This is a genomic window from Streptomyces caeruleatus (assembly GCF_001514235.1).
GTDB lineage: Bacteria > Actinomycetota > Actinomycetes > Streptomycetales > Streptomycetaceae > Streptomyces > Streptomyces caeruleatus.
On record NZ_KQ948935.1, the window covers coordinates 111307 to 226649 of the forward strand.

The 115343-nt window shown below is 71.4% G+C and carries 88 protein-coding genes and 8 pseudogenes (2 of these 96 only partly in view); 44 read left to right on the forward strand and 52 right to left on the reverse strand.

Annotation, left to right across the window (positions count from 1 at the left end):
• Together purB and mug are read left to right on the forward strand one after the other, a co-directional pair.
• A protein-coding gene (gene purB, locus AQJ67_RS32265; protein WP_062722885.1) for an adenylosuccinate lyase crosses the window boundary here: on the forward strand, nt 1-1136 show its 3' portion. It extends 307 nt beyond the left edge of the window; only the last 1136 of its 1443 coding nucleotides appear in the window; its start codon lies beyond the left edge, outside the window; its stop codon occupies nt 1134-1136.
• Between the two features lie 13 nt (nt 1137-1149).
• Nucleotides 1150-1698 (forward strand): G/U mismatch-specific DNA glycosylase, encoded by a 549-nt coding sequence (gene mug / locus AQJ67_RS32270; protein WP_062722886.1) that lies wholly within the window; start codon nt 1150-1152, stop codon nt 1696-1698.
• A gap of 49 nt (nt 1699-1747) precedes the next feature.
• On the opposite strand, the gene AQJ67_RS32275 is transcribed toward mug, so the two are convergent.
• Genes AQJ67_RS32275 through AQJ67_RS32285 form a run of 3 tightly spaced genes read right to left on the reverse strand, consistent with a single transcriptional unit; the run spans nt 1748 to nt 3867 of the window.
• Complete coding sequence (locus AQJ67_RS32275; protein WP_062722887.1) at nt 1748-2176, reverse strand: hypothetical protein; 429 nt, start codon at nt 2174-2176, stop codon at nt 1748-1750.
• A 41-nt stretch (nt 2177-2217) separates the two neighbouring features.
• The gene (locus AQJ67_RS32280; protein ID WP_062722888.1) at nt 2218-2943 is read right to left on the reverse strand and encodes an ABC-2 transporter permease; all 726 of its coding nucleotides are present in this window, start codon (nt 2941-2943) and stop codon (nt 2218-2220) included.
• A gap of 3 nt (nt 2944-2946) precedes the next feature.
• On the reverse strand, nt 2947-3867 hold the full coding sequence (locus AQJ67_RS32285) for an ABC transporter ATP-binding protein (protein ID WP_062722889.1): 921 nt from the start codon (nt 3865-3867) through the stop codon (nt 2947-2949).
• A 108-nt stretch (nt 3868-3975) separates the two neighbouring features.
• Between AQJ67_RS32285 and AQJ67_RS32290 the strand changes: the two genes are divergently transcribed.
• From AQJ67_RS32290 to AQJ67_RS32300, 3 genes are all read left to right on the forward strand, one after another.
• Nucleotides 3976-5145, forward strand: coding sequence for a sensor histidine kinase (locus AQJ67_RS32290; RefSeq protein ID WP_062722890.1), 1170 nt, complete (start codon nt 3976-3978; stop codon nt 5143-5145).
• Nucleotides 5146-5159: 14 nt separating this feature from the next.
• On the forward strand, nt 5160-5822 hold the full coding sequence (locus AQJ67_RS32295) for a response regulator (protein ID WP_062722891.1): 663 nt from the start codon (nt 5160-5162) through the stop codon (nt 5820-5822).
• A 122-nt stretch (nt 5823-5944) separates the two neighbouring features.
• Nucleotides 5945-7102, forward strand: coding sequence for an ROK family transcriptional regulator (locus AQJ67_RS32300; protein ID WP_062722892.1), 1158 nt, complete (start codon nt 5945-5947; stop codon nt 7100-7102).
• Between the two features lie 77 nt (nt 7103-7179).
• Here the strand turns inward: AQJ67_RS32300 and AQJ67_RS32305 are convergent, their stop codons facing one another.
• Both AQJ67_RS32305 and AQJ67_RS32310 read right to left on the reverse strand, forming a co-directional pair.
• Nucleotides 7180-7941, reverse strand: coding sequence for a GntR family transcriptional regulator (locus tag AQJ67_RS32305; RefSeq protein WP_062722893.1), 762 nt, complete (start codon nt 7939-7941; stop codon nt 7180-7182).
• Nucleotides 7942-8112: 171 nt separating this feature from the next.
• Entirely contained in the window at nt 8113-8997 is an 885-nt protein-coding gene (locus AQJ67_RS32310) for an RNA polymerase sigma-70 factor (protein WP_062722894.1), read from the reverse strand.
• Nucleotides 8998-9241: 244 nt separating this feature from the next.
• Here AQJ67_RS32310 and AQJ67_RS32315 point away from each other — a divergent pair, with 244 nt between their 5' ends.
• Nucleotides 9242-10072, forward strand: a complete 831-nt coding sequence (locus tag AQJ67_RS32315; RefSeq protein WP_062722895.1) for an alpha/beta fold hydrolase — start codon at nt 9242-9244, stop codon at nt 10070-10072.
• Nucleotides 10073-10162: 90 nt separating this feature from the next.
• Here AQJ67_RS32315 and AQJ67_RS45840 read toward each other — a convergent pair.
• Nucleotides 10163-11002 (reverse strand): annotated as a pseudogene (locus AQJ67_RS45840) (EamA family transporter); the annotation flags it as partial.
• Between the two features lie 47 nt (nt 11003-11049).
• Between AQJ67_RS45840 and pdxR the strand changes: the two are divergent.
• The 5 genes from pdxR (at nt 11050) to AQJ67_RS32345 (ending at nt 20198) form a co-directional block, all read left to right on the forward strand.
• Nucleotides 11050-12588, forward strand: a complete 1539-nt coding sequence (pdxR, locus tag AQJ67_RS32325; protein WP_062722896.1) for a MocR-like pyridoxine biosynthesis transcription factor PdxR — start codon at nt 11050-11052, stop codon at nt 12586-12588.
• 133 nt (nt 12589-12721) lie between these two features.
• Entirely contained in the window at nt 12722-14296 is a 1575-nt protein-coding gene (locus AQJ67_RS32330) for an alkaline phosphatase D family protein (protein ID WP_062722897.1), read from the forward strand.
• A gap of 170 nt (nt 14297-14466) precedes the next feature.
• On the forward strand, nt 14467-15879 hold the full coding sequence (locus AQJ67_RS32335) for an SWIM zinc finger family protein (RefSeq protein ID WP_062722898.1): 1413 nt from the start codon (nt 14467-14469) through the stop codon (nt 15877-15879).
• A complete protein-coding gene (locus AQJ67_RS32340; RefSeq protein WP_062722899.1) occupies nt 15876-18536 on the forward strand; it encodes a DUF7824 domain-containing protein in 2661 nt (886 codons plus the stop codon). Before AQJ67_RS32335 ends, AQJ67_RS32340 begins: the two co-directional genes overlap by 4 nt.
• Nucleotides 18537-18728: 192 nt before the next feature.
• Nucleotides 18729-20198 (forward strand): GNAT family N-acetyltransferase, encoded by a 1470-nt coding sequence (locus AQJ67_RS32345; RefSeq protein ID WP_079056291.1) that lies wholly within the window; start codon nt 18729-18731, stop codon nt 20196-20198.
• A gap of 204 nt (nt 20199-20402) precedes the next feature.
• Here AQJ67_RS32345 and AQJ67_RS32350 read toward each other — a convergent pair whose 3' ends face one another.
• Complete coding sequence (locus tag AQJ67_RS32350; RefSeq protein ID WP_425264194.1) at nt 20403-21653, reverse strand: trans-sulfuration enzyme family protein; 1251 nt, start codon at nt 21651-21653, stop codon at nt 20403-20405.
• 61 nt (nt 21654-21714) lie between these two features.
• Here AQJ67_RS32350 and AQJ67_RS32355 point away from each other — a divergent pair, with 61 nt between their 5' ends.
• Nucleotides 21715-22221 (forward strand): Lrp/AsnC family transcriptional regulator, encoded by a 507-nt coding sequence (locus tag AQJ67_RS32355; RefSeq protein WP_062722901.1) that lies wholly within the window; start codon nt 21715-21717, stop codon nt 22219-22221.
• 63 nt (nt 22222-22284) lie between these two features.
• Nucleotides 22285-23973 (forward strand): DUF885 domain-containing protein, encoded by a 1689-nt coding sequence (locus AQJ67_RS32360; RefSeq protein ID WP_062722902.1) that lies wholly within the window; start codon nt 22285-22287, stop codon nt 23971-23973.
• Here AQJ67_RS32360 and AQJ67_RS32365 read toward each other — a convergent pair whose 3' ends face one another.
• The 3 genes from AQJ67_RS32365 to AQJ67_RS32375 all read right to left on the reverse strand — a co-directional run bounded on the left by AQJ67_RS32365 (nt 23974) and on the right by AQJ67_RS32375 (nt 26196).
• Nucleotides 23974-24807, reverse strand: coding sequence for an SDR family oxidoreductase (locus AQJ67_RS32365; protein ID WP_062722903.1), 834 nt, complete (start codon nt 24805-24807; stop codon nt 23974-23976). It abuts the gene before it with no gap.
• 301 nt (nt 24808-25108) lie between these two features.
• Nucleotides 25109-25630 carry an immunity 21 family protein gene (locus tag AQJ67_RS32370; protein ID WP_062722904.1) on the reverse strand — a complete coding sequence of 174 codons (522 nt, stop codon included), beginning with the start codon at nt 25628-25630 and terminating at the stop codon, nt 25109-25111.
• A 56-nt stretch (nt 25631-25686) separates the two neighbouring features.
• The gene (locus tag AQJ67_RS32375; RefSeq protein ID WP_062722905.1) at nt 25687-26196 is read right to left on the reverse strand and encodes a rhodanese-like domain-containing protein; all 510 of its coding nucleotides are present in this window, start codon (nt 26194-26196) and stop codon (nt 25687-25689) included.
• A 94-nt stretch (nt 26197-26290) separates the two neighbouring features.
• Between AQJ67_RS32375 and AQJ67_RS32380 the strand changes: the two genes are divergently transcribed.
• Nucleotides 26291-26737 carry an Lrp/AsnC family transcriptional regulator gene (locus AQJ67_RS32380; RefSeq protein ID WP_062723023.1) on the forward strand — a complete coding sequence of 149 codons (447 nt, stop codon included), beginning with the start codon at nt 26291-26293 and terminating at the stop codon, nt 26735-26737.
• A 30-nt stretch (nt 26738-26767) separates the two neighbouring features.
• On the opposite strand, the gene AQJ67_RS32385 is transcribed toward AQJ67_RS32380, so the two are convergent.
• Nucleotides 26768-27289 carry a hypothetical protein gene (locus tag AQJ67_RS32385; protein ID WP_159058862.1) on the reverse strand — a complete coding sequence of 174 codons (522 nt, stop codon included), beginning with the start codon at nt 27287-27289 and terminating at the stop codon, nt 26768-26770.
• 216 nt (nt 27290-27505) lie between these two features.
• Nucleotides 27506-28741: a cytochrome P450 family protein gene (locus AQJ67_RS32390; RefSeq protein WP_062722907.1), complete on the reverse strand. Its 1236-nt coding sequence runs from the start codon at nt 28739-28741 to the stop codon at nt 27506-27508.
• 198 nt (nt 28742-28939) lie between these two features.
• On the opposite strand from AQJ67_RS32390, the pseudogene AQJ67_RS45845 reads away from it, so the two are divergent.
• Both AQJ67_RS45845 and AQJ67_RS32400 read left to right on the forward strand, forming a co-directional pair.
• Nucleotides 28940-29454, forward strand: a pseudogene (locus AQJ67_RS45845) (NAD(P)H-binding protein); the annotation flags it as partial.
• Nucleotides 29455-29676: 222 nt separating this feature from the next.
• Nucleotides 29677-32613 carry a type 1 periplasmic-binding domain-containing protein gene (locus tag AQJ67_RS32400; protein ID WP_159058863.1) on the forward strand — a complete coding sequence of 979 codons (2937 nt, stop codon included), beginning with the start codon at nt 29677-29679 and terminating at the stop codon, nt 32611-32613.
• A gap of 18 nt (nt 32614-32631) precedes the next feature.
• Here the strand turns inward: AQJ67_RS32400 and AQJ67_RS32405 are convergent, their stop codons facing one another.
• The 6 genes from AQJ67_RS32405 to AQJ67_RS32430 all read right to left on the reverse strand — a co-directional run bounded on the left by AQJ67_RS32405 (nt 32632) and on the right by AQJ67_RS32430 (nt 44339).
• Nucleotides 32632-35772 carry an AAA family ATPase gene (locus AQJ67_RS32405; RefSeq protein WP_062722910.1) on the reverse strand — a complete coding sequence of 1047 codons (3141 nt, stop codon included), beginning with the start codon at nt 35770-35772 and terminating at the stop codon, nt 32632-32634.
• Complete coding sequence (locus AQJ67_RS32410; protein ID WP_062722911.1) at nt 35769-36932, reverse strand: exonuclease SbcCD subunit D; 1164 nt, start codon at nt 36930-36932, stop codon at nt 35769-35771. Before AQJ67_RS32410 ends, AQJ67_RS32405 begins: the two co-directional genes overlap by 4 nt.
• A 705-nt stretch (nt 36933-37637) precedes the next feature.
• Nucleotides 37638-39491 carry a serine/threonine protein kinase gene (locus AQJ67_RS32415; protein ID WP_062722912.1) on the reverse strand — a complete coding sequence of 618 codons (1854 nt, stop codon included), beginning with the start codon at nt 39489-39491 and terminating at the stop codon, nt 37638-37640.
• A complete protein-coding gene (locus AQJ67_RS32420) occupies nt 39488-41533 on the reverse strand; it encodes a vWA domain-containing protein (protein ID WP_062722913.1) in 2046 nt (681 codons plus the stop codon). The genes AQJ67_RS32415 and AQJ67_RS32420 overlap by 4 nt, the downstream gene beginning before the upstream one ends.
• On the reverse strand, nt 41530-42822 hold the full coding sequence (locus AQJ67_RS32425) for a KH domain-containing protein (RefSeq protein ID WP_062722914.1): 1293 nt from the start codon (nt 42820-42822) through the stop codon (nt 41530-41532). Before AQJ67_RS32425 ends, AQJ67_RS32420 begins: the two co-directional genes overlap by 4 nt.
• Nucleotides 42819-44339, reverse strand: coding sequence for a hypothetical protein (locus AQJ67_RS32430; RefSeq protein ID WP_159058864.1), 1521 nt, complete (start codon nt 44337-44339; stop codon nt 42819-42821). Before AQJ67_RS32430 ends, AQJ67_RS32425 begins: the two co-directional genes overlap by 4 nt.
• A 253-nt stretch (nt 44340-44592) precedes the next feature.
• On the opposite strand from AQJ67_RS32430, the gene AQJ67_RS32435 reads away from it, so the two are divergent.
• Nucleotides 44593-46365 (forward strand): NACHT domain-containing protein, encoded by a 1773-nt coding sequence (locus AQJ67_RS32435; protein WP_159058865.1) that lies wholly within the window; start codon nt 44593-44595, stop codon nt 46363-46365.
• Nucleotides 46341-47060, forward strand: a complete 720-nt coding sequence (locus AQJ67_RS32440; protein ID WP_159058866.1) for a hypothetical protein — start codon at nt 46341-46343, stop codon at nt 47058-47060. The genes AQJ67_RS32435 and AQJ67_RS32440 overlap by 25 nt, the downstream gene beginning before the upstream one ends.
• 20 nt (nt 47061-47080) lie before the next feature.
• On the opposite strand, the gene AQJ67_RS32445 is transcribed toward AQJ67_RS32440, so the two are convergent.
• From AQJ67_RS32445 to AQJ67_RS32455, 3 genes are all read right to left on the reverse strand, one after another.
• Nucleotides 47081-47707, reverse strand: a complete 627-nt coding sequence (locus tag AQJ67_RS32445; RefSeq protein WP_062722918.1) for a YigZ family protein — start codon at nt 47705-47707, stop codon at nt 47081-47083.
• An 85-nt stretch (nt 47708-47792) separates the two neighbouring features.
• Entirely contained in the window at nt 47793-48335 is a 543-nt protein-coding gene (locus AQJ67_RS32450; RefSeq protein WP_062722919.1) for a SixA phosphatase family protein, read from the reverse strand.
• A complete protein-coding gene (locus tag AQJ67_RS32455) occupies nt 48332-49090 on the reverse strand; it encodes a hypothetical protein (RefSeq protein ID WP_062722920.1) in 759 nt (252 codons plus the stop codon). The genes AQJ67_RS32450 and AQJ67_RS32455 overlap by 4 nt, the downstream gene beginning before the upstream one ends.
• 174 nt (nt 49091-49264) lie before the next feature.
• Between AQJ67_RS32455 and AQJ67_RS32460 the strand changes: the two genes are divergently transcribed.
• Together AQJ67_RS32460 and AQJ67_RS32465 are read left to right on the forward strand one after the other, a co-directional pair.
• Nucleotides 49265-49672, forward strand: a complete 408-nt coding sequence (locus AQJ67_RS32460; RefSeq protein ID WP_062722921.1) for a CoA-binding protein — start codon at nt 49265-49267, stop codon at nt 49670-49672.
• 74 nt (nt 49673-49746) lie between these two features.
• On the forward strand, nt 49747-50976 hold the full coding sequence (locus tag AQJ67_RS32465) for a 4-hydroxybenzoate 3-monooxygenase (protein WP_062722922.1): 1230 nt from the start codon (nt 49747-49749) through the stop codon (nt 50974-50976).
• A 45-nt stretch (nt 50977-51021) separates the two neighbouring features.
• Here the strand turns inward: AQJ67_RS32465 and AQJ67_RS32470 are convergent, their stop codons facing one another.
• A complete protein-coding gene (locus tag AQJ67_RS32470; protein WP_062722923.1) occupies nt 51022-51381 on the reverse strand; it encodes an ArsR/SmtB family transcription factor in 360 nt (119 codons plus the stop codon).
• 61 nt (nt 51382-51442) lie between these two features.
• Between AQJ67_RS32470 and AQJ67_RS32475 the strand changes: the two genes are divergently transcribed.
• A complete protein-coding gene (locus AQJ67_RS32475; RefSeq protein WP_062722924.1) occupies nt 51443-52540 on the forward strand; it encodes a cation diffusion facilitator family transporter in 1098 nt (365 codons plus the stop codon).
• A 6-nt stretch (nt 52541-52546) separates the two neighbouring features.
• Here the strand turns inward: AQJ67_RS32475 and AQJ67_RS32480 are convergent, their stop codons facing one another.
• Nucleotides 52547-53104: a YbaK/EbsC family protein gene (locus tag AQJ67_RS32480; RefSeq protein WP_062722925.1), complete on the reverse strand. Its 558-nt coding sequence runs from the start codon at nt 53102-53104 to the stop codon at nt 52547-52549.
• A 43-nt stretch (nt 53105-53147) separates the two neighbouring features.
• Complete coding sequence (locus tag AQJ67_RS32485; RefSeq protein ID WP_062722926.1) at nt 53148-53720, reverse strand: helix-turn-helix domain-containing protein; 573 nt, start codon at nt 53718-53720, stop codon at nt 53148-53150.
• 104 nt (nt 53721-53824) lie between these two features.
• Here AQJ67_RS32485 and AQJ67_RS32490 point away from each other — a divergent pair, with 104 nt between their 5' ends.
• Nucleotides 53825-54682 (forward strand): DMT family transporter, encoded by an 858-nt coding sequence (locus tag AQJ67_RS32490; RefSeq protein WP_062722927.1) that lies wholly within the window; start codon nt 53825-53827, stop codon nt 54680-54682.
• A 1-nt stretch (nt 54683) separates the two neighbouring features.
• Here the strand turns inward: AQJ67_RS32490 and AQJ67_RS32495 are convergent, their stop codons facing one another.
• Complete coding sequence (locus tag AQJ67_RS32495) at nt 54684-55481, reverse strand: acyltransferase (protein WP_062722928.1); 798 nt, start codon at nt 55479-55481, stop codon at nt 54684-54686.
• A 110-nt stretch (nt 55482-55591) separates the two neighbouring features.
• Here AQJ67_RS32495 and AQJ67_RS32500 point away from each other — a divergent pair, with 110 nt between their 5' ends.
• Complete coding sequence (locus AQJ67_RS32500; protein WP_062723024.1) at nt 55592-56122, forward strand: gamma carbonic anhydrase family protein; 531 nt, start codon at nt 55592-55594, stop codon at nt 56120-56122.
• Nucleotides 56123-56194: 72 nt separating this feature from the next.
• Here the strand turns inward: AQJ67_RS32500 and AQJ67_RS32505 are convergent, their stop codons facing one another.
• From AQJ67_RS32505 to AQJ67_RS32515, 3 genes are all read right to left on the reverse strand, one after another.
• Entirely contained in the window at nt 56195-56839 is a 645-nt protein-coding gene (locus AQJ67_RS32505) for a DedA family protein (RefSeq protein ID WP_062722929.1), read from the reverse strand.
• Nucleotides 56840-56912: 73 nt separating this feature from the next.
• Entirely contained in the window at nt 56913-58457 is a 1545-nt protein-coding gene (locus AQJ67_RS32510; RefSeq protein ID WP_062722930.1) for a carboxylesterase/lipase family protein, read from the reverse strand.
• Between the two features lie 191 nt (nt 58458-58648).
• Nucleotides 58649-60361: an RICIN domain-containing protein gene (locus tag AQJ67_RS32515; RefSeq protein WP_244190647.1), complete on the reverse strand. Its 1713-nt coding sequence runs from the start codon at nt 60359-60361 to the stop codon at nt 58649-58651.
• Nucleotides 60362-60852: 491 nt separating this feature from the next.
• Here AQJ67_RS32515 and galU point away from each other — a divergent pair, with 491 nt between their 5' ends.
• Nucleotides 60853-61821 carry a UTP--glucose-1-phosphate uridylyltransferase GalU gene (galU, locus tag AQJ67_RS32520; protein ID WP_062722931.1) on the forward strand — a complete coding sequence of 323 codons (969 nt, stop codon included), beginning with the start codon at nt 60853-60855 and terminating at the stop codon, nt 61819-61821.
• 147 nt (nt 61822-61968) lie between these two features.
• Here galU and AQJ67_RS32525 read toward each other — a convergent pair whose 3' ends face one another.
• Entirely contained in the window at nt 61969-62406 is a 438-nt protein-coding gene (locus AQJ67_RS32525) for a DUF4442 domain-containing protein (protein ID WP_062722932.1), read from the reverse strand.
• A gap of 165 nt (nt 62407-62571) precedes the next feature.
• On the opposite strand from AQJ67_RS32525, the gene AQJ67_RS32530 reads away from it, so the two are divergent.
• Nucleotides 62572-63873: an MFS transporter gene (locus tag AQJ67_RS32530; protein WP_062722933.1), complete on the forward strand. Its 1302-nt coding sequence runs from the start codon at nt 62572-62574 to the stop codon at nt 63871-63873.
• A gap of 72 nt (nt 63874-63945) precedes the next feature.
• On the opposite strand, the gene AQJ67_RS32535 is transcribed toward AQJ67_RS32530, so the two are convergent.
• The 3 genes from AQJ67_RS32535 to AQJ67_RS32545 form a co-directional block, all read right to left on the reverse strand.
• The gene (locus AQJ67_RS32535; protein WP_062722934.1) at nt 63946-64791 is read right to left on the reverse strand and encodes a spermidine synthase; all 846 of its coding nucleotides are present in this window, start codon (nt 64789-64791) and stop codon (nt 63946-63948) included.
• A 120-nt stretch (nt 64792-64911) separates the two neighbouring features.
• Nucleotides 64912-66081: an elongation factor Tu gene (gene tuf, locus AQJ67_RS32540; RefSeq protein ID WP_062722935.1), complete on the reverse strand. Its 1170-nt coding sequence runs from the start codon at nt 66079-66081 to the stop codon at nt 64912-64914.
• 268 nt (nt 66082-66349) lie between these two features.
• Nucleotides 66350-67075 carry a DNA alkylation repair protein gene (locus tag AQJ67_RS32545; protein ID WP_062722936.1) on the reverse strand — a complete coding sequence of 242 codons (726 nt, stop codon included), beginning with the start codon at nt 67073-67075 and terminating at the stop codon, nt 66350-66352.
• 49 nt (nt 67076-67124) lie between these two features.
• Here AQJ67_RS32545 and AQJ67_RS32550 point away from each other — a divergent pair, with 49 nt between their 5' ends.
• Nucleotides 67125-67907, forward strand: a complete 783-nt coding sequence (locus tag AQJ67_RS32550) for a TVP38/TMEM64 family protein (RefSeq protein WP_062722937.1) — start codon at nt 67125-67127, stop codon at nt 67905-67907.
• A 64-nt stretch (nt 67908-67971) separates the two neighbouring features.
• On the opposite strand, the gene AQJ67_RS32555 is transcribed toward AQJ67_RS32550, so the two are convergent.
• Nucleotides 67972-69141, reverse strand: a complete 1170-nt coding sequence (locus tag AQJ67_RS32555) for a thiolase family protein (protein WP_062722938.1) — start codon at nt 69139-69141, stop codon at nt 67972-67974.
• 116 nt (nt 69142-69257) lie between these two features.
• On the opposite strand from AQJ67_RS32555, the gene AQJ67_RS32560 reads away from it, so the two are divergent.
• Nucleotides 69258-69728 (forward strand): winged helix-turn-helix transcriptional regulator, encoded by a 471-nt coding sequence (locus AQJ67_RS32560; RefSeq protein ID WP_062722939.1) that lies wholly within the window; start codon nt 69258-69260, stop codon nt 69726-69728.
• Nucleotides 69729-69756: 28 nt separating this feature from the next.
• Here the strand turns inward: AQJ67_RS32560 and AQJ67_RS32565 are convergent, their stop codons facing one another.
• The gene (locus AQJ67_RS32565; RefSeq protein WP_062722940.1) at nt 69757-70686 is read right to left on the reverse strand and encodes a DUF6807 domain-containing protein; all 930 of its coding nucleotides are present in this window, start codon (nt 70684-70686) and stop codon (nt 69757-69759) included.
• Nucleotides 70683-71873, reverse strand: a complete 1191-nt coding sequence (locus tag AQJ67_RS32570; RefSeq protein ID WP_062722941.1) for a Gfo/Idh/MocA family protein — start codon at nt 71871-71873, stop codon at nt 70683-70685. Before AQJ67_RS32570 ends, AQJ67_RS32565 begins: the two co-directional genes overlap by 4 nt.
• Nucleotides 71874-72145: 272 nt before the next feature.
• On the opposite strand from AQJ67_RS32570, the gene AQJ67_RS32575 reads away from it, so the two are divergent.
• The gene (locus AQJ67_RS32575) at nt 72146-73021 is read left to right on the forward strand and encodes an undecaprenyl-diphosphate phosphatase (protein ID WP_062722942.1); all 876 of its coding nucleotides are present in this window, start codon (nt 72146-72148) and stop codon (nt 73019-73021) included.
• Nucleotides 73022-74060: 1039 nt separating this feature from the next.
• On the opposite strand, the gene AQJ67_RS47110 is transcribed toward AQJ67_RS32575, so the two are convergent.
• Nucleotides 74061-74336: a DUF4277 domain-containing protein gene (locus AQJ67_RS47110; protein ID WP_062722943.1), complete on the reverse strand. Its 276-nt coding sequence runs from the start codon at nt 74334-74336 to the stop codon at nt 74061-74063.
• A 348-nt stretch (nt 74337-74684) separates the two neighbouring features.
• Here AQJ67_RS47110 and AQJ67_RS45855 point away from each other — a divergent pair.
• A pseudogene (locus tag AQJ67_RS45855) lies at nt 74685-75640 on the forward strand (tyrosine-type recombinase/integrase); the annotation flags it as partial.
• A gap of 145 nt (nt 75641-75785) precedes the next feature.
• On the opposite strand, the gene AQJ67_RS47880 reads toward AQJ67_RS45855, so the two are convergent.
• The 3 genes from AQJ67_RS47880 to AQJ67_RS32590 form a co-directional block, all read right to left on the reverse strand.
• A complete protein-coding gene (locus tag AQJ67_RS47880) occupies nt 75786-76247 on the reverse strand; it encodes a hypothetical protein (protein WP_159058868.1) in 462 nt (153 codons plus the stop codon).
• 137 nt (nt 76248-76384) lie between these two features.
• The gene (locus AQJ67_RS50820) at nt 76385-76789 is read right to left on the reverse strand and encodes a DUF6896 domain-containing protein (RefSeq protein ID WP_425264195.1); all 405 of its coding nucleotides are present in this window, start codon (nt 76787-76789) and stop codon (nt 76385-76387) included.
• The gene (locus AQJ67_RS32590) at nt 76786-84063 is read right to left on the reverse strand and encodes a polymorphic toxin-type HINT domain-containing protein (RefSeq protein ID WP_079056293.1); all 7278 of its coding nucleotides are present in this window, start codon (nt 84061-84063) and stop codon (nt 76786-76788) included. Before AQJ67_RS32590 ends, AQJ67_RS50820 begins: the two co-directional genes overlap by 4 nt.
• 482 nt (nt 84064-84545) lie before the next feature.
• Here AQJ67_RS32590 and AQJ67_RS32595 point away from each other — a divergent pair.
• Nucleotides 84546-88031, forward strand: a pseudogene (locus tag AQJ67_RS32595) (DNRLRE domain-containing protein).
• A gap of 77 nt (nt 88032-88108) precedes the next feature.
• Here the strand turns inward: AQJ67_RS32595 and AQJ67_RS32600 are convergent.
• A pseudogene (locus tag AQJ67_RS32600) lies at nt 88109-88919 on the reverse strand (acyltransferase family protein); the annotation flags it as partial.
• A 238-nt stretch (nt 88920-89157) separates the two neighbouring features.
• On the opposite strand from AQJ67_RS32600, the pseudogene AQJ67_RS49670 reads away from it, so the two are divergent.
• Nucleotides 89158-89504 (forward strand): annotated as a pseudogene (locus AQJ67_RS49670) (LD-carboxypeptidase); the annotation flags it as partial.
• A gap of 129 nt (nt 89505-89633) precedes the next feature.
• The gene (locus tag AQJ67_RS48720) at nt 89634-90113 is read left to right on the forward strand and encodes a S66 peptidase family protein (RefSeq protein ID WP_244190649.1); all 480 of its coding nucleotides are present in this window, start codon (nt 89634-89636) and stop codon (nt 90111-90113) included.
• A gap of 549 nt (nt 90114-90662) precedes the next feature.
• On the opposite strand, the gene AQJ67_RS32610 is transcribed toward AQJ67_RS48720, so the two are convergent.
• Nucleotides 90663-92246 (reverse strand): ATP-binding protein, encoded by a 1584-nt coding sequence (locus AQJ67_RS32610; protein WP_244190642.1) that lies wholly within the window; start codon nt 92244-92246, stop codon nt 90663-90665.
• A 697-nt stretch (nt 92247-92943) separates the two neighbouring features.
• On the opposite strand from AQJ67_RS32610, the pseudogene AQJ67_RS45860 reads away from it, so the two are divergent.
• From AQJ67_RS45860 to lnt, 5 genes and pseudogenes are all read left to right on the forward strand, one after another.
• A pseudogene (locus tag AQJ67_RS45860) lies at nt 92944-93081 on the forward strand (undecaprenyl-diphosphatase); the annotation flags it as partial.
• A 147-nt stretch (nt 93082-93228) separates the two neighbouring features.
• A complete protein-coding gene (locus AQJ67_RS45865) occupies nt 93229-93408 on the forward strand; it encodes a hypothetical protein (RefSeq protein ID WP_078504336.1) in 180 nt (59 codons plus the stop codon).
• Between the two features lie 36 nt (nt 93409-93444).
• Nucleotides 93445-93771: a phosphotransferase-like protein gene (locus AQJ67_RS32620; protein ID WP_062722946.1), complete on the forward strand. Its 327-nt coding sequence runs from the start codon at nt 93445-93447 to the stop codon at nt 93769-93771.
• A 155-nt stretch (nt 93772-93926) separates the two neighbouring features.
• Complete coding sequence (locus AQJ67_RS32625) at nt 93927-94424, forward strand: nuclear transport factor 2 family protein (RefSeq protein WP_062722947.1); 498 nt, start codon at nt 93927-93929, stop codon at nt 94422-94424.
• Between the two features lie 81 nt (nt 94425-94505).
• Entirely contained in the window at nt 94506-96068 is a 1563-nt protein-coding gene (lnt, locus tag AQJ67_RS32630) for an apolipoprotein N-acyltransferase (RefSeq protein WP_062722948.1), read from the forward strand.
• 41 nt (nt 96069-96109) lie between these two features.
• On the opposite strand, the gene AQJ67_RS32635 is transcribed toward lnt, so the two are convergent.
• Both AQJ67_RS32635 and AQJ67_RS32640 read right to left on the reverse strand, forming a co-directional pair.
• Complete coding sequence (locus AQJ67_RS32635; protein WP_062722949.1) at nt 96110-97015, reverse strand: Gfo/Idh/MocA family protein; 906 nt, start codon at nt 97013-97015, stop codon at nt 96110-96112.
• Nucleotides 97016-97028: 13 nt separating this feature from the next.
• Nucleotides 97029-98213 (reverse strand): FAD-dependent monooxygenase, encoded by a 1185-nt coding sequence (locus AQJ67_RS32640; protein WP_062722950.1) that lies wholly within the window; start codon nt 98211-98213, stop codon nt 97029-97031.
• Between the two features lie 107 nt (nt 98214-98320).
• Between AQJ67_RS32640 and AQJ67_RS32645 the strand changes: the two genes are divergently transcribed.
• The 3 genes from AQJ67_RS32645 to AQJ67_RS32655 all read left to right on the forward strand — a co-directional run bounded on the left by AQJ67_RS32645 (nt 98321) and on the right by AQJ67_RS32655 (nt 100127).
• Nucleotides 98321-98938: a TetR/AcrR family transcriptional regulator gene (locus AQJ67_RS32645; RefSeq protein ID WP_062722951.1), complete on the forward strand. Its 618-nt coding sequence runs from the start codon at nt 98321-98323 to the stop codon at nt 98936-98938.
• A gap of 42 nt (nt 98939-98980) precedes the next feature.
• A complete protein-coding gene (locus tag AQJ67_RS32650; protein WP_062723027.1) occupies nt 98981-99493 on the forward strand; it encodes a DinB family protein in 513 nt (170 codons plus the stop codon).
• A 112-nt stretch (nt 99494-99605) separates the two neighbouring features.
• Nucleotides 99606-100127 (forward strand): flagellar biosynthesis protein FlhF, encoded by a 522-nt coding sequence (locus AQJ67_RS32655; protein ID WP_079056294.1) that lies wholly within the window; start codon nt 99606-99608, stop codon nt 100125-100127.
• An 82-nt stretch (nt 100128-100209) separates the two neighbouring features.
• On the opposite strand, the gene AQJ67_RS32660 is transcribed toward AQJ67_RS32655, so the two are convergent.
• The 7 genes from AQJ67_RS32660 to AQJ67_RS32690 form a co-directional block, all read right to left on the reverse strand.
• Complete coding sequence (locus AQJ67_RS32660) at nt 100210-100665, reverse strand: tetratricopeptide repeat protein (RefSeq protein WP_062722952.1); 456 nt, start codon at nt 100663-100665, stop codon at nt 100210-100212.
• Between the two features lie 135 nt (nt 100666-100800).
• On the reverse strand, nt 100801-101484 hold the full coding sequence (ung, locus tag AQJ67_RS32665; protein WP_062722953.1) for a uracil-DNA glycosylase: 684 nt from the start codon (nt 101482-101484) through the stop codon (nt 100801-100803).
• Nucleotides 101485-101603: 119 nt separating this feature from the next.
• Nucleotides 101604-103184: an ABC transporter substrate-binding protein gene (locus AQJ67_RS32670; protein WP_062722954.1), complete on the reverse strand. Its 1581-nt coding sequence runs from the start codon at nt 103182-103184 to the stop codon at nt 101604-101606.
• Between the two features lie 191 nt (nt 103185-103375).
• Nucleotides 103376-104137 carry an SDR family oxidoreductase gene (locus AQJ67_RS32675; protein WP_062722955.1) on the reverse strand — a complete coding sequence of 254 codons (762 nt, stop codon included), beginning with the start codon at nt 104135-104137 and terminating at the stop codon, nt 103376-103378.
• 19 nt (nt 104138-104156) lie between these two features.
• Complete coding sequence (gene fabG, locus AQJ67_RS32680; protein WP_062722956.1) at nt 104157-104918, reverse strand: 3-oxoacyl-ACP reductase FabG; 762 nt, start codon at nt 104916-104918, stop codon at nt 104157-104159.
• Nucleotides 104919-105045: 127 nt separating this feature from the next.
• Nucleotides 105046-105456 (reverse strand): DUF3037 domain-containing protein, encoded by a 411-nt coding sequence (locus AQJ67_RS32685; RefSeq protein ID WP_062722957.1) that lies wholly within the window; start codon nt 105454-105456, stop codon nt 105046-105048.
• A complete protein-coding gene (locus AQJ67_RS32690) occupies nt 105453-106208 on the reverse strand; it encodes a HipA family kinase (protein ID WP_062722958.1) in 756 nt (251 codons plus the stop codon). The genes AQJ67_RS32685 and AQJ67_RS32690 overlap by 4 nt, the downstream gene beginning before the upstream one ends.
• 664 nt (nt 106209-106872) lie before the next feature.
• Here AQJ67_RS32690 and AQJ67_RS32700 point away from each other — a divergent pair.
• Nucleotides 106873-108762: an ATP-binding cassette domain-containing protein gene (locus AQJ67_RS32700; RefSeq protein ID WP_062722960.1), complete on the forward strand. Its 1890-nt coding sequence runs from the start codon at nt 106873-106875 to the stop codon at nt 108760-108762.
• Nucleotides 108763-109137: 375 nt separating this feature from the next.
• Nucleotides 109138-109443: pseudogene (locus tag AQJ67_RS32705) on the forward strand (ATP-grasp ribosomal peptide maturase); the annotation flags it as partial.
• A 1-nt stretch (nt 109444) separates the two neighbouring features.
• Here AQJ67_RS32705 and AQJ67_RS50490 read toward each other — a convergent pair.
• Together AQJ67_RS50490 and pdhA are read right to left on the reverse strand one after the other, a co-directional pair.
• A complete protein-coding gene (locus AQJ67_RS50490; RefSeq protein WP_062722962.1) occupies nt 109445-111484 on the reverse strand; it encodes a 2-oxo acid dehydrogenase subunit E2 in 2040 nt (679 codons plus the stop codon).
• Between the two features lies 1 nt (nt 111485).
• Entirely contained in the window at nt 111486-112499 is a 1014-nt protein-coding gene (pdhA, locus tag AQJ67_RS32715; RefSeq protein ID WP_244190643.1) for a pyruvate dehydrogenase (acetyl-transferring) E1 component subunit alpha, read from the reverse strand.
• A 388-nt stretch (nt 112500-112887) separates the two neighbouring features.
• On the opposite strand from pdhA, the gene AQJ67_RS32720 reads away from it, so the two are divergent.
• Complete coding sequence (locus AQJ67_RS32720) at nt 112888-114186, forward strand: cysteate synthase (protein ID WP_062722964.1); 1299 nt, start codon at nt 112888-112890, stop codon at nt 114184-114186.
• Nucleotides 114183-115343, forward strand: partial view of a non-ribosomal peptide synthetase gene (locus AQJ67_RS32725; protein WP_062722965.1) — the 5' end (the start) only. It continues 6429 nt past the right edge of the window; the window shows 1161 of its 7590 coding nt (coding positions 1-1161); it begins with the start codon at nt 114183-114185; its stop codon lies beyond the right edge, outside the window. Before AQJ67_RS32720 ends, AQJ67_RS32725 begins: the two co-directional genes overlap by 4 nt.

Sequence of the window (115343 nt, forward strand, 5' to 3'; positions counted from 1 at the left end):
AGGGCATGACGTCCCGCGACCTCACGGAGAACGTCGAGCAGCTCCAGATCCGGCTCTCGCTGGAGCTCATCCGCGACCGTACGGTGTCCGTTCTGGCGCGCCTCGGCAAGCTGGCCGGTGAGTACGGCGAGCTGGTCATGGCCGGCCGCTCGCACAACGTCGCCGCGCAGGCCACGACGCTGGGCAAGCGCTTCGCGACCGGCGCCGACGAGCTGCTCGTCGCCTACGGCCGGGTCGAGGAGCTGCTCGGCCGCTACCCGCTGCGCGGCATCAAGGGCCCCGTCGGCACGGCGCAGGACATGCTCGACCTGCTCGGCGGGGACGCCTCGAAGCTGGCAGACCTGGAGAACCGGATCGCCGGGCACCTGGGCTTCTCGCAGGCCTTCACCTCCGTCGGTCAGGTCTACCCCCGCTCCCTCGACTACGAGGTCGTCACCGCTCTGGTGCAGCTGGCGGCCGCGCCGTCCTCGCTGGCCAAGACGATCCGGCTGATGGCCGGGCACGAGCTGGTGACGGAGGGCTTCAAGCCGGGCCAGGTCGGCTCGTCCGCGATGCCGCACAAGATGAACACGCGGTCCTGCGAGCGCGTCAACGGCCTGATGGTCATCCTGCGCGGCTACGCCTCGATGACCGGCGAGCTGGCGGGCGACCAGTGGAACGAGGGCGATGTCTCGTGCTCGGTGGTGCGCCGGGTCGCGCTGCCCGACGCGTTCTTCGCGCTCGACGGTCTGCTGGAGACGTTCCTGACGGTGCTGGACGAGTTCGGCGCGTTCCCGGCGGTCGTGGCCCGTGAGCTGGACCGCTACCTGCCGTTCCTCGCCACCACCAAGGTGCTGATGGGCGCGGTGCGCGCGGGCGTCGGCCGTGAGGTCGCGCACGAGGCGATCAAGGAGAACGCTGTCGCCTCGGCGCTGGCGATGCGCGAGCAGGGCGCCGAGCGCAACGAGCTGCTGGACAAGCTGGCCGCCGACGAGCGCATCCCGCTCGACCGCGCCCAGCTGGACGCGCTCATGGCCGACAAGCTCTCCTTCACCGGTGCCGCCGCCGACCAGGTCGGCGTCGTGGTCGGCCGGGTCGAGGAGATCGTGAAGCAGCGCCCGGAGGCCGCCGGCTACACCCCCGGGGCAATCCTCTAGCGCGTCGCACGCCATGGCGCGCTTCACCGCCGAGCAGTTGGAGGCCGCTCGCGACCGTCTGGTACCGGACGTCGTCGCGGACGGTCTCCATGTGCTGTTCTGCGGCATCAACCCCGGTCTGATGACGGCCGCGACCGGCCATCACTTCGCCCGTCCCGGCAACCGGTTCTGGCCGGTCCTGCATCTGTCGGGGTTCACGCCGAGGCTCTTGAAGCCTTCGGAGCAGGGTGAGTTGCTGTCCTACGGCCTCGGCATCACGAACGTCGTCGCCAGGGCTACCGCGCGCGCCGACGAGCTGAGCGCCGAGGAGTACCGCGAGGGCGGGCGGCTGCTGGCGACCAAGGTGGCGCGGCTGCGGCCGCGTTGGCTGGCCGTCGTCGGGGTCACCGCCTACCGGGCGGCTTTCGACGACCGCAAGGCCCAGGTGGGTCCGCAGGAGCGGACGATCGGGGACACGCGTGTGTGGGTGCTGCCGAATCCGAGCGGGCTCAACGCGCACTGGACGGCGGCGACGATGGCGGAGGAGTTCGGGCGGCTGCGGGCTGCGGCTGCCGAGGCCTGACAGATCGCAGCACGCTGACGCCGGGCAGGTCATGGCGGCGCCTGGCAGGTCATGGCGGGTCGATCTCCGTGACCACGCCGAGCAGCTTCACGTCGTCGGCCTCGTCCAGGTCGGCGACGACGGCCGCGACCCAACGGCCGGTCCCCTCCACTTCCCAGACAGAGGCCACGCGGGCGCGGGCGCTGAGCGAGGCCCAGGGCTCGGGTATCTCCTCCTGCTCGGTGCGCAGCGAGACGGTCTGGAGGTTGTAGGGGCCCGTCTCTCTCCATCGGGTCGCGAACCGCTCGTCCAGGGCGTCGCGGTACTTCTCGTACTGCTCCATGGTCTCCGCACGGGTCCCACAGTTGTCGTGACCGCTCTCTAACACCACGACGTGGTAGCCGGGGCCGCTCTCGTCGCCGTTCGACGAGGTGCGCTCCGCCGTGAACGGGCGGAAGCACAGCTCGTCGATGAGGGCGATGTGCCGTGCGATGTTCATGCGTTCCAGTAAACCCGGCACCACTGACAATTGGCGTGCCGTCAGGCGTCCCGCCGCCGTACGCTCCACGCCCCCGCCAGCAGCGCCGCCGTCGTCCACAGCGCGGTGACCGCCAGGCCGGACCACGGTCCGAGGGCGCCGTCGTACGTCTGGTGCAGGGCGATCTGTCCGGCCTTGTCGGGCAGGAAGTCCGCCACGGTGCCCGCGGCGTCGCCGATGACGAAGGACACCACGAGGATGAACGGGATCAGGACGGAGAGCGTGGCCACTCCACTGCGGAGCACGGCGGTCAGGCCGGCCGCGAACAGGGCCATGAGCATGAGGTAGATCCCGCAGCCCAGGACGGCGCGCACCTGCTCGCCCGTCGTGACCCCGTCCGCCGCCGAACCCATTCCCGCGCGTGCCACGGCGTACGCCGTGCAGGCGGTGAGGAGACCGACGAGCAGTGCCGGCACGGCGACGGCCGTCATCTTGGCGGCGAACCACCGTCCGCGCTGCGGCACCGCGGCGAGCGTCAGCCGGAGCGCACCCCCGTGGTACTCCGACGACACGGCCATGGCGCCGAACGAGATGGCCGCGATCTGGCCGGGCAGCACACCGGACAGTGCGGTGAACAGCGGGTCGAACTCGGGGTCGGAACTGCCGTCGGAGCCGGCCAGCGCGGAGAACGCCGTGGTGGCGGCGAACAGTGCGAGCAGCGCTCCCGGCAGCGAGCGGAGCGTACGGATCTTGAGCCACTCCGAGTGGAGCACGGGTCTGAATCCCATGGTTCAGGCCTCCTGGGGCTGTGCGGTGAACTCGGCCTCGGTCGCGGTCAGGTCGAGGTAGGCCTGCTCCAAGGTGGCTTCCTCCGCCGCGAGTTCGAGGAGGGGGACACCGGCCTGCGAGGCGAGGCGGCCGATGTCTTCCACGCGCGCGTGGCGCACGGTCCAGTGCCCGTCCTCGTGTTCGACGGCGTCGTGACCGTGTCGGTCGAGGGCCGCCTTGAGGGCGGTGGCGTCCGTGGTGCGGACGCGGACGCCGGGCTCCACGCGTGCGTGGATGAACTCGCGCATCGGGGTGTCGGCCAGCAGGCGCCCCCGGCCGAGGACCACCAGGTGGTCGGCGAAGGACGCGGTCTCGTTCATGAGGTGGCTGGAGACCAGGACCGTGCGCCCCTCCCCCGCGAGCCGGCGCAGCAGGGCGCGGATCCAGATGATGCCCTCGGGGTCGAGGCCGTTGGAGGGCTCGTCGAGCATGACCACCTCGGGGTCGCCGAGGAGGGCCGCGGCGATGCCGAGCCGCTGGCGCATGCCCAGGGAGTACGTCTTCACCCTGCGGCGCGCGACCGAGGCGAGCCCGGTCTCCTCCAGCACCTCGTCGACCCGGCGGACGGCGAGGCGGTTGCTCACGGCGAGGACGCGCAGGTGGTCGCGGGCGGTGCGCGAGCCGTGCGCGGCCTGGGCGTCCAGCAACGCGCCGACGTGGCGCAGGGGTTCGCCCAGGGTCGCGTAGGCGCGGCCGCCGATCGTGGCGGTCCCGGACGTCGGCCGGTCGAGGCCGAGCACGAGCCGCATGGTGGTGGACTTTCCGGCGCCGTTGGGACCGAGGAAGCCGGTGACACGGCCGGGGAGGACGGTGAAGGTGAGGTCGTCCACGGCTCGCCGGGTGCCGTACTCCTTGGTGAGGGCTTGGACTTCGATGCTGGTCATGGCAGCAGCCTGGCCGTCGGGGGCGGGTTTGGCCCTCCCCCGCCGGTGGAGAGCGGCTCCCCCGTGCGGGGGAGGCTCGTTGTCAGTGGCGGCTGGCACGATGACGAAATGGTCCGCTTGCTGCGCCCGTTCGGCCGGGCGGTGACGTACACACGATGGCTGCATCTGTTCATCGCCGTCGTGGCGCCGAGCCTGCTGTTGTTCGTGCGGGAGGCGTGGTGGATCTGGCTGATCGCGGCCGCGGTGCTCGCCCCGGCCGCCCTGGTCCCGGCGATGCGCACCGTGGAGGGGTTGCAGGCCAGGCTGCTGTTGACCGGTCACCGGCACGACAGCGGGAGCACCGGCATCGTCGTCGCGCCGTCCGCCTCGTGGGGCGACCGTGGGCGGCTCGTCGTGTGGCTGGAGTCGAGGCTGCTGCTGGGCTACGTGACGATGACGGTCAGCGCCCAACTGGTCTTCGCCACGGCGGACCTGGTGGCGGCGCCGTTCGGCCGTGATGTCGAGGAGGGAGGCCCATTCCTCCTCGACGGGCACCACTGGTGGCACGCCCTGCTCGTGCCGGTGTGGTTGCTGGGGCTGGGTGTGTTCGTACTCGTCGCGGGCCATGTCATCACCGCACTCGCCCTGCGGCTCCTCGGCCCTTCCCCGGTCGAGCGCCTCGCCGCCCTGGAGGAGCGCACCGAGCAACTGCTGGAACGCACCCGTATCGCCCGTGAGCTCCACGACTCCATCGGCCACGCCCTGACCTTGGCCGTCGTCCAGGCGGGCGCCGCACGGGCAGCCGGCGATCCCGCCTTCACCGACCGTGCCCTGGACGCCATCGAGGAGACCGGGCGGGCCGCCCTGGAGGATCTGGAGCGGGTCCTCGGCGTCCTGCGCGAGTCCGAGCGGCCGGTCAGCAGCCGGCCGACGCTCGCGGACGCCGACCGTCTGCTGGAGTCCGCGCGGGCCTCCGGCACCAAGGTCGACGCCAGCATGACCGGCCCCTTGGAAACGGTGCCCGGGCCGGTCTCCCGGGAGGGCTATCGCATCCTGCAGGAGTCGCTGACCAACGTGCTGCGGCACGCGGACTGCGCTCCGGCACGCGTCCGTGTCGCCGTCGCGGACGGCACGCTCACCCTGGAGGTCCGCAATCCGCTCACCGGCCACATACCCGGGCCCGGCAGAGGCAGCGGCCTGCGCGGGATCCGCGAGCGCGCCGCACTGCTGGGCGGACACGCGCGAACCGGCCCCGACCGGGGTGACTGGCAGGTACATGTTGAGCTGCCGTTGAGTTGATCTAGGCTGGCCGGATGCCGGTCACCGTTCTCCTCGTCGACGACGAACCCCTCGTACGCGCCGGTCTGCGGGCCGTGTTGGAGGCGCAGCCGGACATCAAGGTGGTCGGGGAGGCGGCCGACGGGGCGGCGGTGATTCCGTTGGTGCGGCGCTTGCGGCCCGTCGTGGTCGCCATGGACGTACGGATGCCGCTGCTGGACGGGATCGAGGCCACGCGCGCGGTGCTGCGGACGGTCGACGCTCCGCCGAAGATCGTCGTCATCACGACCTTCGAGAACGACGAGTACGTGTACGAGGCCCTGCGGGCGGGCGCCGACGGCTTCCTGCTGAAGCGGGCCCGGCCGGCCGAGATCGTGCATGCCGTGCGGCTGGTCGCCGAGGGCGAGTCGCTGTTGTTCCCGGCGTCGGTGCGGCAGCTGGCCGCGCGGTACGGCGACGACGGTGGGAACCGGGCGGCGCGGGCGGTCCTGGAGCGGGCCCGGCTGACCGAGCGGGAGGCCGATGTCCTGCGGCTGATGACGCGCGGCCTGTCGAACGCGGAGATCGCCGCCCGGCTGGTGGTCGGGACCGAGACGGTGAAGTCCCATGTGAGCGCGGTTCTGGCGAAACTGGGGGCGCGGGACCGCACGCAGGCGGTGATCACGGCGTACGAGTCGGGGTTCGTGGCGCCGGGGTGAGAGCCGGCGGGGACCGGTTCGGTCTAACCGACCGGTAGGTCGTCGGGGTGCCCGCCTCTCGCCGGGGTGCGCCGCGGCGAGTACCATCCGCCCAACATGCGCACGAGCTGGGAGGACGGACGTTGGGGCAGCTGACCGGCGGGGATCCCTCGCTGCTGCGAAGGATCAACTCCGCGGTGGTGCTGCACGCGCTGCGTGCCACGGACGCCGCCACACTGACGGAGATCACCCGGGTGACCGGACTGTCCCGGCCGACCGTCGAGGGCGTCGTCGAAGGGCTCATCGAGGCGGGGTACGTCGTCGAGAAGGCGGCCGACGAGAGTGTCGTGCGGCGGCAGGGCCGGCCCGCGCGGCGGTTCAGGTTCCGGGCCGAGGCGGGCCATCTGCTGGGCGTGGACGTCGGCGCGCATCGGGTCGCCGCGCTCCTCGCCGACCTGGACGGCCGGGTGCTGGGCGCCATCGACAAGGAGGTCGACGAGACGGCTCCGGCCGACGAGCGGCTGGAGCGGGTGCGTACGGCGGTCGCCGAACTGCTGCGCCGGGCCGGTGTGGCACGCGGTTCGCTGCGGGCCGTCGGCGTCGCGACGCCAGGCATCGTCGAGGCCGACGGGACCGTGCGGCTGGGCGCCGCGCTGCCCGAATGGACGGGGCTGCGGCTGGGCGAGCGGCTGAGCCGTTCCTTCAAGTGCCCGGTCCTGGTGGAGAACGACGCCAACGCGGCGGCGGTCGCCGAGCACTGGAAGGGCTCCGCCACCGAGTCCGACGACGTGGTGTTCGTGCTGGCCGGGCTGAGCCCGGGCGCCGGTTCGCTGATCGGCGGTCAGCTGCACCGGGGGTTCGGCGGCGCGGCCGGTGAGATCGGCGCGCTGCATCTGCTGGGCCGCGAGGCGACGCCGGAGACGCTGCTGTCCACGACGGACGAGCCGCTGCGCCCGCTCGACGAGCGTGCCGTCGCCGAGGTCTTCGCCCAGGCCCGCAAGGGCGACCAGCGGGCCCTCGCGGCCGTCGAGCGCTTCATCCAGCGCCTCGTCCACGACGTGGCCGCCCTGGTCCTCGCCCTCGACCCCGAGCTGGTCGTCGTCGGCGGCTGGGCGGCCGGTCTGGACGGCGTGCTGGAGCCGCTGCGGCGCGAACTGGCCCGATACTGCCTGCGCCCGCCGAAGGTCGCCCTGTCCCTCCTCGGCGAGGCGGCCGTGGCGACGGGCGCGCTGCGGCTGGCCCTCGACCATGTGGAGGAGCAGCTGTTCGCGGTGGAGGGCACGGTGACCGGGCGGCGCTGACGACGCACCGTCCGTCCCGGTGAACGCGGCGCGCCCCGGAGTGGCTCCGGGGCGCGCGGCAGGTACGGGTACGGCGGTCAGGACGCCTGGCGTTGCGGGTCCTGGTGGATCTCCACGCGGCCGGAGTCGCCGAAGGTCAGTCGGCAGGTGTCCGCGCGGTACGTGGCGACGGAGAGCGCGGCGGTGCGGCCCTCGGCGATGTAGCGGGTGGTGACGACGAGGACGGGGGCCCCGGGGAGGCGGTCCAGCTCCTTGGCGTCGTCCGCGCGGGCCGAGCCCAGCTCGACGGCGCTCTCCTGGCGCTCCAGCTCCAGGCGCTGGAGCTCGCGCAGCACGGCACGCGCGCGTGCCGCTCCGGACGGGGCGTCGATGGCGGAGAGGTCGGGCACCGACGACTGCGGGATGTAGAGCAGCTCGGCCGCGACGGGCTGGCCGTGCGTCACGCGGGAGCGGCGCACGATGTGCACGGGCTCGTCCCGGCCGCTGTCCAGGGCGTCCGCCACCGACGCGGGCGGCACCGCCGGCGTGCAGTCCACGGTCTGCCAGACGTCGTCCGGCGCTCCAGGCCAGGCGTGCTGCTCGCTGCCGACGGACACGCCCACGCGCGGCGGCGCGACGGTCGTACCGACGCCGCGGCGGCGCTGGAGCCTGCCCTCCAGTTCGAGCTGTTCCAGTGCCTGGCGGAGCGTGGCCCTGGCGACGCCGAAGCGGGCGGCCAGGTCCCGTTCGTTGGGCAGAATCTCGCCCACGGTGAATTCGGAGTCCAGTGCTTCACTGAGCACGGTCCTCAAGTGCCAGTACTTCGGTTCCGGCACCGATTCGAGCTGCGTGGTCCCCACCCTGTCCTCCGCAATCGCCGTGGCCCAGCGGCGTTTTAGCGCCCTTGTTTATTAAAGGTTGTTGCACTTATCAGCGACCATAGGGCGGCCCTCACCCTTGGTCAATACCAATGGCCGGGAACGTTCACGGGACGGGCCCGGGCCGCCGCGCCCAGGACGCGGCGGCGGAGGCTACGCGGTTGCCAGCGAGGTCAGCTTGTCGGGGTTGCGGATGATGTAGACCGCCTGGATCCGGCCCTCCAGGACGTCCAGCTGGAAGACGCTGTCGGGCTTGTCGCCGGAGCGCACCAGCACCGCGGGGCCGCCGTTGACCTCCAGGAACTGGAAGGACACGTCGGCGACGCCCCGCTGGGCGACGCCGGCGAGGAAGCGGCCCACCTTGTCGGCGGTCTCCAGGACCCGCACCGGGGCCTTGGCCTTGCCTCCGCTGTCGCCGACGAGGCGGACGTCCGGGGCGAGCAGGGACATGAGGCCCTCCAGGTCGCCCTCCGTCGCCGCGGCCAGGAACCGTTCGGTGAGATCGCGCCGCTGTGCGGGGTCGACCTCGTACCGCGGCCGCCGTTCGTCGACGTGCTTGCGGGCCCGTCCGGCGAGCTGGCGCACGGCCGGCTCGCCGCGGTCGAGCATGGCGGCGATCTCGGCGTACGGATAGCCGAAGGCCTCCCTGAGGACGAACACCGCCCGCTCCAGCGGCGACAGCGACTCCAGGACCACGAGGACGGCGAGGGAGACGGAGTCGGCGAGGACGGCCCGCTCGGCGGTGTCCGGGACGGCGTCCCCGAAGTCGGTGACATACGGCTCCGGCAGCCAGGGACCGACATAGGTCTCGCCCCGCGCCTTGACCTGGCGCAGCCGGTCGATGGCGAGCCGGGTGGTGACACGCACCAGGTAGGCGCGCGGTTCACGCACCTCGGACCGGTCGGCGTTGGACCAGCGCAGCCAGGCCTCCTGCACCACGTCCTCCGCGTCGGCCACGCGGCCGAGCATGCGGTACGCGACTCCCAGGAGGACGGGGCGGTGCTCTTCGAAGACGTCGGTCTCGGTGTAGGTGGTCACCGTTCCATCCCATCCGACCGGTCCGGCCGTGTCCAGGCGAAATCGGCGGCCCGGGCGCTTGTCGGTCAACCCCGAGTCGCGCGCGACAGGTTGAGCATCCGGCCTCCCCGAGGATCACCGGCCCTGGAGGTCTACCCGTCGGTAGCAATTGCTGACAAGCTGTCTACGGCCGCCCGCCGGCGTGTCCCAGACTCCACCGGCGTGTCCCAGACTCCGTCAGTGTGTCCCAGACGAGGAGCACCCCATGTCCGCCACCGTCTCCTTCCAGGTCGCCTCCCCGCAGGGCCCGCAGAGCGTGAGTGTCGACTACGCGCGCGTGGGGAGCGGTGAACCTCTGCTCCTGCTGCACGGGATCGGTCACCACCGGCAGGTCTGGGACCCGGTGGTGGACATCCTCGCGGCCGAGCGCGACGTGATCTCCGTGGACCTGCCCGGCTTCGGGACGTCCCCCGGCCTGCCCGACGGCCTCAGCTACGACCTGGCCACGACGACGGCCGTGTTCGGCGCCTTCTGCGAGGCCATGGACCTGGAACGGCCGCATGTGGCGGGCAACTCGCTGGGCGGCCTGATCGCGCTGGAACTCGGCCGCGAGAAGCTCGCGCGGTCCGTGACCGCCCTCTCCCCGGCCGGCTTCTGGTCGGACGCCGAGCGGCGCTACGCCTTCGGTGTGCTGCTCGCGATGCGGCACATCTCGCGGCGGCTGCCGCTGCCGCTGGTGGAGCGGCTGTCCCGGTCGGCGGCCGGCCGGACCGTCCTGACCAGCACGATCTACGCCCGCCCGGGCCGCCGGTCACCCGACGCCGTGGTCGCCGAGACGCTAGCCCTGGCGGGGGCCACTGGCTTCGACCAGACCCTCGGCGCCGGTCGTGCCGTCCGGTTCACCGACGACATCCCCGGGGTCCCGGTCACCGTGGCCTGGGGCAGCAGGGACCGGCTGCTCGTGCGCCGCCAGGGTGTGCGCGCCAAGCAGATCATCCCCAGGGCGCGCCTCGTCCGGCTGCCCGGCTGCGGCCACTGCCCCATGAACGACGACCCGGCCCTGGTCGCGCGCGTCATTCTCGACGGCAGCCGCTGACTCGCGCCGGGTACGCACGCGTGGGGTGCGCCCGGCCTGGGCGCGCCCGCGCGGGGTGCGTGTCAACGCGCCGGAGCCCAGGGCGACTCCGGCGCCGACGAGGGCACTGCCGAGAGCCTGGACGGCGCCGTAGGAGCCGGTTCCGACAAGCGGGGCGGTGCAGGCGGCTGCCACCGGGATGAGCCCGGAGAACAGGGTGGCGCGCTCGGCGCCGATCCGCTGCATGCCGATGTACCAGCACACGAAGCCGACGACGGTCACGATCACGGCCTGCCACAGGAGGGCCAGGGTCTCGGTGCTGTCGGGCCGGCGCAGCCATGCGGTGCCGTCGAGGAGCAGCCCGGCCGCCGCCGACTCCACGGCGGCGATCCCGCACACCGTGGCGGACAGCAGCCGCGGGCCCAAAGGGCGCAGTACGGGCACGGCCAGCACCGCGAAGCCGACCTCCCCGATCAACGCGCACACGGAGAAGGCGATGCCGGCCCCGTCCGTGCGCCCCCAGCCCTGCACCGTGAACGCGCCGACGGCGACGAGCGACGCACCGTACAGGACCGTCCGTTGCGGTCGTCGCCGCCCGTCCAGGAGGGGCACGACCACGGCCACCACCACGGGCGCGCAGCCGACGAAGACGCCGGGGACAGCCGGTTCGGCGGTGCGCTCGGCCGCGATGACCGCCAGGTTGAAGCCGACCATGCCGACGGCGGCGAGGACGACGAGGCGGGCCCACTGACGCGCGGCGAGCGCACGCAGCCGGGTCGCGGCGCCCCGCCCGGCGAAGGGGACGAGCAGAAGACAGGCGAGGCCGTAGCGCAGGAACTGGCCGCCGGCGTACGGGTAGTCGCCAAGGAGGCTGTTGGCGGTGAAGGATCCTCCGACGAGGACGCAGGCGAGCGCGGCGAGAAGGGCTCCGCGCGTGGTGGTGGCGTTCATGGAAGCGACGCTAGGAACCGGCGCGGTCCGGATTAAGGTCCACTTTCATGACGTCATCGGAGACCAATCCGGCCGACGGCCCGGACGGACAGGTGGGCTCCGCCGCCTGGGAGTTGCTTCTGCCGGCCGCTGCGGCGCCCGCACGCACGCGTGGGCGTTCGTTGCAGGCGGCGCTGCGTGAGGCGGTGCGGTCGGGGCGACTGGCGCCGGACACGCGGCTGCCGTCGAGCCGGGACCTCGCGGCCGACCTCGGCGTGTCCCGCGGGTTGGTCACCGAGGCGTACGAGCAGCTGACGGCGGAGGGCTATCTGCGCAGTGGCCGGGGCGCCGGCACCTGGGTGGGCGGTGCCGTACGGTCGGCCCGGCCACGCGCGCGTGACCTCGCGCCGAGAGCCACCGGTGCCCGGGTCGACTTCGTGCCCGGTACGCCGGATCTGTCGATGTTCCCGCGCGCCGCGTGGGCGGCCGCGCAGCGCGGGGTGCTGGCCGGGCTGCCGCACCACGAGCTCGGCTATCCCGACCCGCGCGGGCTGCCCCGGCTGCGCACGGCGCTCGCCGAGCTGCTGGCACGCCGCCGGGGCGTCGTCGCGGATCCGGAGCGCCTGGTGGTCGTCTCCGGCGTGGCGCAGGCGACGACGCTGCTCGGTTTCGTGCTGCACGCGCGCGGGCTGCGCGAGGTCGGCGTGGAGAACCCCGGAAGCCCGCAGCACGACGCCCTCTACGCGGCCGCGGGCGTCACCACACTGCCGTTGTCGCTGGACGACGAAGGGATCGTCATGGGCCCGCTGCGGGAGTCGGGCGTACGGTCCGTCGTCACGACGCCGGCCCACCAGTTCCCCACCGGAATCGCCTACTCCGCCCGCCGCCGTACCGAACTGCTCGACTGGGCGCGGTCCGTCGACGGGTTCGTCCTGGAGGACGACTACGACGGCGACTTCCGGTACGACCGCGCGCCCGTCGGCGCCCTGCAGGGCCTCGACCCGGAGCGTGTCGCCTACGCGGGGTCGGTCAGCAAGTCGCTCGCTCCAGGGCTGCGGCTCGGCTGGCTGCTCGTACCGGAGGCACTGGCCGAGGACGTCGTCGAGCGCAAGCGGACCATGGACCTCGGGCACCCGACCCTCGACCAGGCGCTGTTCGCCCGGTTCGTGGAGCGCGGTGACTACGACCGCCAGCTGCGAAGGTGCCAGCGCGCGTACCGGGAGCGTCGCGACGCTCTCGTCTCCGCGCTGGAGGAGCACTTTCCGGGCGCGGAGGTGACCGGGATCGCCGCGGGTCTGCACGTCATCGCCGCGCTGCCGCAACGGTACGGGCCGCAGGAGCGGTTCCTCGCGCGCGTGGCCGAGGCCGGTGTGGCGGTGCGCCCGCTGACGGACTACGCGCACGCGGAGCACGCACACGCGCGTGCCGGGGAGGACGGGCGGCGGGGTGTGCGGACGGGGCCGGAGAGTGTACGGACGGGGCGGGAGGGTGTGCGGACGGGGCGGGAGGGTGTGCGGCTGGTGCTGGGGTACGCGCACCTGCCGCCGACGCGGATCCGGGCGGGCGTACGGCTCATGGCCGAGGCGACAGCCACGGGGCGGAGCTGAGCACGACTCGCGTATGGCGTGCCGGTTCCCATGTGGATGCGGTCAGTTGTTCACTTGTGGTTTCCGTGTGCGCTGCGGCGCACCAGTAGTTGTGGCACTGCACACTGGCCGGATCCCGCCCCTGGAGGCCTCCATGTCACACCGTTCGTCCCCGAACCGTCGCAGCGTTCTGCGCGGTTCGCTCGCCGCTTCGGCGGCGCTCACCCTGCCCACGGCGCTGGGCTCGGCGCCGGCGTTCGCCCTGTCGGGGCGGCCCAGGGCGGGATGGGGCGTCCAGACGGGAGACGTGACCTGCGACTCGGGGCTGGTGTGGGTGCGGTCCGACCGCCCGGCCCGGATGATCGTGGAGACGTCCGCGACCGAGTCGTTCCGCAAACCGCGCAGATTCCACGGCCCGCTGCTCGGCGCGGGCACGGACTTCACCGGCACGACCCGGCTGCGCGGCCTGCCGTCCGCGGAGCAGATCCACTACCGCGTGCTGCTCGCCGACCCGGACGACCCCCGCCGCACCGGCGAGCCGGTCACCGGCACCTTCCGTACGGCCTCGGCGCGGCGGCGCGACGGGGTGCGGTTCGTGTGGTCGGGCGACCTCGCCGGTCAGGGCTGGGGCATCAACCCGGACTTCGGCGGCTACCGGATCTACAACGCGATGGCCGCGCTGGACCCGGACTTCTTCCTGTGCAGCGGTGACAACATCTACGCCGACGGCCCGATCTCGGCCTCGGTCGCGCTGCCCGACGGCAGCACCTGGCGGAACATCACCACCGAGGAGAAGTCCAAGGTCGCCGAGACCCTGGCCGAGTTCCGCGGCAACTTCCGGTACAACCTGCTCGACGACAACCTCAAGCGGTTCAACGCCCAGGTCCCGTCCATCATCCAGTGGGACGACCACGAGGTGACCAACAACTGGTACCCCGGCGAGATCCTGGCCGACGCCCGCTACACCGAGAAGAACGTCGACGTCCTTGCCTCGCGCGCCCGGCAGGCGTTCTCGGAGTACTTCCCCATCTCGACGCTGCGCCGCCCCGACGGCCGGGTCTACCGCGTGGTCAACCACGGTCCGCTGCTGGACGTGTTCGTACTGGACATGCGCACCTACCGCAACGCCAACTCCACGGACGACCAGGCCACCGACGCCCAGGGCATCCTCGGCGCCGAGCAGCTGCGGTGGCTCAAGCGCGAGCTGGCCCGCTCCCGGGCGGTGTGGAAGGTGATCGCCTCGGACATGCCGCTCGGCCTGGTGGTGCCGGACACGGGCGACGGCAAGCCGAACGTCGAGGCCGTCGCGCAGGGTGACCCGGGGGCGCCGCTGGGGCGGGAGCTGCAGATCGCGGAGCTGCTGCGGTTCATCAAGCACCGCCGGATCACCGGCACGGTGTGGCTGACCGCCGACGTGCACTACACCTCGGCCCAGCACTACCAGCCGTCGCGGGCGGCCTTCACCGACTTCGAGCCGTTCTGGGAGTTCGTCTCCGGCCCGCTCAACGCGGGTGCGTTCCCGGCGAACACGCTGGACAACACCTTCGGCCCGGACCGGGTGTTCATCAAGGCGCCGACGACCGCGAACGTCTCGCCGGCCGGCGGCTACCAGTTCTTCGGCGAGGTCGACATCGACGGCGACAGCGGCGAGCTGACGGTCCGGCTGCGCGAGTCCGACGGCACCGTGCTGTTCACGCAGGTCCTGCAGCCTGGCCGGGTCGGTCAGTAACTCCCGTAGCCTGGACCTCGTGCCGCGTACCGGTGTCATCCCCCGGTGCGCGGCACGGTCGTGTCCAGGTGCTTCGACGGCGGGCCCACCCGGCCGGGCGAACTCGGCCTGAGAATCGGTGTTTTCGCAGGTCAGAGCCGATTGTCAGTGGTCGCCTCTACGGTTTTTCCATGACGCGATCTTTGCAGGCCGTGGCCTATCACCGACCCTCCGTGCTGGAGTCCGCAGCGGACGGACAGCGCCTGGGGCTCGAGACCTCCCGGGGTGCGACGCCCTCGGGCGTGGAGGACCATCCGCGGTTCTTCACGGGCTTCCTGACGTCCCCTCAGGTGGCCTCCGCCGGGCTGCTCGCGGTGGCCGACGTTGCTGCGGCCCGGTACTACCAGCGGCAACTGCGCGCCTCCCTCGACCCGGTCGTGACGGGCAACGGCGACCGGCTGCGCTTCGAGTCGTTCTCCGGCTGCTGCGGGGTGTACGCCCGCCTGGACGTGCTGGAGTCGGGCCTGGACGGCGGCGAGGTGGGGCACGGCACGACGAACGTCGACGTCAACAACCCGCTGCGCGAGGCCCTGTCCAGGATGGGCGCGGACGATCCGCTGCATCTGCGCGTGGGTCCGGAGGAACTGGCGGTGACCACGCTGGACGGTCCGGTCGTGGAGAAGAAGGTGCCGCTCCCGGACCGCTGGCTGCGGGGCTTCGCGGAGGCGCAGGTCACAGCGGCGGGCTTCGATCTGCGGGCCGAGCTGTCAGCCGCCGAGGCCGTGCGGTTCCTGCGGGCGCTGCCGCGCGGTGGGGCGCGGGGCGCCTCGGTGGGTGCACGGTGGGTGGTGCCGTCGGGGAGCGGCGGGCTGCGGCCGACCACGCGTGCGGTGCCCGGCGCGGTGTGTCTGCCCGGCCCTGAGCGGCTGGTCGCGCTCCAGCGGGTGCTGCGGCATGCCACGGCCCTGCGGGTTTACGGCCCCTCGGTCACCGGCGGCGGGGCCGCCACGGCCAGTGCGTGGGAGGTGGTCCTGCCGGGCATGCGGCTGACGCTGACCCTGTCGCCCGACGCCTCGCGTGGCTTCTCCGGCGAGGGCGGCGTCCTCGACGCGCTCGCGACCGACGAGGCCGCCGAGGACGCGGAGCTGATCGCGGTGCTCCTCGCATGGGAGCCCTGTGTCGACGTGGCCGACCTGGCGGCCGCCTCGGGCCTCACACCCGAGCGCGTGCGGGCGGCCCTGGTCCGTCTGGGTACGTCGGGGCGGGTCGGATACGACACGGCGGAGGCGGCGTACTTCCACCGGGAGCTGCCGTACGACGCCGAGCGCGTGGAGCGGCACAACCCGCGGCTGCGTGCGGCCCGGGCGCTGGTGGCGGCGGACGCGGTGTCGCTGGACGGCGCCGTCGGGACGGTGACGGCGCAGGACGGACATGTGCACCGGGTGCGCGACCATGGGGGCGCGCTCAGTTGCAGCTGCCTGTGGTGGGCGAAGTACCGGGGCGGGCGCGGCCCGTGCAAGCACGCGCTGGCGGTACGGATGGTGCGGCGCGGCATGGCCGCGGCGGAGCGGGACATGGCACGAGTCGACGGGGGTGCGCGATGAGTTCACTGATGGACGCGGTACGGGCCGGGCGGACGGCCGAGGCGGTGAGCCTGCTGGACGGGATGACGGATGCCGAACGGCGGGCGTGTTTTCCCGAGTTGAGGGCACTGCGCAAGGAGCTGAGGGCGGACCAGTGGACGGCGCAGGCCCGGCGCGCCTATCCCGCGCTGCATGCGGCGGGGACCGCTTGCCAGACCGGTGCGGCCGGAGTGGCCAACTGGCTCGCGGCCTCCGACATGCGCTGGTGGCCCGCGTCTCCGGGCGTACTGATCGACCTCCTGGGCGACCGGGCCCCCGGCTGGCTCGGCGACGTGGTGCACCGACTGGCCGAGCGCCCGGTCAGCTCGCGGGTGCCCTACGAACTGATGGCGGGCCTGGTGCGGCTCTCCGGCTGCCCGGTGCCGACGACGGAGGCCTATGTCCACGGCTGGGTGGAGCACATCGGCCATGTCTGGCAGCGCGGCGACACGGTCCTGGACCGGTTGCGCAAGGACCCGCACCTCGGAAGGCTCGCGGCGGCGCTCTTCGAGACGAACGACATCGGCGGCCGGCTGGCCTGGACGGCCACCGAAGGTCCGGACAGCTGGACGGAGGCGCTCGCGCGGCTCACCGTCGAAGGCGTCCTGGACCGGAAGGCGACGGTCGACGCGTGTCTGGCACGACTCCTGCGGGGCGGTCCGGCCGCCGATCACCGGGTGTTCCTGCGCATGCTGAAGGCCTTCGCCCTCACCCGAGAGGAGGAGCGGGAACACCTGGCCGACTGGCTGGCCCTGGCTTCCGACGCCGCGTCCGTCGTGGCGGCTCACGCCCAGTCGGTGCTGGCGTCGCTGGCCCTGGACGGTGAACTGACCGCACGTCAGCTGGCCGAGCTGTCGGGCGCTGTCCTCTTCCGCACCGAGAAGAAGCTGGTGCGGGCCCAGCTGGTCCTGCTGGGCAAGGTGATCGCCCGGGACGCGTCCACAGCGGACGAGTTGTTGCCCGCGGTGGCCCAGGCCTTCGGGCACGAGGACTCGGACGTGCAGGAGCGGGCGCTGAAGCTGGTGGAACGGCATGTACGAAAGGCCGGGACGGCTGCGGTACGGGAGGAACTCGTCGCGGCGGCCGGGCAGTTGATCCCCTTCCTGCGGGCGCGGGCGGCCCAGAGCCTCGGCGCGTCTGCCGTGGCGGCGGAGCCGGTGACGTACGAGGAGGTCCTGCCGCCCGCACCGGAGCCGGCGCGTCTCGCGCCCGCGCCCGATTCGGTGACGGAACTCGCCGAAGAGATCGGGGCGTTGCTTGCCACGGACGGGGACGTGGCGGCCTTCGAGCGGACCCTGGACGGACTCGTGCGGCATGCGTACGGCGACCGGGACATGCTGCTGGAGGCCCTGGAGCCGGTCGTCGCTGGGCGCTGGTGGGACCAGAGAGATCCGCAGTACAGGTTCAGCGTGGACGACCACTTCACCGGGAACCACGGTCTGTTCAACGCGGCGCACGGCCTGGAACTCCTGCTCGCGACAGTGCGGGGGAAGCTGCTGACCACCACACTCCACAAGGCTCTCCGGCGCTGGACCGTCACCACCGACTGCGGTCACAGCCCGCTCGCGCGGGCCTTCGAGGCCCGTATCTGGGAGGTCGCGTACCGGATCCGCACCGAGCCGCTTCCGTTCCTGCTGTCCACGCCCACCTGGGGCACGGGTCTGCTGGAGCCGGACGAGCTGGTGGCACGGCTGGACCAGTACCGGCGGCTCGGGGCACGGGTGTCGGACGCCGACTTCGCGCAGGCGCTGCTGCGGGTCCGGCGCGGCGACCGTACGGTGGCCGAGGCGGCAGCGGGGCGGGCGGCGGCGCTCGGCACCCCGGAGGGGGCGCGACTCTCCGAGTGGCTGGCGTCCGGGGCTCCCGCCGTGCCGGCGTTCCGGCGGCGGACGACCGAGGACCGGATACTCGTCGAGTCGGCGGAAGTGGCCGAACTGCAGGGGGACTTCCCGTCCGGGTTCCGGCCGCTGGGGCGGCCCGTGAGCGTCTACCGGGACCGCTGGCGCTGCTACCACTGGAGCGACGGCATGCGGCAGCACTGGCTGGCCCTGCTTCCCGAGCAACGAGAACTCGTGGCGGTCAGGATGCTGCGCGACTTCTGCGCGGCCGCCGTCCACGACACCCGAGGGGACGCGGCGGTTCTGCCCCTGCTGGCCGAGTCGGGCGGCGAGGCCGGTGAGGCGGTCCATCTGTCGGTGGCGTACGGGCTCGGTGCACGGCATCCGGAGGACCGGCTCGCCGCTGTGGACGCCCTGCTGGTGCTGGCGGCGCGCGGCCAGCTCGACGCGGGGCGGATCGGCGCGGACCTGGGGCAGTTGGTGCGACTCGGGGCCGTGAAGCCGTCGCGGCTCGTGGAGTCGATGCGGACAGCGGTGGCCACAGGGGCGAACGCGACCATATGGGGGATGCTCCGGCACACCGTTCCGGTCCTGCTCGCGGACCTCTCGACCGAAAGTGTGGCTGGTCCGGCGCGGGGACTCGCGGATCTCCTGGCCGTCGCCGCGGAGTGCGCGGAACGCACGGGGGCACGCGAGGAGATACCGCACCTGGCGCGGACGGCGGACCGCCGTGGCTCGTCCCGGCTGGTGACCCAGGCCCGGCGACTGCGCAGCGCGCTGGCGGAGGAGGTGGCCGCCTGACGAGACCCGCCACCGCGCCGCCCGATCACCCGCCTCTGCCGACTCCCCGCCGCGCCCCCCACCCCGCGCTGCGCCTGGCCCACCTCGCCGCGCGACATAATTGAATAGACGACAAAACCGGCATAAGCCTTCTTTACCGCCCGGTCACAATGCGTTCGTGATCACGCAACACCCTTCCTTCACAGTGGCTGCATGAGTCGAGACATATCCGATGTGACGCGGGCGAAGCACGGGCGCCCCGTGCACCACTGGCGACGCAACGCCATCCAACTGGCCGCCCTCCTTACGGCGGTGGCCGTGGTCGACGGCGTGACGCACCTGATCGGGAACGGGCCCGACGGACCGGCCCTGCTGCTGGTCCCGGCGACGGCGCTGGCCGCGGCGGCGGGGTTCCACTCATGGTGGTCACGCCGCCACGGTCACGCACCGCCGACGAGCGATACCGGTGCCCGGCCGCCCTCCGCGGAGCAGGCCGGGCCGTCGGAGCAGTCGCGGGAGACGTCCGCGACGGTGTCCGAGGAGAGCGCGCTGTGGCGGATGCGGACGACGGTGAAGGACGCGCCGGGTTCGCTCGCGGCGCTGTGCACGGCGCTCGCCCGGCTGCGGGTGGACATCCTCAGCCTCCAGACCCACCCACTGGCGGAGGGGACGGTGGACGAGTTCCTGCTCCGTGCGCCCGGTGGGGTCGCGGCGGCCGAGATCACGGAGGCGGTGTCGGTGGCCGGCGGTGCCGGGACCTGGATCGAGCGGGCCGACGCCCATGACCTGGTGGACGCGCCGACCCGGGTGCTGGGCCTCGCCACCCGTACCGCCCTGGACGCGGCAGAACTCCCGCTGGCACTGCGGCAGTTGCTGGGGCGGTGCACCATCCGTTCGCTGCCCGCGGTGCCGGCCGGGGGCGGCCGGGGTCCGAAGGCGGTTCCGGTGGAGGGGGCGCTCGAGGAGACCGTGATGCGGCTGCGGGCGCCGGAAGGTGGAGTGATCACCGTGGAGCGGCCGTATCTGCCGTTCACGCCGACCGAGTTCGCGCGGGCGCGGGCGCTGGTGGAGCTGGACGCCCTGCTCGGCCCGCGCGTGCCGGGCAGCGAGGACGTGCTGACGCTGCCCGAGGGCAACGACATCACGGTGCGCCGGGTGGACACCGGTGACCTTCGGGCCGCGAAGGAGATGCACGGGCGGTGCTCCGCGCGGACGCTCCGGATGCGGTACCACGGGCCCGTCGGGGACGCCGACCGCTATCTGAGCCACCTGCTCAGTCCGAGGTTCGGGCGGACGATCGCCGTGCAGACCGCGTCGGGGCGCATCGTCGGGCTCGGTCATCTGTTGTGGGACGGGGACGAGACGGAGGTCGCGCTGCTTGTCGAGGATACGTGGCAACGGCGAGGCATCGGCGCCGAGTTGCTGCGCAGGCTGGTGGGGATGGCGGTGGAGGCGGGATGCGAGAGCGTGTACGCCGTGACGCAGTCGTCCAACACCGGGATGGTCGCGGCGATGCGGGGGCTGGGGCTCCCCCTCGACTATCAGGTCGAGGAGGGGACCCTGGTCATCACCGCGCGGTTGGCTCCGCCGGTTGAGCCGGAGGGGGCCGTGGGGGTTGTGGGGCGCTTGTCCGGTGCGGGTGAGTTGGGCGGGGCCTCATCGCGTGAGGGCCGTAAGGGCTAGGCCCGGGCGGCGGCTGCGGGTTCATTGTGGCTGGTCGCGCAGTTCCCCGCGCCCCTGTGGGGGGGTTAAGCCCGGGAAGCGGCTGCGGGTTCGCTGTGGCTGGTCGCGCAGTTCCCCGCGCCCCTGTGGGGGGGTTAAGCCCGGGAAGCGGCTGCGGGTTCGCTGTGGCTGGTCGCGCAGTTCCCCGCGCCCCTGTGGGGGGGGTTAAGCCCGGGAAGCGGCTGCGGGTTCGTTGTGGCTGGTCGCGCAGTTCCCCGCGCCCCTGGGGGGGTGCGCCGCCGTGCCCAGCGCTCCGGCCAGATCGGCCCACAGGTCCTCCACGTCCTCCAGGCCCACCGACATCCGTAGCAGCCGGTCGCTCACGCCCGCGCCCCGTCTGTCGTCCGCGTCGACGATGCGGTGGCTGATGGACGCCGGGTGCTGGATGAGGGTGTCGACGCTGCCGAGGCTCACGGCCGGGGTGATCAGACGGACGCCGGCGATGACCTCGTGCGGGTCGCCGTCAACCTCGAAGGCGATCATGGCGCCGCCGATGCGCGGGTAGTGCACGCGGGAGACACGGAGGTCAGCGGTGAGGCGGCGGGCGAGTTCGGCGGCGGTCTCGGAGGCGGCCCGGACACGCACGGGGAGGGTGGAGAGGCCGCGCAGCAGGAGGTAGCCGGCCAGCGGATGCAGGACGCCACCTGTGGCGAAACGTATCTGCCGGAGCCGTCCGGCGAACTCCTCGTCGCAGGCCACCACGCCCGCCATCACGTCCCCGTGTCCGCCGAGGTACTTGGTGGCGCTGTGCAGCACCAGCCGTGCGCCGTGTTCGGCGGGGCGCTGGAGCACGGGCGTGGCGAAGGTGTTGTCGGCGAGCAGCGGCACGGATCCGCAGGCGTGGGCCACGGCGCGCAGGTCCACCTCGGCGAGCGTGGGGTTGGCCGGGGACTCGACCATCACCAGCCCGGTGTCCGGACGCAGCGCGTCCGCGATGCCGGCCGGGTCGGTCCAGGTCACCTCCGAGCCCAGCAGCCCGGCGGTGAGCAGGTGGTCGCTGCAGCCGTACAGCGGACGTACGGCGACGACATGGCGTAGGCCCATCGAGGCCCGTACGAGAAGGACCGCGGTCAGGGCCGCCATCCCGCTGGCGAAGGCGACCGCCGCCTCGGTGCCCTCCAGGCGGGCCAGGGCGGTCTCGAAGCGGGCCACGGTCGGGTTGCCGAGGCGGCCGTAGACGGGCGGGCCGTCCGGCTCGGCGCCGGTGGTCGCGAAGGCGTCGATGCGGGCGGCCTCGCCGCGGCTGTCGTAGGAAGGGTAGGTGGTGGACAGGTCGATCGGCGGGGCGTGCAGTCCCTGCCGGGCGAGGTCGTCGCGGCCGGCGTGGACGGCCTCGGTGGCGAGTGCTCTCGATGCGGTGCGTACGTCGTCGTACCCGTGCATACCGGCGTATGCCTCCCTGCTCGCTGGGTCCATGGAGGGGAAGACTGAACAACGGGCGGGGCTCTCGGGCGGAGCCCCGTGTTACGTTCGGCGTATGGCCGAATCTGTCGTACTGGATCCGGTCGATCTGCATCTGCTGCGGCTCCTGCAGAACGACGCCCGGACCACGTATCGCGACCTCGCCGTGCAGGTCGGGGTGGCGCCGTCGACATGTCTGGACCGGGTGACGCGGCTGCGCCGTTCGGGCGTGATTCTCGGCCATCAGCTCAGGCTGGACCCGGCCAAGCTGGGCCGCGGGCTCCAGGCGCTGCTGTCCGTGCAGGTCAGACCGCACCGGCGGGAGTTGGTGGGGCCGTTCGTGGAGCGGATCCGGGTGCTGCCGGAGTCGCTGACCGTGTTCCATCTGACCGGTCCCGACGACTATCTCGTGCATGTCGCTGTCGCGGACATGGCGGATCTCCAGCGACTGGTGCTCGACGAGTTCACCTCCCAGCGGGAAGTGGCGCGGGTCGAGACGCGGTTGATCTTCCAGCAGTGGGACTGCGGGCCGCTGCTGCCACCCGGCGCGCCGGAGAACAAGCCCTCAGCGAAATCCGGCTGACGCGGGCGGGCACCGGCGGAACCGGGCTGACGCGGCGGCGGTCTCCGTACGAGGATGGCCCGTATGTCTGATACCCACAGCCCGCTGCCCCGTGAGGTCGCCGACGCGTATGTCGACGAGCTCATCGCCCTTGATCCGATCACCGGTACGTATCTCGGTGTGAAGGAGAGTTCGAGCCGGCTCCCCGACCTCTCGCCCGCGGGCCAGAAGGCAGTCGCGGAGCTCCAGCGGGCCACCCTCGCGCGACTCGACGAGGCAGAGCGCGCGCCCGGCGCGGACAGTGACAGCGAGCGCCGGTGCGGGCGCCTGCTGCGCGAGCGGCTCACCGCGGAACTCGCCGTGCACGAGGCGGACGAGGGCCTGCGCTCGGTCGGCAACATGGCCACGCCCGCCCACTCGGTCCGCGAGGTCTTCACCGTCACGCCGAGCGGGACGGACGAGGACTGGGCCGCCATCGCCGAACGGCTGCGCGCGGTGCCGACCGCGTACGCGGGGTACCGCGAGTCCCTCGCACTGGGTCTGGAGCGCAAGCTGTACGCGGCTCCGCGGCCGACCGCCACGTTCGTCGAGCAGCTCACCGAGTGGTCCGACACGGGCGAGGGGCGCGGCTGGTTCGAGGACTTCGTGTCTGCCGGGCCGCAGGCGCTGCGCGCGGAGCTGGACGAGGCCGCCCGCGGTGCGACGGCCGCCGTGGTGGAGCTGCGGGACTGGATGCGCGACGTGTACACGCCGGCCATCGAGGGCACGCCGAACACGGCGGGCCGCGAGCGGTACGCCCGCTGGGCGCGCTACTTCAACGGCACGGACCTCGACCTCGACGAGGCGTACGCCTACGGCTGGGCCGAGTACCACCGGCTGCTCGGCGAGATGAGGAAGGAGGCGGAGCGGATCCTTCCGGGCGCCGCGACGCCGTGGGTGGCGCTGGCGCACCTCGACGAGCACGGCAAGCACATCGAGGGCGTCGACGAGGTCCGGGACTGGCTTCAGGGCCTGATGGACGAGGCGATCGAGAAGCTGGACGGCACGCACTTCGAACTCGCCGAGCGGGTACGGAAGGTGGAGTCGTGCATCGCCCCGCCCGGCGGCGCGGCGGCCCCGTACTACACGCCCCCGACCGAGGACTTCTCACGTCCGGGCCGCACCTGGCTGCCGACGATGGGCCTGACCCGGTTCCCGGTGTACGACCTCGTCTCGACCTGGTACCACGAGGGCGTGCCGGGCCATCACCTCCAGCTCGCGCAGTGGGCGCATGTCGCCGGGAACCTCTCCCGCTACCAGGCCACGATCGGCATGGTCAGCGCCAATGCCGAGGGCTGGGCGCTCTACGCGGAGCGGCTGATGGACGAACTCGGCTTCCTCACGGACCCGGAGCACCGGCTCGGCTACCTCGACGCGCAGATGATGCGGGCGGCCCGCGTCATCGTCGACATCGGTATGCACCTGGAGCTGGAGATCCCGGCCGACTCGCCGTTCCACCCGGGTGAGCGCTGGACCCCGGAGCTGGCGCAGGAGTTCTTCGGTTCGCACAGCAGCCGTCCGGCGGACTTCGTGGAGAGCGAGCTGACCCGGTATCTGACGATTCCGGGTCAGGCCATCGGCTACAAGCTGGGCGAGCGGGCCTGGCTGCTGGGCCGGGAGAAGGCCCGCGAACGGCACGGCGACGCCTTCGACCTCAAGGCCTGGCACATGGCCGCCCTGTCCCAGGGCTCGCTGGGCCTGGACGACCTGGTCGACGAGCTGTCCGCGCTCTGATCAGCGCTGGAAGCCTCCCTCGGAGTTGATGACCTCACCGGTGATCCAGCCCGCCTCGTCCGTCGCCAGCCAGGCGATGAGGCGGGCCGGGTCGTCCGGCATGCCCCACCGGCCGGCCGGGAAGGCGGCCGCCACCGCCTCGTACGCCTCGCCGGTCAGGTAGTCCGTGTCGACGGGGCCGGGGTTGACGGTGTTCACCGTGATCCCCTGTCCGGCGAGCGTGGTCGACAGGGAGCGCGTGATCGAGGCGAGGGCGCCCTTCTGCAGCGCGTAGGCGATCTCGCCGGACATGCCGCCCGCGATGTCCTGACCGGAGGTCATCATCACGACGCGTCCGCCGGGGCCGGCCGGCCTGAGCCGGGCGTGCGCCTGAACGAGGAGCACTACGGCGCGTGTGTCGACCGCCCAGTGCGTGTCGAGCATCGTGGCGTCGATCTCGTCGAGGGTGCCGTCGGAGCCGCTGACGGCGTGGTTGGCGATGAGGATGTCGAGCCGTCCGCCGAGCGCCTCGGCGGCCGTGGTGATCAGTTCGGCGGGCGCGGCCGGGTCGGAGAGGTCGCCCGGGCCGGCGAGGACCCGGGCATCGGGGTCACCGAGCGCCTCGCGGACGGAGGCGACGACCTCCTCGGGCCGGTCGGCTCCCCAGGGCATGGCGGCGTCGTGCGGCACATGGTGGTGCAGATAGACGCTCGCCCCGTACGCGGCGAGCCTCCGAGCCACGGCGTGCCCGATGCCGGCGCGTCTGCTGGCCCCCGTGACCAGAGCGGTCCGGCCGCGCAGGGGCAGGGGGTCGCGACGCAGGTCTTCGGGGGTGGGGTGAGGGAATCGGGGCATGACAGACCATCATGGGGAACGGCCGGTTCCGGCGCACCTGGTTATTGGGGTGCGGCACCTGGCTATTGGGGTGCGGCACCAGGTTATTGGGGTGCGGCACCTGGTTGCTCGGGGTGCGGAACCTGGTTATTGGGGTGCGGCACCTGATTGCTCGGGGCGCGGCACCTGATTGCTCGGGGCGCGGCACCTGGTTGCTCGGGGCGCGGCACCTGGTTGTTGGGGGCGCGGCACCTGGTTGCTCGGGGCGCGGCACCTGATTGTTCGTAGTGGCCCGCCGGGCACCGATCCGCGCGGCGTCTGCTTATTCGGGGTGCGGCAACCGCTCCAGCTGGACCAGCCCCAGCCACGTCTCTGGTCCGGGCTGCACCTGCGCGGCGCGCACGGCGTACGCCCCCGGCTCCAGGGCCACCCGCAGATGCTCGGTCCGTCCGGTCTCGGGTCCCGGCCAGGCGGAGTCGAAGAGGACCACCGCGCCCGGTACCTTCCAGCGCACCTCGCGTTCCCAGACAGCGGTGGCGAGCGCGGCCGGAACCCGGGCCAGCAGTTCCGCTTCGGAGTCGGCCGCGCACCAGCGTACGAAGACGCCGTGGTCGGGCAGATAGGCGGTGGATGCGGGCTCGTCGCCCAGCACCAGGGCCGCGCTGTCGCCCACGGGCAGCAGGCCGACGGACCCGTCGACCTCGCAGGCCCGGTCGTAGTCCGAGGCGGTCTCGTCGCCGTCGGCGCCCGCCCAGAACGGCAGCACCGTCTCCGGTATCGCAATCAGGGGGCCGCCGCCCGACTCCACCCACTCCACCGCGCCCGGTTCCGCGTATCGCACCATGGCAGCAGAACCTACACGCACAGCGGGCTCACCGGTCACCGTGCCCAACCAGCGGATCAGCAGCCGCAGTTCTCCGCGTCCACCGGAGCCGTCAGCGGGTCGGCGGCCCGCCGCGCACCGCCCTCCCAGGTCTCGTAAGCGAAGCCCTCGCGCGCCCAGTACTCGAAGCCGCCGAGCATCTCCTTGACCTGGTAGCCGAGTTCGGCGAGGGCGAGGGCGGCGCGGGTCGCGCCGTTGCAGCCGGGACCCCAGCAGTACGTCACCACGGGCACGGACCTGTCGAGGAGCTGCTCGGCCTGTTCGGGGATGAGGGCGGTGGGGAGGTGGATCGCGCCCGGGATGTGGCCCTGGTCCCAGGACTCGGTGGAACGGGAGTCCAGGACGACGAAGCCGGGGTCGCCGTCGGCCGCCAGTGCGGCGGCGACGTCGGACACGTCGGCGTGGAAGACGAGGCTCGCCCGGAAGTAGGCGGCGGCCTCGGCGGGGGCGGCGGGGGCGACGCGCAGAACGGGGTTGGCGGTGGCGGTGGCGGTTGCGGTGGCGGTGGCGGTGGCAGCGTTTGTCATGCCCACCAACCTATGGCCGATGATCCACTTCGAGAAGGCGCGATCCCCGGCGCCGCTCTTGATCCACCGGGGATTCCCCTGCTACTCCTCCCCCATGACCACGTTTTCCCCGGACGCCACCGACTGGCGCATCCTCGACGTCCTCCAACGGGAGGGCCGGGCCAGTTTCGCCGAGCTCGCCCGTGCCGTGTCCATGTCCGCGAGCGCGGTCACGGAGCGGGTGCGCCGGCTGGAGGAGGCGGGCGTCATCCAGGGGTACGCCGCCGTGGTCGACCCCGAGCGGCTGGGGCTGCCGATCCTCGCCTTCGTACGCCTGCGGTATCCGAACGGCAACTACAAGCCCTTCCACGACCTGGTCGCGGCGACGCCCGAGATCCTGGAGGCCCACCACGTCACGGGCGACGACTGCTTCGTCATCAAGGTCGCGGCCCGCTCGATGCGGCACCTGGAGGAGGTGTCCGGGAAGATCGGCACGCTGGGCTCGGTGACGACGAGCGTGGTGTACTCGTCCCCGCTGCCCAGGCGTCCGCTCGGTCAGTGAGCTGCCGGGGATGTCGATCCGCTCGGCTCTTCAGCTCGCGTCCGCGGCCGTGGCCGTGGCTGTTGCCGTTGCCGTTGCCGTTGCCGTTGCCGTGGCTCTGACGGTGATCCGCGCGTAGTCGTACCCGCCCGGCTCGGGCGACGGGTTGTAGGTGATCGTGAACGTCCGCCGTACCTCGCCGAACCGGTCGGAGTACGTCACCTCGGACGGGCCGGCGCGCTTCGGCTCGGCTGTGACGTCGTACGTACGCAGGAAGTCCTCGACGCTCGAGTCCTGGCTGTCGCCCACCTCGTACCGCAGCACGGCCGTGCCGTCCTTCTCCACCTCGGCGTAAGTCGGTACGTAGAAGCGCCCCGCGGGTTGATGCTGGTCGTGGTGCATCCCCGCCCTGCGCTCCACAGCCTCCTGCGGCCCGTCGCCGGCCGGCGTGAGCAGCACTACGGCCGCCCAAGCGATCACGCCGAGCGTCCCCACCGCGCACAGGGCCGGCAACCACACCAGCCACCCGCGCCGACGCGGCCTCGTGGGGGACGTACGCGTACGCGTACTCACCCGTTCCACGCGATCCGGGGACCCCAGGCCGGTGCTCGGAGCGGACACGGGTGACCCGGAATCGGGCTCGGTACTCACGGCTTCCCCCTGTGCCGAAGCGGGCCCGCTGTGGGGCAGCACGTCCCAACGACTGTGCGATCACTCCTGGTGGGACCCTAGCCGCAATGGGGCCGGGCAACCGAGTCGCGCCCGGAACGGGCTCGGAGCCACCGGTTCCTACGGCGTGGGCCGCAGTCGGACGGGCACCGTGCGGTGGCCGTTGACGAGGAGGCTCGCCACCGGTTCGAGCTCTTCGGGGTGTACCGCCAGGGCCATGTCCGGGAAACGGTTGAACAGGGCGGGGAGAGCGGCCCGGGCCTCGGCACGCGCCAGGGGTGCCCCGAGGCAGAAGTGGGCGCCGTGCCCGAAGGCCAGATGCTGCTTGTCCGCCCGCTTGACGTCGAACACTCCCGCGGTCGCGCCGTGCAGATTCGGATGGCGGCCGGCAGCCCCGTACGAGGCGAGGATGGCCTCGCCCTGGCGGATCTCGATCCCGTGCGGCAGCCGGATGTCCTCGACGGCGTACCGCAGGGGCAGGTGGCTGACGGGCGCGGCGTAGCGCAGAGCCTCCTCGATCACGTCGTCCCACGACGCTTCCCCGGCACGGACGTGAGCGAGCTGGCCCGGGTCGGAGAGCAGAGCGGTCACGGCCTGATCGAGCAGGTTGACGGTCGTCTCGTAGCCGGCGCTGATGACGAGGAGCAGCGTGTCCAGGAGTTCCTTCTCGTCGAGGACGGAACCGTCGCCCTCGTCGTCACGGGCATGGATGAGCGCCGACGTCAGGTCCTCGCCGGGCGTGTTCCGCTTCGCCGCGACCAGTTCGGTGAGGATGGCGTACAGGGCCATGGTGTTGGCCGCGGCCTCCTGCCGGTCCAGCGTGGTGTCGAAGACGCCGTCGACCAGGACGCGGAACCTGGGCCAGACGTCCTCGGGCAGGCCCATGAGGTCACCGATGACCTGGATGGGCAGCGGGAAGGCCAGCACCTCCCGCAGATCGACGACCTCGCCGGGCCGGTGCCGGGCCATCTGGTCGATGAGGTGAGTCGTGAGCTGTTCCAAGCGCGGCGCCATCTCCGTCGTACGCCGACCGCTGAACGCCTTGCTGACCAGGCGCCGCAGCCGCCGGTGCTCGTCGCCGTAGGCGGTGAACATGTTGTCCACCCCGACCCACAGAGTTAGCGGCCACTTCTCCGTGACCTCACCGCTGATGAACGCCGGCCAGTGCCGACCGGCGTCCTTGGACACCCGCGGATCGTTCAGGAGGCTCTTGAGGACGGCCGGGTCGCTGACCGACCAGGCCGTGACGCCGAGGATGTCCACGAGGGCGGCGGGCCCGGCGGAGTGCAGGGCGGTTTCCTCGGCCTGGCGGGCGCGGCCGGTCGGGTCGAGAACGAGGGGCACGGTGCGGTCCACGGCAGCTCCTTAAGCCGGCGCGAGAGGCGGGAGTCGAGCGGCGTGTGACGGGCGGGCCCGAGTGATGTCCCACCTCGGCATGCGTCAGCCCCCCGTCCCTCCCTCATCTGTTCCCGTTGCCGCACCGCCGTACTGGAGGTGATGTCAGCCAAAGTTCAGGAAGTGCGCTACTGAGGGAGCTTCACGCAGGTGGTGGGGGGAGTGCACTCGCTGTTCCTCGTGTCGCGGCTGGGTCCGGATGCCGAGATCATCGAGGCCGCCCGGAGGGCGGGCGTGCAGCACGTGGTGCTGGTGTCGTCCATCACCGCTCAGACCCATCCGCACCTGGGCCCCGCCGGCGAGAACCTCGCGGTCGAATTGCTGCTCAAGGACAGCGGCATGGACTGGACGATCCTGCGGCCGACACAGTTCGCCACAAGGAGCGGACGTATGCCCTGACCGGTCCGGAGCCGGTGACCGCCCGGCAGCAGGTCGAGGCCGTAGCAGCAGCAATCGGGCGGAGCGTTCCCTTCATCGAGATCAGTCGGCAGGAGGCTCACGCCCAGATGGCCGCGGTCTTCGGGGACGAGGCCGCGGACGCGGTGCTCGACGTCACCGGCAAAGACGTCAACGACGCACTGCTGACGGTGCGCAACACCGTTGCGCAGGTCACCGGCTCCCCGGCCAGGCCCTTCCGGCAGTGGGCCGCGGAGAACGCCGACCTCTTCCGCTGACACACCCGGCCCGTCAGGGCTGGCCACAGCGGACTGATCCGTGGGCGGGTTCCCATGCCGGTCCGCCCAATCGGGTGACCGGCGCCGGAATGTGCCACGGGCGGACCGGTGTGGTCCTACGGTCCCCGTATCCCGGCCGCGCGCAGCCGGACGGTGCCGGGCGGAAACGGGGGCGGTCAAGTGGGGTTGCGTCAGCGCGGGAAAGAGGTGTGGCGGGACTCGGTGCCGAGCGCTGCCGCCGGCCTGGTTTTGGACCTGTGCGAGGAGCTGATCGACGGCTATGCCCGGCGTCGCGGCCCGATGCCGGTAGTGGTCGTGCACGCGGCCGGACAGGCCCCGGAGAGCCGACACGACCAAGAGGTCAGGGAACTCGTCGAACTCGTGCACCGGGCACAGAAGCCACGATGGTTGCTGTCTCGCAGAGTGGCCCCGCCCACCGACCAGGACGGCCTGCCGACCTCGTCGAATTCCCCGTCCGGCGGCGAGCCCGGCCTGGACCACCGGGCGTATGCGGCGGCGACGGCGCTGGTGAAGAATGTCGCTGAGGGGGTGTGGGAAAACCACAACCGCTCCCAGTACCGCCCGTACGGCATGCCGCGGTCACAACTGCTGGCCGCACTCGATCAGGCTCTCAGTGAACAGGCCGACACCGGCGATGGGGTGCCGGACGCTCGCGCTGTCGTGGCCACACTGGCGGAACGGCGCTGGCAGCCCAGCCCCCGGCGCGAACCCACCGGGTTCTGGCGGATGCTGGGAACGACGCTGAGTCCGACCACGGCGCTGGGCGCGGCGGTGGTGGCCTGCTTGGGGGTGCTGGCCGCGAAGCTGGACTCCTGGCCGCTGACATTCGCGATGTTGACGGTCCTGCTGGTGCCGGCGGCCGGTTACTGGATCCGGCGCTGGATGCCACCGCTCTCGATGGGCTCCGGCTGCCGCTGGTTGGCCACCACGACCTTCCCCCTGACCTTGAGTACCGAGGCACCCGTCTGGTCGCTGTGGCATCCCAGGCTGTCCCGGGCCACGCTGGAGGAGCGCGCCGTCGAAGTGGTCCGTCAGATGCTGACGGCGGCCGGATTCAGCGGCACGGCGGACGCCGGGGAGGGAGTGTCCGCCCAGGATGCGGCGCGCCAGTTCTGTCTGCAACTGCGCACTCTGGCCCTGCTGGAGGATCTGCGCGAGAACCACCGGCCGGCCTGGGACCTCAGACACCGCAAGCGGACGGTCCCCCCGCTGCTGATCATTCCCCGGGCCAGTCGGGACAACGGCGCGCTGCCGTTCCTCCGAGCGATCAGTGACGTACGCAGCCGACGCAGTGAGCAGGATCCGCTCCTGGTGGTCGCCGGGGTCGGCCACGGCGACCTGGCCGGCCTGCGTGAGCGCACCCCGCTGCCGCTGCCCACGCCGGACGCCTACCGCCGCGACCCGGCCAAGCTCTACGAGACCTGGGTGGAGCGCAGTCTGCGCACCGGCCAGGCACCGAGCATGAACGCCGCTCTGCCGTGGGTCATGCCGGTGGCTCTGACTGGGGAACTCCTCACCCCTTACAACCCGAACGCCGAGATCCATCGACGCAGCACCTGCCGCGTACGGCGCAGTCCCTGGCTCCTTTGGTCGCGGTGGACCCTGGTCGCTGGGTGTGTCCTCACCACGACCGGTGCGGCGACCTATTACGACGGCCTGACGGACAGCTACTGCGGCGGCCCGGAGGTCGTGTGGAACCGTGACCTCGTACGCAAGGACGGTGAGTGCGTCGGGGTGGTGACCGGCTCCCCGCTGCCTGTCGACGAGAAGGCCCGGGAACTCGGCGCCGGGGGGAAGAAGATCGGTCTGAAGGAGCTGCAGGACAGGATCGCCGAGGCAAACGAGGCCCTGGCCGAGGACAAGCCGTACGTAACCGTCGTCTTCGCGGGCGCGTTGACGGCGCGGCCGCCCGACCTCGGCGAGGCGGACGACGTGGTGCGCCAACTGGCCGGGGTGTATCTGGCCCAGCGTCGGATCAACGATCCCAAGCAGACCAACGACTTCCTCCAGATGAAGGTCGTGATCGCCAACGGCGCTCAAGGCATGCAGCACCAGAAGGACATGGCCGCCAGGATCGTCGCCTACGCCCGCCGCGACCCCACCGTCGTGGGCGTCGTCGGCATGGGGATCCACACCCGCACCAGCGAGGCAGCCCTCGGTGAACTCCAGAAGGCGGGTCTGGCTGTGATCGGCACGACCAATTCCGCCACGCATCTGGCCGAGCGGTACCACAACTACGTGAGCCTGGCCCCTACCAACAGCGCGCAGGCATCCGCCCTGACGGCCACGCTGGGTCAGGCCCAGCAGGGGGACGCGGTGGTCTTGGTACCGCAGGAGCCGGGCGGAGCCAACTCCACATACAGCGCCGACCAGGCCACATCAGCCGAGAAGGCGCTGCGGGACGCAGGATTCAACCGGCCGAAGCGGATCTCATACCCGCTCCGCGGCACCAGTGGGGTGCTGGACGCAGCCGCCCGGTCGATCTGCCAGGACGGGATCGGTGTGGTCTATTTCGCTGGCCGATCGAGCCACATCGCCTCTCTGATGACGGAGTTGGGCCAGCACACTGGTTGCGGCGACAAACAGCATCCGGTGACGGTCCTGTCCGGGGACGACATGACCAAGAAGCCGTTCAAGGGCGCGAACCTCACCTTCCCCGAGGGCGTCCGGCTGCGCTACGCCTCCCTCACCTACGAGAAGCAACTCAAGAAGCTGCTCCTTTACGGCATCGCGAAGCAGGCGTTCGGTGCGCCGCGCATGCCTACCTGGCAGGACGAACTCTTCACCGACGGTTTCGCCGCTCTGTCCTACGACGCTGCGTACGCCCTGCACGAGGCCGCACAAGACGCCGGGGTTCCCGGCTACGGCAGTGCGCCGGCCGTGCTGGCAGCACTGCACTCGGTCGACTTCAGCGGGGGAGCGACGGGGCACATCAGTTTCCGCAACGCGGACGTGGCCGACCCGGACCTGCGCGGCCACGGATTCGGGCTCTACGAGGTCACCCAGCCGGGCACGGGAGCGACGCTACAGGTCGAACTCCTCGGCGGTCGCCCTGCCGGCCTTCTCCCCCTCAAGCAGGCGAATTGCGGGCAGCAGGATCAGGAAGCGCCTGCTTCGTCCGCGACAGGAGGTTCGTGAGGCACGCGCCGACGGACCTTACGCCCCCCGCTGCCGCAGCGCCGACCCCGACCTCCCCTTCACGACCTCCAGCTGCGCGTGGATCCGCCGCCGCAGATCGGCGACATGGCTGACGATGCCGACGCTGCGGTCGCGCTCGCGCAGGGAGTCGAGGACGTCGAGGACCTCGTCGAGGGTCTGGTCGTCGAGGCTGCCGAAGCCCTCGTCGATGAAGAGGGTGTCGAGGCGGACTCCGCCAGCCTCGTCGGTGACGACGTCCGCGAGGCCGAGGGCGAGGGCGAGGGAGGCGAAGAAGGTCTCGCCGCCGGAGAGGGTCGCCGTGTCGCGCTCGCGGCCGGTCCAGGCGTCGACGACGTGCAGTCCGAGGCCGCTGCGGCCCCGGCCGGCCCGGTCGTCGGAGTGGACGAGGGTGTAGCGGCCGGACGACATGCGCTGCAGACGTGCGGTCGCGGCGGCGGCGACCTGTTCCAGGCGGGCCGCCAGGACATAGGACTCAAGGCGCATCTTGCGTTCGTTGTCCGCCGAGGTGCCCGCGGTGAGGGCGGCGAGGCGGGCGACGCGGTCGTACTCCGCACGCAGCGGGGCGAGTTGGCGTACGGCGGTGGTGGCGCGCGCGGACAGCCGGTCGAGTTCGGTGCAGCGCCGGGCGGCGGCGTCACGCGCGGAGGCGGCGTCGCGGACCCGCTGGGCCGCCGCTGAAGCGGCCCGCTCGGCGGTCTGGACGTCGGCGGGCGCCTGCTGGGCGGCGGCCGCGGTGTCGGTTTCGGCGAGGACGGCTCGTACGGCGGCCTCCTCCGACTGCCAGGCGTCCAGCCGACGTTGCAGCTCGCGGTGCGCGGCGTCGTCGAGGAGTGCGGCGGCCGCGGCCTGCGGGGTGTCGAACCCGGCGCGGAAGGCGGCGTCCGCGAGGCGGGCGTCGGCGTCCTTGAGCCGCTGGGCGGCGTCCTCCGCGGCGCGCGCGGTGTCGGCGGCGTCGGTGAGCAGCTGGGCCTGCCGCTCCAGTTGGGCGGCTCGCGCGGCCACGCTGTCGGCGGCGCCCCGGGCCTGGGTCAACTCCCCCTCCAGCGTGGCCCTTTCCCGGTCCAGGCGCTCACGGTGCCCCACCCGGGAGGCCACCCTGACCGCCGCCTGCTGGCGGTCGGCGGTGCGCCGCTCGTACTCCGCCTCGGCCCGGCGCAGCTCCTCGTGAGCCGGGTGCAGAGCGGACGCGTCCCGGCGGGCCTGCGCGTAGCGGCGCTCCAACTCCTCGTACTGTGCGGCGAGTTGCCCGGTCGACGCGTCCCCGGCCTCGGCGGTGGCGGCGGCCAGTGCCTCGCGTACGACGCCCAGGTGCCGTTCCTTCTCGGCGTGCTGCTCCTCCGCCTGCTGGTAGGCGGTCAGTGCGCGCTCCTCCGCCTCCCGGTCCACGTGTCCGGCGTCCTTGCGGGCGGGGGCGGGGTGGTCGGTGGCGCCGCAGACCGCGCAGGGCGTGCCGGTCTCCAGCTGGGCGGCCAGTTCGGCGGCGATGCCGTTCAGCCGCCGCTCCTTGACGTCGAGCCAGTGCGCCTTGGCCGCCAGGACCCGTTGGTGGGCGAGCCGGGCCTGGTCGGCGGCCGTGTCCGTGTCGCCGGCCAGCTGGTCGCGCAGCCGTGCGGCGCCGAGCCGCTGCTGGGCGGGGTCGCGCTGGACGGCGAGCTGCTCGGCGCGGGTCGCGGCCTGCTGGGCGGTGTCGATACGGGTCTGGAGCGCGGCGCGGCTCTCCTCCCACCCGGCGAGCCAGTCCTCGGCGTCCTGGAGCAGGCCCTCGTCGGCCCGTTCCTGCCGGTCCAGTTCGTCGCGCTCGCCGACGAGGTCGGCCAGCCGCTGCTCGGCGCGGCGGGCGGACTCCAGGCCGCCCAGTTCCTCGGCGGCCCGGCGCGCGGCGGCGGCGAGGCGCTCCGCCGGGAGGGCCGGGATGGGAAGTGCCGCGGTCTGTCGCTGGTCGTCTGCCGCGCCGTCGTGGCTGGTCTCGCCCACGCGGCGGAGCCGCACATCGACACGGCTCGCGCCCCTTGCGGGCGCTGCCGAACCGGCGGCGATTCCGATCCCCGTGTCCACATCGGCGAAGGCTGCCCGCAGTTGGGCACGCGCATCCGCCTCGGCGGCGGCTGCCCGCCGGTGTTCGATGTCGGCGGCCTCTCGCAGTTGCAGGGCCGGTGCGACCGTCTCGGCCTTGCGGGCCCGTTCCATGCGGGCCTGGGCCTCGCGGTAGGCGGAGGCACGCGACTCCAGCAGCCTCGCCCGCTCCCGCGCATCGGCGAACCGCCCCTGGAGTCTGGCCACTTCGCGTACGTCGCCCAGGGCCCGGTCGGCGGCGGCCTGCGCGGATTCGGCGGCGAGGAGGCGGCAGTGGGCGACGGTGAGCTGCTCGCGGGCGGTGCTGCGGGCGACCGCCGCGGCGCCGAGGACGGTGTCCGCCAGGCCCGGCTCGCCCGGTGCGAGGTCGGGCAGTGGCATGGCGTCGCCCGCCGCCTGCTGCATCCGGTGCGCGTCGGCGAGCAGCGCGGCGTCACCGTCCCGTACCTGGGCCTCGGCGGCACGTCGGCGCTCGGCGAGGCGCTTTTCGACGTCGGCGAAGCGGTGGGTGTCGAAGAGGCGGCCGAGCAGCCGGCCGCGGGCCTCGGCGTCGGCGCGCAGGAAGCGGGCGAAGTCGCCCTGGGGCAGCAGCACGACCTGGCAGAACTGCTCCCGGCTCATGCCGAGCAGCTGGGTGATCTCCTCGCCGATCTCCTGGTGCGAGCGGCTGAGGTCCTTCCACGCCGCGGCCTGCGGGTCGTACTCGCGCAGCCAGCTCTGCGCCTTGTCGAGCGTCGTGCCGGTGCCGCGCTTCTTGGGACGCTCCCAGGGGGGCTGCCGGGTGACCTCCAACCGGCGTCCGGCGACGGTGAGTTCGAGGCGGACCTCGGTGCGGGTGCCGGCCGCGGCGTGGTCGCTGCGCAGGGTCATGCCCTGGCCGCTCTGGCGGGCGCCCGGCACCGAGCCGTAGAGGGCGTAGCACACGGCGTCGAGGACGGAGGTCTTGCCGGCGCCGGTCGGTCCGTGCAGCAGGAAGAGGCCGGCCAGGGACAGCGCGTCGAAGTCGACGCTCTGCGATCCGCCGAAGGGCCCGAACGCCGTCACGTCGAGACGGTGCAGCCTCACCGCGCCACCTCCCTCACGGCCTCGTCGGCCCGCACCGCGTCGAACGCGTCCCGCAGGACACCCTGTTCGTCCTGGTCGGGCCCGGCGCCGCGCACATGCGCCACGAAGTCCTCCGCGATCTCCTGGTCACTTCGCCCGGCGAGCCGCCGCGCATAGGACACGTCGGGGTCGTCGGGCGCCCGCTCGGGGGCGAAGACGAGGCTCAGCGTGTGCGGGAAGCGCTCGGCGAGACGGGCCATCGGGTCGGCGGGGCGCACCGTGTCCGTGAGCGTGGCCTCGACCCACGCCTCCTCGTGCCGGGCGAGCCCGGGGTCGGCGAGCAGTTCCTCCAGCGTCCCCCGGATCCGGGCCAGCGCGCGCGGCACCGGGCAGTCGACGCGCTCGGCGGTGACCGCGCCATCGGCGTCCAGGTCGACGAGCCACATGCTCTTGCGGTGCTCGGCCTCCGAGAAGGAGTACGGCAGCGGCGAGCCGGAGTAGCGGACGCGCTCGGTGATGGTCTGGCAGCCGTGCAGATGGCCCAGCGCCGCGTAGTCGACGCCGTCGAAGACCCCGGCGGGCACCGCGGCCACCCCGCCGACGGTGATGTCCCGCTCGCTGTCGCTGACCTCGCCTCCGGTGACGAAGGCGTGCGCGAGGACGACCGACCGCGTGCCGGGCGCGCGTGCGGCGAGGTCGGCGCGCACCCGGTCCATGGCCGCGGCGAGCACGGCCTCGTGCCCCGCCTTCTCGACCCCGAACGCGTCCTTCACCAGGGCGGGTTCCAGATACGGCAGCCCGTAGAAGGCCACGTCGCCGAAGTCGTCCCGCAGCACGACCGGCGTACCGCACGCCGCCGCCTCGGTCCGCAGATGGATGCCCGCACGGTCGATCAGCCCGGCACCGACGCCGAGCCGGCGTGCCGAGTCGTGGTTCCCGGAGATCATCACCGTCGGCACACCGAGGTCGGCGAGCCGGTGCAGCACGTCGTCGAACAGCTCGACCGCGGCGAGCGGCGGCACCGCCCGGTCGTACACGTCCCCCGACACGACGACGGCGTCCACGCGGCGCTCCCGCACGGTCGTGACCAGGTGGCCGATGAACCCGGTCTGGGCGCCGAGCATGTTCACCCGGTGGAAGGCCCGGCCCAGATGCCAGTCGGATGTGTGCAGAATTCTCAAGACGCCGCTCCGACCCGCACGCTTCCCCCTACCTCACCTGGACCCGGCACCAAACGGGCACGGCCCTCGCTTTCCGCACCGACCACGCTAACGCCTGCCGGCACCTGGACCATCACGGGCTTCGGACTGCCCTGGACATCTGCCCTTGAATATCCCTGGATGTCCGTAGATATCCGCAGAGTTCAGCGACGACCCAAAAGCTTGTGAGCGCTTGCTGCCCGCACTATGAGCAAACGATGTCAGCGGGCGGAACGCGGCATCCGGGCTGCTCTCGACGAGCTGCGGCGTCGGCTCCACGGGCCCCGTCCCGGTCGGCGCCCCGGCCTCCGGACTACGCGCGGACAGCCGGACCGACTACGCCCACCTGTACTTCGTCGGCCCTTATGGCACCCAGGCCGTCCCCCGCGAAGTGGACGCGCCCGCCACCCCGCAACAGGCCCTCGACCTCCTCCTCAAGGGCCCGCGCGGGTCGCCGGCGGTGCCGTCGACCTCTACCTTCCGGTGCCGGTGGCGAACATGAGCGGCGGCGGTCTCGGCCTCGGTCAGATCATCTGCACGGCGGCCAACGCGGCCGTACCAGGCGCCGGACAACCCACCGAAGTGGACGTACGGGTCCATGAGGAGGGTTACGCGACGGCGTGGGCCGTGCGGTGCGACGCGGCGGGGAACGTCGTTCCCGTGCCCGGCTGGAGGCCGGCCACCCGCTCAGTCCGCCCCGACGATCTGGAGCTTCTGCACCGGCCCGTGCGTTCCGGTCCACTCCTCCCACACGGACCGGGGCCCGTCCTGGGCGAGACAGACGGCGAGCAGGCGGCCGTCGGCGGTCCGGGTGAGCCTGACCCGGTGGGCGGGCTCCCCGATGTGCCAGGTACTGGAGTCGGTCGAGGTGGTCACGGACACGGTGAGCCCGTCGGCGGCGGCGTCGGCCCGGACGTTCAGACGACGGTCCCCGAGCAGGGCGACATCGACCGTGTCGGCTCCGGCGGGGCGTGACTCCTCCACGCACAGCCAGCCGTCGGCGAAGTGATCGCACCAGATCTCCCGGTTGCCGTCCGGCCGCAGCAAGGCGGCCTCCAGCTCACCCCACACGTTGAGGGCGAGGGCGGCGCGGGTGGCTGGGGCGTCGCTGACGGGGCGGCGGAGGGGCAGTCCGCCCGACGATTCGGGCCAGGCCCACAGTTCCACCCGGTCCGGGAGTCCGACCAGGACACAGGGGCGGCCGTCGCGGTCACGGGAGGCGGCCAGCACCTCGGCCGGAGCGCCGGTCGACGCCGACAGCCGACTCCGCGCCGGCGGGGGTTCGCCCTCGCGGCCAGGAAGCCCTGGGTACAGATGAACGCCGGAGCCGTGCCCTGCCCAGAGCAGCGCGGGCATGCCGTGCGTGTTCAGGGCGACGATGCTCCGCACGTCCCCGGCCAGCTCACGCCAGCGGTCGGCGGTGCCCAGCCAGAGCGCGCCGCGCGCGTCGACCGCGGCGACGCCCGAACCACCCTGCGGGCCGGACAGGCAGGCGACGGCCCGGATTCCGCGGGGAGCGCCCGCGGCGAACGGCGGACGATGCGATGGCTGGCCCGGTGCGTCGTACCAGCGCAGTCCGGAGGGTCCGCCGGTCACCACCAGGGGATGGCCGATCCCCGCCGGCAGGACATCGACGCAGGTGTGCGGGGCGTCCCGGTCGGCGACCAGCAGGTCCCGCAGCTCCTCGGCCCAGGCCGTCAACGGCGCGGGGCGCCGGGCGGGTTCCGGGTCGAGAGCGCGTACCAGGCAGTCGGCGACCTGAACCGAGTAGCCGTACGACACGAGCTGACGGTGTGTCATACGCGCCGGGTCGTAGTCGCCCAGGGGGCCCAGTTCGGGCAGCAGCAGCGCGCGGGCCACGGCGCCGACGGAGAAGCGGTCCCGGGCGGGGTCCGGGCGTTCGCGGTCGCGTTCCCCGTTCTCGTCCTCGGGGGCATAACCCGGTGTGTACGGGATCAGCGTCAGTTCTCTCCCCAGCGGGGTGAGGAAGGTGATGTCGATCAGCTGGACCTGGCCGTCCTCGGTGACCAGGACGTTGCCGCCGGATATGTCCTGGTGCACATAGCCGAGGTCGTGGAGCCGGTCCACGATCACGCACAGCGCGCGCAGCACCTCGGCCCGGGCGACCGCGTCGGCCGTCGAGGACTCGGCCCACAGGTCGGCGGGCGTGCCGTCGTACCACGGTGAGACCAGGTAGAGGATCTGTGCACCGGAGGGCCGCTGCCGCGCCGGCCGCGGCACCGGTCCGACGAAATACTGGTAGGGGGTGGCCAGGCCGGGGATGTCGAGGCCGAACCGTCGGTGCACGCTGTCGGCCCAGCGCTCCCGCCAGGCGGCGCGCTGCTCCGGCGTGACGTCTCCCTCCTCGGAGGTGAGGATCTTCAGCGCGCAGTGGCTCTCGCCGCCGTCCCGGAGCCTGCGGGAGGCGCGCCAGACCTCGCCCTCGCCCCCGGTGTGCAGATGGCTGACGAGGGTGTACTCCTCGGGTCTCTCGGGAGGCCCGCACTGCCAGTCCGGTTCCCAGCGGGGGACCCGGTTCACTCCTCACCCCGGTAGCGGAACAGGGGCATGGTGGTCGGGGTCTGCTGGTCGGGCTCCTGGGCCGTCGGGGCGGGGGCCCCAGGGGCGGCCGCGGCGGGTGCGTAGGGGCCTGTCTCGGTGCTGTCGTAGCCGTCCCGCTGCGGGACGGGGGCCGGGGTCGCGCCGTATCGGCCCGCCGACGGCTCCTGCGCGTGTTCGTCCGGCCGGGGCGCGGCGGTGCTCGTGGGGTCGGCGGGCTGGCGCTGCGCGTCCGGCAGGGTCTTCAGCGCCACCACCAGTGAGTCCATCGCCGTGGCGAGCTCGTCGACCCATGCGATCCGGCGCCCGGTGTCCCAGGCCCCGTTCTGCCGTGCCGTGCGCAGCTGCTCCAGGAGTGTGCCGAGGGTGTCCAGGGGCTCGGCGAGCTCTGCGGGGACGCAGGCGAGGCGAGCGGGGCTGAACGCGGACGCCAGGTCCCGCTCGAAGGTGGGGTGCGGTCGCGTTTGCAGGGTGACGACGGCCCTGTTCACCGCCATCCGCACCAGCTCGTCGCGGAACAGGGGCCTGCCCAGGGCGCGTCGGGACTCGCCGATGGCGACGCCGGTGGACTCCATCAGCCGCTGCCCCAGGGCCCGTGCGTCGTGCGTGGCCTGGTGGGCGGAGCCGGCGGACGCGTTCGCGCGGTGCCGCTCGGCGAGGAGGCGCAGCGCCTGGTCCAGCCGTGGCGGCAGGGTTCCGTCCGGGCGGGGGCGGCGGGTCCGGCCGAGGGAGACGCGGCGGGTCATGCCCGCCCCGAGTCCGGAGAAGTAGCGGGCCAGCACGTCGAACCCGCCGATCGCCGCATCGTCGCCGCCGCCGACCCTGACGAGCTGTTGCAGCAGTTCGTGGTTGGGTTCGAAGACCTCTCCGCCCCGGTTTCCCGCGGCGATCCAGCGCCGGTACATCGCCATGGTGCTGACGCCCACCGCGTGCAGCCGCACCTTCGTGTTGACGTGGAGGTACTCCATGAGGCTCACGGGCTCCCGGTCGGCGTACACCACCTCGCCGACTCCGTCGTTGCCGCGCCGCGACCAGTGGGCGCCGTCGCTGACCAGCACGATGAGCCGCTCGTTGCCCGGTTTTCCGTGCAGGTACAGGAGGTTGGCCGCCTCGTGGAGGGCGTTGCCGATGTCCGTGCCGGCGTCCTCGGGCCGCAGGACCGCCACGGCGTTGCGGAACTCCTCCACGGCGGGTCCGGTGGAGCCGGCGTCGAGTTCGGCCATGCCCCCGTCACGGGGGAAGACGTGCTCGGTGACGTGGGTGAACTTCAGCATCGCCAGCCGTGAGACGCGTCCGCTGATCCGCAGCCGCATCTCCAGCAGGTCGTTCAGCGCGCTGCGCAGTACGTCCATGCGCGGACGGCCACGGGCCGAGTAGCCTCCGTAGGCGCTGCCCTCGCTGTACTCCGGGATGTCGGGAACGCTCATCGACCCGGAGCAGTCCGCGAGGATGACGATGTCGACGCCGTTGCGGGCGCTGGAGACGAACAGTTCGACGTCGGTGCGCTCGCCGATCTCGACGAGGACGCCGCGCCGGCCGCCCGCCTCCAGGGCCCGTACCCGGAAGGAGGCGGAGCCCGGGACGTCGATCCAGAGTTCGGCGTCCTCCTGCGACGGGATCCACAGCAGGGTTCCCGGCAGGCCCGCTTCGCCGATCTCGCGGGCCAGGACGTCGAACGGTGCCTCCACGGAGGATTCCAGCGTCAGCGACTTCACCGGCTCGACGGGTACGGCGTCCAGCCGCCAGTCCCGGACCTCGGTGCCCTCGTCGAACCCGAGCCTCGCGGCCAGGTCCTCGTTGACCGCGACGACACCGTCGGGCACGGCGGCGAGCGGAACGAGCCGTACGGCGGCGGAGACCGGGTCGACGGCGGAGTTGAGCGTGAGCAGGGCGGGCAGACCGTCCTGCCCCGTGTGCACCGGCAGGGTGTCCGCCGGGACGCCGATCCGCTGTCCGGTCAGGGGCCCCTCGGCGGGCACGAGGTGGAGCCGGTGGCGGTCGGCGCCGGGCATCGGCACACTCATCGTGACGTCCTCCTGCGGCCGTGCAGGTCGACCTTGAGGCCGAGGCGTGCGGTGTAGTCCTTGATGCGGGAACCCTGCGGTCCGATGAACTTGCCGATCAGATGCTCGGGCACCCGGACCCACAGACCGCCGCCGAACTCCGGTGGACGTGGGGGTTTGTACTCGGCGAGGGTCAGCCCGGCCGCGAGCTCGGCTCCGAAGCGGTGGTCGAGTTCCCGTACGAGCGCCCGGAGCCGTTCGACGAGCACCTCGCCCTGCTGGGCGGTGCCCATCAGGTCCTCCAGCTGGCGGTCCCAGTCGGGTGCGGCCCGCTCCACGGCGCGCAGCGCGGGCGACGGCGGCATGGCGCTCAGCCGGGTGTGCAGCGAGGAGAGGCGGGCTCGGATCGAGCGGTAGTCAACGGCGAGTTCGACGTGTCTGGCGGTGCGCAGGTTGTGCCCGAAGGCGGCGAGGGACGGCATGCGCTGCCCGCGGCGGCGGCCGGCGGTTCCGCAGATCTGCCAGAGGATCTCGTCGGCGGTCAGGGAGTGCACCTGGTGGTGCTGCCGGCACAGGCCGATGCCGACGCGTTCGTACCCGAAGACCTGCCAGCGGTGGGCGTGCCGGGTGCAGGCCGAGCGGCCGCAGCTGTGCCCGGCGGGGTCGAGCCAGTCGCACCGCGCCGTGCCCACCGCCTGGCAGCCGGGTCGCTCGCAGACGGGGAAGGCGTGGTCGTAGCAGTCCGGGCAGTAGTCGGTGTCGGGGTCCTGCGGGTGCCGGCGGCGGTGTTCCGCGCACCAGGCCACCGTGGCCCGGCAGTCCCGGCCGGAACACCAGAACACGGCGGTCCGGGCGCAGCCGCGGCACGAGGGCCGGTGGTCGGCGCAGGACGGCAGCAGCGCCCCGTCGAGGACCACCGCGTGGTCGACGCAGATACGGTCGGGGCGGCCCGCGTCGGCACAGCCGCGGCAGCGGAACGAGCCGTACCCGGAGCGGTTGCCGCGCTCGCACACGGCGCACCGGTAGACCAGGGCCGAGCGCTGCCGTACGGCCGCGATGGCGAAGTGCGTGTCCGCGTTCGCCCGTTCCAGCCGCGCGTCGACGCGCATGATCTCCACCGTGATACGTCCGCTCTCGGACTCCCACACGTGCGTGCTGCCGGCCGCGAGCGGCTTGGCGTGCAGCGCGGGCTCCAGCTGCTGCCAGAGCCCAACGAGCGCCTCCTGGCCGTCCGTGGGGGTGGGCCAGTGACGCAGGTCGAGTACGACGTCCACCTGGCTGTCGGGAGCGGCGGTCGGTGCTGTGGTCACGTATCACTCATTCCGCTGCGGGGCGTGCCGGGTTCCTGTCCGGCCGGGCCGCCGGGTTCACGGCCGCGCCGGCTGTCGCGGGCGGTGGCGCCGCCGTCGCCGGAGCCGCCGCGGGTGCGCTGCCCGCCCTTGCGGTCGCGTCCGCGGTCCTGGTCGCCCCGGTTGCGACGGGGGTTTCCCCGCTGGTCCTGCCCGGTTCGGTCCGGCCGGCCCGAGCGCCTGCCGTGATTGCCGGAGGCGGTGGCGCGGTCGGATCCGCCGCGGGGCGGCTTCTCTCCGCGTTTCTCACCGCCCTTGCGGCGGTTTCCGCCGGAGCCGGAGCGCCGGGTGTCCTCGGCCCGTGCCAGACGGCGGGTCCAGGAGCCGAGCAGCAGCTCGACCCGGCCGGGAGCCTCCCGGCGGAGGGACTCCAGCAGCAGGCCTCCCGGGCGGGGGTGGAAGAGCAACAGCTCGGCCTGCGCGGCGAGTTCGTGCGGGCCACGGCGGGCGGCCGCGGTCAGCACGTCCTGGCTGCGGGTCGGCGGGAGCCCGGTGTCGGGGCCCTCGACGGGCACCAGCAGCGGGACGAGTTCCTCGGGGGCCGCCTCCAACCGGCCGAGCGGGAGCAGCAGTTCGTCCAGGAGCCGTCGGACGCTCTCCCGGGCCGGGACGGTGTCCGCCGCTCTGGCGGCGCGGTCGCCCTCGGGCAGGAACCGGGCGCGCAGGCCCTGGGTGACGGCACGGGCCCGGTTCTTCTCCAGGACCGCCTGCGGGATGTTGCCCTCACGGTTTCCCGCGCGCACCTTGCGGCGTGCGTACAGGGCGAGGGCCGCCAGCAGCAGCGCCTGGGCGCGCAGGTCGGTCACGGACAGCTGTGCGTCGATGCACCGCACGAGGACCGCCGCGGGCCTGTCGTCGGTCTCGGGCACGGGGGCGACGTCCATGCGCGTCAGGTCGGCGATTCCGTCGCGGCGCCGGATGTCGGCTCGTACGTGTTCCAGGTGCCGGGGGTCGGCCGAGGCGAGGTAGCGCGTGGTGAGGTGCTCACGGGAGTCGGTGAGCCAGCGGGACCCCACCCGGTCCGGCTGCGGCCCGACCGTGCCACGGCCGCAGAGGGCGATGAGCGCGGGGCTGTACCGGCGCAGGAGATTGACCAGCACTTCCTGCTCCGCCGCGTCGGTGACGTACAGGGTGTGCGTGTCCCCCGCGGCGGGTGGCGAGGAGGGGCCGAGCGAGACACCGGGTGCGTGCAGGACTCCGCCGAGCCGCTGGGCGGCATCGGCGAGCGCCCGTAACCGGGCCAGCAGATACCCGAAGGCCTCGTCCCGCGCGGCGGGGCTGCCGAGCCAGAGGCCCTCCTGGGTCACCCTTATGAGCCCCGGGTGACGGGGATCCGCCTCCGTGTGCGCCGTGAGTCCCGGCGGCGCCGCCGGTGGCCATGCGGAGGCCACCACCGCCTCGGCATCCGCACCCGTCACGGCCAACGTCTTGGTGAACGACTGGCGGGCCGCCCCCACCACAGTCAGGCTTACCAGCACCTTGTCACACTATCCGAGTCCGGTGAGCCGTGAGGAGTACTCACACGTCAAACCCGTCTGAAGTGACAGAAGTTGAGGATGTGTCAGTCGGCCAGTGCGGTGGCGGCGGCGACGGATGCCGGGATGCCGGGATGCCGGGGACGACGGAAAGGCCTCGCTCCCCGGGCGCAAGCCTCCGTGGATCCCGTCCGCGGCCCCTGACTTCGGACCGGGTTCCCTGCGGCACCTGAGTGTTGCCTGTCACCATGACCGGATGGGGAGACAGGGGTGGGGTGGTGCCCTGTTCGTGGCGGGCGCTGTCGGCCTGGGGCTGGTCGTGTTGGTGCTCGGTGTGGCTGTGCGGGCCGATGGGCTCGGGGCCGCGGCGGAGTTGTCCGGTGTGCTGTCGGTGCTGCTCGCGGTCGTTCCGCTGGCCGTGACGCTGGTCGTGTGGCGCCGGAGTACGTCCGGGGCCGGCGCCCCGGCGTCGGTCGAGACCGTGGCGCAGGCCAAGCGCGAACTGGCCGCCGCGGTGCGGGAACGCTGGAGCGACGAGGCCCGCCGACGGGACCAGGACGGGCAGTATCCGATGCCCGTGGTCTGGCGGCTGACGCGTCGGGACGGCAGCCGCGACCAGGTGTTCTGGGCCGGTGCGTCGACCTATGACGACGCCGGTGGCCGGGCTTCCGAACTCGCCGAGACGTTCCTGGGGTTGCCCGGACGGCGACTGGTCGTCACCGGGGATGCGGGCGTGGGGAAGACCACGCTGTGCATGCAACTCGTCCTGAGCCTGTTGCAACACGAGGCCGCCGACACAGACTCCGGACCGGCGCCTGTGCCGATGCCGGTACCGGTCCCCGTCTCCGCCTCCAGTTGGAGACCCGCTCACCTTGCCGACTTCACCGCGTGGATAGCGGAGGAAGTGGCGCGCAGCTACCCCCAAATCGCCGCCCTGGGCCCGGACGTGCCTCGTCGGCTGGTGGCCGGAGGCCATGTGCTGCCGGTGCTGGACGGCCTGGACGAACTGCCTGACGCGGCCCGCGCCAAGGTCGTACGGACCCTGGGCACGCTCCTCACCACCCGGCAACCGCTGATCCTGACCTGCCGTACCGACGAGTTCGAGCAGGCCGTCCGGGAGGACGGCAGCGTGCTGGCGACGGCCACGGTCATCGCACCGGAGCCGCTCACCGCCGAGGCCGCCGCCACCCATCTGCGCAGACACCTCGCCACACCCCTCTCCCCGGAGTGGGAGGACCTGCTCGGCGGGCTGGAGGCTCCGGGGCCGCGGACGCGTCCGCTCGCGGTCGTCGCCGAGGCGGTCACGACACCGTTGGACCTCGGTCTGCTGCGCGCGACCTACGCCGTGGGCAACAAGTCTCCCGGGGAACTCCTACGTCCCGACCGCTTCGCCACCCCGGCCGCGCTGCGGGGCCATCTGCTGGACCGCCTCATTCCCGCCCTCCTGGAACAGAACCCGCCCCTGCCCCGGGATCCCGGTCAGCTGCGGCCGCGGCACGACCACTCCCCCGACGCGGTCCGCCGCCGACTGGAGTTCCTCGCCTGGTGCCTGGCCCACCCGTCGGGCCCCGCCGATCCGCCGGGGCCGAGGAGCAGCCGTGACCTGCGGTGGTGGGAACTGGCCGCGCTCACGGTGCCGCGTCGGCTGCTGCCGGTCGTGCAGTTGATCACGTGGGTGGCGCTGTTGGCGGCCGCGGGCGCGGTGGGCGGCGCGCTCACCCACGGCACCGGCGAGAGCAGCGCCGCCTCGATGGCGGCGGGCGGCGGTGCCTTCGGCGCGGCCCTCGGGCTGCTCAGCCTCTTCTTCGCGAACAACGCCCTGAGCTCGGAGCCCCGTTACATCCGCTCGGTCCCCACGATTCGGCATGCCCGGTTCCGCCGTCGGGTGTTCGGCGGTGCCTCCTCGGCTGCCTCGGAGGCGGCCTCTACGGGCTCTTGGTCTCGGGCGTCGGCGCCGGCTGGGCACGCGTCGGGAAGGTGCCGGCCTCGTGGTCGGCCTCCGTCATGTCGAACCTCGTGTACGGGCTGACCGTGGGAGCGTGCTTCGGAGCGGGGATCGGCTTCCTGCTCTGGGCGGACGTCGCGCTGGGCGAGAGCCGTTCCGGCACACCCGCGGGCTCGCTGCGGGCCGACCGCGACTCCGGGCTGCTCCGGCTGGCGGGCGGTGTGTGCGTGGTGGGTCTGCTGTTCGGCATGGCGATCTGGCAGACCGCGTGGGACGACGACCTGGTCGTGGGGGCCCTGCTCTGGGTGGCCGTCACCCTGTGCCTGGGCATGTTCAGCGGGCGGCGCGCCTGGCTGGCGTACACGGTGATGGTGGTCTACACGGCCTGCCACCGGGACCTCCCGCTGCGCCTGATGAGGTTCCTCGACGACGCGCACCGGCTGGGGCTCCTGCGTGCGGTCGGTCCCAGCTACCAGTTCCGGCACGCCGAGTTCCAGGACCACCTGACGGCCCGGCGCCCGGTCCCCGAGCCCACGGGCACGCCCCGTCCCGACGACACAGGGCTGAACTGGTGGCAGCGTAACTGGCCGTTCGTGGTCGGAGGCCTGGTAGGTCTGACGTTCGCCGCGCTCTGGGACTCCCCCGTCGGACCGGGCCCCCGTCTCACCGGCTGGCGGGACGACTTCTTCTACTTCCTCACCGGCGCCGCCCTCACCGCGCTCATGGCCCTCGCCATGAAATGGCGTGACCGTCGTCGCAGCCGTGCCCGGCGGCCCTGAAACGGCAGCCGCGACGCATGTCACGCGTCCCCGTACGCCTCTCCCCCGAGCTCGAACCCCGCCGCACCCGCCGTCACGTCCGCGAGCCACGCCCGGAACGCCGCCACGTCGGCGTCCGGCAGGCCGATCTCGATGGTGACCGCCTCCCCGTACCGCACGTCCCGCACCTCGCGCCCGGTGGAGCGCAGGTCGTTCTCCACCTTGCCGGCGCGCTGGTGGTCGACGGTCACCGTGGCCAGGCGGAAGCGTCGGCGGGTGCGGGTGCCGAGGGTGTCCAGCGCCTCGCCGACCGCGCCGCCGTAGGCCCGGATGAGCCCGCCGGCGCCCAGCTTGACGCCGCCGTAGTAGCGGGTGACGACGGCGACGACGTAGCGCATGTCGCGGCGCAGCAGCATCTGGAGCATGGGGACGCCTGCCGTGCCGCCCGGTTCGCCGTCGTCGCTCGCCTTCTGGACGGCGGCGTCGGCGCCGATGACGTAGGCCCAGCAGTTGTGGGTGGCGTCCGCGTGCTCCTTGCGGACGGCGGCGAGGAAGTCCTGGGCCTGCTGTTCGGTGGCCGCCGGGGCGAGCGCGCAGATGAAGCGGGAGCGGTTGACCTCGGTCTCGTGCACGCCCGCGTGGGCGACTGTGCGGTACTCGTCCTGCATCGGGCCAGCCTATGCCGACGCGCCGGGGACGCCGGTCCCGGGACCGGGCCCGGGCCCGGGGTTCGACGCCCCGCTCTCACTCGTCTCACCGTTTGCCGCCCCGCGCCACCATCACGCCCGTCAGCAGCGCCGTGCCGGGCGCGAGCGCCTGCCAGGAGGTGCCGTGCCAGGCCAGTACGGCCATCGCCGAGGTCGGGAACTTCGTACGGACCTCGTCCAGCGCGTCGTCGAGGCCGTCGCCGGCGAGTTCGAGCACGAGTTCCTCCAGACCGGGGTTGTGCCCGACGAGGAGCAGCGTCCGGACCGCGGCGGGCACCTCGTGCACGACCGCCAGCAGCTCGGGCACATCGGCCGCGTAGAGCCGGGGCTCAAGGCGTACGGGCGGCGGTGTGCCCCACTGGGCGGCGGCCAGTTCCCAGGTCTCACGCGCGCGTACGGCCGTGGAGCACAGGGCGAGGTCCGGCAGGCAGTCGTTCTCGGCGAGCAGCCGGCCCGCGACCGGGGCGTCCCGGTGGCCGCGCGGGCCGAGCGGCCGCTGGTGGTCGGCGACGCCGTCCGGCCAGGCGGACTTGGCGTGCCGCAGGACGACCAGGCGGCGCAGCGGGCCGGCACCCATGCGCCCGGTCATGCCGGGTTTCCCAGGTCGCGGGCGAGGTCGAGGCCGAGCAGCCGGTCGGCGTAGGCGTACGTCTCGAAGCGGGCGCCGTCCGGCAGGTCGGGCGCGCTCTCCACGCGGCGCAGCACGCCGAGGACCGCGGGTACGTCGAGGTCGTCCTCCCAGGCGGTACGGAGTTCCGCCCGCACCTCGTCGGGGACGGGCCGGGACGGCTGCTGCGCCCAGCGGGCGACGGCGCGGCGCCAGCGGGCGAGGGTGTCGTGGGCCTCGGCGAGCGCGGCCGCGTCGAGCCGTACGGGCACCTCGCCGCGCCCGGAGAGCAGTGCGAGGCGCAGGGCGGCGGGGTCGGCCTCCTCCGGGGGCGCCTCCGAGTGGACGGGCGCGACGGCGACCCGTACGCCGTCGGGTTCCGCGCCGCCCTCGCGCACGACGTGGAGGACCTGTGCCTCGCCGAGCCCCGACGCGGCCTCCCGGCCCTCCTCGAAGGGCCGGATGCCCAGCGCGGCGGCGCCGGCCCGGAGCTCCGCCCGCTGCCGCTCCTCGTCGAGGAGCGCCCAGACCGGCGTACCGCCGAGCTCCAGCGCGCGGACCAGGAGGTCGGCGACGAGCAGCACCCGCAGGGCGGTGACGTCGAAGCCCTCGGTATGCGCCTCGATACGGGTCAGGCCCCGGCGGGCGGGCGCGGCGTCGACGGGTTCGCCGGTTCGGGCGTCGATGATGCGCAGCACGGAGCGAGCGTAGGCGGACATGCGGGCTTCCGCAGCCATCCGGCCCGCATTCCGGTCAGCGTGGCGGGAGCCGGGGCCGCCGGGAGTCCGCCGCTCGACCGTGGCCGTGCCCGTTCCGGGGACCGTGCGGGAATCCTCGGGGGGCGTCGGCCGTTGTGGCTCATGAGGGCGGCTGGACGGCAGCTGTCCGGGGCGAGCACTGGGAGGCCGAGGGTGTACGGCGACGAGAGGGCGGTCCGCAGGATCCTCACCGAACTGGGCGACACCTGGGCCGTCGTGGGCCTGTCGTCGAACCAGCGGCGGGCGGCGTACGGAGTCGCCGAGGTGCTCCAGCGCTACGGCAAGCGCGTCGTGCCGGTCCACCCGAAGGCGGAGACGGTCCACGGCGAGCAGGGCTACGCCTCGTTGGCGGACATCCCCTTCGACGTGGACGTGGTCGACGTCTTCGTGAACAGCGACCTCGCCGGGCCGGTCGTCGACGAGGCGGTCGCCAAGGGCGCCAAGGCGGTCTGGTTCCAGCTGGGCGTCGTCGACGAGGCGGCGTACGACCGTGCCCGCGCGGCGGGCCTGGAGATGGTCATGGACCGCTGCCCGGCGATCGAGATACCGCGTCTCGGCTAGGGCGACCGCCCCTGGGCCGACCACCCCTGGCCGGAGCCCTCCCCTCCCCGCACCGGCCGCCCCATAATGCTCGGGTGACCTCCACCTCCACCTCCCCCCACCCCAACTCCGGCTCCGCGCAACGCTTTCCGGTCGTCGTCGTGGGCGCCGGCCCGGCCGGCCTCACCGTCGGCAACATCCTGCGGGCGGCCTCCGTCGACTGTCTGGTCCTGGAGACCGAGACCCGGCAGTTCATCGAGCAGCGGCCGCGGGCCGGGGTGCTGGAGGAGTGGGCCGTACGCGGGCTTCAGCGGCGGGTCCTGGCGGACACCTTGCTGGAGCGGGCCCAGCGGCACACGGAGTGCGAGTTCCGGTTCGCCGGTGAGCGCTACCGGTTCGAGTACACGCGACTCACGGGCGTTCATCACTGGGTCTATCCGCAGCAGTTGCTGGTGACGGACCTGGTGCGCGAGTACGCGGACGTGCGCGGCGGGGCCATACGCTTCGGCGTGCGCGACGTGCGGCCGCACGACCTCGACACCGATCACCCCACGGTGTCGTACACCTGCCCGGAGACGGGCCGGCGGGAGGTCGTGCACTGTGGCTTCGTCGCCGGCTGCGACGGGGCGCGCGGGGCGACCCGTACCGCGCTGCCCGCCGGCCGTGCCCACATCTCCCGCAGTGACTACGGCATCGGCTGGCTGGCGCTGCTCGCCGAGGCGCCGCCGTCCTCCGACTGCGTGCTGTTCGGCATGCATCCGAACGGGTTCGCCGGGCACATGCCGCGCAGCGCCGACGTGACCCGTTACTACCTGGAGTGCCCGCCCGGCGACGCCCCGGAGAACTGGTCGCGGGACAGGGTCTGGGAGGAGCTCCAGCTACGGCTCGGGGCGAACGGCGCGCCACCGCTGACGGAGGGACGGCTGATCGAGAAGCGCGTCCTCGACATGCACAACTACGTCGTCGAGCCCATGGTGTTCGGCCGTCTCTTCCTGGCCGGTGACGCGGCCCATCTCACCGCCCCCATCGCCGCCAAGGGCATGAACCTCGCCCTGCACGACGCCTTCCAGCTCGGCGACGGACTCGTCGCCCAGCTCACGAAGGGGGACGACACCGCACTGGACGGCTACTCGGCGGCCTGTCTGGGCCGGGTGTGGGACTACCAGGAGTTCTCCCACTGGCTCTCCGAGGTCTACCACGGCACGTCCTCGGGCGACCCGTACCGCGCGGGCACCACCCTCGCCCGTCTCCGCCGCATCTTGGGCTCGCCGACGGCCGCGATGGCGTTCGCGGAGCAGTACCTGGGCAAGAACGCCGAGTACTGACTGCGTCGATTGACCGCGTCAACCGCTTCACCCGCGTCAACCGCGTCAGTCGTGCAGGGGCCGGTCGCTGAGCCGGTGGTCGGCGACGTTGAGTGCCTCGTCAACGAGGCGGCGCAGATGGCCGTCGCGCAGGGCGTAGACCACCCGGCGGCCCTCCTTCCGGGTGGTCACCAGACCCGCGAGACGCAGCCGGGCCAGATGCTGGCTGACGGCGGGGCGGGCCGCGCCGCACGCCTCGGTGAGCGTCGTGACGTCGGCCTCCCCCGCCGTGAGGGCGTGCAGCAGCGTGAGCCGGGTGCGGTCGCCGAGCAGGGCGAGGACCTCGGCGGCGAGCGCAAACTGTTCCTCGCCCGGGGTGCGCGGGTGCCCATCGTTCGCAGGTGATAGGTGCATGCGTGCGCTCATACGCACATAATGGCGTCGTGGGCGGCACGCGTCCACTCCCGCACACCGGAAGGGGACCACCGTGAGCGACCGGCACGAGCACGCGCACCACCACGGGCACGGCCACCGTCACGCCCACGACCACCCCCACCCCGAACCCCGCCCGCACCGGCATCCGCACCCCCACTCCCCCACCGGCCTGCGCCACCGCCTCTCCCACCTCCTCACACCCCACTCCCACGAAACCGCCGACAAGCTCGACTCCGCCCTGGAGTCCTCCGCCCGTGGCATGCGTGCCCTGTGGGTCTCCCTGGCCGTGCTCGGAGCGACGGCGCTCGCGCAGGCGGTCGTGGTGGTCGCCTCCGGGTCGGTGGCGTTGCTCGGCGACACGGTGCACAACACCGCGGACGCGCTGACGGCCGTACCGCTGGGGATCGCCTTCGTGCTGGGCAGGCGCGCGGCGACCCGTCGCTTCACCTATGGCTACGGACGGGCCGAGGACCTCGCGGGCATCGTCATCGTGCTGACGATCGCCGCGTCCGCGGCCTTCGCGGCATGGACGGCCGTCGACCGGCTCCTGGACCCGCGCCCCGTACAGCAGATCCCGGCCGTGGCGGTGGCGGCACTGGTCGGCTTCGCGGGCAACGAGTGGGTGGCCCGGTACCGGATCCGGGTCGGCCGTGCGATCGGTTCGGCCGCACTCGTCGCGGACGGCCTGCACGCCCGCACGGACGGATTCACCTCACTGGCCGTGCTGTTGAGCGCCGGCGGCGCGGCGCTCGGGTGGCAACTGGCGGACCCGATCGTGGGGTTGGCGATCACGGCGGCCATCGCGCTGGTGCTGCGGGACGCGGCGCGCGAGGTGTTCCGGCGCGTGCTGGACGCCGTCGACCCGGCTCTCGTGGACCGGGCCGAGCGGGCGCTCCGGGAGGTCGCGGGCGTACGCGAGGTGGGTGAGCTGCGGATGCGCTGGATCGGGCACCGGCTGCGCGCGGAGGTGGCGGTCGTGGTGGACGGGGAGGCGACGGTACGGCAGGCGCACGCCATCGCCGTCGACGCCGAACACGCCCTGCTGCACGCGGTCCCCCGGCTCACCGCGGCCCTGGTGCACGCCGATCCGGCGCCCGTACCGGGCGAGGCGGATCCGCATCTCGCCCTGGCCCACCACTCAGCGACCTGACCCCGCTCAGGCGAGTCCGAGCCCCTCCAGCACGACGGCCCCCGGCAGCTCCGCGAACGCCTTCCCCGGCACCAGCAGCTTGCCGCGCCGGCGCCCGCTGCCGACCAGCACGTACGGCAGGTCGACGACGGCCGAGTCCACCAGCACCGGCCAGCCGTCGGGCAGTCCGATCGGGGTGATGCCGCCGTACTCCATGCCGGTCTCGCCGGTCGCCGTGTCCATGGAGGCGAACGACGCCTTGCGGGCGCCGAGTTGGCGGCGCACGACGCCGTTCACGTCGACCCGGGTGGGGGAGAGCACGACGCACGCGGCCAGCGTGGTCTCGCCGCCGCGCCTGCCGGCGACGACCACGCAGTTCGCGGACTGTTCGAGCAGCTCCTGGCCGTAGTGCTGGACGAACACCGCGGTGTCGGCCCACTGCGGGTCGGTCTCGACGTAGACGATCTGCTCGGCGGGGACGCTGCCGCGCCAGCCGCGTACGGCGTCGGCGACCGGGCGGGTGAGTTCGTCGAGGCAGTCCGGGGCGGGGGTGGCGTGGTCGAAGTGTCCGATGGGTGCGTCCATGAGCGCACGCTAACAGGACGGCCGGGGCCGCGAACCGGCCGTATCAGTGCGCGAGCGGCACCGACACCGTCAGGGTCATCTCCATCGGGACGTCGCCCTGATTGGCGTAGGCGTGCGGGGCGTTGGCCTCGAAGGTGACGCTGGAGCCGGCCGGGACGCGGTACTCCACGCCCTCGACGGTCAGGGTCAGTTCACCGGCCGTGACGTGGGCGATCTCGACGGTGCCGACGGGGTGCGGGTCGGAGCCGCTGTTCTCGCCCGGCATCAGCTTCCAGCCCCACATCTCCAGCGGGCCGGGCGCCTCGGTGCCGGCGAGGAGCTTGCTGTAGCCGCCCGCCTCGCTGTGCCACAGCCGGACCACCTGCTCGGGCGGGACGACGCGCACCTTGGGGCCCTGCTCGTAGTCGAGGAGGGTCGTGATGCTGACGCCGAGCGCGTCGCCGATCTTGACGACGGTGCCGAGGCTCGGGTTGGTGCGGGCCTGTTCGATCTGGATGAGCATGCCGCGGCTGACCCCGGCACGCGCGGCGAGCGTGTCCAGGGTGAAGCCGCGCTCGGTGCGCCAGCGCTTGACGTTGCGCGCCAGGGACTGGGTCAGCAGGTCGAGGTCCGACACATTCCGTCCTTGCGGAGTCCAATATTCTGGATGACAGGGTTTACCTGACTGCACTACTGTGCGGTGAACCCTATCGTGCACCGAACTGTACTGCGAGGCACCCCGTGACAGCACTCTTCGCCCTGGCCACCAGCCTGCTGTGGGGGCTGGCCGACTTCGGCGGCGGACTGCTCACCCGACGCACCCCGGCGCTGACGGTGGTCGTCGTCTCGCAGGCCATCGCGGCTGCCGTGCTGGGCGCGATCGTGGTGGCCACGGGCGGCTGGAGCGAGGCCGGCCCCCAGCTGTGGTTCGCGGTCGCGGCGGGCGCGGTGGGCCCGGTCGCCCTGCTCTGCTTCTACAAGGCGCTCGCGCTGGGCCCCATGGGCGTGGTCTCCCCGCTCGGCACCGTGGGCGTCGCCGTCCCGGTCGGCGTGGGCCTCTTCCTGGGCGAGCGGCCCGGCCTTGTGCAGGTCGCGGGGATCGCCGTCGCCGTCCTGGGCGTCGTCCTCGCGGGCGGACCGCAGCTGCGGGGCGCGCCCGTGCAGCGGCAGGCCATCCTGCTGACCCTGGTCGCGGCCTTCGGCTTCGGCACGGTCTTCGCACTGATCGCGGAGGCGTCGTCCACCCTCACCGGCCTGTTCCTGGCGCTCTTCGTGCAGCGCGTGGTCAACGTGCTGGCCGGCGGTCTCGCGCTGTACGCCTCGGTGCGGCGCGGCGGCGCCGCCCTCCCGGACGGCGCCTTCCCCTGGCGCTCGCTGCCCGCGCTCGCCTTCGTCGGGCTGGCCGACGTCGCGGCGAACGGCACCTATGTGGTCGCCGCCCAGCACGGCCCGGTCACCGTGGCCGCCGTACTCGCGTCGCTCTACCCCGTCGTGACCGCCCTGGCCGCGCGGGGCTTCCTGCGGGAACGGCTCCAGGCGGTGCAGGCGGCGGGCGCGGGGCTCGCGCTGGTGGGCACGCTGCTGCTGGCGACCGGCTGACTCAGGACTCCACTTCCAGTTCGGCGAGGTCGGCGGCCGCCTTCTCGTCCAGCTCCGCGAGCTTCGCCACCGTCTCCTCGTCCAGCTCGGCCAGCGCCTGGAGCTGGTCCGGGGTGATCCCGTCGGGAATCGGCACCGGCGCGGGCGTCCTGAGCGGCGGCTGCCAGCCCTCGTCGGCCGTCCAGCGCCGTACGACCCGGGCGGGCGCCCCCGCCACGACCGCGTGGTCGGGCACCGTGCCCCGGACCACCGCACCGGCCGCCACCACGACGTTCCGCCCGATCCGCGCGCCCGGCAGGATCACGGCCCCGGTGCCGATCCAGCACCCCGGGCCGATCTCGACCGGCTCCATCCGCGGCCACTGCCTGCCGATGGGCTCGTGCGGGTCGTCGTACGAGTGGTTCGTGGACGTCACATAGACGTACGGCCCGAAGTAGCAGTCGCTGCCGATGGTGACCGTCGTGTCCGCGATGACATGGCTGCCGCGGCCCAGCACGACCCCGTCCCCTATCCGCAGGATCGGCTCCGGGCCGAGGTCGAGGTCGGGCATCAGTCCGGCCGTCAGCGTCACCTGCTCGCCGACGATGCAGTGCGAGCCGAGGTGGATCCAGGGTTCGCCGAAGACGGTGCCGAGCGGGAAGGCCAGCCGGGTGGCCTCGCCGATCGAGCCGAAACGGAAGCGGCCCGGGCTGTCGGCCGTCACCGAGCCCGTGCGCTGCACCCAGGCCCAGCCCGCGTGGACGGCGCGCTGCGCCAGCCGGCGTCGCCAGGATGAGAACGTGTTCTTGCGCTTGGGCACGGGGTCACCGTACTGAGCGTGCGGCGCCCTTATGAGGTCGAGGGGCTGTGATCTTCGCCCTACCGGGTGCCGGTAGCGTGCCGGTGTACCTCGGACGACAGGAGACGGTGATGACGCACAAGCCTCTGATCAAGGGCATCGGCGGGAGGGAACCGAAGATCGACGGGGAGGCTTTCGTGGCGCCCACGTCCGTGGTCATCGGGGACGTGACGCTGGAGGCGGGGGCGAGTGTCTGGTACGGCGCGGTGGTGCGGGGTGACGTGGAGCGGATCTCCGTCGGGGCGCAGTCCAACATCCAGGACAACTGCACGCTGCATGCCGATCCCGGGTTTCCGGTGAGCATCGGGGAGCGGGTGTCGGTGGGGCACAACGCCGTCGTGCACGGGGCGACCGTGGGGGACGACTGTCTCATCGGGATGGGGGCGACCGTGCTGAACGGGGCGGTGATCGGGGCCGGGTCCTTGGTCGCCGCGCAGGCGTTGGTGCCGCAGGGGATGCAGGTGCCGCCGGGGTCGCTGGTGGCGGGGGTGCCGGCGAAGGTGAGGCGGGAGCTGAGTGAGGAAGAACGGCAGGGGGTGACGCTCAACGGCACCTTGTATGCGGAGTTGGCGAAGGCTCACCGGGAAGAGCACGGGGCCTGAAGGCTGTGCGCGGTCTGCGGGTGAGTGGGGGTTGATCGCGCAGTTCCCCGCGCCCCTGAAGAACAGGGCGTCCTAGTCGCCGGCCGCTACCGGTTCCGGCTCCTGGTGTGCTGTCTGGGCCTTCTTCGCCTTGCGCTTGATGATCAGCATCGACGTCAGGCCGATCAGGACCGCGGCCACCAGGCCCAGCCACGAGAAGCGCTTCAGCCAGGACTCGGCGACGACACCGACGTAGTAGATGACCGCCGTCGTGCCACCCGCCCAGAGGATGCCGCCGAGGACGTTGGCGATCAGGAACTTCCAGTACGGCATCCGCAGGACGCCCGCGAGGGGGCCGGCGAAGATGCGCAGAAGGGCGACGAAGCGGCCGAAGAAGACGGCCCACATGCCCCACTTCTGGAAGGACCGCTCAGCGGTGGCGATGTGCCCCTCGCTGAAGTGCTTGGGGAATTTCCCGCCCAGCCAGGCCAGCAGGGGCCGGCCGCCCTTGCGGCCGATGGCGTAGCCGATCGAGTCGCCGATGATCGCGCCCGCGGTGGCGCAGGCGCCGAGCACGAAGGGGTTGATGTCACCGTGCTGTGAGGCGAGCAGCGCCGAGGAGACCAGGATGATCTCGCCGGGCAGCGGAATGCCCAGGCTCTCCAGACCGATGACCACGCCGACCAGCAGATAGATGGCGAGCGGGGGCACCGTTTCGAGCCATTCCTGGACGTGCAACGCCGCTTCCTCTCCCTGTCCTGCACCCTGTGTTCCCGGCGCATGCTCGACCGCGAGCGTGCGCCGGGGAAGACTACCCGTTCTGTGTGACGGTCTCGGCGTCCCACAGGTTGCACCGATGCTCACGGTGCGCGGTGGCGCTCAGCACATTTCCGTCGGCGGACGCGGTGCGCAGGGTCAGCACCGTCCCGGGCCGGGCGGGCATCGCGGGCTGTCCGGCGGCACGTGGCATCCCGTCCCGGACGAAGGAGCCCCAGTACTGGATCATCTGCCGGGCCAGCGTCCGCTGCTCGGCGTTCAGGGGCGACTGCAGGCCGAAGTGCTTGAAGAGGTACTGGAGCTCGTTGACGTGGGTCGCGCCGAAGTCGAAGTCCGTGCCCAGGTCGCGCAGGGAGGCGAAGGGCGGGGAGGTGCGGTCGGCGAACTCGTACGCGTAGACCTTGCCGCGTCCGGCGAGCGTGCCGTCGAGCCGGAGGGCCGGGCAGGCGAAGAGCTGGTCGCCCTGGGCGGTGGCGTACGCGATGGTCGGGGTCGGGTAGGACGGGAGGGGGTAGCGCGCGAGCGCCTCGTCGCCGAAGTCGGTCCGCATGACCGTCGGGTACTGGTCAGTGGTGAGCGGTGTGCCGTTCACGTCGAACCGGGCGAAGGCGAAGAGCCGGCCCTCGTCCTGGTTGGCCCCGTTCATGACCGGCACCCCGGCCGCGGCCCCGCGCTCGAACGCGTCCTTCGGCTGCCGGGGCAGGAAGGTGCCTCCGGCCACCGGCGCCCAGTCGAAGCCGTTCTGCGCGGCCAGGATCTCGGCGGCCGACTTGGCGCGCAGACAGGCCAGGTCGGCGCAGCCGAGCTTCTGCGCGAAGGCGGCGCCCTGGGACACGGCCGTGTCGTGCGCACGGGCACCGCAGTCGCCGTACGCCCCGCTCTGGATGATCCCGGCCCGCAGCAGCCCCTTCGCCGTCGGCGAGGCCAGTTGGGTGCAGACCGAGCGGCCGCCCGCGGACTCGCCCGCGATGGTCACGCGGCCCGGGTCACCGCCGAAGCGTGCGATGTTGGCCCGCACCCAGCGCAGGGCGGCCTGCTGGTCGAGCATGCCGAAGTTGCCGGAGACCCCGTCACGTGCCTCGCCGTCGAGGCCGGCCGTGGCGAGGAAGCCCATCGCGCCGAGGCGGTAGTTGACGGTCACGACGACGGTGCCGGTGCGCCTCGCGAAGGTGTCGGGGACGATGTCCTGCCCGGCCCCGGCGGTGAGCCCTCCGCCGTGCAGCCAGACCAGGACCGCGCGCCGGCCGGCGCCCTCGGGGGCGTACACATTGAGGTCGAGACAGTCCTCGGTGTGGCTGGGCTGCTCGTAGCCGGGGTCCCAACTCGCCCCCTGCACACACTTGTTGCCGAAGTCTGCTGCCCCACGGATGCCTTGCCAGGGCCGGACGGGGCGCGGGTCCTTCCAACGGAGCTCTCCGACGGGTGGCTCGGCGTAGGGAATACCGAGGAACTGGTGTCCCTCGGCGGTGGTCTCACCTCGCACCCAGCCCGCGGTGGTGCGGACGACCGGGTCGTCGGCGGCCTGCGCGGGGACGGGGGTGAGGAGTGCGGCCGCGAGGGCCAGGAGTGCGACGGACATACGACGTTTCACGGGTCCACCTCCGCGTTCGTGAGCATGGGACACCAGTGGCGCGGCGGGAAAACTATGAACGTCGGTGACTCGTGTCAATGATGTGAACGGAAACGGCCGGATGCAGTCAGAGGCGGAACGGGGGTGCGGGGGTCAGGGGGCGCCGCGGCAGGTGCTCCGACGGGGGCGCCCCCGCCTGGCTAATGGAGCGCGGCGTCGAGCGTCGTCTCGGTGATGCCTACGACGTACCTGACCGCGGTGGCCGGCGCCTCGGCCGGGAGGGCCGCCACCACGGCCCCGACGGGGGTGGCGGGCTCGGCTTCGGCGCCCGAGTCGGAGCCGGGAGCGTCCTGGACGTACCGCGTCTCGTACTGCGGCTGCGGGTCCTCCTGCGGCACGGCCGGCTCGGGCCGCGGGGGTTCGGGGGCGTCGTCGTCCGCTGTCCCGCGCTCGGGTGCCACGGGCGCGCCGCCCTTCTCCTCGCGCGGCTTCGCCCCCTTCGGCGCCTCCTTCTGGAGCTTCTTCTCGGGTCTCGCCTCGGGTACGTCCGCGAGCCCGCCGTCGAGCATCCAGCGCTGCGCCTCGGATCCGTCCCGCTCGTCGAGCACCACGCTCGCTTCCTTGCCGGACGCGACCGCGAGGCCCTCGGAACCGCGCGGCAGGAGCTCGCCGTGGACGGTGAGGTCGTAGCGCACCTCGCCGGCGTGCGCGAGGCAGTACGCCAGGACGACGGAGCGTTCGCCAGCGTCGGAGTCGAGGCAGAGGGTGGGGTCGGCGGCGCTGCGCAGCAGGCCGTTGTCCCGGTACGACCACTGCTGGGACACGGCGGACGAGCACTGCGCCAGCTCGGCCCGGGCACCGGCGCGGACCTCGCCGTCGCGGAGGTCCAGGCACAGGCCGCGGTCGAGGTTGCGGAGCCTGCCCTGGGCGATCTCGACGGGCTCCTCGGCCGAGGCGGCCGACGGTGATCCGCCGGAGGAGGACGGGGACACGGAGCCCGGGTGGACGGTCCTGCCGCTGGGCGCGCCCCAGGTGGCGTGCGGGCCGGGGACGCCGTTCTCCTCGGTCCAGCCCTTGGCGGTGAGGACCGTGACGAGCAGGGCGAGGGCGGTCACGCCGACCCCCACCGCGACGGCCCTGGCGCGTGTGCGCGGGAGGTCCAGCCGCTCGGGGCGGTGCCGTCCGCCGCGTCGCCGACGGTCGCACGGCGTCGCCCCCGAGCCGCCCCGGCCGGGCCGGGAGTCGAGATAGCGCCGGGCGCCCCAGCCGAGCACGGTTTCGGCGAGCAGCACTTCCAGGCCGCCCTCGAAATGACTGAGCTGCTCGGCGGCGTGACGGCAGTAGCGGCATGACGTCAGATGCTGCTGAACATCGGGGAGCAGGGCGCCGCCCCGGCGAATGGGGACGTCGAGGAGGCGGTTGTAGTAGCGGCATTCCCGGGTGGGCGCGAGTTCGCGGTGGGCGCGGACGCAGCCCGTGCGGAATTGCTCGCGCGCTCCTTCCAGCGCCGCCGACGCGGTGGCCGCATCCACCCCCAGCAGACCAGCGGGTATGGTTATCGGTTCGGCCTCGGCCTCGCTGTGCCAGAGGAGGCATTGCGAGGCTCCTGGCAGCGCCCGGAATGCGCGCTCGGCGATTTGCCGCCTTTCGGGCGTCACGGACCGCGCGGCCCGCAGCCCACGCCCTCCGGTCGGTTTGCCGAGTTCCGGCAGCAGGGCGGAAATACCGTCGTCGGCAGCCCACTCCTTCACCAGATCCCGCACGGCGGCGAGGAGTTGGGGGCGAAGCGCTCCAGCGGCCGGCCGCTGGAGCACGCGGTGGAACGCGGCGGCGGCCACCATGGCGGCCGAACTGTCCGTGGTGACCAGGCAGATGGCCGCGTAGTCGTGGGTGGCGCGCCAGTGGCGGGCCATCAGCAGGGCGACAGCACGGGCGTTCGCGTCGGCTTTGCCCAGGCTCGCGACGAGATCGCGGTCGGACTCTCCGGGGCTCACCCCGGGCCGTGGCGGGTACGGCGGTCGTGGGGGGTAAGGGGATTGCACTGAACCATTTCCTTCCCGGCCGGAGGACGGCAAGGGGAATGCGCGTCCTTCGGAAAGCAGGGTGCTTGATTGGTGCATACCTAGGCCGCGTCGGATGTGGACCGGCTATCGGGTCGCTCACTTTCGCACAAGCGGCGCACAGGAAACAAGAAGTTCGAGTGACCGATGTTCAAAAGGCGAGGAATTCAGAAAAGTTACCGGCGGTATCCGCACCGGCATTCGAAATGCGTCGCCGCGCCGAGCGCCAAGTTGTGTGCAAGCAAAGGCGGTTGGTCCACGGAATCTTCAACTCCGCATGTCGCACAGCAGGCTCCGAGGTTTCTCTCGGCGTCCTCTCATCCCCGTGCTCCACCATGAGCCGCATGATCGTCCCCCACACGACACCCCCGTCGGATTCCACCCCGGAACGGGCCCGCGCGGTCCGCAAGGCGGTCGTCCCGGCCGCGGGCCTCGGCACCCGGTTCCTGCCCGCGACGAAGGCGACCCCCAAGGAGATGCTGCCGGTCGTCGACAAGCCGGCCATCCAGTACGTCGTGGAGGAGGCCGCGGCGGCCGGCCTCGACGACGTACTGATGATCACCGGCCGGCACAAGCGGGCCATCGAGGACCACTTCGACCAGGCCTTCGAGCTGGAGCAGGCGCTGGCGGCCAAGGGCGACGCCGTGCGGCTGAACGCGGTACGGGACCCGGCCCGGCTCGCCGACATCCACCACATCCGCCAGGGCGACCCGCTCGGCCTCGGCCACGCGGTGCTGTGCGCCCGCCATCACGTCGGCGACCAGCCGTTCGCCGTCCTTCTGGGCGACGACCTCATCGACCCGCGCGAGACCCTGCTCAGCCGGATGCTGGAGGTCCGCGACCGCCACGAGGGCAGCGTGGTCGCCCTGATGGAGGTCCCGCCGGAGCAGATCCACCTCTATGGCTGCGCGGCCGTCGAACCGTCGGGCGAGGACGGCGTCGTCCACGTCACCGGCCTGGTGGAGAAGCCGTCACGCGAGGACGCGCCGAGCCACTACGCGGTCATCGGCCGCTATGTCCTCGACCCGGCCGTCTTCGGCGTCCTGGAGCGCACCCCGCCCGGGCGCGGCGGCGAGATCCAGCTGACCGACGCCCTTCAGGAACTCGCGGCGGGCGGAACGGTCCACGGAGTCGTGTTCGACGGCCTGCGGTACGACACCGGGGACAAGGCGGACTACCTGCGCACGGTGGTGCGCCTGGCCTGCGACCGGGCGGACCTGGGGCCGGAGTTCGTGGCCTGGCTGAGGCAGTTCGTGGCGGGACTGGAGGAGGGCGGGGAGAGCGGGGAGGGCCGGGAGCGGCTCGCCGCCTGAGCGCTGTCGCGGCGCGAGACGGCACAGGGGGAGCAAAAGGCGCAGGGGCCCTGCATGGGGCCCCTGCTCACCTGCGTACCACGTTCTGCCGTACGACGTTCTGCCGTACGACCTTCTTCAGCACGACCTTCTTCCGTACAGCCCGGCTCAGCCGTTCGGCCGCAGGGTCCAGACGACGGTCATCTCACCGGTGACGGCCCCGTCCCCGCGCTGGATCTCGATGGCCACCGGGAACTCGGGCCGCTCCCCCGCGTCCAGCTCGGCGACGACCTCGGCGGCCGGGCGGCCCAGCGTGGCGGTGGCCGTGACGGCGCCCATGGCGAGCTTCTTGTAGGAGATCTCGGCGCTGACGGCGAGCGGCACGGCGCGCGAGAGCTGGTCACCGAACGCGGCCAGCACGATCGCGCCGCTGGCGGACTCGCCGAGCGTGAACATCGCGCCGGCGTGCGGCCCGCCCACGTGGTTGTGGTACTCACTCTGGTCCGGCAGGGCCACCACGGCCTTGTCCGGCGTGGTCTCCAGGAACTGGAGGTTGAGGGTCCGGGCCATGGGCACGGTGGCGGCGAGCATCTCGCCTATGGACATCTGGTCTGCGCTCATGGCGGTCATGTTACCCACGAGTAGGGGGCGGGGAACAGAGCCACAGGGCCATGTGACGAGCGTCGTACGGCCTCGCTCCGGAAGGCCGCATCGGCCGGGTGACCTGCAATTGACTTGGCAGATCGAGAGCGGGGCGGCGATAGTCGGCCGGTGACTTCCGCCGCCGACCTCCTGCGTCCTTCCCGCCGCCCCTCCTGGGCGGGCCGCAACTACAGCCTGCTGACCGCCTCGGCGTTCGTCACGAACCTCGGCAGTCACGGTGCGCTGATCGCCGCGGCGTTCGCGGTGCTGGAGGCGGGCGGTGACGGGGGTGACGTGGGGCTCGTGGCCGCGTCCCGCACCCTGCCGCTGGTGTTCTTCCTGCTGATCGGCGGCGCCGTCGCGGACCGCCTCCCACGGCACCGGGTGATGGTCGCGGCCAACGCCCTCAACTGCCTCTCGCAGGCCGCCTTCGCCGTGCTCGTCCTGACCGGGGAGGCCCGGCTGTGGCAGATGATGCTGCTGACGGCCCTCGGCGGCACCGGTCAGGCGTTCTTCAGCCCGGCGGCGGAGGGGATGCTGCTGTCGTCGGTCCAGGGGGAGCAGGCGAGCCGGGCCTTCGCCGTGTTCCGGATGGCGATGCAGGGGGCCGCGGTCGGCGGGGCCGCGCTGGGCGGTGCCATGGTGGCCGCGATCGGGCCCGGCTGGGTGCTGGCGGCGGACGCGGCGGCGTTCGCGGTCGCCGGTTCGCTGCGGGCGTTCCTCGACGTGAGTCACATTCCGGCGCGCGCGCCGGGCGGTGGCATGCTCGCCGATCTGCGGGACGGCTGGCGGGAGTTCGCGGGGCGTCCGTGGCTGTGGGGCGTGGTCGTCCAGTTCTCGATCGCCAACGCGGTCGTCGCGGCGGCCGACGCGGTCTACGGTCCGCTGGTCGCCCGGGACCACCTGGGCGGGGCGGGTCCCTGGGGCCTGGCCCTGGGCTTCTTCGGGGCGGGCACGGTCGCCGGCGCCCTGCTCATGACCCGCTGGAAGCCGCGCCGCCTCCTCCTCGCCGGCACCCTGTGCGTCTTCCCCCTCGCCCTCCCCTCCGCCGCCCTCGCCGTACCGGTGCCGGTCACCGTCCTGTGCACGGTCATGTTCCTGACCGGCGTGACCCTGGAGGTCTTCGGCGTCTCCTGGATGACCGCACTCCACCAGGAGATACCGGAGGAGAAACTCTCCCGGGTCGCCGCCTACGACTGGTTCGGTTCTGTCGCCCTGGTCCCCCTCGCCACCGCCCTGGCCGGCCCCGCCGAGACAACCTTCGGCCGCACCCCCGCCCTCTGGGGATGCGCCGCCGTCGTCGTCATCGTCACGGCTGCGGTCCTGTGCGTGCCGGACGTGCGGAACCTACGGCGCCGTACGAAGCCGGTGACCGCCGGAACCCGACATGACTCACCCGAAGCCGAAAGTGCCGTCGGCGGGATCGGCTGACGGCACGCCGCACGCCGCATTCGGAACATCCGTCGCCGCACCGAGCCGGCGACCACCGCGACCCGACACCCCTCAGCCGATGCTGAAAGCCCCGCCGGGAGGCTCCGGTGAAGGCACGGCGTCCTCGTCCTGGACCGACCGCGCGTTGCCGATGAACTGCTGCAGGGCGAGACCCTGTTCGACGCGGGCCGGGAAGGCGTCCGAGGCGGTGAGGCGGGACAGGGAGGCCGTGTCGAGGGGGTGGTGTGCGGCGACGAGCACGGCGTTGCCGAAGCGCCGGCCGCGCAGTACGCCCGGTTCAGCGATCAGGACCAGTTCCTCGAACAGCGTGGCGTAGGTGGCGAGTTGGGAGCGCAGGAAGGCGAAGGGCGCGGCGTCGGCAAGGTTCGCCAGGTAGACACCGGTTCGCCGCAGCACCCGCTCGGCCTGCTGGGCGTACCCCACGGACGTCAGGTGCGCGGGCACCCGGGATCCTCCGAAGACATCGGCGACGAGCACGTCGGCCGAATCGTCCGGGGCGGACTCCAGCCAGGCGCGCGCGTCCCCGGCGTGCAGCCGGACGCCGGCCCCGTCCGGAACCGGCAGATGCTCGACGACCAGCTCCAGCAGCCCCCGGTCGGCCTCGACGACGTCCTGCCGCGAGCCGGGCCGGGTGGCCGCCAGATAACGGGGCAGCGTGAGCGCCCCGCCCCCGAGATGCAGCACGTCCAGCGCCCGCCCCGGCTCGGCGACGGTGTCGAGTACGTGCCCGAGGCGGCGCGCGTACTCGAACTCCAGATGCGTCGGCACATCAAGATCGACGTACGACTGCGGAGCCCCGTCGACGGTCAGCAGCCACGCCCGCTTCCGATCGATGTCCGGCATCAGCTTGGCGGTGCCGTAGTCGACGGACCGGGTGACGGGTATGGGGTCATTCACCTTCCTATTGTGCCGGGGAACTCCTTACGAGGCGGGCACGGGGAGCGCCCCGACAGGGGCGCGGGGAACTGCGCGACCAGCCACAACCGGACCCGCAGTCCCCCACGAACCGCACCCCCCTCACACGACGGCGGTTACGGTCCCCGCCCCGACGGTCCTGCCGCCCTCACGGATGGCGAACCCGAGCCCCGGCTCCAAGGGCACCTCCCGCCCCAGCTCAACAGTCATCGTGACCGTCTCCCCTGGCCGCGCGACCCCCACCTCACCGAGGTCGATGTCCCCGACCACATCCGCCGTACGGATGTAGAACTGCGGCCGGTACCCGGTGCCCACCGCCGTCGTACGGCCTCCTTCACGCGCGGAGAGCACATACACCTGCGCGGTGAAGCGCCGCCCCGGCACCACACTGCCCGGCGCGACCACGACATGCCCCCGCCGGACGGCGTCCCGTGGAACCCCGCGCAGCAGCAGCGCCACGTTGTCCCCGGCCTGCGCCTCGTCCATCGGCTTGCCGAACGTCTCCAGGCCGGTGACCACGCTCTCCAGCCCGGCCCCGAGCACCTCGACCCGGTCGCCGACCTTCACGGTGCCCCGCTCCACGGCCCCGGTGACGACGGTCCCCCGGCCGGTGATGGTGAGCACGTTCTCGACGGGCAGCAGGAACGGCGCGTCCACATACCGCTCCGGCATCGGAACGTAGGTGTCCACCGCGTCCAGCAGCGCCTCGATCGACGCCGTCCACTTCGGGTCGCCCTCCAGCGCCTTCAGCCCCGACACCCGTACGACGGGCGCGGCGTCGCCGCCGTAGCCGTGTTCGGTGAGCAGGTCGCGGACCTCCAGCTCGACGAGGTCGATGAGCTCCTCGTCGCCCGCGTCGGCCTTGTTGAGGGCGACGACGATGTGGTCGACGCCCACCTGCCGGGCGAGCAGCACGTGTTCGGCGGTCTGCGGCATGATCCCGTCGAGCGCGGAGACGACGAGGATCGCCCCGTCGAGCTGCGCGGCCCCGGTGACCATGTTCTTGACGTAGTCGGCGTGGCCGGGCATGTCGACATGCGCGTAGTGCCGGGTGTCGGTCTCGTACTCGACGTGCGCGATGTTGATGGTGATGCCGCGCGCGGCCTCCTCCGGCGCCCGGTCGATCCGGTCGAACGGCACGAAGGTGCCGGAGCCGCGCTCGGCGAGGACCTTGGTGATGGCGGCGGTCAACGTGGTCTTGCCGTGGTCGACATGACCCATCGTGCCGATGTTCAGATGCGGTTTGGTGCGCACGTATGCCGTCTTGGACATGGCTGTACCTCGAAGTCTCTGCGTAGAGGGTCTCCGCGCGGGAGAAGGGGACCCCAAGGACCTGCCGACCCTCCCCCTCGGGGGTCCGCCGGACTGTCCGGGGAGGGTCAGCTTCGGGCGCCGTCGACAGCGGTCAGGAAGACGGGAACGGCAGCCTTCGGCGCATCCGCGACTGCGGATGCTGCGAGGAGGAAGGCGTGCCGGAACATGACGTCGATCATCGTCGACGCTTTGTCCGGCGTCGAATGGTTTTTCGCGGTACGGGACTTCAGGCGACGCCGACGTTGCGCAGCGCTTCCCGCACGGACAGCGGCGCGAACCGTCCGCGTTCCCGCGCCAGGAAGTCCCGTACGGCGTCCGCGTCGGTCTTGGCGTACTCGCGCAGGGCCCAGCCGATGGCCTTGCGGATGAAGAAGTCGGGGTGCCCGGACTGGCGCAGGCAGTAGGCGAAGAGGCGCTGGGAGTCGGTGTGTTCCTTGTGACGCAGCTGGTGGAGCAGGGCGGTGCGGGCGACCCAGAGGTCGTCGTCGACGATCCAGGCGTCCATGTCCGCCCTGAGATTCGGGTCGGCGGTGACGAGTCCGCCGACGACGTGGGCGGCGAGCAGGTCGACGGTGTCCCACCAGGACACGGTGGTGATCAGCTGCCGGGTCACCGGGAGGAGGCCGGAGGAACAGCGCCCCACGTGCCGGCGCAGATAGTCGACGGCGAAGTAGTGGTACTCGCGCTCGGGCAGCTGCCAGCAGCGCAGGGCGACGGCTGCGCAGTCCGCCTCGTCGGGGCGTGGTGTGCCCTGGAGGACGGTGCGGGAGAGGGCGCGGCGCTCGGGTGTGGGGATGCCGAGGAAGGGGGCGACGTCCTTCATGTACGCCTGCGCGGCGGCGGCCCGTGCCGGGTCCGCGGCGGCGGCGTACGTGGCGGTGAGCCGCTCCAGGACCGTGTCGGCCAGAACACTGCGCGGAACTTCTGATGTTCCCGCACCTGTGACGCTCATGAGACGAACCATACGGCGATCACACATCTTCCTCGGTTACTGTCGCCGAATGCCCGACGATGCCACCACCCGCTCTGGGGGCACCGCCACGGCCCCGCCCCGGGCCGCCGCCACGGAGCTCGCCGTCCCCGTACCCGTCCGTGTTCCCGTGCCCGCGGGTTTCGCCGCGCGCTGCACGAGGACGCTGCTGTCGCCGTGGTCGCGGCTGTCCCTGCTCGTCATCCTGCTGGCGGCGGCCGCGTCGTCCGTGCTGCTCTTCGAGCCGCAGCGGCTCCTGGCGGACGGCTGGCCGCCCCAGGTCGAGGGCTCGGCCGCGGTGGTGCTGTTCGCGGTGGCGTACGGCCTGGTCACGGTGGCCTTCGTCCCGCGGCCGCTGCTGAACCTCGCGGCGGGCGCCCTCTTCGGCTCCGAGTGGGGCATCGGCGCGGCCCTGGCGGGGACGGTGCTGGGTGCCGGGATCGCCTTCGCGCTGGGCCGGCTGCTGGGCCAGGAGGCGCTGCGTCCGCTGCTGCGCGGCCGATGGCTGAAGGCGGCGGACGGCCAGTTCAGCAGGCACGGTTTCCGCTCGATGCTGGCGGTGCGGCTGTTCCCCGGTGTGCCGTTCTGGGCCGCGAACTACGCCGCCGCCGTCTCCCGGATGGGCTACGTCCCGTTCCTGCTCGCGACGGCGCTCGGGTCGATCCCGAACACCGCCGCGTACGTCGTCGCCGGCGCCCGTGCCTCCGCGCCGACGTCGCCCGCCTTCCTGATCGCGCTGGCCTGCATCGCCGTACCGGCGCTGGCGGGCGTGGTCGTGGCGTGGCGCAAGCGGCACCATCTGCGCGGCCGCTGAACCGTTTCGCCGCCCGCTGCTTCCCCTCTGCTTCCCCTCTGCTCCCCCTCTGCTCCGCCTCCGGCTACACCGTCTCCAGGATCATCGCGTTGGCGAGGCCGCCCGCCTCGCACATCGTCTGCAGCGCGTAACGTGCGCCGCGCTCGCGCATCGCGTGCACCAGGGTCGTCGTCAGACGGGTGCCGCTGGCGCCGAGGGGGTGGCCGATCGCTATCGCGCCGCCGTGCACGTTGACCTTGGCGAGGTCGGCTCCGGTCTCCTGCCGCCAGGCCAGGACCACGCTGGAAAAGGCCTCGTTGACCTCGAAGAGGTCGATGTCGCCGAGGGAGAGGCCCGCCCGGCGCAGCACCTTCTCCGTCGCCGGGATCACACCGGTGAGCATGAGGACCGGGTCGGAACCGGTGACGGCGAAGCTGTGCAGCCGGGCGAGGGGGCGCAGGCCGAGGCGGGCGGCGGTCTCGCTGGACGTGACGAGGACGGCGGAGGCGCCGTCGTTGACGGGGCTGGCGTTGCCCGCGGTGACGTTCCACTCGATCTGCGGGAAGCGTTCGGCGAAGGCCGGGTCGTGGTAGGCGGGCTTGAGTCCGGCCAGGATCTCGGTGGTGCTTCCCGGGCGTACGCACTCGTCGCGGGAGACGCCGTCCAGGGGCGCCACCTCGGCGTCGAACAGGCCCTGCTCCCAGGCCGCGGCCGCCTTCCGGTGCGAGGAGACGGCGAACTCGTCCATCTGCTCGCGCGTGATCGACCACTTGGCGGCGATGAGCTCGGCGCTGATCCCCTGCGGGACGAGCCCCTCCGGGTAGCGCTCGGCGACACCGGGGCCGAAGGGGTCCTTGCCGGGCGGCACGTTCGACCACATCGGCACCCGGCTCATCGACTCGACGCCACAGGCGACGACCAGGTCGTACGCGCCCGAGATGACGCCCTGGGCGGCGAAGTGCACAGCCTGCTGGGAGGAGCCGCACTGGCGGTCCACGGTGGTCGCCGGGACGGTCTCCGGGAAGCCCGCGGACAGGGCGGCGTAGCGGGTGGTGTTCATGGCCTGCTCGCCGACCTGGTCGACGGTGCCGCCGATGACGTCGTCGATCAGCGCCGGGTCGACGCCGGAGCGTTCGACGAGGGTGCGCAGGGTGTGGGCGAGGAGCTCGACGGGGTGGACGTGTGCCAGGGAGCCGTTCGGCTTGCCCTTCCCGACGGGGGTGCGTACGGCTTCGACGATGACTGCGTCACGCATGGTGCGGGCCTCCCGATCACCAGTGAGTAGGAAATCCGAACTCACCATAGCCCCGAGGGTTGGAAAATCAAACCCATCGGGTTGGAAAGTCGAACCCGCCCTCTAGACTGAGCGGCATGGCCGCCACCAAAGACCCGCGCCCCTGTTCCATCGCCGACACCCTGGCGCTCGTCGGCGAGAAGTACTCCCTGCTCGTCCTGCGCGAGGTGTGCCTGGGCAACGGCCGCTTCGACCAGCTCGTGCGCAACATCGGCGCCCCGCGCGACATCCTGGCCACCCGGCTGCGCCGCCTCGTCGACGCGGGCGTCCTCACCAAGCGCGCCTACAGCGAGCGCCCGCAGCGGTTCGAGTACCGGCCGACGCAGGCGGGGCTGGAGCTGGAGCCGGTCCTGATGACCCTCATGGCGTGGGGCGACCGCCATCTGCGCACGGACGACGACCGCCCCATGGTGATCGAGCACATCTGCGGCAACGAACTGGTCCCGGTCGTCACCTGCCGGGCCTGCGGCGACCCGGTGCGCCACGAGGACCTGTCGGCCCACCCCCAGGCGCCCGGATGGACGGTGACGGGGCCGTCGGCCGCCTGAGATCCGCCGTCCCGTCGGTCGGCCGCGATCAGCGCCAGGGATGCGCGTCCAGGTACTTGACGATCTCTTCCCTCTCCCACGCCCCGTCGGCCACGACGACCCGGTAGCGGCGGGTCAGGGTGTCACCGGGCGCCAGTTCCAGCTCGTCGTGGAAGGCCCAGGACGGGGCGACGCCCGCGAAGGGCTCGTTGCGTACGAACCAGTGGGCGGGGTGGGCGCCGTCGTCACCGGCGTGGTCGTTCTCGGGGGCGTGCGCGAAGACGAGGGTCGCGTGGCCGTCGGTGCCGTCGTGCTCACCGGAGTAGGCCAGCCAGGGCGCCCGTTCGCCCATCAGGCCGGGGCCCTCGGCGTCCGGGGCGATGATCCGGCCGCCCTGGAAGGCACGCGGGCCGCGCCAGAACAGGCCCGTGTACCCGGCCATGCCGCGCCCCGCGGTGGTGGGGCTGCCGAACCGCAGCGGCTCGGCGCGCCGGTTCGTCACGGCGCTCGTCCAGGTCAGCACCCATGAGCCGGACTCCGGCTCGACGTCGTGCACCTCGACCCTGCGCCGCTCCTCCGCCCACAGCTCCCCGTCGTGCGGATGCCAGGTCAGCCGCTCGGCGATGACGACCCGGTCACCGTCCGAGGAGACCTCGTCGAACGCGACGTGCCGCATCGAGCCGACGCGCTCGGGGAGCTCCAGATACCCCTGCCCGTGGACGTAGCTGTTGCCGCCCCACAGGTTGGCCCCGGACAGGTGCGAGGCCGTCAGCGACAGGCCCTTGTGCCAGCGGTGGTCGTTCGGCCGGTAGTCGGTGACGACGTCACCGGCGAGGGTGCGCAGCGGGTGGACGTACGGCTTCGGGGCCTCCCAGGCGGCCTCCGGCCGGTACACGTAGGCGAGGAGCTCCACGCCGGTGGCCGACTCGGTCACCGTGACGCGGTCGCCGTGCGCGTGGACGATACGCAGCCCGGTCATACGACGGCTTCCTCGCCGGACGCCGCCCGCTCGGCCATGACCGGCGCCCAGCCGGGCGCGCCCCCGTGCATCGCCGCGTAGAAGGGATCACCGGGGCCGATCTCCCCCGCCCGAACCGTCGCGTCCGTGAACGCCGACTTGTACAGCGCGGCGATCAGCTCCAGGCTCGTACGCCCGTCCGCGCCGCTGCTGCGCGGCCGCTCCCCCGCGCGCATGCTCGCCACCAGCTCCCGCAGCTGCTCCAGATGCGAGCTCGGCAGGTCCGCGCCGAAGTCCTGCCAGGCCTTTGCCTCGGTGTCCGGCACGTCCCGGGCCGGCGTGATGCGCCAGTCGTCGTTGCGGTGCCCGTACAGATGGGTCAGTTCCACGGTGGCGCGCTCGCAGTCGATCCGGATGCGGCTGACCTCGTCGGGGCTCAGCACGCTGTTCACGACGGTCGCCATCGCGCCGTTCGCGAAGCGGACGAGGGCCGTCGACACGTCCTCGGTCTCGACGTCGTGCACCAGCCGGCCGGCCATGGCACGCACCTCGCTCCACGGTCCGAGCAGGTCGAGCAGCAGATCCATCTGGTGGATCCCGTGCCCCATCGCGGGGCCGCCGCCCTCGGTCGCCCAGCGGCCGCGCCAGGGCACGGCGTAGTAGGCGGTGTCCCGATACCAGGTGGTCTGGCAGTGCGCGACGAGCGGGCGGCCCATGGCCCGCTCGGCGAGCAGGCGTCGTACGTGCCGGGTGCCCGAGCCGAAGCGGTGCTGGAAGACGATCGAGGCGTACGGACCGCCGTCCTTGCCCTCCTGCGCCTCGACCGCGTCGAAGTCCGCGAGGCTCGGCACCGGCGGCTTCTCGCACCACACCCAGGCGCCGGCCCGCAGCGCGGCGACGGTCTGGTCGCGGTGCAGCGTCGGCGGGGTGCAGATGACGACCAGGTCGGGCCGCTGCTCCCGGAGTATCCGGTCCAGGTCGGTGTAGGGGTGGGGTGGCTCGGCTCCGGCGGTGGCCGGGGCCGCCTCCGCGCAGAAGGACTCGGCCGACGCCGCGTCGACGTCGACGGCGGCGACGAGTTCCGTCTCGCCCTCCTCGGCGAGCCGGGCGAGCGCGGGCAGGTGGGAGTCGCGTGCGATGGCGCCGGTACCGATCACGGCGACCCTGATGCGGCGGCCGGTGAGCGGGGCGATCTCGGATGCGGCCATGAACGTGAGACTCCTCCGGAGCGCCAACGACGAGTTCCTGTGCGACGCGATAGCAAGCGCTTTCGGTCCGCAGCAACGTAAGCGGCGGCCCCACCGCAGGTCAACACCGGTCCGACCGGCGGCGGCGATCGGCTGCCGAGCCCCCTGTGCCGGAGCCGTCATCGGAGGGCGCTACGCTGCCCCTCGACACTCGCGATCACTGATCACTGCGCCGCCGACGCGGTGTCCTCCACCACCCCTTGCCACGATCAGCACTTGGACTCCGTAACTTCATGTCTTGGTTTGAATCCCTCATCCTCGGACTCGTCCAGGGGCTGACCGAGTTCCTCCCCGTGTCCTCCAGCGCGCATCTGCGGCTGACGGCGGCGTTCTCGGGCTGGGAGGACCCTGGCGCGGCCTTCACGGCGATCACGCAGATCGGCACGGAGACCGCCGTGCTGATCTACTTCCGCAAGGACATCGGGCGGATCATCACGGCGTGGCTGAAGTCGCTGACGAACAAGGAGATGCGGCGCGACCACGACGCCCAGATGGGCTGGCTGGTGATCGTCGGCTCGATCCCGATCGGTGTGCTCGGCCTGACGCTGAAGGACCAGATCGAGGGTCCGTTCCGCGATCTGCGCATCACGGCGACCATGCTGATCGTCGTCGGCGTCATCATCGGCATCGCCGACCGGATGGCGGCCCGCGACGAGTCGGGCGGTCGCCACCGCGCGCCCAAGCAGCGCAAGGGACTCGAAGACCTGAACGTGAAGGACGGCCTGATCTTCGGTCTGTGCCAGTCCGCCGCCCTCATCCCCGGCGTCTCCCGCTCCGGCGCGACCATCAGCGGCGGCCTGTTCATGGGCTACAACCGCGAGGCCGCGGCCCGCTACTCCTTCCTCCTCGCGATCCCGGCCGTCCTGGCCTCCGGGCTCTTCGAGCTCAAGGACGCGATGGAGAGCGACCATGTCTCCTGGGGGCCGACGATCTTCGCGACGGTGATCGCCTTCGCGTCCGGCTACGCGGTCATCGCATGGTTCATGAAGTACATCAGCACGAAGTCCTTCATGCCGTTCGTGTACTACCGGGTGGTGCTCGGTGTGGCGGTGGTTGTGCTGGTCAGCATGGGTGCGCTGAGCCCGCACGCGGGCGAATCCGGCGGCTGAACCAGGGCCACACAGGTAGCGCTATCTAGCATTTCCTAGCGCCTGATTGCAGCACCACGCCATGATCATCTCCCACTTGTCTCCCACTCATCTCCCACCGGGGAGGCCGGACACACCCCACTAGGACGTGTGCGCCCGCAAAGTAGGGGATGACGCGGAAGGGTCCGCACGGACGTGCGGGCCCTTCCGCACAGAGGGTAGAGCGGGTCAGCTGAGGTTCATGTCCGGCCAAGGCCGCGACCCTCGCCACGCGGAAACGCAGCCGCTCATCCACCGTGTCCCAGGCAGCACCCGGTGAGGTCGTCCAGTGCCGCGGCCGTGAGGATAAGCCAGCCGAGGCGCGCTTCCATGTCATCCCACGCGTGCGTCGCCTCGACTGCCTCACCATGCGGACCCGTGCCCTGTACACCGCTATGGCGACTTCCCCCATGTCCTCGTGGATCGCGAGGAACTGGAGGAGCCGGATGTCCCCAGCCGCCGGTGATCCCATCCGGCGCGCGGCCCTGGAGCTGGTGCTCCACACCGCCGCGCCGTGAAGGGCCTCCGCGGCCTCGCCCAGCTCCTGACTGATCTTGGGCAAGCGCACCGGCTCCGCCGCACGCCGCCCATCCTCGGCAGGCCCCTCCACCAGGCCGGTTCACGGACGCTCCTCGCCTGCTGTTCGGCCCATGAGATCTGCACCGTCCCGCGCCACCGCGCACAACGCCGTGGGCCGAACCACACCCGATGGTGGCCCGCGGGCCGGCACACCGGGATCTGACTGGACGACGAGGACATCGTCTGCGCTGAGGCCTGGCCGATCCTGCACGACTCGCGGTGTACAGGGTCGCCCACAACGCCATCAATACTGCGAGGCGATCTTTGAAGCTGATCGCACAGCTCGCGGCGAGTCAGATATGGTGCCGAAAACGCAGCGGCGTCTCGCCATGGACATCTTCGAGTTCCGGTGGTGTCCCTTAGGAGACATTTTGCTGCCACTGGCCGGACGCGACAACGCCGCTGATCGCCGAAGCCCCCAGCAAGACACCGATGAGATGCGTCAATGCACCAGCCGGGACACGCATCGGCCTCCACCAAGACCCTTGACGGCCTCACACGAGTACGCCCAGTCTCCGACGCGGAACAGCGGCGCGGGAGCGGTCAGCCGGTTCGCCACCAGTACCTCGATGCCCTGGCCGTGCGTCAGGTCCGCCCGCGAATCCGGTGGCCGCAGCCCGTCGACGATCCCCACGAGGTCCAGCCGACGCAGAAACTCGGCAGCGACAGGCAGAGCGCCCAGGCACTTGGTCACCACGGACTCAACCACGACCTCCACGCGAGGGCGTTCCGTCCGCCCGGACGACACTCCGGACCGCCTACGAGACGGTCCTCAAACCAAGCGGTTGGCTGCGGCGACTGCGGGTCGGGCAAGGGCGGCAGAGCTCGACCTGATACCTCGGCGACGGCAGCCAACCCCAAAGCCCCTGCTCCCGCTCTCCCGACTCAGGGCGGCGCCAACCTGGAAGACCGACAGCGACCTCCGGGCTTCCTGCCCCTCAGGAGCGAACAGGCCGTTCTCAGACCTCCCAGGGATCTTGCTGGTCGAGCGCAGCCAGCACGCGAGTCGGATCGTCGATCAGATCGAACAGGCCGCTGGTCCGTCGCGCCCACCGCTCTGGATCCTCTCCCCGGCCTGGGTAAGAAGAAGCTCACCAAGCTCACCGCCAAGGACGTCCGCACGTGGCTCAACCAGCTCCGCACCACCTGCCAGTGCTGCTCGCGCGGTATCGATGCCCGGCGTGATGAGCCCCGCTGCTGTGCCGCAGGCCAGTGCTGCCACAAGCTGCTCTCCTACATCCACTCGGTGCTCAAGTCCGCCCTGGAGCACGCCGTGCGTGAGGAAGAGATCCCGCGCAACGTCGCCCGCAACGTCCGCACCTGCACCCCACGCCCCCGCCGCTTCGAACCCCTCACTGCCGACGAAGCCCGCCAGCCCCTCACCGCCGCGCAGGGTCATCGGCTGCACGCCCTGTTCGAACTCGCCCTCCACACCGGACTCCGCAAGGGCGACCTCCTCGGCCTGCACTGGGCAGACCTCGACCTCCACGCGGGCACCGCCGCAATCCGCCGCACATTGCAGCGCACAAGCACGGGCGGGCTCACCACGTTGCCCACCAAGACCCGGGCCTCCGAACGCCGCATCGCCCTCCCCACCCGCTGCCTCCAGTCTCTGAAGCTCCACCACGAACAGCAGAAGCGCGAGCAGTCCGCGGGCACCACATGGCAGCACGACGGGCACGTGTTCACCACCACGCAGGGCCGACCGATCGACCCGGCCAACCTCACCCGCGCCTTCATCACCCTCCTCCGCAAGGCCGGCCTCCGCCGCATTCGCTTCCACGACCTCCGCCACTCGACCGCCACCCTCCTCCTGGAACAGGGCGTCGAACTCGTCGTCATCAAGAACTCCTCGGCCACGCCCACATCGGCGTCACCGTCACCGTCTACGCCCACGTCCGACTCCGCCTCCAGCGCGACGCCATCGATACCCTCAGCACCGCGCTCGGCCACCCGACAAGCGCCATGGCGGCCAACGGCGACGGCAACGAACCGCCACCCTGCGCCGCCCTCATCCGCTGACGTTGCCGTCAGCTACTGCCGTCAAACGCCCGATGGGCCCCTTCCGAGGCTTCGGAAGGGGCCCATCAGTTTGCCACGCCAAGCGATCCGGAATTCAGCTCGGAATTCCACCAGTGAGCGCATCCGCACATTCAGACAAATGAACTCAAGCGAGTTCCTGCGAGACATCAAATCCCGAAGGAGCCTTGTCTCGAACGATCCCCCAAACGGGGTCTCGCTTCACTGATTCAAGCCATTCATCGAACGACGTTCCGCCTTCACGGAACCACCAGGAGTTGTGACTTTGAAGCGATCGCAGATCGGTATCGGCTTGGTATCTATACTCAAGCTGAACCTGCGAATACCCTTCATGCTCGCCTTCGGCATCAACGATTTCCATTTGACGCGCGAAGCCCACCGTGAAAGTAGGCTCTGCAAACCAGTTCACTTCGCCATACTGAAAGAGGAAACCGTCGGAGTCGGCACCGGAGGGCACGTCGAACTCAATCCGCTCGAAGTTGAGGACAGCCGCTACGACCTCCTCGATAGTGGGAACCTCTCGACTCGATCTCACCTGGTCAACGATTTCTTGCACCACGCTTAGCGCAGAGTCGATCGGTCGTCTCATCGTCTGCATCCCTCACTCGCTCCAAGATCCCTGCCACCTTGCCGTGGTACGACCGCAGAGGAGAGGGCGCCGGCAGATCCCCGTGGCGTCCCGCACAGTTCGGCGCGGGGTGCAGAAGCCCAATCCCACAACAACACCTACGGAGCAACTGAGAACCATCCGCTGCGCGGCTCTACCAAGCGCCCCTGAGAAACCAAGGATCGGCAGACTTCGGTGATTTCCTCAAGGCTCCTTGGCGGCTCGTTTTGGACGCTAGCCGAAAAGCGCCTGATCCGCCAGGAGTCAAATACCTCTAGCCTTCCCTCAAAGAAATCGACATCAACTTCAGCACCGTCAACGTCAGTGAAAAGGCACCCAGGTCCATGGAATTTGTATCGCAAGCCTTCGCAGATAGTTCCCTCCTTTTCCAGGGCTCGCGAGCGATACAGGTGGAGGAGATCGGACAGTCGCCCGACTTCGGGGTGGCAGCGTTGAACAGAGCCTCGCACTCGTGAGAGGGCTTGCAGGTACTCCTCGACTTCAGCCAACGACTTATCTGTCATCGATACCCCGGCTTCTTATACTTGTTCACTAGACGGTCCGGCCCGACCTCAGCCCAAGCGGTCGTGATGTCATCCGCACCCCCAGGATATCTTGCCCGGATTTCCTCGTCTGGAAGGATGCGATAAGGAACGTTAATTCCTGCACGCTTCGCAGCTGCCACCCTATGATGCCCGTTAAGGATATAGAGGTCACCTCCAACATTCGCCACCCAGATCGGATCACCTTGCCAGCCATTCTCCCTCATTGAAGCCGTCAGCGAATCGACATTCTTTATGGAGCCCTTACCAGAAAGGGCCTCGGTGCGCCGGAAGCTGAAGGGATCAGCAGTTCCGCACATTCCATTTGAATTGTGAACGAGAACCGGAGTCTTGCCAGCCAGCACATAGTACGTATGCAGATCATCAACCGTGAGGTTGTACGTACGGGCATACCTGGTGAAGGACCGGTTGGCCGCGACGATGACGGTGTCGCCCTCGTCGGTGAGCAGAGTCATGCCCGCCTTGAGAGCCCCCGCGTCGACCCACTCTCCCTCTGACGGAGACCAGAACGGGTGCTCGTACGTGGCCGTCAGCTTCTCGACGCCGTCCGCTGTTGCGATGGACAGCTCGTTGAAGTGCTTGTCGTGCTCGGTGACGATGAGGCGGGTCACCTTCCTGGGACCCGACTTGCCGGTTTCCGGGTCAGTGGCCAGGACCTTGTCCCCGACTTCGATGTCCTCGATGTCCTCGGTGGTGCCGTCGGCCATGAGGACATCCGTGCCGGCCAGGAAGCACCGGTTGCAGCGCGGCGACCACTTCAGCTTCCCGACCCCGCGGGCACCGACATAGGTCATGATCGACTGGAAGCCCACGTTGCCGCATATCGGGCATGTGTCGACGGCGTCGATCGAGTCGACGTGCTTCCAGCCGCCATAGAACTTACGGAGGGCGCCGCACTCGTCAATCGCGCTGGTGCCGGCCTGGCATCGCTCTCGGAAATAGAGCTCGACCATCAGCTCATAGCTGAGATCGCTAAAATAGACGTTGTTCCTCTGCAGCTGACCAAGGCTTGGAAGCTTCTTCTGGAACTCCTGGTAGATCTTCTCCGGCGGCAGAGTGGGCTTGCCGTCGCCGAGGTCGACGACGACGGTCTGAACTCCACCACCGCCCCCGCCACCGTGCGGCGTACCACGCACCGAGCCGTCGGCGTTCTTCCCGCCGCCAGGGTCGCCCTGAGTGCCGCCGTCGGGACGGGTCCAGCCCTTACCGTCGTTGCAGCCGTCGCACCAGAGTCCGGTCGGGTCGCTGTCGCTGACCGGGCTGTTGTTGCTGTACGCGTACCCGTTCATCTGAAGCGGATCCGCGATGTCGATGATCGGGTCCACAGAGAGGAAGCGGCCCGAGTTCTGGTCGTACTCGCGGGCGCCGATGTGGGTCAGGCCGGTCGCTGTGTCGTCGATGCCGACGCCAAGGTAGCCGCGCTTGTTGGGCCACGTCGGCGGCTTGGGGCCGCGAAGTTCCCCGTACGGCTTGAACGCGCGACGGGTGACAGGCTGGCCGGTCGACACTTCCACGGTCGTGTTCGCCGTGCCCAAGTGGTCCGCCAGCAGGACGTTCAGCTTGTGGCCCGTCGTGGCACCGTTGCTCGCGGTGCGGGTCACCGTAGGTGCACCGGGCTGGGCGTAGGAGCGGGAAGCCCTGGTGATCAGGCCCGTGGCGTCCGTCGTCACCTCGGTCTCGCCCAGGTGGAGCGTCGAGCCCGACGGGGAGTTCTCCAGGATGCGGTTGCCGGCGGCGTCGTAGACGTAGGTCGTCTTCTTGCCGTCGTCGGTGATCGTGTCGAGCTTGTTCTCGGACGTCCAGGTCAGGTTCTGCGTGGTGGTGGACAGGTCGCGGACCTCGGTGTTGCCCACGGCGTCGTACGTGTAGGTGCTGCCCTTGCCGGACGGGTTGGAGCTGATCCACTTCATTGTGTGCGGCTGCGAGGTGGTGCCGTAGCCGTATGTGTAGGCGACGTTCTTGGTCGCGTCCGCCGGGTCTCGTTCCGTCAGCGTGGCGCGGTTGCCCAGCCAGTCGAAGGTGAACGACTGGTGGTACGCCGTCGCGCCCGTGGCCACGGTCGCCGTGTCGGGAGCCGTGGCCGCCAGGGTCGAGGACAAGGAGGCGTCCGGGCTCGACTTGTCGCTCACGGTGTCCGGGGCATGGGCCACCGGGCCGGAGGAGGGCCGGTGGTCGGTGCGATAGCCCCACGTCGTGCCGTTCGCCGCCTTGCAGCCGGTGGCGTTGCCGGCCGGGGTGATGTTCGACGTCCAGGCGTTCACCAGCTCGCCCATCACGTCGTAGGTGAAGCACTGGGTGTCCCACGTGTCGCCCGAAGCCGCCGACAGCTTGCGGGCGTTCGACGTAATGGTGCCGGACGGGTCGTAGGAGTAGTAGCCGTCCGTGATGCGGTGCGGGCCGGAGGTCTCGCGGTCGGTGACCGTGCGCTGGAGGCTGCCGGTGTGCGGATCGACGAAGTTGGTGGTCCAGACCCGGTAGGGCTGGGAGCTGGACACCGTGCGCAGGGCCTCGCCGTAGGGCGAGTAGGTGGCGTCGGACGTGTACCAGGCGAGACCCGAGGTCGACTCGGCCAGACCGTCACCGTTGTAACGGGTGACGACCTTCTCCTTCGCCAGTCCACCCACGGCGGGCAAGGTGACCGACTGCGGTTTGCCGGTCTGGGTGTAGGTGTACGTGTACGGGTACGTGCCCGCCAGGCCCGCTGTCGCCGCGTTCGACGGGATCACCGTCTCACTGCCCGTGGGCCGGTAGTCGGTGTCGTAGCCGGTGACCCGGTTGACGTAGTCGCCGCCCGCCGTGTGCCGGGTCGAGGCGACCGGCAGGCCCAGCGCGCCCGGCAAGGAGTCGTACGTGAACGACTTGACCGGGGCGGCTGTTGCCGAGCCCTCGCGGACGAGCGTGATCCGGCCGAGCTCGTCGTAGTCCGTGTACGTCGTCCGTGACTTGGCGTCCGTCGACTTGACCGGTCGGTCGGCGTCGTCGTACGAGGTCTCCGTCTTGCCGGTGTCCGGGTCGGTGGTCGACGTCACGCCGCCCCGGGCGTCGTATGTGTAGGTCCAGGTGTTGCCCGCCGGGTCGGTGACCTTCGTGCGGTAGCCGCGGGCGTCGTACTCGTACGTCGTCCTGCGGCCGCTGTCCTCGGAGGTGGCGGCATCCCAGTTGCTCTTGGCGGCGTTGTCCTTGTAGTGGCGGATCGCGGTGACCCGGCCCAGGGCGTCGGTGTAGGTGCGTGTCTGAGGGGCGGTCGAACCTGCCGGGTCCGTGAAGGCGCTGGTGTCGTCGTAGAAGGTGTATGCGACGAAATCGCCCTTGTAGGTGTCGCCGTGGTACGTCAGCTGGATCGACGGCCGTTCCAGACCGTCATAGATGTGTTGGACCCGGCTCGGGATCAGCGCTTTCGATCTCGGCGCGAACAACTCCGCCGCTGGCTCGTCCTTCGCGAGGTAGCCGCTCGTCTGCTCGGCGACCAGGCCATGGTCGCCGTACTTCGTGTCGGTGATGATCCGGCCGGGGCCGTGCGCCTCGGACTGGGTCTGGACCTGGCGCATCAGGCCGTCATAGATCGCCACCTGACGGCTGTACGTACCGTCGTCCTTCAGCGTCTTCATGGTGACGGCGGCAGGCCTGGTCTCGGCAGAGGTGGCCACCGCCGCCTGGTACGCGATCTCCACGTCCGGGGACTTACCGCCCGAGGAACGCGAGGGCGACCAGCCCTTCACCAAGCGGCCGAGGGCGTCGTACTCGTTCCGCGTGACCCGGCCGTTGGCGTCGCTGATCGTCAGTGCCAGGCTGCGGCCCGGGTCGAAGGTCGTGGTGACGGCGTGCCCCATGGCGTTGATCGTCTTGACCGACGTGACCGGCCCGCCCGTGTCCGCAGGCGTGTACTGCGTCTGCGTGGTGCCGACGCCCGGCTTGGTGACGGTGCGGAGGCGGCCCAGTGGGTCGTACGTGGTCTTGGTGACGACCGAGTACGAGGTTCCGGCGCCGTTGATGCCGGCAGCTGACGTGACCCGCCCCTTCGTGGGCGTCTGACCGTACTCCAGGTTGTCGTAGCTGTTCTGCACCGCGTTGATGAGCTTGGTCGCTGGGTCCGCCGTGTCGTGAGCCGCGCAGGACGTGCCGGTACTGCGCTGCTCCTTCGGCAGACCGATCAGCCACGCGGACGTGTTGTGCACGTACCACGTCTTGGTGCAGGTCTGGTCGGAGAGGGTCTCACCGGTGCTGCCGTTCGGCTTGACCACGGCGGTCTCCACCTGGATCGGCAGCCCGTATGTGTCGTCGACCGTCGTCAGTGTCCGGACGGCCCGCCAACTGCTGTCGACCCGCTGGATCTCCTCCGTCCGCTCGATCCCGCTGCGGTGTGCGAGCAGCGGAGCCATGTCCGTTCCGTCCTCGGCCTCTCGCGAGCGGGACGCGGTCTGCTTCGACCAGGGGTAGTTGAGCGTGCGCTTGTGGATCCGCTTGTCGGCGTCCCGGTAGGTGATGGTCTCCGCGGTCATGCCCGCGTACTGCGGTGCGTCGTCGGTGAGCAGCGTGTAGGTGCCGGTGGAGTCCTTGACCGCGCCCCCGACTCCCAGGAAGTACCGCGTCTCGGAGTACGACTGGGCCTGCGGGATGTTCGGCTGGTTGCTGGTGCTGCTGCCCTTGGTGACGGCCACCTGACGGTAGCCGCGCCAGACGCTGTACGTACGCAGGGACGGGCGGGTGAACTCGTCGTCGCTCCTGGCCCAGGCCGGTTCCGTGTACTTGTACGTGGTGTGGACGGGCTTGCCGTGGGAGGTGACCTTGTCGGTCTCGGTCACGGAGTGGACGACGTACTTGTTGAACCAGGCCTTCGCCGGCGTCTTCTCATCGCCGTCGGGCGACCAGCGGACGGGGTAACAGGTGCCGTTCCGCTCGCCCTTGTCCTCGGACGGCTCCGCGGCGCAACCGCCCTTGTACTCGACCTCGATGTCACCGCCGTACTCCGTGGCGACCGCGCCGATCCGCGGGCGTGTGAACGCGGGCCGCTGGTCGTTCGGGCCGCTCGGCACGAGATTCGGCAGCTGACGATCCTTCAGGCGGGCGCGAAGAGGCGAGGTGGCACCGACCGAGTACTCGGCGAAGCTGACACCGTCCTTGTGCTGGAGGGTCCCCGTCGTATCGCCGGGTGCGAAGCCGCGACGGGTGATCGAGTTCAGCCACAGGCCGGGGGCCGTGTCGTACCAGTCCTCGGGGAAGGACTGGTGAAGCTGGTAGGTGTCGACCTTCCCGAGGCCTGTCTGTCCTGCACGAGCTGCCTTCGTCGTCACCGTGTCCAGGCGCATCTGCGTCCAGAAGGACGGGAACGCCGGGCACAGCTTCGAGGTGGACTTGCAGTTGAGGTTGCCAGGCGTGTCCCACCAGGGACGGTACGCACCCGGGTCGTCGGTCTTGGCGAAGTTGGCGGCGTCGCAGACCGTCTCCGACTTCAGGCAGCGCTGCTTGGCGCCGAACTCGACGGTGGCGGACGGCTTGGTCAGATCCGAGCGCATGCCGTACTCGACGGATGTCGGGTAGGCGTAACGGTCGTACTGCTCGGGAGATGTGAGCTTCTTCTTGACAGCGTAGTAGTTCGTCTCCTGCTTCCAGTTGACGACCATCGTGTTGCCATGCACGTCGACGACTTTGTCCAGGCCCCAGCGCCAGGCCTGCTTCTTGCCGGCGCCGCAGCGGGAGCCGGCGAAGGCGGTGGCGTGGCAGGGTTCACCGGGGTGGTTGCCGAAGACGGGGACGGTGGAGACGGAGTCGGTGTCGGCGTGGCCGCCGCCGACCTGGTCGAGGCCGAAGTAGTACTTCGTTCCATCCTTGTGCGTGACGATCCAGTACTCGCCGTTGTTGTCGCCGTTGGCGCCGCCTGTCCGGCGCTCCACGCGGATTCCGTCGTCGTTCTGGGGATGGTAGATCTCGGTGTCACTCTCGGGGTTGCTGCCCGCCGGCGCGTCCCGCACCAGCTCTACGCTCCGGCCGCCCAGCGACATGACCGCGTTGTACGACACCCAGCACAGGTCGGACGTCTTGTCCTTCTTGGCCGTGTTGTTGGGCGTGCCGGACTTCATAGCCTTGCGATCGTCCTGGCAGGTGCGGTAGCGGCGCTCGATGTGGCCGGGGTCGTAGTCCCAGCCCTCCCCGATCCAGGAGGCCTGGGGAGAGGACACCGCGACACGGCCGTCCACCGTCTGGGAGTTGTAGTTAAGGGAAACGGTGGGAGCAGGGCCGGCCGGAGCCGCGGGCACCAGCAGGGGGTACGACCAACTGAACGCGCCGGCGGAACCGCCCGCCTCCCACTTGCCGCTGGAGGCCAGGGGGGTGGCCTTGAAGGTGCCGCCCGCGCCGCCGCCGGAGTCGACCGCGCTGATGACCGCGGCGCCGCCGGTCGCGGCGACGGAGGTGGCCGATGTGCGGTAGGCGGCCTGGGCGATGGACGGCCCGTCGGAATCGGTGTTCGTCGCCGAGGCCGGGGCCACCTCACCGTCGGCCGCCGGGTCGACCGTCGCCGTGATCGACTGGGTCTTGGTGTCGTTCGTCGTCTCCAGTTCCTCGTAATCCTGGCACGCCTCGATGTCCGGAGTGTCCAGGTAGCACTCGGGGAACTGGACGAAGTGCAGCCGGGAGGCCCAGTCGGCGCCGTACAGGTTCTTGAACTTGGAGTAGTCGAGTTGGACCGAGATCGGGACCGAACCGGTGTCCGGGGCCTGCACCTTGATGAGGGCGCCGTCGACGCCTTGGGAGACGGGCGCGGTGCGGTCGAAGACCTGGACGGACCACGTGCCGGTGGGGGCCGGCTGATCCGGGGCCTGACCGAGACGGACGGGGAGATCTCCGACCGGGGTCAGGGCGACCTGACGGGCGGTCGTGCCCGTGCGGACCGAGGCCTGGGTCGTGGCCGACACCGGCGAGCCGAAGCTGATCGGTGCGGAGCCGGCGGCCGGAGCGGTGGCCGTGCCGGCAGGGGCCGCTTGCTGATCCTCCGGGACCTCGACCTTCAGAGTCTCCAAGTCCCGCTCGAAGGTCTCGCCGACGACCGGCTCGTCCTGGTCGAGCGTCTCCAGGTCCAGGGTCTCGCGGCCCTTTTCCTCGACCGCCGGGTCGGGCGGCAGCGCCAGCGACTGCGCGGGCAGGAGGCCCACGAGCAGGGCGGCACCGAGAGCGGGTACGACGGCCGTGCGCAGACGACGCAGACGACGGCGACGGACATGCGAAGAGCGACCGAACACGACGAGTCCCCCCGGACCACTGAGGCGGGACCGGGATCGGACCACGCGTGATGGCGTATCAGATGGCGCAGATTCTGTGACGAATCCGTGGGGTTCCGCTAGATCCACTGTGGGGATGCGATGACCATCACGGTGTGTAATACTTCATAACAGCATGTGATGCTCAGATGGTACTTTCCCGAGCTAACGGAAGCCCCCACCACTCCGCGATTATTCACTCAATTCACCAGTTCCACTGGCAAACAACCCTTAGCTTCAGGCCCTTGGGGGATGGTTCACGATGATTTGCTCCCGTGGTCAAGGCTGCTCGGACCCGATGTGGACGGGTGCTCACAGCCACCTTTACGGCTCGCGTGGTGGATCGACTCAGCTCCACCGCCCGCATCCGAAGGGTGACGACAGGCCGCTCATGGGTCATCATCTGCTCGCCCGGCCGCGCTCTGTCCCGCGCCGGTTCCAAGGGGGAAGGGGGAGTTCACCCGATGACGCGCAAGACGCGCAACTGGCGCCGTGTGCCCGGACGTCGGACCACCGCGGCCGTACTGACCGCGGCGCTCGTCGTTACCGGCATCACCTTCATCGGCCTCGGCCTGGACGACCCAGGTTCGCGCGACGGGTCGGACCGGGAGGCGAAGGCGAAGCCCTTGACCGAGGCCGTCGCGATCGCGCGAGCGACGAAGACGGGCAGGTCCGTCGAGGCCACCGCGCTGCGTACAGCGCGCTCCACCACGTGGGCGCGGCCCGACGGCTTGATGGCCAAGGATCTGCACTCGTCTCCGATCCGGGCCAGGGTGGGCGGTGAATGGAGGGACATCGACTACGACCTCCACCGCACGAAGGCCGGTTGGGAGCCCAGGGCCACGAACGCGCGGATGGTGTTCTCGGCCGGCTCCGGGGCACACGACGGGGTACAGCGAGCCTCACGTTCCACCGTGCGCCGGGCCTCCCTGGTCCAAGGGCTGAAGAGCGCCGTCGACGAGACCACGAGCGCCCTGGTCACCCTGACCGTCGACGACCACGAGATACAGCTCACCTGGCCGGGCACGGTCCCGGCCCCGGTCATCGACGGCTCGCGGGCCCTGTACCCCGAGATCTTTCCGGGCGCCGACCTTGTGCTGACGGCTGACGACGACGGCTTCGCCCAGTTGCTCGTCCTCAAGAACCGGCAGGCCGCGGCCGATCCGCGGGCGCAGCAGATCTCGTACGGCATCACCTCCGCAACGCTGAACTTCCGACTGGACCCGGTCACGGGCGTCCTGACCGCGGAGGATGCCTTCGCCACCGAGGTCGCGATGTCGCCGACCCCGCTGATGTGGGACAGCAGCGGTCAACCGGCCGTCACCGACGGATCGGTCGGCGCCACCGCCCAGCCGACCACGTCGGAGAGCCCCACGCCGACCGAGTCGGTCACCGACGGCCCGAGCGAGAGCCCGAGCCCCACCGAGGAGCTCATCGAGACCGACGAGCAGGCGGACACCGCCCCCGAGACCCTGCCGGCCGCCACCGACGGCCCCGAGCCCTCGGTCGCCGAGTCCCCACTGCCGTCCGCCCCGGCCGAACCGACGCCCGCCCCCTCACAGACCGGCTCGGCGGCCACGCTCAGTCTTCCCGGGCTCGATGGACCCTCCCCCGACTCGCGCGGCGAACTGGTCGAGCCCAGCCTGACGGCGGCGAACTGGACGCTCACCCCCGACCTGGCCTTCCTCGACGACCCGGCCACCACCTACCCGGTGTTCATCGACCCGTCGGTGAAGAAGCACACGCAGAACTGGACCACCGCCTACAGCCGTCACCCGAACGCCACGTTCTACAACGGCAAGGGCTTCAACAAGGGCGGTACGCACGAGGCCCGCGTCGGCTTCGAGTCGGACACCTGGGGCACCTCGCGCTCGTACTTCAACATCGCTTTCGACAAGGACCTCAAGGGCACGAAGATCACCAGCGCGAAGCTGCGCCTGCTGGAGACGTACTCCTGGTCGTGCAGCGCCCGTTCGATGAGTGTGCACCTCACCGGCCCGGTGAGCGGGAAGACCAACTGGAAGAACGCACCTAAGCTGCACGACGGCAACAAATTCGCGACCAAGAGCTTCGCGCACGGATACAAGTCCGGCTGCCGGGACGCATACGAGACGTTCGACATGCGAAAGGCGGCGCAGAAGCAGGCCGATCAGGGCAAGGACACGATCACCTTCGGCCTGCGGGCACGGGACGAGCATACGCAGTACGCGTGGAAGAAGTTCCAGGCCAACGGGGACAACGCACCCGTACTGGAACTCGTCTACAACCGCAGACCCACCGTGGACGCCTAGTCGCTCGATCTCGGCCCGGACGGCAAGTGCACCACCACCAAGCCGTACGTCCGCATGGGCTCGGGCGACCTGACCTTCACCGCGCGGGCGTCCGACAAGGACAGCAACCTCGACCACCTCGATTTCGACCTGTGGCCGCACGAAAAGTGGCAGACGACGGGCGATCTGCTGGGCTCCACCGGCAAGGTCTCCGTCGGCGGTGACAAGGACACCGCGTTGCGCACGACGACGGGCTTCCCCACCAGCAAGCTCACCAATGGGACCACCTACTCATGGCGGGTGCGGGCCGTGGACGACGCCGGGACCAGCTCGAGCTACGCCCCGGCCAAGACGCCTTGCCGTTTCGTCCTCGACACCACCGCCCCCAGGCCGCCGAAGGTCAGCTCCACCGACTTCCCCAACGCCGACGGCAGCGAGAACGGCTTCGGCAACGACGCCGAGGATGCCAACTGGTCCACGAAGAAGTTCGGCACGCCCGGGTCGTTCACGGTCCGCGCGCTCAACAGCGACGTCGTGCGCTACGAGTACGGCTTCAACTCGCCCACCTACTCCAGCAGCCTCCCCCGCACCGCAAACACGGCCACCAGCGTTAGCGCCGTGATCTCCAACGCCAAACCGCCGACGGCCGGGCCCAACGTGCTCTACGTCAGGGCCGTGGACAGCGCGGGCAACCCCTCGGAGGCCACGAAGTACTTCTTCTACGTCACGCCCCGCGACCAGGCCGACTCCCCCGGCGACTTCACGGGGGACAAGCTGCCCGACATGATGGTCGTCACGGAGGCCGGCAACCTGGCCATGTATCCCTCGCAGTCCACCAGCACCGACCTCAACAAAGGCTCCGGCGACCTGAACTACTCGATGCCCGGCGCCTACCGGGAGGACCCCGCCAAGGACCCCAACGGCGACGACCTGCCGCCCTATGTGCCCACGCCCAACGGTCACTTCAAGGGGGCCCTGATCACCCACAACGGCGACATCTACGGTGGTGACGGCCTCCAGGACCTGGTCGTCCGCGTCGGAGGCAAGCTGTGGGTGTACCCCGGTGACGGTTACGGCGCAGTGAACATCGACAAGCGCCGCGAGATCCTCCTCCCCGACGGTGCCCCCAGCCCCGCCGACCTGACTCAGTTCGTGTCGGCAGGTGACGCCACCGGAGACGGCCGGACCGATTTCTTCGCCACTCGCGGCGACGAGTTGTGGGTCTTCACCGGCTACCACGGGGCGACCATCGACCAGGCGACCCGGCTGTCTGCCTCGGGCTGGACCGACCGTGACATCGTCACCGCACTGGACATCAGCAACGACGGCGTCACCGACCTCCTCTACCGGTCCGATACGTCGGGCAGGCTCCTGCTTCGCAAGGGCATCGACGCCTCCAGCGGCGGGGTCAGCCTCGCCTCCCTGGGCAACGCCGGAAGTTCGGCCGGGGGCGCCGACAGCGAGTACGGTGCCTCGGGCTGGGCGGTGAGCACCTTTCCTCTGCTGATGGGCACCCCCGACGCCAACGGCGACAGCAACGCCATCCCCGACATCTGGGGCGTGCGGTCCGACGGATCCGTACGGCTCTACGCGGGCGGCCCCAGCGCGGTGGTGCCGGGGTCCGGTACAGAGATCATTGGTCCGGCGAGCTACTGGAAGACACGCATCGCCATCGGGTGACGCAATTCCTGGCCGCCGGTTGACGACTCCGGCGGCCAGGGACCACACGCAACGCTCTCCGGTCAGGCCCGGGGAGCCTACCTGGCGTGTGCGCGTTTCTTCCGAGACCCGTCCGGCCACAGTTGCGGTTTCCTCTTCGCCGCCAGGTCCTCCGCCCACCCGAACCACACGATGCAACTTCCGATGAGCACCCAGGTGAACGCCAGCACCGGCCACGGGCTCTCCAGGAGCCAGGAGAAGTGCATCCACATCACGTCGATGTCCCACAACTGGTCCAACATCGTCGCGGCGATGAGGATGCAGGTGTTGTGCCAGAGGTAGATAGTCACCGCGCGCGAGTTGAGAAGGGCGATCAGCCGGTCCCAGCGGCGCAGGCGGCCGGGCCACTCGGACCAGGACGGACTGATGTGCAGGAGCAGCAGAACCGTACCGAAGGACCACAGGGCTTGGGCCAGCGGCATGCTGTCCAGGTCGTTGCCTTCGCCGAAGTTGTGGTTCAGGGCGTACCAGAGCCCGAGGCGGCGAAGATCGGCGCGATGGACGGAACGACATAGCGCGGCAACCGCCGCAGGATGCCCTCCTGGCGCGCCCGAGGATCCAGCAGGCGCCGAAGGTGCTGAAGTCCGTGAGGGCGGACGGGACCCGCTCGCCGGGGAGGTTGAGGTAGCCCTGCTCGAAGGCCGCCGACAGCGCGAGCGGCGCGAGGAGCGTGACCAGCGGCATCGCGCGCAGGGCCTTCAGCAGAAAGGGTGAGAGCAGGACGTACCAGAGATAGGCGCGGATGTACGAGAGCGGTCCCACCAGGTCGGATGCCCAGTTCTCGCCGATGAAGCCATGGACGCCCGGGAGGCCTTCGGCGTACGGCGCGTCGCTCAACGGGACAACCCATAGCTCGCTGCAATGCGTTGCTCCCGCCCAGCCTTGTGGGCCGGATCACCATGGCGTGAAGCGTGCAGGGGAAGCGAATCCCGCCGACTGCCCCGCCCTGCTGGGGAACGGCCCTGGGACTGGTGAGCTCGCATGTTCAGGTGTCGCGTATTCGCTGACGGCAGCCTGGCTGCATTGACGGTGAGTGATCGTTGTAGACGGCTCACCTTCGGCTCGGCGGGTGTAGGAAGATCCCGGCATGGACACCTGCGACAGTCATCAGACCGTGCAATCGCCGCGGTTACGGCCCGGGGATCGAGTGCGGATCGTCTCTCCAGCCAGTCCACCCAGCCGCGAGGGAGTCGCCCGTGGCGTCGAGCTATTGACGTCATGGGGGCTGCGGGTCGAGTTGGGCGAGCACGTCTTCGACCAATGGGGTTATATGGCTGGCCGAGATGAGGATCGCGTCTTCGACCTGAACTCCGCGTTCGATGACCCTGGAGTCCGCGCGGTGATTGCCACCCGGGGCGGCAAAGGCGCATACCGCATCGTCTACGACCTGGACATCGACGCCCGCGGCGCGACCCAAAACCCTTGGTCGGCTTCAGCGACATCACCCACCTCCACCTTGCCCTATGGGCGCGATGCGGTCTGGCCTCGCTGCATAGCCCGTTCACCAACTGGAGCGACGAATGGTCCGGGCCAGCGCCAGCCGAAGCCCTTCGCCGCGCGCTGATGACCACCGACCCTGTGATCATCCACAGGGACACCAGCCAAGCCAGCGCGGCGGTCACCGTCGAGGGCACCGCGACCGGTGTCTTGGTCGGCGGCAACCTTGACGCGATCCGCACCGAGGCCGGAGCCGGTCTGCCGAGCCTTAAGGGGGCGATCCTTTTTCTCGAACACCAGAGAGGCACAGGGCTGGGAGAGATCGACCGCGCACTGACCCAGCTGACCCGTACTGGGGTCCTGGAGGGGCTGTGCGGTGTCACACTTGGCCAGTTCCTCGGCTTCGACCAGGATGCCGATGATCCAACCCTGGGGGGATGGGGCATCGCCGACGTACTGCGCGACCGGCTGACGCGCCTGGGTGTGCCCGTTCTCCGTGGGCTCCCCGCCGGACACGGCCTGCATCCTCCGACCATCCCACTCGGCACTCAGGCCACGATGGACACCGCCGAAGGAACCTTGACGGTTCAGCCAGCCGTCGTCTGACCGTCGACCGCCTTACCCAGCGTGCAAGGCCGACGCGGCGGTGATTGACCGGCCAGTCAATCACCTTGTGTGGTCGCCGGGGGCGTATCGGCTCCAGGTGCCGCCGGCTTCGGTGACCAGGCGGGTCGTGGTCTTGTCGTGATAGCAGCGTACGCCTGACCGTCGTTCCGGGGACGAGGTAACGGGCGCTCTGCCGCCTCTTCGCTGGTCGAGAGACGCGACCCCGGCTGGCATGGCCTTCTGGGCACCGGAGGCGAGGCTACCTGGGGCGCCGATGCGGCCCAGGGCGTCCCACTGCTCGGGGGTGTCGGAACATCGATCTTGATGCCCTCCTCGGGACCGAAGGTGCCGTCGGCGCGCTTGCAAAGAACGTGCCGTGGCCCGCCCCCAGGGTTTCATGTGCTGACACGGTGCTGACGTGTCAGCACCGAACTGCCGCGATTCCTGGCTGCCGAGCCCCTCCAGCTCGCGCACCGAACCCGTGCTGCTCCGGGAACACGGCCACGGGCGGGAGATCCGGGGGCGCTCCTGGCTGAGGTCTCCCGGCCGTCAAGCGCGCAGCAGGGTGACGGTGCGCCCGGACGGCGTGGTCTGCTGCGAGAAGGCGGTGCGCTCGTGGACCGGGGCTGCCTGCGGGCGGGTGTCGAAGACGACGAGGGTGCCCGTGGACAGCTCCATGCGGTCCAGGTAGTCGTCCAGCTGCGCCAGCCCCTCGGCGAGGGGGTCGGTGCGGCCCTGGCGCCACACCTTCAGCTCCAGCGCCTCACGCTGCACGGCCCGCGAACCGTCGGCAGCGGTGTACGGCTGACGGATCAGCAGGTCGACCCGGCGCCGGCCGACCCCGTACTCCCGGTCGATGAAACCCGCTCCGTTCACGATCCGGTGCAGGTAAGCCATCATCACCAGCTGTGCTGCGGCCTCCGGGTAGGTCGAGGCGGTGGCCAGGATCTCGCCGTTCTCCCGCCAGAACTCGGCGAAGGAGCACAGCAGCTTGTCCATGTCGATCCGGCCGTCCGGCAGCCGGAAGCTGCTCGGGGCGGCGACGACCTGGCCTTCCGTGTTGTTCCCCAGGACCCGGACAATGACCTCCTGGTAGATCGGATTGGCCACCCGCACCGGCGCGTCCGGAGCGACCAGCCCCAGATCGCGCACGTACCCCAGATCGTCGTCGTACGTGTCCGTCGGCAGGAGCAGCTCGCCCGCGATCACCGGCTGGATCACCCGCCGCACCCTGTCCTCGCCCAACCTGGCGGCCAGCGAGTCCAGATGCGTCGCACGCGCCAGGATCAGCCGCTCCTTCGCCTCCTCCATGTGCTCGGCCGTGATCGGCGTGTCCGACGGCACCCCCATCTCCTCGACGACCTCCCGGGCCAGCGCGTTGACCAGCCACGGCTGTCCCTGGGTAAAGCCGAAGGCACGCTCCAGCGCATCCACCGTGAAATCCTGGCCCGTCTCCGTGGTGTGCTGCCCGTACAGCTCGGCGACCTCGGCCTCGGTGAAGTCGCCCAACCGCAGCGACGCCACCTTGATGTTGAACGGACTCGACGTACCAAGCCGCCCCGGATCCCCGCCCGAGGCCGCCTTGTAGTCACGCACATCCCGCAGCCCGCACAGCACCACCGCATGCGGGAAGCCGCCACGGCTGACAGTGAAGCCGTTGCGCAACTGGCGCAGCACACTGCGCAGGCTCTCCCCCCGCAGCGCGTCGATCTCGTCGAAGAACAGCACCAGCGGACGCGGACAGCCCCGCACCCACTGCGTCAGCCCCCGCTGGAGCCGAGCCCCGGGCACCGCGTCGGGCCAGGAGGCGGGGGGCGCGAGCTCATCGGGAAGCCCGGCGGACTCCGCGGACTGCCGGATCGCTTCCAGTACCAGCAGCTCGGCCTGGCCGTAGTCCTCTCCGGCGGGCTCCGCGTTCTCGCACGAGAAGTGCAGCGCCGCGTACCGGCCCGAGGCCGTCAGTTCCCGGGCCATCGCCGCCAGCGCAGTCGTCTTCCCGGTCTGCCGTGGCGCGTGCACCACGAAGTACTGGCCCTGCTCGATGTACCCGCGGGCCCTGGGCAGCCGCTCCTGAGCCGGCACCATGTAGTGACGCGTGGGGACGCACGGCCCGGCCGTATTGAAGTAGCGCATACCTCGCACGCTAGCCGACGGCACCGACAACCCGAGGCGACCGTGCACCCGACCACCGGCCACACCGCCCCGTACGGGCACGAGTGCCAGAGCAGCGGTGCCCCGGTGCGGGGATCACCCGGCGGACAGACGCAGAAACGCGGCCGGCGCCCGCTGGGGCGCGGTGACCGCTGGAGCACCTCCGGCGACCGCCAGGGCATACAGGTCACCGCGGCACAGCTCTTCACATGCCGATCAGCTCATCCGGGGCACCGCTGTCGTCCCCGTCGGCCTCATGCATCCTGCCCTTGCCGAAAATCTCATCCGGGCTGGTGAGCGACCGAGGCGCGCACTGCGGCCAGTGCCTTGTCGGACAGTTTGGCCGCGGGTCAGGGGCCGGTTCCCCGCGACCACGAACGCCGGAAAGCGGCTGTACCTGCTTCGTCACGGCGGCAAGGAGTGGCTGGACGAAGATCGACACAGTCGCATCACCGTGGAGACCCGCATGGGCCACGAGGTCGCCGGCGTGGAAGGTCTCCACTCGCACGTTGCCCTGGCCATGGAGCAGGAGATTGCCGATTCGCTGCAAAGCAGGTGGCTGCGCCGTTCGTGGTCGGCGAGGGAGGGCACTGGAAAGGCGCCATCTCCCACTCCTCTACCATTCGATCTTGAAAAGTGGTGGAAAACAGCAGGTCAAAGCCGATCAGGACACGTCGACATAGTTTCGTTCATGAAGTTCATCTCGACGAAGAGCTTCATGCCGTTCGTCTGGTACCGCATCGCGCTCGGCATCGTCATCATCGCCCTGGTGGCAGCGGGCGTCCTGAGCCCGCACGCGGCGGAGTCGGCGAACTGACGCACCTCCGGGGCGACTCCGGCCGAGCCCCGCTTCTGACCCGCAGGTCAGTACAGGCGGGTCCGCCCCAAGTCCGTGACCAATCACATACGTTGTGCGTAGCCGTCCGGTAGCGGACTGTCAGTCCTTGCCCCTAGGCTTGTCGGCATGTCCCCCCATTCCTTAGGCCCTGGTTCCGTGCGGTCTGCTGCCGAGGTGAACGAGGAGATACGCGCCCTGTGGCTGCGCGCGGGCGGCTCGCTGTCCGCTCAGGAGCGCGCGGAGTACGAGCTGTTGGTGGTCGAGTGGGCGGCCGCCATCCGCGGTGAGGTCATCGAGGCGGCCTGAGACAGGCCCGCCGCCCCTGCGCCTGGGATCCACTCCATGGAGCAGCTGGATCACATACCCGCTCGCCGTGGCCTCGTCATCTTCCTGAACAGCACGTCCAGTTCGGGCAGGTCGAGCATCGCCACCGAGCTGCTGCGGATCCTCGACGAGCCGTACGTCCATCTGCCCGTCGACGCCTTCCACGCGATCCGCTCCCCCACCGCGGTCCCGCCGGACCAGCTGCCGACCGTCCTCCCCGGCACCTGGCAGGGCTTCCTGAACGACCGCCCCACGCCCACCGCCTTTGAACGACTGCGTGCCGGGAGCGACCCGCAGTCACTCCAGTCCAGGTCCGCCCAGAGCGGCGCGCTGTTCCGGGCTTGATCAGAGCGACGCGCCGTACCGGGCCTGATCAGAGCGACGCGAGTGCCTTGTCCACGCCATGGTCGACAGCCCAGGAGGGGCCACTGACAACGAACGCGTCGAATATCGCTGCACGCCCCCTTGGCTCCGTGCACCACATGCCCAACACTGAGCCGATGACGCAGCGTGTGGAGCTCGCCACCCTGAGGGACCGGCTGGCGGTCGACGGACTGATCACCGACTACGCGGTGGCCGTGGACGACGGCGACTGGGAGTCGTACCGGAGCCTGTTCGCCCCCGACGGACGCGCGGACTACCGCTCGGCCGGCGGCATCGAGGGGGACGCCGGGAGCGTCGCCGACTGGCTGGCCGAGAGCATGCGGCTGTTCTCGATGCGGCAGCACCTCATCGTCAACCGCAGGGTCCGCTTCGGGCTCCTGGAGCAGGACACCGGCGACACCGCCCGCGTCCAGGCCGACTACATCAACCCGATGCGGTTCGCCCAGAACGGCGAGGGCTCCTCCGACGGCTCCCTTGCCCCCGACTTCGTGTGCGGCGGCCGCTACGCCTTCGCGCTGCTGCGCACGGACACCGGATGGCGGCTGCGCGAGGTGGTGGTCCAGGAGAAATGGCGCCGGCTGCCCGAACGGACCACGCCGGCGATGATCGACTGAGCGGCGTCCGGTCCCGGCCCCGCTGTCCCGTTGTCAGTGCCTGTGAGCACACTGGGAGCACCACGGGGTAGGAGGTGATGCATGAAGACGATCAGCCACTGGCTCACCTCCCCGTGGCGCCGCGCGGTCGCCGCCGCCCTGGCCGGGGCGCTGCCCGTGCTCGCCTTCCCCGAGCCGTCGTGGTGGTGGTTCGCGTACGTCGCCCTGGTCCCCTGGATGGCGCTGCTGCGCTCCGCGCCGACCGGCAGGCGGGCGCTGTACGACGGCTGGTGGGGCGGCTTCGGTTTCATGCTGGCGATGCACCACTGGCTGCTGCCCAACCTCCATGTGTTCACGTTCGTCATCGCCGCCCTGCTCGGTGCCCTGTGGGCGCCCTGGGGCTGGCTGGTGCGCCGCTTCCTGCCCGCGCGGCCGTCCCCGGGGCGCATAGCGGCGGCCCTCGTGGTCCTGCCGTCCGGCTGGCTGCTGATCGAGCTCGTCCGCTCCTGGCAGGGGCTGGGCGGGCCGTGGGGTGTGCTGGGCTCCAGCCAGTGGGAGGTGGAGTTCGCACTGCGGCTCGCCTCGGTGGGCGGGGTGTGGCTGATCAGCTTCCTGGTGGTGGCCGTCAATGTCGCGGTCGCCGTGCTGGTGGCGGTGCGCCGGTGCCGGGTCGCCGCGGTGGCCGGTCTCGTGGCCGCCGCCGTCGCCGCGTCGGCCGCCTGGGTGTGGTCCCCGCGCCCCGACGTCACGGACCGGGTCCGGATAGCCGTCGTGCAGCCGGGTGTCGTGGAGGGCACGGGCGCGCCCGACCGGCGGTTCGACCGGGAGGAGCAGCTCACCCGCGAGCTGGCCGGCCAGGGCGCCGACCTGGTCGTCTGGGGCGAGAGCAGCGTCGGCTACGACCTGGACGACCGGCCCGACTTCGCCCGGCGCCTCGCGGCACTGTCCCGGGAGACGGGGGCGAACATCCTGGTCAACGTGGACGCGCGCCGCTCCGACAAGCCCGGCATCTACAAGAGCTCGATCCTCGTCGGCCCGGACGGCCCGACCGGCGCCCGCTACGACAAGATGCGGCTGGTGCCCTTCGGGGAGTACATACCTGCCCGCTCCCTGCTGGGCTGGGCCACCTCCGTGGGCAAGGCGGCGGCCGAGGACCGCAGGCGCGGCACCGAACAGGTGGTGATGAACGCCGGGCACGGGCTGCGGATCGGCCCGATGGTCTGCTTCGAGTCCGCGTTCTCCGACATGAGCCGCAACCTCGTCGACCACGGCGCGCAGATCCTGATCGCCCAGTCGGCCACGTCGACGTTCCAGCAGAGCTGGGCCCCCGAGCAGCACGCCTCGCTCGCCGCGCTGCGCGCCGCCGAGACCGGCCGGCCGATGGTGCACGCGACCCTGACCGGCGTCTCCGCCGTGTACGGCCCGAGCGGGCAGCGCGTCGGTTCCTGGCTCGGCACGGACGCGAGCACGAGCGCGGTCTTCGAGGTGCCGTTGGCCGAAGGTGTCACGCCGTACGTCCGCTTCGGCGAGTGGCCGGTGTACGCGGCTCTGCTGATCATGGCCGTCTGGGGCGCGACCGAGAGCCTGCGGACCCGGCGCCTACGACTGAGGCGGCGGCCCGCTCCGGAACCGCGCGAACACCCCGCTCACACCACACACGGCTAGCCGGCCCGCGACGGACACTGAAACCGGACCGGCGCGGCGGCTCAGGCGGCCCGGTCCTCGACCGCCCGGACGACCCGCTCGCACAACTCGTGCGTCGCCAGCGCGTCCCGGGCGCTGAGCACCTTGCCCGCGCGCACGGCGTCGAGGAAGGCCAGCACCACCTGCTCGATACCGCGCTGCCGCGCCACCGGCACCCAGTCACCGCGCCGCCGAACCGTCGGCTGGCCCTTGTGGTCGACGACCTCGGCGAGGTTGAGGACCTGGCGCTTGGTGTCCTGTCCGGACACCTCCAGGATCTCCTCGGCCGAGCCGCTGAGCCGGTTCATCACACCGAGCGCGGTGAAGCCGTCCCCGGCGAGCTGGAGCACGACATGGTGCAGCAGACCGCTCTCGACACGGGCGCGCACGGTCACGTCGACGACCGGGCCGGGCACGAGGAAGCGCAGCGTGTCGACGACGTGGATGAAGTCGTCCAGGATCATCGAGCGCGGCTCTTCCGGCAGCCCGATCCGGTTCTTCTGCATGAGGATCAGCTCGCGCGGATGGTCCGCGCACTGTGCGTATCCGGGCGCGTAACGCCGGTTGAAGCCGACGGCGAGGCTCACGTTCCGCCGCTCCGCGAGCGCCACCAGCCGCTCGGACTCGGCGAGTTGATAGGCGAGCGGCTTGTCGACGTACGTCGGCACGCCCGCCTCCAGCAGCCGGGTCACGATCTCCGGGTGCGCGACGGTGGGCGCGTGCACGAACGCGGCGTCGAGGCCCTGCGCGAGGAGCGATTCGAGGTCGGTGTGCCGCTGCTCGGCCGGGAGGTGGAGGGTGTCGGCGACCCGGGCGAGCGTGGCGGGCGTACGGGTCTGCAGATGCAGTTCGACCCCGGGCTGGACACCGAGCACCGGAAGGTAGGCCTTCTGCGCGATGTCACCGAGTCCGATGCAGCCGACCTTCACGGGGTGCTCTCCTCTAGTGGTTGCCTGCCGGGGTCTGCCTGGAAGCATACGGCCGCTGTGGCGGCCGCCAGCCGGCGATGCTCTCGAAGCCGCGCAGGAACAGCGTGGGCGCGACCTTGGACAGGGCGGCGAGCGTCGTGTTCCGTGCGGCGATCCCGGCGCTGTTGGTCATCAGGTTGAGGCGGGCGACCTTGACGGCCTGCCGGGCGACGGCGGTCGTACGCGGGAGGCGGGCCGCCGTGTAGGCGGCGAGGTCGTCGCAGTGGTGGGCGAGGACAACCGCGTCCTCGATGGCCTGGTTGCCCCCCTGCCCGAGCGTGGGCGGCATGGCGTGCGCGGCGTCTCCGACCAGGGCGACCCGGCCGCGGTGGTGGGCGGGCAGCGGCTCGGCGATGTGGTGGACGTCGTGGCGCAGCACGTCCTCGGGGCGGGCGGCGGCGAGGATCGCGGGGATCGGGTCGTGCCAGTCGCCGTAGCGGCGCAGCAGTTCGGCCTTCTCGTCGTCGGGGGCGTGCTCCGCGGCGGGCGTGATCGCCGCGGCGTAGGCGTAGACCCGGCCGTCCTTGAGCGGGTGGGAGCCCCAGATGCGGCCCGGTCCCCAGGTCTCGTGCGAGGCGAACCGCGCGCCGGGCACCGGGATCACGACCCGCCAGGTGGTGAACCCTGAGTAGACGGCGCCGGGGTGGTCCGGGAAGAGCACCGGGCGTACGGCGGACCGGATGCCGTCGGCGGCCACCACGAGGTCGGCCTCCAGGTCGCCGTCCGGTGTGCCGACCCGCGCCGGGCGGTCGGCGTCTCCCGGGTCGGCGACGGTCGCGGCGACCCCGGTGCGGACGGCCTGGGGCGGCAGCAGTGCGGCGAGGCTGTTGAGGAGGGTGGCCCGGTGGAGGAGGACGAGCGGGCCGCCGAAGCGCGCGGCCACCGCGGCGGCGTCCGTGCGGGAGAGCCACCGCCCGGACGCAGTGCGCAGCCCTACGTCGCCCTGCCAGGCGGCCAGGGCGCGGATCTCGTCGCCGAGCCCGATGACGTCCAGTGCGCGCAGGGAGTTGGGCGCGAGGGAGATGGCCGCGCCGACCGGCTCCAGGGAGGGGGCCCGCTCCAGGACGGTGACGCCCCAGCCGCCCCGGTGCAGTGCGGCGGCCGCGGTCAGGCCTCCGATGCCGCCGCCGATCACGACGGCCCGCCTCGACTGTGCCATGGCTCCTCCTGACGACTCGCGCCGTGGACGACTGGCGAAACTACAGCTGTAGTGTCGCGCTGCCTCGACCGTACTACAGACGTAGTGCGACGGGTAGGTTGATCCGCATGTCCGTACGCACCCCGAGCGCCGCCCCGCGCGCCGATCTCGTCGCCGACACCGCCCTCGCCCTGCTCGCCGAACGCGGAATGCGCGGGCTCACACACCGGGCGGTCGACGAGGCGGCCGGGCTGGCGCAGGGGTCGACGTCCAATGTGGCGCGCACCCGGCAGGCGCTGCTGGAGCTGGCGGTGCGCCGGCTCGCGGAGCGTGAGGCGCGGGTGCTGGCGCTGGAGGAGATGCCCGATCCGCGCGGCGGCCTCGGCCCCCTGGCCGACGGCCTGGCCCTGGCGACGCACCGCGCCCTGACCCGCAACCGCGAGCTGACGCTCGCCCGCTACGAACTGGCCCTGGAGGCCACGCGCCGCCCCGAGCTGCGCGCCTACTTCGACGCGACGGGCGCCCGCTTCCGCGACCAGCTCACCACTCTGCTGACGGCGGCGGGCTCCACGGACCCGGCCCGGCATGTGCTGTCCCTGGTCGCCTGGGCGGACGGACTGATGTTCAGCTGTGTCGCCGGGTCGTTCAGCTCGGAGGTGCCGAGCCTGACAGAGGTGCGGGCGGGCCTGCGCGAACTGCTCGACGGGATGTTCGGCCAGGGCGCGCCCGGCACCGGCCGACCGTAAAACCCCTCGTGAACCGCCCCGGGTTGCGCGACGATGCGGTTCATGACAATCGAACGCCATGAGCCGTCCACCACCGCCGACGAGCGCACGATGCTGGAGGGCTGGCTGGACTACCACCGGCAGACCCTCGCCTGGAAGTGCGAAGGCCTGACCGACGCCCAGCTCAGGACCGCCTCCGTGGAGCCGTCGGAGCTGACGCTGATGGGACTGGTGCGGCACATGGCGGAGGTGGAGCGCGGCTGGTTCTGCCAGGTGCTCATGGACGAGGACCCGGGCCCGATCTATTTCTCCGAGGAGGACCCGGACGGCGAGTTCCACCTCACCGAGGCGGACACCTGGGAGGAGGCCCACGCCACCTGGCAGGCCGAGATCGACACGGCCCGGCGCAACGCGGCCGGCTTCGGCCTGGACGACCTCTCCAAGGGCAGGAGCCGACGCAGCGGCGAGCAGTTCAACCTGCGCTGGATCCTCACCCACATGATCGAGGAGTACGCCCGCCACAACGGCCACGCCGACCTGGTCCGCGAACGCGTCGACGGCGCCACCGGCGACTGACGTCAGCGGCGACGGGGGCACACCGTCCGTACGGGGTCAGAGATCACCCGTACGGAGCAACGTCACCTTCTCCCCTGCCCCAACGGCCTTCGGAACCAGCAGAGTTGCGCGCGTGCATCGAACGACGACCACCGCAACGCTCCTGGTCACCATGGCCGTCTCGGCCCTCGCGGGCTGTACGACGGTCGAGTACCCGCCGCCGTCCGGTGGGCCGGCGGTACCGTCCCAGCCTCCGGCGCCGCGACCGAGCGGGTCCATGGAACCCGAGGTCGTGCAGGCGCCGGCCCGCGAGGCCCTGACGCTCATCGAGACGTCCCCCCGCCCGACCCCGACGACGTCCGCCGCACGGCCCACGTCCCCCACCGCGCCGACCCCCACGCCCCCGGCCCCCCGCGCGCACCCCCACCCCCGGCCCGAGCACCGGGAACCCCGCCACCCGGGCCCCGAACGCCCCGAACGGCCGCGCGTCGAGGTCCCCGACGTGTCGGAGTCCGTCCGCAAGGGCGTCCCGGGGAACCCGGGGAGCACAGGAAACCCGGGGCAGGCGGATGTCTGCTCGCTGGGGAAGAAGTACGGCGGCTGGAGGCCGGACAGCCCGGAGTCGAAGATCTGCGAGCAGACGTACGGCCATTGAGACGCGAGCGGGCTGCGCCCACAGCCCGCTCTCCCCCTTCCCCCGCCTCCGCCTCCGCCTTTGCCCACCGCCCGCTCAGCGCCTAGGGCCCTTCCCCCAGGCGCACCTCCAGCCGCCGGATCTCCGCCCGCACCCCGTCCCCGTACCTGTCGTCCCCCAGCGCCCCCGCCGCTCCGCGCGCCCGGCGCAGATGAACGCGGGCGGCCTCGGCGCGGTCGAGCTTCATATAGTCGGCGGCCAGATTCAGATGCAGCGAGGGGTACAGCGCCCGTACGGCGAGCGCACCGCCCGCGCCCTCCGCCTCCGTCAACGCCCGCAGGTCCCAGGCCAGTTCGTCGGCGGGGTCGTCCTGGGTGTCGGCCAGATAGTGGGCCAGGGTGCAGCGGTGCACGGGGTCGCCGTCCTCACCGAGCTCTGTCCACAGCTCCAGCAGCCGGCGCCGGGCCTCCTCGCGGTCCCCCGCGTGGTGCAGCATGACGACCTGCCCGATCCGCGTCGGCACGGCCTCCGGTGCCGTCCGCTCCTGTCGCTCCGCCACCGCGTCCTCCGGGCCCTCGTCGGCTGGTCCCCCTCCCGACGCTAACCGCCGTCACCGGCAATCCCGGTCAGGCGGCTCCGTACGCCACCGGGCCGGTCCGGCCGGAGGAAGGGCCGAGGACCGGCCCGGCGAGGGTCAGCCCAGGTCCGGGATCCGCCAGTCAATCGGCTCGTGGCCCTGTGCGGCCACCGCCTCGTCGATCTGCGTGAAGGGGCGGGACCCGAAGAACTTCTTCGCCGACAGCGGGGAGGGGTGCGCGCCCTTGACCACCACATGCCGGGTCTCGTCGATGAGCGGGAGCTTCTTCTGGGCGTAGTTGCCCCACAGGACGAACACCGCGGGGTCGGGCCGGTCGGCCACGGCCCGGATCACCGCGTCGGTGAACTTCTCCCAGCCCTTGCCCTTGTGCGAGTTGGCCTCGCCGGCACGGACCGTCAGCACCGCGTTGAGCAGCAGGACGCCCTGCTGGGCCCAGGGCATCAGATAGCCGTTGTCGGGGACGGGGAGGCCGAGCTCCTCCTTCATCTCCTTGTAGATGTTGCGCAGCGAAGGCGGCGTCTTCACCCCGGGGCGGACCGAGAAGCACAGGCCGTGGCCCTGGCCCTCGCCGTGGTAGGGGTCCTGGCCGAGGACCAGGACCTTCACCTCGTCGTACGGCGTCGCGTCCAGTGCGGCGAAGACCTCGTCGCGCGGCGGATAGACGGGACCCTTCGCCCGCTCCTCCTCGACGAACTCCGTCAGCTCCTTGAAGTAGGGCTGCTGCAGTTCGTCGGCCAGAACCCCGCGCCAGGACTCGGGCAGCATGGCGATGTCGGTCACGTCAACTTCCTTACGGTGTGCGGCGAACGGTGGGAGGTGACCGCGGGGCGGTCACCTCCAGGCTTCAGAACCTACAGGCGACCACTGACAATCGCCCCGCCCACCGCACATCCCGCCCGCTACCAGCTGGTCTTGCGGTACAGCTCCCCCATCATCATGATCGTCGAGGGGTCCAGCGCCCGCTCCGCGCCGGAGACCTCCGCGCTCGCGGCCACGTACTGCCGGCCCTGCCACAGCGGCAGCAGCCGCGCGTCGTCGACGAGGATGCGCTGGGCGTCCTCGAAGTCCTTGACGACGTTGGCCCGGTCGCTCTGGGCGCGGGAGTTGGGCAGCAGGCGGTCGGTGATCGTGGGTGTGACGTAGGGGGTGCCGAGGGCGTTCTGCTTGCCGACGAACGGCGCGATGAAGTTGTCGGCGTCCGGGAAGTCGGGGAACCAGCCGCGCCCGAACACCGGGTACTCGCCGTTCTGGTAGCCGGTGACGTACGTCTTCCAGGGGCGGCTCTTGAGGGTGACCTCGAAGAGGCCGGAGCCCTCGAGCTGGCTCTTCAGCTCCTCGAACTCCGCCTTGGTGGCGGAGCCGTAGCGGTCGCTGGTGTACCAGAGGGTGAGCGGGACGGGGGCCGTGATGCCCGCCTCCGTGAGGAGCTTGCGGGCCTTGTTCACGCTGGGGTCGCCGTAGTCGTCGAAGAAGCCCGCGGTGTGTCCGGTCAGGCCCTTGGGGACCATGGAGTACAGCGGCTCGACGGTGTCCTTGTAGACCTTGTGGGCGATGGCCGGGCGGTCGATGACCTGGGCGACGGCCTTGCGGACGGCTGTCTTGCCGGCCATGGGGTCCTTGGGGTTGAAGACCAGGTAGTTGATCTCCGTGCCGGAGCCCTCGATCAGCTGGAGGTCGTCCTTGTCGTCGGCCTGGATGTCGACGATGTCGTCGGCGGCGAGGCCACGGAAGGCGACGTCGAGCTCCTGGTCGCGCAGTGCGGAGACCATGGTGGGCGAGTCCTGGAAGTAGCGGATGGTCACCGCGTCGTTCTTGCGCTCCGCGTACCCGTCGTAGTGGTCGTTCTTGACGAGCTCGGCCTGCTTGCCCTCCTCGTACGACTCCAGGGTGTAGGGCCCGGATCCGACGATCGTGCCGTCCTCGCGGAGCTTGTCCGCCGGGTAGTCCTCGGGGTCGACGATCGACATCGCGGGCGTGGCGAGCACGAACGGGAAGGTGGCGTCGGCCTTGTTCAGGTGGAAGACGATCTCGCGGTCGTTCAGCACCTGGACGCGTTCCAGGCTGCCGAGCAGGCCGGCCGGGCCGCCGTTGACGTTGATCTTCCGGATCCGGTCGATCGAGTACTTGACGGCCTTCGCGTCGAGGGTGTGCCCGTCGGAGAACTCCAGGCCCTCGCGCAGCTCGCAGTGGTACTTCATGTTGGTGTTGTCGGTGAACTGGCAGTTCTCCGCGGCGTCGGGCTCGGGCGCGGTCGAGCCGGACGGGTAGCTGAGCAGCGTCTGGTAGATGTTCCGGAACAGCTCCCAGGAGCTGTCCCAGGACGCGGCGGGATCAAGGGTGCTGGGGGCGGCCGTGGTCCCCACGACGATCGGTCCTTCCTCGTCCGAGGAATCGGACGAGAGGACACCGCACCCAGCCACCAGGGACGATATGGACGCGATGGCCGCCACCTGCCGCAGGCGTCGGATCCGGTTGAACACGCGCACGCTCCTCGATCTGCCATGCCAAGGGTCGGCAAAACATACCGCAGTGTTCCGGCCGGTGGACCTCCCGTCTCAGGAGCACTTGTTCACCTCTTCGGTGACTACGTTGTCAACCGCCGTTGATCTCCCGATACGTCGACAGGGGCGCCGCTGGTGTCCAGCGGCGCCCCTGTCGCGGGTGCCGTGCCTCAGCCGACGCCGGCGTTGAGGAAGATGCCGCCGTCGACGACGAGCGTCTGACCGGTGACCCAGTCGGACTGGTCCGAGGTGAGGAACGCGGCGGCGCCGCCGATGTCGGAGGGCACGCCGAGCCGGCCCAGCGGGTAGGCCGCGGCGGCCTCGGCCTCACGGCCCTCGTACAGGGCCTGGGCGAACTTGGTCTTCACCACGGCCGGGGCGATGGCGTTGACCCGCACCTTGGGCGCGAACTCGTGCGCCATCTGCTGGGTGAGGTTGATCATCGCGGCCTTGCTGACGCCGTAGGCGGCGATGAACGGCGAGGGCGCGATGCCCGCGACGGAGGCGATGTTGACGATCGCGCCGCCGTTGTCCTTCTGCCAGGCGTGCCACGTCTTCTGCGCGAAGCCGAGCGCCGAGATCACGTTGGTCTCGAAGACCTTGCGCGCGACACCCAGGTCGAGGTCGGCGAGCGGACCGAACACCGGGTTGGTGCCGGCGTTGTTGACCAGGTAGTCGACCCGGCCGAAGGCCTCCATGGCGCGCTCGACGGCGAGGGCCTGGTGGGCCTCGTCGTGCGCCTTGCCGGCGACGTAGACGGCGCGCTCGGCGCCGAGCTGCTCGACGGCCTCCTTGAGGGCGTCCTCGCCCCGACCGGTGATGACGACGCGGTCGCCGCGTGCGACGAGGGCCTCGGCGACGCCGTAGCCGATGCCGCGGCTGGCGCCCGTGACGAGGGCGACCTTGCCGGAGAGTTCAGGCAGTGCAGTCATGTTCGTTTCTCCCCCGGCCCTAGTCGAGCGGTCCGCCGGCGACGTACAGCACCTGGCCGGAGACGAATCCGGCCGCCTCGCCGGTGAAGAAGGCGATGGCGTTGGCGATGTCGTCGGGCTCACCGACCCGGGCCACCGGGATCTGGGTGGCGGCGGCCGCCTTGAAGTCCTCGAAGCCCATGCCGACGCGGTCGGCGGTGGCCTTGGTCATCTCGGTGGCGATGAAGCCGGGGGCGACCGAGTTGGCGGTGACGCCGAACTTGCCGAGCTCCTTGGCGAGGGTCTTGGTGAAGCCCTGGAGGCCGGCCTTGGCAGCGGAGTAGTTGACCTGGCCGCGGTTGCCGAGCGCGGAGGACGAGGAGAGGTTCACGATCCGGCCGAAGCCCGCGTCCACCATGTGCTTCTGACAGGCCTTGGACATCAGGAAGGCGCCGCGCAGATGGACGTTCATGACGGTGTCCCAGTCGGAGACGCTCATCTTGAACAGCAGGTTGTCCCGGAGCACACCCGCGTTGTTGACGAGGATCGTCGGGGCGCCGAGCTCCTCGGCGATCCGCGCGACCGCCGCCTCGACCTGCGCCTCGTCGGAGACGTCGCAGCCGACCGCGATGGCCTTGCCACCGGCCGCGGTGATCTTCTCCACGGTGTCCTTGCAGGCGGCCTCGTCGAGGTCGATCACGGCGACCGCGCGGCCCTCGGCGGCCAGTCGTACGGCGGTGGCGGCGCCGATGCCGCGCGCTCCGCCGGTGACCACGGCGACCCGCTGCTCAGTGGTGGACATGAATGACTCTCCTCGGGTGAGCGACCGCTTAGTACCTTCGATGGACGTGACGCTAGAAGCCCTGGCACGCGGTGTCAACGGCCACCGCGCCCATGTGATCCATTACCCGCTCCGTCAGCTGATCCGTTCACTTCACCAGCAGATCGAGCAGCCGCTCCGCCTCGGCCGCCGGATCGGAGGTCAGTCCGGTGTGCACGGGTCCCGGCTGGACGACGGTCGAGCGGGGCGCGATCAGCCAGCGGAAGCGCCGGCCGGGGTCGTCACCCTCGGCCTGGCCCGCGGCCTCGCCGCCCGCGCAGACGCCCTCGACGGCACTGAGCGCGGCCCGCACCCCGGCGACGTCGGCATCGGGGTCCAGCGCCCGCAGTCTGGTCTCGTCCAGGTGGGTCCGGGCGGCGACGAAGGAGCGGGCGCGGCAGTACACCAGCACGCCCGCGTTGAGGCACTCCCCGCGCTCGATGCGCGGGACGACTCGCAGCAGCGCGTACTCGAAGACGTCCTGGGTGCGGGAACGGGTCCCCAGCGTGCGCTCGCTCACTTGATCCCCTCGATGCGTTCGTGGATGACAGCGGCCCGTGCGACCAGGGGCTCGGCGTACGCCCCGCGCAGCGCGTCCGCCGACGCGAACCCCGGCTCGTCCGCCAGCCAGACCTCCGGGATCTCGGAGGTCACCTCGGCGAGCAGCTCCTCGGTGACGAGCGGCGCCAACTCGGCGGCGGCCGCCCGCACATCCGGCGCGAAGGAGGCGAGGGCGTGGTCGGAGGCGTCGTACGCACGCGCCGCCGAGGCCGCGGCCCCGGGCCAGTTGTGCTGCCAGATCATGGTGGCGCCGTGGTCGATGAGCCACGGTTCTCCTTGCCACATCAGCAGGTTGGGGTTGCGCCAGGACCGGTCGACGTTGTTGACCAGGGCGTCGAACCAGACGATCCGGCCGGCGTCCACGGCGCTCACGTCGAACGCGAGGGGGTCGAAGCCGAGCGCGCCGGAGAGGAAGTCCATGCCGAGGTTGGTGCCGCCGCTGGACTTGAGGAGCTCCTGCACCTCCTGGTCGGGTTCGCCGAGCCCGAGCACCGGGTCGAGCTCCACCGTCACCAGCCGGGGCACCCGGAAGCCCAGCCTGCGGGCGAGTTCACCGCAGACGACCTCGGCGACCAGTGTCTTGCGGCCCTGTCCGGCGCCGGTGAACTTCATGACATACGTCCCGAAGTCGTCGGCCTCGACGAGCCCCGGCAGCGAGCCGCCCTCACGCAGGGGCGTGATGTAGCGGGTCGCGATGACCTCTTTCAACATTCTCCCAGGCCATCCGTCTCTCTAGCCTTGAATTCCACGGGCACTTCGAAGGGGGAGTAGCAGCGGGACTCGCAGGTCTACGGCCCTGGGGAGACTCTGGGGAGTTCCCACTGGCATGCGGTTCTCCCTGGTTTCCGAGCAGTCCGTCGATGGCGGTGCGCCCCTTGATTCCGGCCTCCGGCCTCCGGCATCAAATGAGCATAGTAACCGAGGGTGATCGCGGGCGAGGAGTGCCCGAGCCACCGCGCCAAGGTCACAACGGCCTCTCCGGCCTCCGGCATGATCTTCGAAGTGGCGCCTGAGCTCCTCGGCAACCGAGGAGGGCATGTCGACAGCGGATCGATCCCGCCCTCGCTGCTCGCCGACTTGGTGGCATCGGCCGAGAGCACGGAAGACGTCCTGATTCGGGCCCTCCGTAGCTGAGCGAGGTATCACCGATCACCCACCGAAACCTCCTGTGTCACAGGCGTTTCAGATGTCGGCGATTCGGCCATTCCTCTCCGCTCGGGAACGGCTCCACCACCGTGTCCGCGTGTTCGACCCCTTGCGTTTCAAGGCCTCCACGGCGTCCGGAATCGCGCGCGTTCGATTCCGGCGCCGCGTCGTTATTCCGTGCACCGCCGAGCCATCCAGGTGCGGCCCCCGAGCCCCAGGAGGGACACAGGTGACTGTGACTGCCGCCTCGACTGCGAACGCTGAGCCGCCGCCCCCTGCGCCACCTGCGGAGATCCGCTACAGCGGTGAATACGCCGTCAACCCGCTCGGCGACGCGTCCTTCCTGCACATGTGCGCCCGCCTGCCGTCCGTACTGCGCCGCATCTGCCGCATGGCGTGGCAGCTCGACCGCACGGCCGTTCTCCTCCTCGCCGCCTGCCAACTGGTCACAGGGGCCACCGCCGCCGTGGGCCTGGCGGCGGTGGCCCGCGCCATGGAACCGATCCTTGGCGCCGGAGCTGTGACCGACCGGCTTCATCAGGCGCTCCCCGCGCTGCTCGTCGTGGCCGGCGCGGCGGCAGTCGGGCGGCTTTCCAGCGCGCTCGCCTCGTACGCGGGTCGCAGGCTCACCCCGCCGCTGACGACCTGTGCAGACACCTCGCTGGTCGAGGCAGTGTGCCGAGTCGAAGCCGCGGCCTACGCCCAAAACGGGTTCGCCGACCGGCAGGAAGCCGCTGAAATGGGCGTGGTGCGCACGAACGTGATGGTGAACGACGCGCAGCGATTCATGGCCGCTCTGATCAGGATGGTGGCCGCGAGCGGAGTCTTGTCCGTGCTGCACTGGGCGATGCTGCCGCTGCTCCTCCTCGCGGTCCTGCCGGCCGGAGCCGGCGCGGTTCTCACCGCGCGCGTCGACTACGAGATGCACTACGCGAACGTGTCGGACCGCAACGTGCGCCACATGATGCGCTGGTGGGCCACCACGCCGAAACACGGTGACGAAGTCCGCGCCAACGGCATGACCGGTTATCTGCTGTTCTGGTACCGGTCGCTGTCCGAGCGCATCGACCGCCGTCTGCTGGACGCCGCCCCACGGACCTTGCGCATCACCCTGCTGTCCTCGGCGGCCGGCGGCTTCTTCCTGCTTCTGGCCTGGGCCGCCCTCGCCTGGTTGGCCATCACCGGGCGCATCGACCTCGCCATTGCCGCGACCGCGGTCGTCGCCGTTCAGACCACGCTGGCAGCGCTCTCCCAGGTCGTCATCAACGGGGCGGCCCTGTTCCACACCAGCCTCTACCTGACCGACATGCAGACGTTCCTCGACGACGCCGCGGGGCGGGCACCGCAGCGCGGAGAGCTGGCAGCTCCCGCGACCCTGGAGGAAATCCGGATCGACGACGTGGTCTGTCAGTACCCCGGCAAGGACCGCCCGGCCGTCGACGGCGTATCCCTCTCGCTGCGCCGTGGCGAGATCCTGGCCATCGTCGGCGAAAACGGCAGCGGCAAGTCCACCCTCCTGCGCTTGATCACCGGCATCTACCTCGCGGACAAGGGCCGCGTTCTGTGGAACGGCGCAGACCTCGCCACCCTGGACCAGGACAGCGTCTGGGCCCGTACCGGGCTCGTGCCACAGCTCTTCGCTCAGTGGCCCCTGCGCGTCCGCGAGAACGTCACCCTCGGGCAGCCCCGCACCCACGACGACCTGCCTGTTTGGGAGGCGATCGACGCCGTGGGCATGCGAGAGGCGGTCGAGTCGCTGCCCGACGGCGTCGAGACACTCCTTGCCCGGGAAGTCTTCGGGGGCGCCGAACTCTCTGGCGGTCAGTGGCAGCGCCTGGCCTGCTCGCGCGCCATCTACAGGCGCCCTGAACTGCTCATCCTGGACGAACCCACCTCCCAAATGGACGCCCGAGGCGAACACCAGATCTTCGAGAGGATCAAACGCGGCGCCGCTGACCGCATCACGATCGTGGTCACGCACCAGTTGGAAAACACCCGCCTCGCCGACCGCATCCTCGTCATGGACAAGGGCCGGGTCATCGAACACGGCCAGTACGAGGACCTGGTCACCTCCGGCGGCGTGTTCGCCGAACTCGTCGCCCTGGCCAAGGACCGGTGACCCCAATGGACTCCCCCTCATGGCCCCCGCTTCTCGTGGTCGACGTCGAAGCCGATGGGGCCAATCCACCGGACCTGGCGGAGGTCGCCGCGTTGCCCGTGCCCGGTGGACGCCCGGAAACGTACGCAGCGGGCGCATGGTTGAGCCGACCGCGCAGGCCCGCGCACCCTGACCTCCCGTGGCTACCACTTCGTCACGGTCAGCCACCTGCGCGCGACCCTCTGAGCCGCGGGGGCCCACCCTCCGGTCGGCCAACACGACAGCAGAACTCGTCCTCGCCCTGCCGGCCGACGGAGAAGAGCCACACCTCGGCGATCTGCTCGCCCTGACCGCCGAGACCCGGCAGGCGCTGTACGGGAGCTCCACTCGGCCGCCGCACGGTGGATGAACCATCCGGGAAACGCCGGCCAAACCCGGCTGACGGGGCACGCCTGGGAGCCGGTCCCGGTTCCCGAGCGCATCGGCAAGGCGGTGCACGAGTACGTCACTCCGGCCGGACTGGCGTACGCCGCCTTCGACTTCGCCGAGGACTGGGACGGCATCTGGTGGTTCCTGGAGTGCAACCAGGGCGGCCAGTTCGGCTTCGTCGAGCTGGAGACCGGGCAGCCGATCGCGGCGGAGGCCGCCCAGTGGCCGGCACAGCACAGGGCGGACCGCCGTACGTCCGACGGCCGGAGGTGACTCAGGTAGCGGAGTCACTCATGAGGCGGTCGGTGACATGGCGCAGGAATCCCGCCGCGGTGCCGCCGTCGCACACCCGGTGGTCGAAGGTGAGCGAGAGCGTGAGGACCTTGCGCACCTCCACGCGGCCGTTCAGCGCCCAGGGGCGGTCGGTGATGCGGCCCACGCCGAGCATCGCGGACTGGGGGTGGTTGAGGATCGGTGTGGCGCCGTCGACGTCGAGGGGGCCGTAGTTGTTCAGGGTGAACGTGCCGCCCGTCCGGTGGCCCAGAGGGAGGGCGTCCCCGCGGGCCAGCTCGGTCAGGCGCCCCAGCTCGGCCGCGAGCTCGTCGAGGCCGAGGCGGTGCGCGTCCCGGACCACGGGAACGACCAGACCGCGGGCGGTCTGCGCGGCGAAGCCGAGGTGCACCTCGGGCAGGCGCACGATCTCCCCGCGGTCCGTGTCGACGCGGGAGTTGAGGTCGGGGAAAGCGGCGAGCCCCGCCAGACACGCCCGCGCGAGCAGCGGCAGCAGGCCGGTGCCGAGAGTGGTGCGGGCGGCGAGGAGGCCGGTGGCGTCGGCGTCCGCCCAGATCGTCACGGCGGGGGTGTCGCGGTGACTGCGGAGGTACTTCTCGGCGGTGGCGTCGAAGGTGCGGGTTACCGAATCTGGCTGGCGGGGCGCTGCGGACACTCGCGAGGACGCCCCTGAGGACGCCGGTGAAGGCGCCTGTGCGGCCCGCCGCGCCCCGGTCGTCCCGTAGCCGGTGAGTACGGCCCCGGAACCGGGTTCCTCCGACGCGCTGTCCGCCACCGTCAGCAGCGGCGCCCCCACCCGCACGACCTCGCCCGCCCGGCAGTGCAGGCCCGTCACCGTCCCGGCGTACGGACTCGGCAGCGTCACCACCGACTTGGCGGTCTCCACCTCGGCCACGACCTGGTCCTGCTCGACCGTGTCACCGACCGCGACCGTCCACTCCAGTACCTCGGCGTCCGCCAACCCCTCGCCCAGATCGGGCAGATGAAAGGTCCGTCCGGTGGAGTCGGCCGAAGGGCGGGCGACTTGACGGAACCCCCGCTCGGGGCCGCCCGGCACCAGCCGGCGCAGCGCCTCCAGCACCCGCCCGGCGCCCGGCAGATGCGCACTCTCCAACAGCGGCGGCGGATACGGGATGTCGAACCCCGTGACCCGCAGCACCGGTGCGACCAGCGCGTCGAAGCACCGCTCCTGCACCCGGGCCGCGATCTCGGCACCGACCCCGGCGAAGCCCTGCGCCTCGTGCACGACCAGACAGCGGCCGGTGCGGCGGACCGACGCGGTGAGTGTTCGGTCGTCCAGCGGGACGAGGCTGCGCAGGTCCAGCACCTCCACGTCCAGGCCCTCGGCCGCGGCCTCCCGGGCCGCCTCCAGGGCGACGGCGACGGACGGGCCGTATGCCACCACCGTCGCGTCGCTTCCGGGCCGGCGTATCGCGGCGGTGCCGAACGGCTCGGTACGGGCCGGGAGTTGGAGCTCCTGCTTGGTCCAGTAGTGGCGCTTCGGCTCCAGGAAGATCACCGGGTCCGGGTCGTCTATCGCCTCGCGCAGCAGGGAGTAGGCGTCCGCGGCCGTCGCCGGTGTCACCACCTTCAGGCCCGCCGTGTGCGCGTAGTACGCCTCGCTGGAGTCGCTGTGGTGCTCCACGCCGCCGATGCCGCCGCCGTACGGAACGCGGACGACCAGGGGCAGCGGGAGCACGCCCCGGGTGCGGTTGCGCGTCTTGGCCATGTGGGAGGCGATCTGCTCGAACGCCGGGTAGGCGAACGCGTCGAACTGCATCTCCACCACCGGCCGGAACCCGGCCATCGCCATGCCGACCGCGAGCCCCGCGATGCCGGCCTCGCTGACCGGGGTGTCGAAGCAGCGCCGGTCGCCGAACTCGTCGGTGAGCCCGGCGGTGACCCGGAACACGCCGCCGAGGCGGCCGACGTCCTCACCGAAGACCACGACGCGTTCGTCCGCGCCGAGCGCGTCCCGCAGGGCGGCGTTGAGGGCCTGTGCCATCGCCACGCTCGTCGTCATGTCAGTTTCCCTCCAACTCGGCTCGCAGCGCGGCGCGTTGCTCGGTCAGATGCGGGGGCGGCGAAGCGAAGACGTGGTCGAACAGGGCCAGGGGGTCGAGCTCGGGATCCCCGGCGAGCCGTGCGCGCACATCGGCGGCGTAGGCCTCGGCCTCGGCGGTCGCGGCGTCGGCGTCCTCGGGGGTCAGTACGCCGCGCTCGCGCAGGGCGGACTCCAGACGGGTGATCGGGTCGCGCCGGCGCCAGTGCTCGGCCTCCTCGGCCGGGCGGTAGCGGGACGGGTCGTCGGCGCTGGTGTGCGGGCCCAGGCGGTAGGTGTGCGCCTCGACCAGCCAGGGTCCGCCGCCCGCCCGCGCGTCCTCGACCGCCGTACTCAGCACGGCGAGGACGGCCGCGGCGTCGTTGCCGTCCACGTGTTCCGCGCGGACGCCGTAGCCGATGCCCTTGTAGGCCAGGCCCGGTGCCGCGCACTGGTCGGACAGTGGGACGGAGATGGCGTACCGGTTGTTCTGCACGAAGAAGACCACGGGCGCGCGCAGCACACCCGCCAGGTTGAGGGCCTCGTGGAAGTCGCCCTCGCTGGTGGCGCCGTCGCCGACGAGGGCGAGGGCGACGGTGTCCGTGCCCTTGAGCCGCTCGGCGTGGGCCAGTCCGGTGGCGTGCGCGGCGTGGGTGGCGAGCGGGGTGCACTGCGGCGCGGTGCGGTGGTGCAGCGGGTCGTAGCCGCAGTGTGCGTCGCCGCGCAGCAGCGTCAGCGCCTCGACGGGGTCGATCCCGCGGCTGATCAGCGCGACGCAGTCCCGGTAGGTGGGGAACAGCCAGTCCGTGTCGCGCAGCGCCAGCGCGGCGCCGACCTGGCAGGCCTCCTGGCCGAGGCTGGAGGGGTGGACCGCCAGCCTGCCCTGCCGGGCGAGCGCGGTCGCCTGCTCGTCGAAGCGGCGTCCCAGGACCATCTTCCGGTACGCCGTCAGCAGCTCTTCGGACGAGGGTTCGGCGTACTTCCGGTTCTCCGCCACTTCGGCACTGTCGGATTTCCGCTCTTTGCCATTCGATGACAGAAAGGAAAGCGGAACATGGGAAGGGAGCCAAGCGGCGACCTCTGCCCCTGTTTCCGCGGTCGCATGCCCTGGCGTACCACCCATGTTCTCGCCACCCTTTCTTCACAGTTGGATCTCCTCGGATGATCTCCGCCGCCGATGGTTTCTCAACCACCGCGCAGAAAGCGTCAGATGAAGCGGAGCTGAACGCTCCGAATGGCTCTTACCTGGCTCTTATTTGGAATCTTGGTCAATGATCACGTGTCAACGAGACGTTGGAGACTGGTAATTCGCCCGTTGCCTTCCATTCCTGATGGACCGGATCCAATGGATCTGCGAAACGCCGCACTTCGGAAGGCGAACGACCATGTCCCGAGTACGCCCGGGAACACGCCACTACACGCTTGTCTGTTCCTCATGCGGAACCCGTCATGAGGACGACGGTCTGCTGCTCGACTGCTCCCATCGGCACGAACCGGCATTCCTGCGCACCGAGTACGACCCGGACGTCGTGCCGGGCGGCGAGAGCGCCGGGCTGTTTCGGCACGCCTCGCTGCTGCCGGTCGTGCGCACCTTCCCCGACATCGCCGCTCCGGTGGTCTACCCCGCCGAACGCCTCGGGCGCCGTCTCGGCCTCGACCGGCTGTGGGTCGCCTTCAACGGCCACTGGCCGGAACGCGGGGCGCGGCTGCCGACTTGTACGTTCAAGGACTTGGAGGCGTACACGGTCCTTGGCCGGCTGCCCGTCGATCCGCCCGTCCTGGTGATCCCGTCGGCGGGCAACACCGCCGCCGCGTTCGCCTGGGCCGCCACCGAGAACCGGGTGCCCTGTCTGCTCGTCGTGCCTGCCCCCGCCCTGGAACGGATGCGGTTCCCCGCCCCGCTCGACCCCTGCGTCCGGCTCGTCGTCCTCGACGGCACCGCCACCTACAGCGACGCCATCGCCTGCGCCGACCTCCTCGCCCGGCTGCCCGGCCACCATGCCGAGGGCGGCTCGCGCAACGTCGGCCGCCGCGACGGCCTCGGCACCGTCATGCTGGCCGCCGCCGAGGCGCTGGGGCGGCTGCCTCAGACGTACGTACAGGCCGTCGGCAGCGGCACCGGGGCCATTGGTGTCCATGAGACGGCGGGCCGGATCCGCGTGGCTGGCGAGCGGCTGCCGCGCCTGCTGATGTGCCAGAACGCGCCCTTCGCGCCCCTGTACGAGGCGTGGCGCGCCACCGGCCAGGCTCCGGCCCACCGCGAGCACGAGCCGCTGGCCCGTGAGCTGACCAACCGGCGCCCGCCGTTCACCGTGCGCGGCGGAGTGCGGGACGTGCTCTCCGAGAGCGGCGGCGACGTCCTGCGCACGGACAACGAGAGCGCGCTCGCCGCCCTGGCCCTCTTCGAGGAGGTCGAGGGCATCGACATCGAGCCGGGCGCGGGCGTCGCCCTGGCCTCCCTGGCCGACGCCGTGCGGGCCGGGCAGGTCGGCCGGGACGAACTGGTGCTCCTCAACATCACCGGCGGCGGCCGGGCCCGCCAGGCCCACGACCTGCCCCTCATACCCGCCGAGCCGTGGCTGCGCGTGCCGTGGCCCGGCCTCGACCAGGGCCCGCGCATCGTCGCCGAGCAGGTGGAACGCGAGCTGACGGGCGCCGCCAACGTTGTCACGGAGGGCCGATGACCGACGCACTGGACCTGTCCGCCGCCCAGCGCTCGATGTGGTTCGGCGAGCGGCTCGACCCCGCCGGACCCGCCTACAACGTGGGCGAGTACACCGAGATCCACGGGCCCGTCGACCCCGGAGCGCTGCACGAGGCGATACGGCAGGTCGTCGCCGCCACCGAGACCCTGCGCGTCCGCTTCGAGGCCGACGACGACACCGTCCGCCAGATCGTCGAGGCGGACCCGGACTGGGACCTGCCGCTCGTCGACCTCACCGCCGAGCCCGACGCCCGTGCCGCCGCCGAGGCGTGGATGGCCGCCGACTTCGCCACGCCGTTCGACCTCGACCGGGCCCCGCTGTTCCGGTACGCGCTGCTGAAGCTCGCCGACGCCCACTGGATCTGGTACCAGCGCTACCACCACATCGCCGTCGACGGCTACAGCTGCTCCCTCATCGCCCGCCGGGTCGCCGACGCCTACACCGCCCTCGACGCGGGCACGCCCCACACTCCGCCGGCGGCACCCCTCGCCCCGCTGGTCGCCGAGGACGCCGCCTACCGCGCCGGGGACCGGCAGCCCGCGGACCGGGAGCACTGGACGCGCGCCCTCGCCGACCGGCCCGACCCGGTCGGCCTGTCCTCGCGGCCGCCGCAGGTGGCCGACCGTTTCCTGCGTCGTGTCGGTCATCTCCCCGAAGACGCGGGCGACTTGGTGCACGCCGCCGCCGAGCGGGCCGGAACCCGCTGGTCCCGCGTCCTGCTCGCGGCGACCGCCGCCTACCTGCACCGGCTCACCGGCGCCCGCGACATCGTCCTCGGTCTCGCCGTCACCGCCCGCGCGAGCGACACCGAGCTCGCCACCCCGGGCATGGCGTCCAACGTGCTCCCGCTGCGGCTGTCGGTCCGCCCCGACACCTCCGCCCACACCCTCGTACGCCAGGCGGCGGCCGCCACCCGTGAACTGCTCGCCCACCAGCGCTACCGGGCCGAGGACCTGCGCCGCGACACAGGCTGGCCGTCCGCCGGGCGCCGCTTCTTCGGACCCGTCGTCAACATCATGGCGTTCGGGCCGGAGCTGCGGTTCGCCGACTGTCCGACGACCCGGCACAACCTCTCCACGGGGCCCGTCGAGGACCTCGCCGTCAACGTCTACGACCGCGCCGACGGCGACGGCATC

Bases quoted from the DNA above. Each gene is read 5' to 3' on its own strand.
- mug (WP_062722886.1), top strand. From the start codon at position 1,150: ATGGCGCGCTTCACCGCCGAGCAGTTGGAGGCCGCTCGCGACCGTCTG.
- AQJ67_RS32275 (WP_062722887.1), bottom strand. From the start codon at position 2,176: ATGAACATCGCACGGCACATCGCCCTCATCGACGAGCTGTGCTTCCGC.
- AQJ67_RS32280 (WP_062722888.1), bottom strand. From the start codon at position 2,943: ATGGGATTCAGACCCGTGCTCCACTCGGAGTGGCTCAAGATCCGTACG.
- AQJ67_RS32285 (WP_062722889.1), bottom strand. From the start codon at position 3,867: ATGACCAGCATCGAAGTCCAAGCCCTCACCAAGGAGTACGGCACCCGG.
- AQJ67_RS32290 (WP_062722890.1), top strand. From the start codon at position 3,976: ATGGTCCGCTTGCTGCGCCCGTTCGGCCGGGCGGTGACGTACACACGA.
- AQJ67_RS32295 (WP_062722891.1), top strand. From the start codon at position 5,160: ATGCCGGTCACCGTTCTCCTCGTCGACGACGAACCCCTCGTACGCGCC.
- AQJ67_RS32315 (WP_062722895.1), top strand. From the start codon at position 9,242: ATGTCCGCCACCGTCTCCTTCCAGGTCGCCTCCCCGCAGGGCCCGCAG.
- pdxR (WP_062722896.1), top strand. From the start codon at position 11,050: ATGACGTCATCGGAGACCAATCCGGCCGACGGCCCGGACGGACAGGTG.
- AQJ67_RS32330 (WP_062722897.1), top strand. From the start codon at position 12,722: ATGTCACACCGTTCGTCCCCGAACCGTCGCAGCGTTCTGCGCGGTTCG.
- AQJ67_RS32335 (WP_062722898.1), top strand. From the start codon at position 14,467: ATGACGCGATCTTTGCAGGCCGTGGCCTATCACCGACCCTCCGTGCTG.
- AQJ67_RS32340 (WP_062722899.1), top strand. From the start codon at position 15,876: ATGAGTTCACTGATGGACGCGGTACGGGCCGGGCGGACGGCCGAGGCG.
- AQJ67_RS32345 (WP_079056291.1), top strand. From the start codon at position 18,729: ATGAGTCGAGACATATCCGATGTGACGCGGGCGAAGCACGGGCGCCCC.
- AQJ67_RS32350 (WP_425264194.1), bottom strand. From the start codon at position 21,653: ATGGACCCAGCGAGCAGGGAGGCATACGCCGGTATGCACGGGTACGAC.
- AQJ67_RS32355 (WP_062722901.1), top strand. From the start codon at position 21,715: ATGGCCGAATCTGTCGTACTGGATCCGGTCGATCTGCATCTGCTGCGG.
- AQJ67_RS32360 (WP_062722902.1), top strand. From the start codon at position 22,285: ATGTCTGATACCCACAGCCCGCTGCCCCGTGAGGTCGCCGACGCGTAT.
- AQJ67_RS32365 (WP_062722903.1), bottom strand. From the start codon at position 24,807: ATGCCCCGATTCCCTCACCCCACCCCCGAAGACCTGCGTCGCGACCCC.
- AQJ67_RS32370 (WP_062722904.1), bottom strand. From the start codon at position 25,630: ATGGTGCGATACGCGGAACCGGGCGCGGTGGAGTGGGTGGAGTCGGGC.
- AQJ67_RS32375 (WP_062722905.1), bottom strand. From the start codon at position 26,196: ATGACAAACGCTGCCACCGCCACCGCCACCGCAACCGCCACCGCCACC.
- AQJ67_RS32380 (WP_062723023.1), top strand. From the start codon at position 26,291: ATGACCACGTTTTCCCCGGACGCCACCGACTGGCGCATCCTCGACGTC.
- AQJ67_RS32420 (WP_062722913.1), bottom strand. From the start codon at position 41,533: ATGAGTGTGCCGATGCCCGGCGCCGACCGCCACCGGCTCCACCTCGTG.
- AQJ67_RS32435 (WP_159058865.1), top strand. From the start codon at position 44,593: ATGGGGAGACAGGGGTGGGGTGGTGCCCTGTTCGTGGCGGGCGCTGTC.
- AQJ67_RS32440 (WP_159058866.1), top strand. From the start codon at position 46,341: ATGTCGAACCTCGTGTACGGGCTGACCGTGGGAGCGTGCTTCGGAGCG.
- AQJ67_RS32445 (WP_062722918.1), bottom strand. From the start codon at position 47,707: ATGCAGGACGAGTACCGCACAGTCGCCCACGCGGGCGTGCACGAGACC.
- AQJ67_RS32450 (WP_062722919.1), bottom strand. From the start codon at position 48,335: ATGACCGGGCGCATGGGTGCCGGCCCGCTGCGCCGCCTGGTCGTCCTG.
- AQJ67_RS32455 (WP_062722920.1), bottom strand. From the start codon at position 49,090: ATGGCTGCGGAAGCCCGCATGTCCGCCTACGCTCGCTCCGTGCTGCGC.
- AQJ67_RS32470 (WP_062722923.1), bottom strand. From the start codon at position 51,381: ATGAGCGCACGCATGCACCTATCACCTGCGAACGATGGGCACCCGCGC.
- AQJ67_RS32480 (WP_062722925.1), bottom strand. From the start codon at position 53,104: ATGGACGCACCCATCGGACACTTCGACCACGCCACCCCCGCCCCGGAC.
- AQJ67_RS32500 (WP_062723024.1), top strand. From the start codon at position 55,592: ATGACGCACAAGCCTCTGATCAAGGGCATCGGCGGGAGGGAACCGAAG.
- AQJ67_RS32510 (WP_062722930.1), bottom strand. From the start codon at position 58,457: ATGTCCGTCGCACTCCTGGCCCTCGCGGCCGCACTCCTCACCCCCGTC.
- AQJ67_RS32515 (WP_244190647.1), bottom strand. From the start codon at position 60,361: ATGGCCCGCCACTGGCGCGCCACCCACGACTACGCGGCCATCTGCCTG.
- galU (WP_062722931.1), top strand. From the start codon at position 60,853: ATGATCGTCCCCCACACGACACCCCCGTCGGATTCCACCCCGGAACGG.
- AQJ67_RS32525 (WP_062722932.1), bottom strand. From the start codon at position 62,406: ATGTCCATAGGCGAGATGCTCGCCGCCACCGTGCCCATGGCCCGGACC.
- tuf (WP_062722935.1), bottom strand. From the start codon at position 66,081: ATGTCCAAGACGGCATACGTGCGCACCAAACCGCATCTGAACATCGGC.
- AQJ67_RS32545 (WP_062722936.1), bottom strand. From the start codon at position 67,075: ATGAGCGTCACAGGTGCGGGAACATCAGAAGTTCCGCGCAGTGTTCTG.
- AQJ67_RS32550 (WP_062722937.1), top strand. From the start codon at position 67,125: ATGCCCGACGATGCCACCACCCGCTCTGGGGGCACCGCCACGGCCCCG.
- AQJ67_RS32555 (WP_062722938.1), bottom strand. From the start codon at position 69,141: ATGCGTGACGCAGTCATCGTCGAAGCCGTACGCACCCCCGTCGGGAAG.
- AQJ67_RS32560 (WP_062722939.1), top strand. From the start codon at position 69,258: ATGGCCGCCACCAAAGACCCGCGCCCCTGTTCCATCGCCGACACCCTG.
- AQJ67_RS32565 (WP_062722940.1), bottom strand. From the start codon at position 70,686: ATGACCGGGCTGCGTATCGTCCACGCGCACGGCGACCGCGTCACGGTG.
- AQJ67_RS32570 (WP_062722941.1), bottom strand. From the start codon at position 71,873: ATGGCCGCATCCGAGATCGCCCCGCTCACCGGCCGCCGCATCAGGGTC.
- AQJ67_RS32575 (WP_062722942.1), top strand. From the start codon at position 72,146: ATGTCTTGGTTTGAATCCCTCATCCTCGGACTCGTCCAGGGGCTGACC.
- AQJ67_RS47880 (WP_159058868.1), bottom strand. From the start codon at position 76,247: ATGAGACGACCGATCGACTCTGCGCTAAGCGTGGTGCAAGAAATCGTT.
- AQJ67_RS50820 (WP_425264195.1), bottom strand. From the start codon at position 76,789: ATGACAGATAAGTCGTTGGCTGAAGTCGAGGAGTACCTGCAAGCCCTC.
- AQJ67_RS48720 (WP_244190649.1), top strand. From the start codon at position 89,634: ATGACCACCGACCCTGTGATCATCCACAGGGACACCAGCCAAGCCAGC.
- AQJ67_RS32610 (WP_244190642.1), bottom strand. From the start codon at position 92,246: ATGCGCTACTTCAATACGGCCGGGCCGTGCGTCCCCACGCGTCACTAC.
- AQJ67_RS45865 (WP_078504336.1), top strand. From the start codon at position 93,229: ATGTCCCCCCATTCCTTAGGCCCTGGTTCCGTGCGGTCTGCTGCCGAG.
- AQJ67_RS32620 (WP_062722946.1), top strand. From the start codon at position 93,445: ATGGAGCAGCTGGATCACATACCCGCTCGCCGTGGCCTCGTCATCTTC.
- AQJ67_RS32625 (WP_062722947.1), top strand. From the start codon at position 93,927: ATGACGCAGCGTGTGGAGCTCGCCACCCTGAGGGACCGGCTGGCGGTC.
- lnt (WP_062722948.1), top strand. From the start codon at position 94,506: ATGAAGACGATCAGCCACTGGCTCACCTCCCCGTGGCGCCGCGCGGTC.
- AQJ67_RS32640 (WP_062722950.1), bottom strand. From the start codon at position 98,213: ATGGCACAGTCGAGGCGGGCCGTCGTGATCGGCGGCGGCATCGGAGGC.
- AQJ67_RS32645 (WP_062722951.1), top strand. From the start codon at position 98,321: ATGTCCGTACGCACCCCGAGCGCCGCCCCGCGCGCCGATCTCGTCGCC.
- AQJ67_RS32650 (WP_062723027.1), top strand. From the start codon at position 98,981: ATGACAATCGAACGCCATGAGCCGTCCACCACCGCCGACGAGCGCACG.
- AQJ67_RS32675 (WP_062722955.1), bottom strand. From the start codon at position 104,137: ATGACTGCACTGCCTGAACTCTCCGGCAAGGTCGCCCTCGTCACGGGC.
- fabG (WP_062722956.1), bottom strand. From the start codon at position 104,918: ATGTCCACCACTGAGCAGCGGGTCGCCGTGGTCACCGGCGGAGCGCGC.
- AQJ67_RS32690 (WP_062722958.1), bottom strand. From the start codon at position 106,208: ATGTTGAAAGAGGTCATCGCGACCCGCTACATCACGCCCCTGCGTGAG.
- AQJ67_RS50490 (WP_062722962.1), bottom strand. From the start codon at position 111,484: ATGACGACGAGCGTGGCGATGGCACAGGCCCTCAACGCCGCCCTGCGG.
- AQJ67_RS32720 (WP_062722964.1), top strand. From the start codon at position 112,888: ATGTCCCGAGTACGCCCGGGAACACGCCACTACACGCTTGTCTGTTCC.